The organism is Erwinia sp. 009765445, from assembly GCF_058137865.1.
The window spans coordinates 112,217-225,231 of sequence record NZ_JBYUWC010000007.1 but is presented as its reverse complement, the minus strand read 5'-3'; the positions used below and the strand labels follow the sequence as shown (position 1 = coordinate 225,231).

Annotated in this window: 113 protein-coding genes, 3 pseudogenes and 1 riboswitch (2 of these 117 running past the window's edge); of the genes and pseudogenes, 80 read left to right on the top strand and 36 right to left on the bottom strand. The window is 55.5% G+C overall.

Annotated elements, in window-relative coordinates; all coding sequences use genetic code 11:
• The 3 genes from AC3Y5R_RS09975 to hldE form a co-directional block, all read left to right on the top strand.
• Positions 1-802 carry the 3' portion of a CYTH domain-containing protein gene (locus AC3Y5R_RS09975; RefSeq protein WP_489921198.1) on the top strand. Its footprint begins 503 nt before the window's first position, so 802 of the gene's 1,305 nt are visible here — the last part of the coding sequence; its start codon lies beyond the left edge, outside the window; the stop codon is at positions 800-802.
• Positions 803-853: 51 nt separating this feature from the next.
• Entirely contained in the window at positions 854-3,700 is a 2,847-nt protein-coding gene (gene glnE / locus AC3Y5R_RS09970) for a bifunctional [glutamate--ammonia ligase]-adenylyl-L-tyrosine phosphorylase/[glutamate--ammonia-ligase] adenylyltransferase (RefSeq protein WP_489921197.1), read from the top strand.
• A 122-nt stretch (positions 3,701-3,822) separates the two neighbouring features.
• Positions 3,823-5,250, top strand: coding sequence for a bifunctional D-glycero-beta-D-manno-heptose-7-phosphate kinase/D-glycero-beta-D-manno-heptose 1-phosphate adenylyltransferase HldE (hldE, locus tag AC3Y5R_RS09965; protein WP_489921196.1), 1,428 nt, complete (start codon positions 3,823-3,825; stop codon positions 5,248-5,250).
• Between the two features lie 67 nt (positions 5,251-5,317).
• On the opposite strand, the gene ubiK is transcribed toward hldE, so the two are convergent.
• Entirely contained in the window at positions 5,318-5,605 is a 288-nt protein-coding gene (gene ubiK / locus AC3Y5R_RS09960; protein WP_158782186.1) for a ubiquinone biosynthesis accessory factor UbiK, read from the bottom strand.
• 146 nt (positions 5,606-5,751) lie between these two features.
• Positions 5,752-5,903, top strand: a riboswitch (FMN riboswitch).
• Between the two features lie 110 nt (positions 5,904-6,013).
• On the opposite strand from ubiK, the gene ribB reads away from it, so the two are divergent.
• The 4 genes from ribB (at position 6,014) to AC3Y5R_RS09940 (ending at position 8,238) form a co-directional block, all read left to right on the top strand.
• Positions 6,014-6,670, top strand: coding sequence for a 3,4-dihydroxy-2-butanone-4-phosphate synthase (gene ribB / locus AC3Y5R_RS09955; protein WP_489921195.1), 657 nt, complete (start codon positions 6,014-6,016; stop codon positions 6,668-6,670).
• 430 nt (positions 6,671-7,100) lie between these two features.
• The gene (locus AC3Y5R_RS09950; RefSeq protein WP_489921194.1) at positions 7,101-7,469 is read left to right on the top strand and encodes a hypothetical protein; all 369 of its coding nucleotides are present in this window, start codon (positions 7,101-7,103) and stop codon (positions 7,467-7,469) included.
• 5 nt (positions 7,470-7,474) lie between these two features.
• The gene (locus tag AC3Y5R_RS09945; protein WP_489921193.1) at positions 7,475-7,903 is read left to right on the top strand and encodes a hypothetical protein; all 429 of its coding nucleotides are present in this window, start codon (positions 7,475-7,477) and stop codon (positions 7,901-7,903) included.
• Positions 7,897-8,238: a DUF805 domain-containing protein gene (locus AC3Y5R_RS09940; RefSeq protein WP_489921192.1), complete on the top strand. Its 342-nt coding sequence runs from the start codon at positions 7,897-7,899 to the stop codon at positions 8,236-8,238. The genes AC3Y5R_RS09945 and AC3Y5R_RS09940 overlap by 7 nt, the downstream gene beginning before the upstream one ends.
• 377 nt (positions 8,239-8,615) lie before the next feature.
• On the opposite strand, the gene AC3Y5R_RS09935 is transcribed toward AC3Y5R_RS09940, so the two are convergent.
• A complete protein-coding gene (locus AC3Y5R_RS09935) occupies positions 8,616-9,836 on the bottom strand; it encodes an amino acid deaminase (protein ID WP_489921191.1) in 1,221 nt (406 codons plus the stop codon).
• A 202-nt stretch (positions 9,837-10,038) separates the two neighbouring features.
• Between AC3Y5R_RS09935 and AC3Y5R_RS09930 the strand changes: the two genes are divergently transcribed.
• The 5 genes from AC3Y5R_RS09930 (at position 10,039) to AC3Y5R_RS09910 (ending at position 15,018) form a co-directional block, all read left to right on the top strand.
• Positions 10,039-11,475, top strand: coding sequence for an N-acyl-D-amino-acid deacylase family protein (locus tag AC3Y5R_RS09930; RefSeq protein WP_489921190.1), 1,437 nt, complete (start codon positions 10,039-10,041; stop codon positions 11,473-11,475).
• Between the two features lie 15 nt (positions 11,476-11,490).
• Positions 11,491-11,886: a RidA family protein gene (locus AC3Y5R_RS09925; protein ID WP_158780436.1), complete on the top strand. Its 396-nt coding sequence runs from the start codon at positions 11,491-11,493 to the stop codon at positions 11,884-11,886.
• Between the two features lie 169 nt (positions 11,887-12,055).
• Positions 12,056-13,543 carry a sodium:solute symporter family protein gene (locus tag AC3Y5R_RS09920; protein WP_489921189.1) on the top strand — a complete coding sequence of 496 codons (1,488 nt, stop codon included), beginning with the start codon at positions 12,056-12,058 and terminating at the stop codon, positions 13,541-13,543.
• 10 nt (positions 13,544-13,553) lie between these two features.
• On the top strand, positions 13,554-14,426 hold the full coding sequence (locus AC3Y5R_RS09915; protein WP_489921188.1) for a 2-dehydro-3-deoxygalactonokinase: 873 nt from the start codon (positions 13,554-13,556) through the stop codon (positions 14,424-14,426).
• On the top strand, positions 14,413-15,018 hold the full coding sequence (locus tag AC3Y5R_RS09910) for a 2-dehydro-3-deoxy-6-phosphogalactonate aldolase (RefSeq protein ID WP_158780439.1): 606 nt from the start codon (positions 14,413-14,415) through the stop codon (positions 15,016-15,018). The genes AC3Y5R_RS09915 and AC3Y5R_RS09910 overlap by 14 nt, the downstream gene beginning before the upstream one ends.
• Here the strand turns inward: AC3Y5R_RS09910 and AC3Y5R_RS09905 are convergent.
• Entirely contained in the window at positions 15,015-15,878 is an 864-nt protein-coding gene (locus AC3Y5R_RS09905) for a MurR/RpiR family transcriptional regulator (protein WP_489921187.1), read from the bottom strand. The genes AC3Y5R_RS09910 and AC3Y5R_RS09905 overlap by 4 nt on opposite strands.
• Before the next feature lie 222 nt (positions 15,879-16,100).
• Between AC3Y5R_RS09905 and ygiD the strand changes: the two genes are divergently transcribed.
• On the top strand, positions 16,101-16,886 hold the full coding sequence (gene ygiD, locus AC3Y5R_RS09900; RefSeq protein ID WP_489921186.1) for a 4,5-DOPA-extradiol-dioxygenase: 786 nt from the start codon (positions 16,101-16,103) through the stop codon (positions 16,884-16,886).
• 146 nt (positions 16,887-17,032) lie between these two features.
• Here the strand turns inward: ygiD and AC3Y5R_RS09895 are convergent, their stop codons facing one another.
• The 3 genes from AC3Y5R_RS09895 to tolC form a co-directional block, all read right to left on the bottom strand.
• A complete protein-coding gene (locus tag AC3Y5R_RS09895) occupies positions 17,033-18,193 on the bottom strand; it encodes a glutathionylspermidine synthase family protein (RefSeq protein ID WP_489921185.1) in 1,161 nt (386 codons plus the stop codon).
• 6 nt (positions 18,194-18,199) lie between these two features.
• On the bottom strand, positions 18,200-18,868 hold the full coding sequence (locus AC3Y5R_RS09890) for a DUF1190 family protein (RefSeq protein ID WP_489921184.1): 669 nt from the start codon (positions 18,866-18,868) through the stop codon (positions 18,200-18,202).
• A gap of 149 nt (positions 18,869-19,017) precedes the next feature.
• On the bottom strand, positions 19,018-20,505 hold the full coding sequence (gene tolC, locus AC3Y5R_RS09885) for an outer membrane channel protein TolC (RefSeq protein WP_489921183.1): 1,488 nt from the start codon (positions 20,503-20,505) through the stop codon (positions 19,018-19,020).
• Between the two features lie 213 nt (positions 20,506-20,718).
• Here tolC and nudF point away from each other — a divergent pair, with 213 nt between their 5' ends.
• From nudF to parE, 5 genes are read left to right on the top strand one after another with little or no spacing between them, the layout of a single operon-like run.
• Entirely contained in the window at positions 20,719-21,354 is a 636-nt protein-coding gene (gene nudF, locus AC3Y5R_RS09880) for an ADP-ribose diphosphatase (protein ID WP_489921182.1), read from the top strand.
• Complete coding sequence (locus AC3Y5R_RS09875; protein WP_489921181.1) at positions 21,351-21,776, top strand: DUF1249 family protein; 426 nt, start codon at positions 21,351-21,353, stop codon at positions 21,774-21,776. The genes nudF and AC3Y5R_RS09875 overlap by 4 nt, the downstream gene beginning before the upstream one ends.
• A 47-nt stretch (positions 21,777-21,823) precedes the next feature.
• Positions 21,824-22,651 carry a 3',5'-cyclic-AMP phosphodiesterase gene (gene cpdA / locus AC3Y5R_RS09870; RefSeq protein WP_158780447.1) on the top strand — a complete coding sequence of 276 codons (828 nt, stop codon included), beginning with the start codon at positions 21,824-21,826 and terminating at the stop codon, positions 22,649-22,651.
• A 3-nt stretch (positions 22,652-22,654) separates the two neighbouring features.
• Positions 22,655-23,236: an esterase YqiA gene (gene yqiA, locus AC3Y5R_RS09865; protein WP_489921180.1), complete on the top strand. Its 582-nt coding sequence runs from the start codon at positions 22,655-22,657 to the stop codon at positions 23,234-23,236.
• Between the two features lie 53 nt (positions 23,237-23,289).
• On the top strand, positions 23,290-25,185 hold the full coding sequence (parE, locus tag AC3Y5R_RS09860) for a DNA topoisomerase IV subunit B (protein WP_158780449.1): 1,896 nt from the start codon (positions 23,290-23,292) through the stop codon (positions 25,183-25,185).
• Between the two features lie 64 nt (positions 25,186-25,249).
• On the opposite strand, the gene AC3Y5R_RS09855 is transcribed toward parE, so the two are convergent.
• Positions 25,250-25,984 carry a GntR family transcriptional regulator gene (locus tag AC3Y5R_RS09855; RefSeq protein WP_489921179.1) on the bottom strand — a complete coding sequence of 245 codons (735 nt, stop codon included), beginning with the start codon at positions 25,982-25,984 and terminating at the stop codon, positions 25,250-25,252.
• 321 nt (positions 25,985-26,305) lie between these two features.
• On the opposite strand from AC3Y5R_RS09855, the gene tkt reads away from it, so the two are divergent.
• The 10 genes from tkt to AC3Y5R_RS09805 all read left to right on the top strand — a co-directional run bounded on the left by tkt (position 26,306) and on the right by AC3Y5R_RS09805 (position 36,244).
• Positions 26,306-28,309, top strand: a complete 2,004-nt coding sequence (gene tkt, locus AC3Y5R_RS09850; protein WP_489921178.1) for a transketolase — start codon at positions 26,306-26,308, stop codon at positions 28,307-28,309.
• Positions 28,310-28,351: 42 nt separating this feature from the next.
• Positions 28,352-28,816, top strand: coding sequence for a PTS sugar transporter subunit IIA (locus AC3Y5R_RS09845; protein ID WP_489921177.1), 465 nt, complete (start codon positions 28,352-28,354; stop codon positions 28,814-28,816).
• Positions 28,817-28,855: 39 nt separating this feature from the next.
• Positions 28,856-29,125 carry a PTS sugar transporter subunit IIB gene (locus AC3Y5R_RS09840; RefSeq protein WP_158780453.1) on the top strand — a complete coding sequence of 90 codons (270 nt, stop codon included), beginning with the start codon at positions 28,856-28,858 and terminating at the stop codon, positions 29,123-29,125.
• A gap of 42 nt (positions 29,126-29,167) precedes the next feature.
• Complete coding sequence (ulaA, locus tag AC3Y5R_RS09835) at positions 29,168-30,541, top strand: PTS ascorbate transporter subunit IIC (protein ID WP_158780454.1); 1,374 nt, start codon at positions 29,168-29,170, stop codon at positions 30,539-30,541.
• Between the two features lie 289 nt (positions 30,542-30,830).
• Positions 30,831-31,589: an IclR family transcriptional regulator gene (locus AC3Y5R_RS09830; RefSeq protein ID WP_489921176.1), complete on the top strand. Its 759-nt coding sequence runs from the start codon at positions 30,831-30,833 to the stop codon at positions 31,587-31,589.
• Positions 31,590-31,709: 120 nt separating this feature from the next.
• Positions 31,710-33,251 carry an OPT/YSL family transporter gene (locus AC3Y5R_RS09825; RefSeq protein WP_489921234.1) on the top strand — a complete coding sequence of 514 codons (1,542 nt, stop codon included), beginning with the start codon at positions 31,710-31,712 and terminating at the stop codon, positions 33,249-33,251.
• Positions 33,252-33,275: 24 nt separating this feature from the next.
• Positions 33,276-34,214 carry a DUF1177 domain-containing protein gene (locus AC3Y5R_RS09820; protein ID WP_489921175.1) on the top strand — a complete coding sequence of 313 codons (939 nt, stop codon included), beginning with the start codon at positions 33,276-33,278 and terminating at the stop codon, positions 34,212-34,214.
• Position 34,215: 1 nt separating this feature from the next.
• Entirely contained in the window at positions 34,216-34,896 is a 681-nt protein-coding gene (locus tag AC3Y5R_RS09815) for an AroM family protein (protein ID WP_489921174.1), read from the top strand.
• Between the two features lie 12 nt (positions 34,897-34,908).
• A complete protein-coding gene (gene pepE / locus AC3Y5R_RS09810; RefSeq protein ID WP_489921173.1) occupies positions 34,909-35,598 on the top strand; it encodes a dipeptidase PepE in 690 nt (229 codons plus the stop codon).
• A 16-nt stretch (positions 35,599-35,614) separates the two neighbouring features.
• Complete coding sequence (locus AC3Y5R_RS09805; RefSeq protein WP_489921172.1) at positions 35,615-36,244, top strand: aspartate/glutamate racemase family protein; 630 nt, start codon at positions 35,615-35,617, stop codon at positions 36,242-36,244.
• 47 nt (positions 36,245-36,291) lie between these two features.
• On the opposite strand, the gene AC3Y5R_RS09800 is transcribed toward AC3Y5R_RS09805, so the two are convergent.
• From AC3Y5R_RS09800 to AC3Y5R_RS09780, 5 genes are all read right to left on the bottom strand, one after another.
• Positions 36,292-36,813 (bottom strand): hypothetical protein, encoded by a 522-nt coding sequence (locus tag AC3Y5R_RS09800; RefSeq protein ID WP_489921171.1) that lies wholly within the window; start codon positions 36,811-36,813, stop codon positions 36,292-36,294.
• A 685-nt stretch (positions 36,814-37,498) separates the two neighbouring features.
• Positions 37,499-38,425: a nucleoside hydrolase gene (locus AC3Y5R_RS09795; protein ID WP_489921170.1), complete on the bottom strand. Its 927-nt coding sequence runs from the start codon at positions 38,423-38,425 to the stop codon at positions 37,499-37,501.
• A gap of 27 nt (positions 38,426-38,452) precedes the next feature.
• Positions 38,453-39,979: an amino acid ABC transporter permease/ATP-binding protein gene (locus AC3Y5R_RS09790; protein ID WP_489921169.1), complete on the bottom strand. Its 1,527-nt coding sequence runs from the start codon at positions 39,977-39,979 to the stop codon at positions 38,453-38,455.
• 23 nt (positions 39,980-40,002) lie between these two features.
• A complete protein-coding gene (locus AC3Y5R_RS09785; protein ID WP_489921168.1) occupies positions 40,003-40,815 on the bottom strand; it encodes an ABC transporter substrate-binding protein in 813 nt (270 codons plus the stop codon).
• A gap of 190 nt (positions 40,816-41,005) precedes the next feature.
• On the bottom strand, positions 41,006-41,518 hold the full coding sequence (locus AC3Y5R_RS09780) for a flavin reductase family protein (RefSeq protein ID WP_489921167.1): 513 nt from the start codon (positions 41,516-41,518) through the stop codon (positions 41,006-41,008).
• A 246-nt stretch (positions 41,519-41,764) separates the two neighbouring features.
• Here AC3Y5R_RS09780 and AC3Y5R_RS09775 point away from each other — a divergent pair, with 246 nt between their 5' ends.
• Genes AC3Y5R_RS09775 through argE form a run of 3 tightly spaced genes read left to right on the top strand, consistent with a single transcriptional unit; the run spans position 41,765 to position 44,010 of the window.
• Positions 41,765-42,184 carry a RidA family protein gene (locus tag AC3Y5R_RS09775; RefSeq protein WP_147199871.1) on the top strand — a complete coding sequence of 140 codons (420 nt, stop codon included), beginning with the start codon at positions 41,765-41,767 and terminating at the stop codon, positions 42,182-42,184.
• A 1-nt stretch (position 42,185) separates the two neighbouring features.
• Positions 42,186-42,863 carry a DUF1028 domain-containing protein gene (locus tag AC3Y5R_RS09770; protein WP_489921166.1) on the top strand — a complete coding sequence of 226 codons (678 nt, stop codon included), beginning with the start codon at positions 42,186-42,188 and terminating at the stop codon, positions 42,861-42,863.
• Positions 42,856-44,010 carry an acetylornithine deacetylase gene (gene argE / locus AC3Y5R_RS09765; RefSeq protein ID WP_489921165.1) on the top strand — a complete coding sequence of 385 codons (1,155 nt, stop codon included), beginning with the start codon at positions 42,856-42,858 and terminating at the stop codon, positions 44,008-44,010. The genes AC3Y5R_RS09770 and argE overlap by 8 nt, the downstream gene beginning before the upstream one ends.
• Here the strand turns inward: argE and AC3Y5R_RS09760 are convergent.
• Complete coding sequence (locus tag AC3Y5R_RS09760) at positions 44,007-44,954, bottom strand: LysR family transcriptional regulator (RefSeq protein ID WP_489921164.1); 948 nt, start codon at positions 44,952-44,954, stop codon at positions 44,007-44,009. The genes argE and AC3Y5R_RS09760 overlap by 4 nt on opposite strands.
• Positions 44,955-45,358: 404 nt before the next feature.
• On the opposite strand from AC3Y5R_RS09760, the gene AC3Y5R_RS09755 reads away from it, so the two are divergent.
• The 8 genes from AC3Y5R_RS09755 to AC3Y5R_RS09720 all read left to right on the top strand — a co-directional run bounded on the left by AC3Y5R_RS09755 (position 45,359) and on the right by AC3Y5R_RS09720 (position 57,099).
• Positions 45,359-47,728: a glycoside hydrolase family 3 C-terminal domain-containing protein gene (locus tag AC3Y5R_RS09755; RefSeq protein WP_489921163.1), complete on the top strand. Its 2,370-nt coding sequence runs from the start codon at positions 45,359-45,361 to the stop codon at positions 47,726-47,728.
• Between the two features lie 58 nt (positions 47,729-47,786).
• Complete coding sequence (locus tag AC3Y5R_RS09750; protein ID WP_489921162.1) at positions 47,787-48,872, top strand: ABC transporter substrate-binding protein; 1,086 nt, start codon at positions 47,787-47,789, stop codon at positions 48,870-48,872.
• 50 nt (positions 48,873-48,922) lie between these two features.
• Positions 48,923-50,686: an ABC transporter permease subunit gene (locus AC3Y5R_RS09745; protein ID WP_489921161.1), complete on the top strand. Its 1,764-nt coding sequence runs from the start codon at positions 48,923-48,925 to the stop codon at positions 50,684-50,686.
• Positions 50,687-50,697: 11 nt separating this feature from the next.
• Positions 50,698-51,735: an ABC transporter ATP-binding protein gene (locus tag AC3Y5R_RS09740; protein ID WP_489921160.1), complete on the top strand. Its 1,038-nt coding sequence runs from the start codon at positions 50,698-50,700 to the stop codon at positions 51,733-51,735.
• A 235-nt stretch (positions 51,736-51,970) separates the two neighbouring features.
• Positions 51,971-53,227 carry a flavin-containing monooxygenase gene (locus AC3Y5R_RS09735; protein ID WP_489921159.1) on the top strand — a complete coding sequence of 419 codons (1,257 nt, stop codon included), beginning with the start codon at positions 51,971-51,973 and terminating at the stop codon, positions 53,225-53,227.
• Positions 53,228-53,326: 99 nt separating this feature from the next.
• A complete protein-coding gene (locus tag AC3Y5R_RS09730) occupies positions 53,327-54,226 on the top strand; it encodes a LysR substrate-binding domain-containing protein (RefSeq protein WP_489921158.1) in 900 nt (299 codons plus the stop codon).
• Between the two features lie 346 nt (positions 54,227-54,572).
• The gene (gene hdcC, locus AC3Y5R_RS09725; RefSeq protein WP_489921157.1) at positions 54,573-55,919 is read left to right on the top strand and encodes a histidine-histamine antiporter; all 1,347 of its coding nucleotides are present in this window, start codon (positions 54,573-54,575) and stop codon (positions 55,917-55,919) included.
• Between the two features lie 34 nt (positions 55,920-55,953).
• A complete protein-coding gene (locus AC3Y5R_RS09720; RefSeq protein WP_489921156.1) occupies positions 55,954-57,099 on the top strand; it encodes a histidine decarboxylase in 1,146 nt (381 codons plus the stop codon).
• Here AC3Y5R_RS09720 and AC3Y5R_RS09715 read toward each other — a convergent pair.
• Positions 57,084-57,233, bottom strand: a complete 150-nt coding sequence (locus AC3Y5R_RS09715; protein ID WP_489921155.1) for a hypothetical protein — start codon at positions 57,231-57,233, stop codon at positions 57,084-57,086. The two genes, AC3Y5R_RS09720 and AC3Y5R_RS09715, sit on opposite strands and share 16 nt — an antisense overlap.
• Positions 57,234-57,257: 24 nt before the next feature.
• On the opposite strand from AC3Y5R_RS09715, the gene AC3Y5R_RS09710 reads away from it, so the two are divergent.
• A complete protein-coding gene (locus tag AC3Y5R_RS09710; RefSeq protein WP_489921154.1) occupies positions 57,258-57,569 on the top strand; it encodes an ATP phosphoribosyltransferase regulatory subunit in 312 nt (103 codons plus the stop codon).
• A 37-nt stretch (positions 57,570-57,606) separates the two neighbouring features.
• Positions 57,607-58,104 (top strand): ATP phosphoribosyltransferase regulatory subunit, encoded by a 498-nt coding sequence (locus tag AC3Y5R_RS09705; protein WP_489921153.1) that lies wholly within the window; start codon positions 57,607-57,609, stop codon positions 58,102-58,104.
• A gap of 139 nt (positions 58,105-58,243) precedes the next feature.
• Here AC3Y5R_RS09705 and AC3Y5R_RS09700 read toward each other — a convergent pair whose 3' ends face one another.
• A complete protein-coding gene (locus AC3Y5R_RS09700) occupies positions 58,244-58,381 on the bottom strand; it encodes a hypothetical protein (RefSeq protein ID WP_489921152.1) in 138 nt (45 codons plus the stop codon).
• A 56-nt stretch (positions 58,382-58,437) separates the two neighbouring features.
• Here AC3Y5R_RS09700 and AC3Y5R_RS09695 point away from each other — a divergent pair, with 56 nt between their 5' ends.
• Positions 58,438-59,964: an ATP phosphoribosyltransferase regulatory subunit gene (locus AC3Y5R_RS09695; protein ID WP_489921151.1), complete on the top strand. Its 1,527-nt coding sequence runs from the start codon at positions 58,438-58,440 to the stop codon at positions 59,962-59,964.
• A 43-nt stretch (positions 59,965-60,007) separates the two neighbouring features.
• On the opposite strand, the gene AC3Y5R_RS09690 is transcribed toward AC3Y5R_RS09695, so the two are convergent.
• Together AC3Y5R_RS09690 and AC3Y5R_RS09685 are read right to left on the bottom strand one after the other, a co-directional pair.
• The gene (locus tag AC3Y5R_RS09690; protein WP_489921150.1) at positions 60,008-60,316 is read right to left on the bottom strand and encodes a putative quinol monooxygenase; all 309 of its coding nucleotides are present in this window, start codon (positions 60,314-60,316) and stop codon (positions 60,008-60,010) included.
• A 32-nt stretch (positions 60,317-60,348) separates the two neighbouring features.
• A pseudogene (locus tag AC3Y5R_RS09685) lies at positions 60,349-60,929 on the bottom strand (NAD(P)H-dependent oxidoreductase).
• A gap of 158 nt (positions 60,930-61,087) precedes the next feature.
• Between AC3Y5R_RS09685 and AC3Y5R_RS09680 the strand changes: the two are divergent.
• From AC3Y5R_RS09680 to AC3Y5R_RS09660, 5 genes are all read left to right on the top strand, one after another.
• Positions 61,088-61,858, top strand: a complete 771-nt coding sequence (locus AC3Y5R_RS09680) for a transporter substrate-binding domain-containing protein (RefSeq protein WP_489921149.1) — start codon at positions 61,088-61,090, stop codon at positions 61,856-61,858.
• A 148-nt stretch (positions 61,859-62,006) separates the two neighbouring features.
• Positions 62,007-64,280 carry a DNA topoisomerase IV subunit A gene (parC, locus tag AC3Y5R_RS09675; protein WP_489921148.1) on the top strand — a complete coding sequence of 758 codons (2,274 nt, stop codon included), beginning with the start codon at positions 62,007-62,009 and terminating at the stop codon, positions 64,278-64,280.
• Positions 64,281-64,406: 126 nt separating this feature from the next.
• Positions 64,407-65,144 (top strand): 1-acylglycerol-3-phosphate O-acyltransferase, encoded by a 738-nt coding sequence (locus AC3Y5R_RS09670; RefSeq protein ID WP_158784488.1) that lies wholly within the window; start codon positions 64,407-64,409, stop codon positions 65,142-65,144.
• A gap of 106 nt (positions 65,145-65,250) precedes the next feature.
• Positions 65,251-66,669, top strand: a complete 1,419-nt coding sequence (gene ftsP / locus AC3Y5R_RS09665) for a cell division protein FtsP (protein WP_489921147.1) — start codon at positions 65,251-65,253, stop codon at positions 66,667-66,669.
• A gap of 183 nt (positions 66,670-66,852) precedes the next feature.
• Positions 66,853-68,985, top strand: a complete 2,133-nt coding sequence (locus AC3Y5R_RS09660) for a YgiQ family radical SAM protein (RefSeq protein WP_489921146.1) — start codon at positions 66,853-66,855, stop codon at positions 68,983-68,985.
• A gap of 36 nt (positions 68,986-69,021) precedes the next feature.
• On the opposite strand, the gene dkgA is transcribed toward AC3Y5R_RS09660, so the two are convergent.
• Positions 69,022-69,846: a 2,5-didehydrogluconate reductase DkgA gene (gene dkgA / locus AC3Y5R_RS09655; RefSeq protein ID WP_489921145.1), complete on the bottom strand. Its 825-nt coding sequence runs from the start codon at positions 69,844-69,846 to the stop codon at positions 69,022-69,024.
• 243 nt (positions 69,847-70,089) lie between these two features.
• On the opposite strand from dkgA, the gene AC3Y5R_RS09650 reads away from it, so the two are divergent.
• Positions 70,090-70,983 (top strand): AraC family transcriptional regulator, encoded by an 894-nt coding sequence (locus tag AC3Y5R_RS09650; RefSeq protein WP_489921144.1) that lies wholly within the window; start codon positions 70,090-70,092, stop codon positions 70,981-70,983.
• A 24-nt stretch (positions 70,984-71,007) separates the two neighbouring features.
• Here the strand turns inward: AC3Y5R_RS09650 and AC3Y5R_RS09645 are convergent, their stop codons facing one another.
• Positions 71,008-71,664, bottom strand: coding sequence for a DedA family protein (locus AC3Y5R_RS09645; protein WP_489921143.1), 657 nt, complete (start codon positions 71,662-71,664; stop codon positions 71,008-71,010).
• Positions 71,665-71,772: 108 nt separating this feature from the next.
• A complete protein-coding gene (metC, locus tag AC3Y5R_RS09640; protein WP_489921142.1) occupies positions 71,773-72,972 on the bottom strand; it encodes a cystathionine beta-lyase in 1,200 nt (399 codons plus the stop codon).
• 249 nt (positions 72,973-73,221) lie between these two features.
• On the opposite strand from metC, the gene exbB reads away from it, so the two are divergent.
• Both exbB and exbD read left to right on the top strand, forming a co-directional pair.
• Positions 73,222-73,956 (top strand): tol-pal system-associated acyl-CoA thioesterase, encoded by a 735-nt coding sequence (gene exbB, locus AC3Y5R_RS09635; protein ID WP_489921141.1) that lies wholly within the window; start codon positions 73,222-73,224, stop codon positions 73,954-73,956.
• A gap of 5 nt (positions 73,957-73,961) precedes the next feature.
• On the top strand, positions 73,962-74,384 hold the full coding sequence (gene exbD / locus AC3Y5R_RS09630) for a TonB system transport protein ExbD (protein WP_489921140.1): 423 nt from the start codon (positions 73,962-73,964) through the stop codon (positions 74,382-74,384).
• An 86-nt stretch (positions 74,385-74,470) separates the two neighbouring features.
• On the opposite strand, the gene AC3Y5R_RS09625 is transcribed toward exbD, so the two are convergent.
• Entirely contained in the window at positions 74,471-75,790 is a 1,320-nt protein-coding gene (locus AC3Y5R_RS09625; protein WP_489921139.1) for an MFS transporter, read from the bottom strand.
• 327 nt (positions 75,791-76,117) lie between these two features.
• Between AC3Y5R_RS09625 and AC3Y5R_RS09620 the strand changes: the two genes are divergently transcribed.
• Complete coding sequence (locus AC3Y5R_RS09620) at positions 76,118-77,011, top strand: SDR family oxidoreductase (protein ID WP_489921138.1); 894 nt, start codon at positions 76,118-76,120, stop codon at positions 77,009-77,011.
• 392 nt (positions 77,012-77,403) lie between these two features.
• Here AC3Y5R_RS09620 and AC3Y5R_RS09615 read toward each other — a convergent pair.
• Positions 77,404-77,691 (bottom strand): annotated as a pseudogene (locus AC3Y5R_RS09615) (DUF4172 domain-containing protein); the annotation flags it as partial.
• 158 nt (positions 77,692-77,849) lie between these two features.
• Here AC3Y5R_RS09615 and AC3Y5R_RS09610 point away from each other — a divergent pair.
• Positions 77,850-79,274 carry an aminotransferase-like domain-containing protein gene (locus AC3Y5R_RS09610; RefSeq protein ID WP_489921137.1) on the top strand — a complete coding sequence of 475 codons (1,425 nt, stop codon included), beginning with the start codon at positions 77,850-77,852 and terminating at the stop codon, positions 79,272-79,274.
• Positions 79,275-79,284: 10 nt separating this feature from the next.
• Here AC3Y5R_RS09610 and AC3Y5R_RS09605 read toward each other — a convergent pair whose 3' ends face one another.
• Positions 79,285-79,767: a YlaC family protein gene (locus AC3Y5R_RS09605; RefSeq protein ID WP_489921136.1), complete on the bottom strand. Its 483-nt coding sequence runs from the start codon at positions 79,765-79,767 to the stop codon at positions 79,285-79,287.
• A 156-nt stretch (positions 79,768-79,923) separates the two neighbouring features.
• Here AC3Y5R_RS09605 and AC3Y5R_RS09600 point away from each other — a divergent pair, with 156 nt between their 5' ends.
• Entirely contained in the window at positions 79,924-80,931 is a 1,008-nt protein-coding gene (locus AC3Y5R_RS09600) for a lysozyme inhibitor LprI family protein (protein ID WP_489921135.1), read from the top strand.
• 65 nt (positions 80,932-80,996) lie between these two features.
• Here AC3Y5R_RS09600 and AC3Y5R_RS09595 read toward each other — a convergent pair whose 3' ends face one another.
• The 7 genes from AC3Y5R_RS09595 to AC3Y5R_RS09565 are packed head-to-tail and all read right to left on the bottom strand — an operon-like array spanning position 80,997 to position 87,214.
• On the bottom strand, positions 80,997-83,102 hold the full coding sequence (locus tag AC3Y5R_RS09595) for a flagellar biosynthesis protein FlhA (protein WP_489921134.1): 2,106 nt from the start codon (positions 83,100-83,102) through the stop codon (positions 80,997-80,999).
• Positions 83,095-84,222 carry a flagellar type III secretion system protein FlhB gene (gene flhB / locus AC3Y5R_RS09590; RefSeq protein ID WP_489921233.1) on the bottom strand — a complete coding sequence of 376 codons (1,128 nt, stop codon included), beginning with the start codon at positions 84,220-84,222 and terminating at the stop codon, positions 83,095-83,097. The genes AC3Y5R_RS09595 and flhB overlap by 8 nt, the downstream gene beginning before the upstream one ends.
• Positions 84,219-84,992 (bottom strand): flagellar biosynthetic protein FliR, encoded by a 774-nt coding sequence (gene fliR, locus AC3Y5R_RS09585; protein ID WP_489921133.1) that lies wholly within the window; start codon positions 84,990-84,992, stop codon positions 84,219-84,221. The genes flhB and fliR overlap by 4 nt, the downstream gene beginning before the upstream one ends.
• Positions 84,993-85,001: 9 nt before the next feature.
• Positions 85,002-85,274 (bottom strand): flagellar biosynthesis protein FliQ, encoded by a 273-nt coding sequence (fliQ, locus tag AC3Y5R_RS09580; RefSeq protein WP_489921132.1) that lies wholly within the window; start codon positions 85,272-85,274, stop codon positions 85,002-85,004.
• Positions 85,271-86,035, bottom strand: coding sequence for a flagellar type III secretion system pore protein FliP (fliP, locus tag AC3Y5R_RS09575; RefSeq protein ID WP_489921131.1), 765 nt, complete (start codon positions 86,033-86,035; stop codon positions 85,271-85,273). Before fliP ends, fliQ begins: the two co-directional genes overlap by 4 nt.
• Positions 86,032-86,406 carry a flagellar motor switch protein FliN gene (fliN, locus tag AC3Y5R_RS09570; RefSeq protein ID WP_158784504.1) on the bottom strand — a complete coding sequence of 125 codons (375 nt, stop codon included), beginning with the start codon at positions 86,404-86,406 and terminating at the stop codon, positions 86,032-86,034. Before fliN ends, fliP begins: the two co-directional genes overlap by 4 nt.
• Positions 86,399-87,214, bottom strand: coding sequence for a FliM/FliN family flagellar motor switch protein (locus AC3Y5R_RS09565; protein ID WP_489921130.1), 816 nt, complete (start codon positions 87,212-87,214; stop codon positions 86,399-86,401). Before AC3Y5R_RS09565 ends, fliN begins: the two co-directional genes overlap by 8 nt.
• A gap of 384 nt (positions 87,215-87,598) precedes the next feature.
• On the opposite strand from AC3Y5R_RS09565, the gene AC3Y5R_RS09560 reads away from it, so the two are divergent.
• The 8 genes from AC3Y5R_RS09560 to AC3Y5R_RS09525 are packed head-to-tail and all read left to right on the top strand — an operon-like array spanning position 87,599 to position 95,053.
• A complete protein-coding gene (locus tag AC3Y5R_RS09560) occupies positions 87,599-88,600 on the top strand; it encodes a sigma-54 interaction domain-containing protein (protein WP_489921129.1) in 1,002 nt (333 codons plus the stop codon).
• Positions 88,601-88,622: 22 nt separating this feature from the next.
• Positions 88,623-88,979 carry a flagellar hook-basal body complex protein FliE gene (gene fliE / locus AC3Y5R_RS09555; RefSeq protein WP_158784507.1) on the top strand — a complete coding sequence of 119 codons (357 nt, stop codon included), beginning with the start codon at positions 88,623-88,625 and terminating at the stop codon, positions 88,977-88,979.
• Between the two features lie 7 nt (positions 88,980-88,986).
• Positions 88,987-90,606, top strand: a complete 1,620-nt coding sequence (fliF, locus tag AC3Y5R_RS09550) for a flagellar basal-body MS-ring/collar protein FliF (protein WP_489921128.1) — start codon at positions 88,987-88,989, stop codon at positions 90,604-90,606.
• Positions 90,590-91,615 carry a flagellar motor switch protein FliG gene (locus AC3Y5R_RS09545; RefSeq protein WP_489921127.1) on the top strand — a complete coding sequence of 342 codons (1,026 nt, stop codon included), beginning with the start codon at positions 90,590-90,592 and terminating at the stop codon, positions 91,613-91,615. The genes fliF and AC3Y5R_RS09545 overlap by 17 nt, the downstream gene beginning before the upstream one ends.
• A gap of 3 nt (positions 91,616-91,618) precedes the next feature.
• Positions 91,619-92,335 (top strand): flagellar assembly protein FliH, encoded by a 717-nt coding sequence (gene fliH, locus AC3Y5R_RS09540; protein ID WP_489921126.1) that lies wholly within the window; start codon positions 91,619-91,621, stop codon positions 92,333-92,335.
• Positions 92,335-93,660: a flagellar protein export ATPase FliI gene (gene fliI, locus AC3Y5R_RS09535; protein ID WP_489921125.1), complete on the top strand. Its 1,326-nt coding sequence runs from the start codon at positions 92,335-92,337 to the stop codon at positions 93,658-93,660. The genes fliH and fliI overlap by 1 nt, the downstream gene beginning before the upstream one ends.
• A 14-nt stretch (positions 93,661-93,674) precedes the next feature.
• Positions 93,675-94,118 (top strand): flagellar export protein FliJ, encoded by a 444-nt coding sequence (fliJ, locus tag AC3Y5R_RS09530; RefSeq protein ID WP_489921124.1) that lies wholly within the window; start codon positions 93,675-93,677, stop codon positions 94,116-94,118.
• A gap of 32 nt (positions 94,119-94,150) precedes the next feature.
• Positions 94,151-95,053: a hypothetical protein gene (locus AC3Y5R_RS09525; RefSeq protein WP_489921123.1), complete on the top strand. Its 903-nt coding sequence runs from the start codon at positions 94,151-94,153 to the stop codon at positions 95,051-95,053.
• Positions 95,054-95,108: 55 nt separating this feature from the next.
• On the opposite strand, the gene flgN is transcribed toward AC3Y5R_RS09525, so the two are convergent.
• The 4 genes from flgN to AC3Y5R_RS09505 all read right to left on the bottom strand — a co-directional run bounded on the left by flgN (position 95,109) and on the right by AC3Y5R_RS09505 (position 96,401).
• The gene (gene flgN, locus AC3Y5R_RS09520) at positions 95,109-95,537 is read right to left on the bottom strand and encodes a flagellar export chaperone FlgN (protein WP_489921122.1); all 429 of its coding nucleotides are present in this window, start codon (positions 95,535-95,537) and stop codon (positions 95,109-95,111) included.
• Entirely contained in the window at positions 95,534-95,797 is a 264-nt protein-coding gene (flgM, locus tag AC3Y5R_RS09515; protein WP_489921121.1) for a flagellar biosynthesis anti-sigma factor FlgM, read from the bottom strand. The genes flgN and flgM overlap by 4 nt, the downstream gene beginning before the upstream one ends.
• Before the next feature lie 67 nt (positions 95,798-95,864).
• A complete protein-coding gene (locus tag AC3Y5R_RS09510) occupies positions 95,865-96,188 on the bottom strand; it encodes a hypothetical protein (RefSeq protein ID WP_489921120.1) in 324 nt (107 codons plus the stop codon).
• Between the two features lie 78 nt (positions 96,189-96,266).
• Positions 96,267-96,401, bottom strand: a complete 135-nt coding sequence (locus AC3Y5R_RS09505; RefSeq protein ID WP_489921119.1) for a flagella basal body P-ring formation protein FlgA — start codon at positions 96,399-96,401, stop codon at positions 96,267-96,269.
• Here AC3Y5R_RS09505 and AC3Y5R_RS09500 point away from each other — a divergent pair.
• From AC3Y5R_RS09500 to AC3Y5R_RS09465, 8 genes are all read left to right on the top strand, one after another.
• On the top strand, positions 96,386-96,934 hold the full coding sequence (locus AC3Y5R_RS09500; protein ID WP_489921118.1) for a flagellar basal body rod C-terminal domain-containing protein: 549 nt from the start codon (positions 96,386-96,388) through the stop codon (positions 96,932-96,934). The two genes, AC3Y5R_RS09505 and AC3Y5R_RS09500, sit on opposite strands and share 16 nt — an antisense overlap.
• Positions 96,935-96,951: 17 nt before the next feature.
• Positions 96,952-97,737: a flagellar basal-body rod protein FlgG gene (gene flgG, locus AC3Y5R_RS09495; RefSeq protein WP_489921117.1), complete on the top strand. Its 786-nt coding sequence runs from the start codon at positions 96,952-96,954 to the stop codon at positions 97,735-97,737.
• Complete coding sequence (flgH, locus tag AC3Y5R_RS09490) at positions 97,697-98,326, top strand: flagellar basal body L-ring protein FlgH (RefSeq protein ID WP_489921232.1); 630 nt, start codon at positions 97,697-97,699, stop codon at positions 98,324-98,326. The genes flgG and flgH overlap by 41 nt, the downstream gene beginning before the upstream one ends.
• Positions 98,327-98,335: 9 nt before the next feature.
• Positions 98,336-99,439, top strand: a complete 1,104-nt coding sequence (locus AC3Y5R_RS09485; protein ID WP_489921116.1) for a flagellar basal body P-ring protein FlgI — start codon at positions 98,336-98,338, stop codon at positions 99,437-99,439.
• Complete coding sequence (locus AC3Y5R_RS09480; RefSeq protein ID WP_489921115.1) at positions 99,436-99,735, top strand: rod-binding protein; 300 nt, start codon at positions 99,436-99,438, stop codon at positions 99,733-99,735. The genes AC3Y5R_RS09485 and AC3Y5R_RS09480 overlap by 4 nt, the downstream gene beginning before the upstream one ends.
• Before the next feature lie 102 nt (positions 99,736-99,837).
• The gene (gene flgK / locus AC3Y5R_RS09475) at positions 99,838-101,211 is read left to right on the top strand and encodes a flagellar hook-associated protein FlgK (protein ID WP_158784526.1); all 1,374 of its coding nucleotides are present in this window, start codon (positions 99,838-99,840) and stop codon (positions 101,209-101,211) included.
• 18 nt (positions 101,212-101,229) lie between these two features.
• Positions 101,230-102,138, top strand: coding sequence for a flagellar hook-associated protein FlgL (flgL, locus tag AC3Y5R_RS09470; protein ID WP_489921114.1), 909 nt, complete (start codon positions 101,230-101,232; stop codon positions 102,136-102,138).
• A 6-nt stretch (positions 102,139-102,144) separates the two neighbouring features.
• The gene (locus AC3Y5R_RS09465) at positions 102,145-103,170 is read left to right on the top strand and encodes a hypothetical protein (protein WP_489921113.1); all 1,026 of its coding nucleotides are present in this window, start codon (positions 102,145-102,147) and stop codon (positions 103,168-103,170) included.
• On the opposite strand, the gene AC3Y5R_RS09460 is transcribed toward AC3Y5R_RS09465, so the two are convergent.
• Together AC3Y5R_RS09460 and AC3Y5R_RS09455 are read right to left on the bottom strand one after the other, a co-directional pair.
• A complete protein-coding gene (locus tag AC3Y5R_RS09460) occupies positions 103,167-103,637 on the bottom strand; it encodes a hypothetical protein (RefSeq protein WP_489921112.1) in 471 nt (156 codons plus the stop codon). The two genes, AC3Y5R_RS09465 and AC3Y5R_RS09460, sit on opposite strands and share 4 nt — an antisense overlap.
• Positions 103,612-104,556 (bottom strand): winged helix-turn-helix domain-containing protein, encoded by a 945-nt coding sequence (locus AC3Y5R_RS09455; protein ID WP_489921111.1) that lies wholly within the window; start codon positions 104,554-104,556, stop codon positions 103,612-103,614. The genes AC3Y5R_RS09460 and AC3Y5R_RS09455 overlap by 26 nt, the downstream gene beginning before the upstream one ends.
• 426 nt (positions 104,557-104,982) lie before the next feature.
• Between AC3Y5R_RS09455 and AC3Y5R_RS09450 the strand changes: the two genes are divergently transcribed.
• The 11 genes and pseudogenes from AC3Y5R_RS09450 to AC3Y5R_RS09400 all read left to right on the top strand — a co-directional run.
• Positions 104,983-105,870, top strand: a complete 888-nt coding sequence (locus tag AC3Y5R_RS09450) for a flagellin N-terminal helical domain-containing protein (protein ID WP_489921110.1) — start codon at positions 104,983-104,985, stop codon at positions 105,868-105,870.
• A gap of 214 nt (positions 105,871-106,084) precedes the next feature.
• Positions 106,085-107,398: a flagellar filament capping protein FliD gene (gene fliD / locus AC3Y5R_RS09445; RefSeq protein ID WP_489921109.1), complete on the top strand. Its 1,314-nt coding sequence runs from the start codon at positions 106,085-106,087 to the stop codon at positions 107,396-107,398.
• Between the two features lie 51 nt (positions 107,399-107,449).
• On the top strand, positions 107,450-107,833 hold the full coding sequence (fliS, locus tag AC3Y5R_RS09440) for a flagellar export chaperone FliS (RefSeq protein WP_489921108.1): 384 nt from the start codon (positions 107,450-107,452) through the stop codon (positions 107,831-107,833).
• Positions 107,833-108,132 carry a hypothetical protein gene (locus AC3Y5R_RS09435; protein ID WP_158784534.1) on the top strand — a complete coding sequence of 100 codons (300 nt, stop codon included), beginning with the start codon at positions 107,833-107,835 and terminating at the stop codon, positions 108,130-108,132. The genes fliS and AC3Y5R_RS09435 overlap by 1 nt, the downstream gene beginning before the upstream one ends.
• Positions 108,132-109,184: a flagellar hook-length control protein FliK gene (locus AC3Y5R_RS09430; RefSeq protein ID WP_489921107.1), complete on the top strand. Its 1,053-nt coding sequence runs from the start codon at positions 108,132-108,134 to the stop codon at positions 109,182-109,184. The genes AC3Y5R_RS09435 and AC3Y5R_RS09430 overlap by 1 nt, the downstream gene beginning before the upstream one ends.
• Before the next feature lie 3 nt (positions 109,185-109,187).
• The gene (locus tag AC3Y5R_RS09425; protein WP_158784536.1) at positions 109,188-109,661 is read left to right on the top strand and encodes a flagellar basal body-associated FliL family protein; all 474 of its coding nucleotides are present in this window, start codon (positions 109,188-109,190) and stop codon (positions 109,659-109,661) included.
• Between the two features lie 14 nt (positions 109,662-109,675).
• Complete coding sequence (locus tag AC3Y5R_RS09420) at positions 109,676-110,359, top strand: FliA/WhiG family RNA polymerase sigma factor (RefSeq protein ID WP_489921106.1); 684 nt, start codon at positions 109,676-109,678, stop codon at positions 110,357-110,359.
• Between the two features lie 10 nt (positions 110,360-110,369).
• Positions 110,370-111,236: a flagellar motor stator protein MotA gene (gene motA / locus AC3Y5R_RS09415; RefSeq protein ID WP_489921105.1), complete on the top strand. Its 867-nt coding sequence runs from the start codon at positions 110,370-110,372 to the stop codon at positions 111,234-111,236.
• Positions 111,237-111,281: 45 nt separating this feature from the next.
• Positions 111,282-111,599, top strand: a pseudogene (locus tag AC3Y5R_RS09410) (OmpA family protein); the annotation flags it as partial.
• Between the two features lie 258 nt (positions 111,600-111,857).
• Positions 111,858-112,445: a cupin domain-containing protein gene (locus AC3Y5R_RS09405; RefSeq protein WP_158784540.1), complete on the top strand. Its 588-nt coding sequence runs from the start codon at positions 111,858-111,860 to the stop codon at positions 112,443-112,445.
• 188 nt (positions 112,446-112,633) lie between these two features.
• Positions 112,634-113,015 carry the 5' portion of a circularly permuted type 2 ATP-grasp protein gene (locus AC3Y5R_RS09400; protein ID WP_489921104.1) on the top strand. It continues 1,055 nt past the right edge of the window, so 382 of the gene's 1,437 nt are visible here — the first part of the coding sequence; its start codon is at positions 112,634-112,636; the stop codon falls past the right edge of the window.

The window sequence follows — 113,015 nt, the reverse complement described above, 5'->3', positions numbered from 1 at the left end:
GGATGATCTGCTGGCTTTTGCCACCGGGCTGACGACGATGGGCGGACTGCGTCTGGGCAGCCTGAGCAAGGCCGCACGCGGTTATGCGCTGGCTAAGGGCAATCCACCGTGTGACCTGCGGCCGGTGCCGGTGATGAAAGTGAAGCCGAAAGCCACGGTGGAAGAGGGAATGCGTGCTGCTTTTATGCTGGCACTGAGTCAGTGGCAGTATCATGAAGAGCTGTGGCTACGTGGTAATAAGGGCGCGCTGCATGAAATCCATGAGGCGCTGGAAACGCTGCGTCAGGCATTCTCTCTGTTTGGTGCGCTGGTTCCGCGCAAGGCCAGCAGTGAGCTTCGCCAGTCTCTGACCCAACTCGAAGAGGCTCTGCTGGAAGATAAACTGAAAGCGGAAACGCTGTGCTTCAGTACCATCAGTTTGCAGACCCAATTAGCACTCACTAACTGGATTGCCACCGAGCGCTGGCGCGGGTTTGTCGATGCCAAAGCGGATGCCAAGCTGCAGGGATCTTTTAAACGTTTCTGCGACGTGATGCTGGGCCGGATCTCTGCCGACCTGAAAGAGACTTTCGGGCTGGTGCGGCAGATTAACGAGTATCAGGACAAACTGACCCGGCTGCATCGCCAGCTGTTGGCGGCACGCCTGTTGGCAGGTACTTATGATACTGCTGCCGTTGCCTCATGGCTGGGAGAGTGGTATCAGCTGGCCCATGCCATCGAGACCAGACAGGAAGCCTGGCTGGCGACTTATTGCCGTCAGGCACTGAAGCATCCGGCCTTCTGGAAAAACGGTAGCGTCTGAATGGGATCTGCAGCCCGCAGCTGACTGAAATAATGCCTACAGGGAGTCTCTATGTTGCCATCACCCTCATCGTCGCTGCCCTCGCTGCTGGCGGAGCAGGTTACGCGCCTGGCCCCGGAGTGGGCAGAGCTTAACGCCACTGAACAGGCCGTGCTGGCCTTCAGTGACTTTATCAGTGAGAACCTGGCGCGCCAGCCTGAATTGCTCGGCCAGCTGCAGAACAACCCGCCGGAGCCGGGGGAATGGCAACAGTATGCGGACTGGCTGCAGGAGCGGCTTACCGCCGTTAGCGATGAAAACAGCCTGATGCGCGAGCTGCGTCTGTTCCGTCGCCATATGCTGACCCGCATCGCGTGGATGCAGACGCTGGCAACCAGCAGTACGCAACAGTCCCTGCAGCAGCTCAGCATGCTGGCAGAAACGTTGATTGTCGCCGCAAGAGACTGGTTGTGGCAGGCGTGCTGTCTCGAGTTTGGTACGCCGGTGAATGCTCAGGGTGAAGCACAACCCTTGCTGATCCTCGGGATGGGAAAGCTGGGCGGCGGTGAGCTGAACTTCTCTTCTGACATCGATCTGATTTTCACCTGGCCGGAAAACGGCAGCACCACCGGTGGCCGCCGTGAGCTGGATAACGCCCAGTTCTTCACCCGTCTGGGACAGCGGCTGATTAAAGTGCTCGATCAGCCGACGGTGGAGGGTTTCGTTTATCGCGTGGATATGCGCCTGCGTCCCTTTGGCGACAGCGGGCCGCTGGTGCTGAGCTTCGCCGCGCTGGAAGATTATTATCAGGAGCAGGGACGTGACTGGGAGCGCTATGCGATGGTTAAAGCGCGGCTGATGGGCGGGACAGAAGACCGCTGGAGTCAGGAGCTGCAGCAGATGTTGCGGCCGTTTATCTACCGCCGCTATATCGATTTCAGCGTGATCCAGTCGCTGCGTAACATGAAAAGCATGATTGCGCGTGAAGTGCGGCGGCGTGGCCTGAATGACAATATCAAGCTCGGCGCGGGCGGGATCCGTGAAACAGAATTTATTGTACAGGTTTTCCAGCTGATCCGTGGCGGGCGTGAGCGGGCGTTACAGCTGCGCTCCCTGCTGCCGACGCTGCAGGCAATTGGTGAACTCAGTCTGCTGCCTGCTGAACAGGTGGGCCAGCTGGAAGGAGCCTGGCTGTTCCTGCGGCGTCTGGAAAACCTGCTGCAAAGCATTAACGATGAACAGACCCAGACGTTGCCTGCAGACGATCTGAACCGCGAGCGCCTGGCCTGGGCAATGGGCACCTCGTCATGGTCTGAACTGCACCAGCAACTTGAGCAGCATATGGCCGCTGTCCGCGCCATCTTTGATGAGCTGATTGGCGACGACACGCCAGAAACAGGTGAAAACAAAGAGTCCGACGAGTACGGCGTGCTGTGGCAGGATCGGCTGGAGGAAGCTGAACCCGCTCCGCTGGTGCCGCACCTGAGCACAGAATCCTGTCAGCGCCTGCTTCAGGCGATCACCGCTTTCCATCAGGACGTGGATAAACGCACCATTGGCCCCCGGGGCCGTCAGGCGCTGGACCAGCTGATGCCGCGCCTGCTGTCTGAAGTCTGTCCACGTGAGGATGCTGACGTCACGCTTAACCGCCTGACGCCGCTGCTGCTGGGCATTGTCACCCGTACCACCTATCTGGAGCTGCTGACCGAATACCACGGCGCACTGAAGCACCTGATCCGCCTCTGTTCCGCTTCGCCGATGGTCGCCAGCCAGCTGGCCCGCTACCCGCTGCTGCTGGACGAGCTGCTCGATCCCGCCACGTTGTACCAGCCTACCGCCACTGATGCCTATCGCGACGAACTGCGTCAGTACCTGCTGCGCATCCCGGAAGAAGATGAAGAGCAGCAGCTGGAAGCCTTGCGCCAGTTTAAGCAGGCTCAGCATCTGCGTATTGCCGCCGCTGATATTGCGGAAACGCTGCCGGTGATGAAAGTGAGCGATCACCTCACCTGGCTGGCGGAGGCAATGATTGAGCAGGTGGTGCAGCAGGCATGGCAGATGATGGTGCAGCGTTATGGCCGACCATCACATCTGAAAAACGATCGGGAGCGCGGCTTCGCGGTGATTGGCTACGGCAAGCTGGGTGGCTGGGAGCTGGGCTACAGTTCAGACCTGGATCTGGTGTTCCTGCACGACTGTCCGGAAGAAGCAATCACCGAAGGCGAACGCAGTATTGATGGCCGTCAGTTCTACCTGCGGCTGGCTCAGCGGGTGATGCACCTGTTCAGCACCCGTACCTCATCCGGCATTCTGTACGAGGTGGATGCTCGCCTGCGGCCATCCGGCGCGGCCGGGATGCTGGTGAGCACCTTTGAAGCCTTCGATGACTATCAGCGCAATGAGGCCTGGACCTGGGAGCATCAGGCACTGGTGCGGGCACGGATTGTCTTTGGCGAAGCGGCGTTGAGCCAGCGGTTTGATGAAATTCGCCGTGGCATTCTGTGTCTGCCGCGTGAGCCGGATAAGCTGAAAACAGAGGTTCGTGAGATGCGTGAGAAAATGCGCGCACATCTTGGCAGCAAGCAGAAAGACCGCTGGGATATTAAAGCGGATCAGGGCGGCATCACAGATATTGAATTCATCACGCAATATCTGGTCTTACTCTACGCGGCTGATGAACCCAAACTGACACGCTGGTCTGATAACGTGCGTATTCTTGAGCTGATGGCACGGAATGACCGGATTGAAGAAGCGGAAGCGCAGGCGCTGACTCAGGCTTACGTTACCCTGCGCGATGAGCTGCATCATCTCGCGTTGCAGGAACTGGCCGGGCAGGTCCCGCCTGATGCGTTCAGCCGTGAAAAAGCGGTGGTGAACGGCAGCTGGCAGCGCTGGTTGGGTAACACAGAGCAGTCGTGATGCTCTGATTCTCACGTAGTGAGCGCGTCAGCGGGGATAAACCGAAGGGTAAATGTGCGTGCCAGCGAGCTTGTGCTATCATCGCGCGCACTATTTTTTGATACTGGCCAGGAGTCTCTGGAATGAAAATTACGCTGCCCGATTTTAACCGTGCGGGTGTTCTCGTCGTAGGCGACGTGATGCTGGATCGCTACTGGTACGGCCCGACCAGCCGTATCTCTCCTGAGGCCCCGGTGCCGGTAGTCAAGGTCGATAACGTCGAAGAGCGCCCGGGCGGCGCGGCTAACGTGGCGATGAACATTGCCTCACTGGGCGCGGAGTCACGGCTGATCGGGCTGACCGGCATTGATGATGCGGCGCGGGCGCTGAACGAGACGCTCAGAGGCGTCAACGTTCAGTGCGATTTCGTCCCGGTTGCCACTCATCCCACCATTACCAAGCTGCGCGTACTGTCACGTAATCAGCAACTGATCCGTCTGGATTTCGAAGAAGGTTTTGAAGGAGTGGACGTTGAGCCACTTCACCAGCGCATCCGCCAGTCGCTATCGCAGACTGGTGCGCTGGTGTTGTCTGACTATGCCAAAGGCGCGCTGGCCAGTGTGGAGACTATTATCCACATTGCCCGCGAGGCAAAGGTGCCGGTGCTGGTTGATCCAAAAGGGACCGATTTTGAACGTTACCGTGGCGCGACTATCCTGACCCCGAACTTCTCTGAATTCGAAGCTGTGGTAGGCTTTTGCAAAGACGAAGCGGAAATTGTGGCGCGCGGTATGGCGCTGATTGAGCAGTTTGAGCTGTCGGCGTTGTTGGTCACCCGTTCAGAAAACGGCATGACGCTGCTGCAGCCGGGCAAAGCGCCTTTCCACCTGCCAACGCAGGCGCAGGAAGTTTACGATGTTACCGGTGCGGGCGATACGGTCATTGGCGTACTGGCAGCTGCGCTGGCGGCGGGTAATACGCTGGAAGAGTGCTGTTTTCTCGCCAATGCTGCCGCTGGTGTGGTGGTGGGCAAGCTGGGGACCTCTACGGTTTCTCCGGTGGAGCTGGAAAATGCCATTCGTGCACGTCCGGAATCTGGCTTCGGCGTGATGAGCGAAGAGCAGCTGAAGGAAGCAGTAGCGATGGCCCGCCGTCGTGGTGAGAAAGTGGTGATGACCAACGGCTGCTTCGATATCCTTCATGCAGGGCACGTCTCCTATCTGGCGAATGCCCGTAAACTCGGTGACCGGCTGATCGTGGCGGTCAACAGCGATGCTTCCACTAAGCGTCTGAAGGGCGAAAGCCGTCCGGTCAATCCACTGGTCAACAGAATGATCGTGCTGGGTGCACTGGAAGCGGTGGACTGGGTGGTGTCGTTTGAAGAGGACACGCCACAGCGGGTGATCGCAGATATCCTGCCTGACCTGCTGGTCAAAGGTGGCGACTATAAACCGGAAGATATCGCCGGTAGCAAAGAAGTCTGGGCTAATGGTGGGGAAGTGCGGGTGCTGAATTTTGAAGATGGCATCTCTACCAGCAACATCATTAAAGCGATTCAGTCGAAAGCCTGACGGCGCAGGTGATAAAAGAAAGGGGCGATCCGATATCGCCCCCTTGTCATTTATGCCGCAGTGAGGGTTACTGCAAGTCTTCGGTCCTGACCGCTTCTGCAGGTGCGGTGGCCACACCACGGCTTTCCAGTTCGGCAATGCGCTGTTCCAGTGCGGCCAGTTTTTCGCGGGTGCGCAACAGCACCTGAGTCTGCACGTCAAACTCTTCGCGGTTTACCAGGTCCAGCCGGGTCAGCTGTGACTGCAGAGTCTGACGGATTTTCTTTTCAACATCGTCGCCAAACTCGCGGATCCCTTTCGGCATAGACTCATGGACCTGGCGGGCAAGCTGTTCAATTTTTTTGGGGTCAATCATGGCGGCTTCCTGGTAGCGGCAAAGTTTCTGTAAGTGTAATGCCATAACCTCAAAGGATAAACCCGAAAACGCTAAAGCAGGAAATGGGGAACTATTTGCGCATTTTGTTCGTTGCCTCACCATTTTTTCGGCGCTATAGTAATCAGGCTTATTCTCAGGGCGGGGCGAAATTCCCCACCGGCGGTAAATCAGCTACGGCTGAAAGCCCGCGAGCGCTTCAGACCTCCCGGTTTGAAGGTCAGCAGATCCGGTGTAATTCCGGGGCCGACGGTTAGAGTCCGGATGGGAGAGGGTAACGTATCTTGTCGGGCTTTTGCCTGCCTCGCCGTTATTTTTTTGTCACTGCATGACACTCCTAAGCACGCCCTGATTCTGGTAACCCATACATAAATTAAAGGTTTATTTACCATGAATCAGTCGCTTTTTTCTGAATTTGGCACGCCGGAACAGCGTGTGGAACGGGCTCTTGCTGCTTTGCGCGAGGGTCGTGGTGTAATGGTGCTGGACGATGAAGATCGTGAAAACGAAGGGGACATGATCTTCGCCGCAGAGACCATGACCGTTGAGCAGATGGCGCTGACTATCCGCCACGGTAGCGGCATCGTCTGCCTGTGCCTGACCGAGGAACGTCGTCAGCAGCTTGAGCTGCCAATGATGGTCGACAACAATACCAGCTCTTATGGCACCGGCTTTACCGTAACTATCGAAGCGGCAGAAGGCGTGACCACTGGTGTGTCAGCGAAAGACCGTGTGACCACTATTCGTGCAGCTATTGCTGATAATGCCAGTCCAGCTGATTTAAATCGTCCTGGTCACGTGTTCCCACTGCGTGCGCGTGATGGCGGCGTGCTGACCCGTGGCGGCCACACAGAAGCCACTATCGATCTGGTGACGCTGGCCGGTTTCAAACCTGCTGGTGTGCTGTGTGAACTGACCAACGATGATGGCTCAATGGCGCACGCGCCGGAAGCTATCGTATTTGCGAAGCAGCATAATATGCCGGTCGTCACTATTGAAGACCTGGTGGCTTATCGCCGCAGCCGCGAAACCCGTCAGGCCAGCTAAATCATCGTTTTAACCGACTGAAACCGGGAATTTCCCCGGTTTCAGTGTGATTTACGCCTTTTTATGCTCTCATCGCTACAGCTTAGGCTGTATTTCACATTCACGTATTGAGAAAATACTCTTGACTTTTACGGACTTATAAATTTTAATAAATTTTTCCTGATAATAGGAATAAGTATTTATTTTAACTTAAAGGATTAAGTTTATGCACACTCTCAGCTCAAAGATTGAATATGTAAAAAATACAAATCTATTCATTGTTGTTGAACGTCTTTATAGCCGTGATTCAATAATGCCTTCTGTTGGGAATATTGGCCCTTCCTTATTACAGGTTCACAAGACGGTTTATCAGTTAAAAAGAAAACAAGATATGTTTATTGAGGGTGAGAAGATTACTTCATAGAATGCTACATTGTGGCAGAAGTTTAAAATGCTTACCGGCTCGCAAATTGTGACCAGAGACAGCAATAATGGAGAAATGCTGTTTGTGATAGAATTCAGTGGTTCAGTATTAAAGGCAACCGCGTTATCAGGTATCCCGGAGAGTAAAAAAGTACCTGCTCTCTTAAAAAAAGAATATTCGTTGAATAAAGGTCCTCTGAATTATGGTATTGATCCAATACCTGGAATTAATCTTTACGGAAGAAAAGAAGTTAGGTTTCATATGGAGGATGGAGGGAAAGGTACTCCTGTGACAGCTGCAAAATATAATAAAGATACCGATCAACTGCTATTAATTGAGTCAGCGACAGAGCTATCAGATTTGATGACCTGCCTTGAAAAAAACGGCATCAGGTAACTATTATGAGAAATAACTTCATATTTTTAACGATTGTTGTCGTGATCTATGCCTTTATTGGCTATCTTTCTTATGATCCCGCAGTGAGATTTTATCTTAATGGTTGGAGTCTGGTAACAACTGATCTACGAGATTATGTCTTAATGGCTATTAAAATTGCAGTCTTGTCAGCATTCCTGTCTTTTGTTGTTGCTATTATTTTCCAAAAAATAAAACCGCTCTCTTTAAAAGAGAGGCTCAGGATTCATGTGTGTTTTTTTATCATTAATGCTGTTTTTTTTGTGATTGCTCTCTATGTCTTTCACCCAAAACAGGAAATGGGAACTAATGTGGTTGTTGCCTATTCCGTAAATAATGTTAATTTGGCTCCTTATTATTTGTCATCATTTGTGATTTCTTCGCTGCTCTGTGTTTTGTTGAGAAAAAAATGGTGACGCTTGTTAATTACATTGTAAGGATTATACTGCGGGGATTCAGGAAAACATTTTGTTATTCTGGGAGAGATGATCGAATACAATATGCTGTGTTCTTCTTTTTTCAGATGATATGGTTTTCAATATATCTTGAGTTCATGAGTGTGAATAATTACATAGGTCTTTTGCCGCTGGTATTTTTCTTGCTTCCTCTGCTGTCCAGCAATATCCGTAGGATTAAGGACAGCGGTTATAACGGCGCTCTCGCGTTGTTATGGCTGATTGCACCTTATCTGGTTATATTATTTTTCTTTTTCCCTGCTTCATCCACGAAGGACAAGAAAGCTTCTCATTGAGAGTGAGAAAAGTCTGCACCTTGTATCATTCATATCAATTCCAAAGTATTAACTGACTGAAACCGGGGATTTCTCCGGTTTCAGTGTGATTTACGGCCAGCCCCGACACTGCTTATTCACTCATTATGATGCTGAGTGAAGGCTACGCTCTCCCTGCTGTACCCGTCATACTTCAAGACGCCTGGAGGCGCCTGGTTTTGGTGCAGGTGCGTTGGCTGCGTTCATTCACCCGAATCACTTACCGTCGTCTGCTCATCGGGATTTATGCGCCTCGTCCCTGAAGCTCACCCTGCGGGCCAGCGCGGGCGCTGTTCAAAAACGATGACGTTTTTGTCCTGCAACTTGAATTAATCAGGATATATATCGGGCTGGCAAGATCAGAACAGCGTTTCCAGTTCATCAACAACATTGTACCGATCGTCAATAAGCAGCAGCGTTTTCCATTTATCAAATGTCAGGCAGGGGTGAGAAGTGCCAAAAACTAATATATCACCGACCTGAACATCACTACCCGCAGCCAGCTGCAACATACAGTGTTGATCCATGATCCCGATACTCTGCATGGCTTCCGGCGAGAAAGGCAAAGCCTGGCCTGCCCGGTAATGGGCGACGGGCTGGGGCAATCCGGCATCAAATGCGCAGTCGCGTTTGCCAAAATTAACCACGGCTCGATCGCTGTCCGGCACTGACTGCACCATCGCCACCAGTTCAAGTGCCGAAATGAGATCCCCTCCGAGATCGCAGGCAACGCTGTCACGTGCTCTCAACTCTTGTTGAGCGAGATGGTAAATCCCCTTGTCATGCGTGATATAGCAACCCGGACGGATGACAATCCGGCAGGCTGCAGGGATTTCTGCATTCAGCCAGATATTACACACCACGTCATACCAGACGGAACCTGCCCCGGTAAGAATGAACTCCCCCTCCACGTATCGTTCAAGCTGACAGGCCAGTCTGGCCGCGTCACGCAGCAGGTTCTCTACCTGTGGCTGTGGATCGTCGCCATGTAACACGCCTTCATAAAGTTCCAGCCCACGCAGGCGCAGGCCCGGTAACAAAGCTATTTGTTGTGCCAGTGCAAGAGCGGCTTCCGGAGTGCGGGAGCCACAGCGTCCGCCAGGTACACCCAGCTCCAGCAGAATATCCACTTTCTGGCCCTGCGAGCTGAAAAAAGCCGATAGCGTCTGCGCATTACTGAGGCTGTCCACGCAACAAAGGTAATCCACCTGCGGATAGTGTGACTTCAGGCGCGAGATAACCTGCATATTCGCTTTACCAACCAGTTGGTTCGCCATCAATACCCGATTAATGCCGCTCGCCATAGCCGCTGCCGCCTGCCAGGCGCTCCCTACACCGATTGCCCATGCGCCAGCCTGCTGCTGCGCTTTGAAAATCCACGGCGTCATTGTCGTTTTTCCATGAGGAGCGAGAGACACGCCGCGTTGGTTTGCATAGCGCTGCATCCACTGAATATTGTTTTCCAGCGCGGATTTTTTGATCGTTGCGGCAGGTAAACAGACTTCTTCAAGCAGCACATTTGCCTCACGCGACAGTTGTGCGGATTTATGTGAGATAAGCAGGTCTTTGTGATACTTCATAACGCCTCCTGACGGTTTTTTTAGCTGAGTTTGTTTTTTGTATCTTTGTTAATTTATTGAATTTAATGTATTTATTCTAAATTTGTGATTTTTAATGGTTTAAAGTATCACTAATTAATATGGTTTTTGTGTGGTTTTCCACTTTTTTTTATATCGCAGCGATGGTCTACTTATGGTCAGAACATAAAGGGAGTGAGGCGTTATGAAGCTCGACTGGCTTTTTAAAAATGTTACGGTGGTGGATGGCAGTGGTGGCCCTCAGTATCGCGCTGATGTGGCGGTTTACCAGGACCGTATCGTGGATATCGCCCCGACCATTGCACAACAGGCCCGGCAGGTGATTGATGGTACTGGCAGGGTGCTGTCACCGGGGTTTATTGATGTGCATACCCATGATGATATTAACGTTATCCGGATGCCTGAGTATCTGCCAAAGATAAGCCAGGGGATTACTACGGTGATTGTGGGAAATTGTGGCATCAGTGCTGCGACAGCATCAATCAAAGGTCAGGTCCCCGACCCTATGAATTTATTGGGTGGGAGTGAACATTTTATCTATCCCACCGTTAATGCTTACGCCGATGCCGTGGCGTCAGCACGTCCATCTGTCAATGTGGGCACCCTGATCGGTCACACTGCACTGCGTAATAATCATATGAGCTCGCTGTTTCGCACCGCCACCAAAGGGGAAATAGCGGCGATGCGCGAACAGTTGTGCCTGGCGCTGAGCCAGGGGGCTTTGGGGCTCAGCACCGGTCTTGCCTATGCGAGTGCATTTCACTCCTCCACTGAAGAAGTGATGGCCCTGGCAGAAGAGCTGTCCGGAACCGGCGCGATTTATACCACTCATTTGCGTTCTGAGTTTGAGCCTGTTCTGGAAGCGCTGGATGAAGCATTTCGTATTGGCAGACATGGCAACGTTCCGGTTGTGGTGTCTCACCATAAATGCGCCGGTGCCAAAAACTGGGGCCGTACGCGGGAAACACTGCCTTTTTTTGATGAAATGCGTCAGCGCCAGGAAATTGCCTGTGACTGTTATCCCTACTCTGCCAGTTCGTCCACGCTGGATATCGGGCAGGTGACAGACGAGTTCGATATCGTGATCACCTGGTCAGAGCCCCATCCCGAGCAGGCGGGCAAAACGCTGCAACAAATTGCCGCGGGCTGGCAGACTTCCTTACAGGACGCCGCTAAACGACTGATGCCTGCAGGCGCAATTTATTACAACATGGATGAGCAGGATGTGCGTCGGGTTTTACGCTATCCGGTTTCCATGATTGGTTCTGATGGATTGCCTAACGATCCGATGCCACATCCAAGGTTATGGGGTGCGTTCCCAAGAGTGCTTGGACACTATTGCCGGGATGAACAACTGTTCCCGTTGGCTACCGCCGTTCACAAAATGACCGGACTTTCCGCCGCGCGCTTTAATTTGTCGCAGCGTGGCCTGGTAAAGGTGGGCTACTACGCCGATCTGGTTATGTTCGACCCACAGACGATTCGTGATGTGGCTACTTTCACCGCTCCCCAGCAACCCGCAGCCGGTATTGACGCGGTAATGGTAAACGGGGTGATGAGCTACAACGGTGAACAAAAAATTACCGGACGGGCAGGTCGTTTTCTGCGGCGTCAGTCATAAAACTCAGGAGGGTGTATGTCTGTTAAACGTTATGGTACGGCAGGGGGAACGGGAACGGGAGGGCAACATCTTCCCTTTTCACGGGCGGTTGAAGCGGCAGGCTGGCTCTATGTCTCCGGGCAGACGCCAATGAAAGAGGGAGAAGTTGTCGAAGGGGGGATTGTTGAACAGTCGCGCCTGGCGATTCAGAACTGTATCGATATTATGACTGAAGCGGGCTATACGCTTGCTGACGTGGTGCATGTGAGTGTTATTCTCACCGACTCGCGATATTTCCAGTCATTTAATAAAGTTTTTCGTGAGATTTTTGGCGAACATCCTCCGGCGCGTATTTGCTGTGTGGCCGATCTGGTTGTGGACTGTAAAGTAGAAGTGGATGTGACCTGTTTTAACGCTGCACGCCTGAAATAAAACCTTTCCCATTGCGGAAGGGGACGTAATAAAAGCAAAAAGATAAATAAGTTTTTTATGTTTTTAACTGAAAGCATTCGTGGGTCTCCTGTATTAACAGGGGACTATTCTTGTCAACACCATAATGTCGATTCGCTAAGGCATTATTTACCGTATTGGGACGAGAGCAATGAACAATATGTCTTTTTTAATCTGGTTCACTGTCTATGCCTGTGCCATGATTACGCTGGGTTGGTATGTTTCCCGACATCAAAAAAATGGCGATGACTTTTTATTGGGTGGTCGCTCATTACCGATGATTTTAACCCTGGGGTCTACCGTAGGCACAATGGTAGGGACGGGGTCCAGCGTAGGTGCCGTCGGGTTTGGTTACTCCAATGGCTGGGCAGGGATGCTGTACGGACTGGGAGGGGCCATAGGCATTTTGCTGGTGGCGTGGTTATTTGCCCCGGTGCGTAAATTGCGGTTTATGACCATGAGCGAAGAAATTTCTTATTATACCGGCGGCAGCCGGATTATAAAAAATCTTGTGGCAGTATTGATCTTTATCGCTTCGATTGGCTGGCTTGGTGCTCATGTATTAGGTGGTGGACTCTATCTTGCCTGGGCCAGTGGTATTGATATTAATACGGCGAAAATTATCATTGCTCTCGCCTTTATCGTTTATGTGGGAATCGGCGGTTATTCCGCAGTGGTATGGATTGATACGGTTCAGTCAATTGTTCTGTTTGTCGGTTTTATCTTAATGGCGGTGCTGGCTGTGCACCATGTCGGTGGTTGGGATCATATTAAACAATCCGTTGATCCGGCAGCACAGAGTTTATTTGCCGTGGATAAAATGGGAGTATTACCCGCATTGTCACTGGCAATGGTTATTGGCGTTGGTGTGCTGGCAACGCCGTCTTATCGTCAGCGTATCTATTCTGCAAAAAATGTCTCTTCAGTACGTCAGTCATTCACCATCACCGGGGTTTTATATCTGATGTTCTCTTTCCTGCCTGCCATTATCGGCATGGCCGTGTGGACAATGAATTCCCACCTGGAAAATAGCGGTTTTGCCTTCCTGTTTGCCACTCAGGTCCTGCCGCCGGTGCTGGCAATGGCGGTGCTTATCGCCGGGATGTCTGCCAATATGTCCTCCGGCAGTTCCGATGCCATCGCCGCAGTCTCTATTATCCTGCGCGATCTCTATACGCTGATCACCGGCCATATGCCGGCCCCGGAAAAAGCGATCCGCCTGTCACGTATTTTCCTGGTTCTGGTCATTGGTCTGGCGCTGATCTTTGCACTGACCTCCAATGACATCATTAGCTATATCACCAAAATGATCTCGATGATCATGTCCGGAATGTTTATCTGTTCAATCCTTGGGCGCTTCTGGATGCGTTTTAACTGGCAGGGCGCGCTGGCGGCTTTGTTGGGTGGCGCGGCGGCATCGGTGATTGTACTGATGGACAGCCACTGGCTCGCATACTGGGGAAACCCCTGTATACCGTCAGTAGTGACCAGTCTGGTCGCTTCTGTGCTCGTCACCTTGATCACACCCGCCAGTAAACTCAGCCGGGAAGAGGCGCTGGAGATGATTACCCGGGAGCGTGAAGAACAGCCTGGCACGGCACCGCTTAACGTGGGTGGTTCTAAAGCTACAGAGAGTTGAGAGGGACATTATGGAACGCTGGATTGCCGTAGACTGGGGGTCGACGCATTTACGCTGCTGGCTGTTCGCTGACGATCAATGTGTGCAACAGCTACAGTTGCCGCTGGGGATCACTCAGCTTCAAGGTCAGTCTCCTGCCGATATATTTGGACAATATATCGCACCCTGGCGTGAGGATGCGCCTGTCCCGGTGGTGATGGCGGGAATGATTGGCAGCGATGCGGGCTGGAGAAGAACGCCTTATCTGGCCTGCCCGACTTCGCTTTCCGATCTCAGTGAAAGGCTGTACGAGGTGGCTGACAATGTCTGGATAGTACCGGGGTTGATGGTGCAGCGAGCGGACGGCTGCGATGTTATGCGTGGCGAGGAAACCCAACTGGCAGGAGTGATACAGCTGATGCCAGCGCAATGCTACGTGATGCCGGGCACCCATTGTAAATGGGTGGACGTAGATGACGGCCAGATTTGCCATTTCTCTACGGCAATGACTGGCGAGTTACATCATCTGCTGATGAACCACTCATTGACGGGGAAAGGATTACCGGCACAGCAGGCAGATAATGATGCTTTTCAACTGGGTCTTGAACGGGGAATGGATACTCCTTCGCTGATTTCACGGCTGTTTACCGCAAGGGCCGATCGGCTGCTGGGAACGCTGGCAGTCACATCGGTAGCGGATTATTTATCTGGTCTGCTGATTGGCGCAGAAGTGTCGGCCTTTTGCCGACAAAAAAAGAGGGGCGCTGTCACTCTGGTTGGCAGTCCGCAGCTTAATGCCCGTTACCGTCAGGCATTCGAGCAGATTATTGTTGCGGTCACTGAGTGTCCCGGCGATAACGCATTTTTACAGGGAATAAGGAGTCTGGTTTATGCAAGACAATAAACTGGTGGCGATCTTACGCGGGATCACCCCCGCAGAGGCGCCCTCTCATATTGAAGTGCTGATTGAGGCCGGATTTCGCTACATTGAGATCCCGCTCAACTCCCCTGGCTGGCAGCAGAGTATTCCGGCAGCCGTGCGGCAATTTGGTGGGCAGGCGGTGATTGGTGCAGGGACAGTGTTAAAGGGTGAACAGGTTGATTTTCTGGCACAGGCAGGTGCGCGGCTGATTGTGACCCCAAATACGCAGCCTGACGTTATCCGTCGCGCCGTCAGGCATGGCATGCTGGTCTGTACCGGATGCGCGACGGCGACAGAGGCTTTTAATGCCCTGGAGGCCGGTGCAGACTGGTTAAAAATATTCCCCTCCAACATTTTTGGCCCTGAGTACATTCGGGCGTTGAAAGCCGTATTACCTGCAGATGTTCCGGTGCTGGCGGTGGGAGGAGTAACGCCAGACTCGCTGGCAAACTACAGACGGGCCGGGTGTGCCGGAGCCGGTCTGGGCAGCGATCTTTACCGGGCCGGGCAGGATACTGGCAAAACCCGCGAAAATGCCCTGCAATTTATTGATGCCTGGCAAAACAGAGACTAATCCCCCAGAGGCTGACGATCCACGCCGCCGCGCAGGCTGTCCAGTGAGAGTTTGATGCGGCGGAGGCGATCTTTGGCCTGAGCTTTATTTGCCATTGCCAGCTCGGTAGCCAGCACATCAATCATTGCCAGCATGGCGTAGCGTGAGGGGCTGGGCTTAAAAATATAATCATTTTCCCGGACGTGCAGGGGGAGCACCAGATCGGCCACGGCGGCGAGCGGAGTTTCAGGCGGCGTGACTGCAATGACCTTCGCACCATACTGCCGGGCGATTGCGGCGCTTTCTGTGACTTCCTGCGTGTAGCCCCCTAAAGAAAGCGTGACCACCACATCCTGTGGCGCGACTGCTGAACACATCATGCGGACCAATAAGCCATCGTTCTGACTCACCACGGGCAGGCCAAGCCGAAACAGACGATACTGTAACTCCTGCGCGCAAATAGTTGATCCTCCCCCCATGCCAACCACGAGGATTTGCCTGGCCCCACTCAGCAAGCTCACCGCTTTTTGCAGTGCCTGGCTGTCCAGTGCCCGACGATTGGTATCCAGTACGCTGATAATAGACTCATAAATACCCTGCACGCCTTCAAGGTCCGGAACATCAAGAATGAACCGCTGACCGACCGCCAGTGACTGCGCCAGTTTTATTTTGAGCTCGCGGACATCCTTACACCCTAATGCTCGTGCAAAACGGGTGACCGATGCCTGGCTGGTCTGCGTCAACCGCGCCAGTTCGGCAATGGGCAAATTGGTCGCGGTGGCTACGTCATCCAGAATAAATTGTGCGATGCGTTTTTCCGTGGCAGTCAAAGCCATAAATCGTTCAGTAATGCAGGAAATGATATCGATGGAGTAGGCCATGGGCAGGTATCAACACTAAGCATATAATGATACTTAGTATCATGGCCTTTTTCCGCGGGATGCGTCAAATCATACTCACCTTACAAAACCGTTTATTCTTGTTATTCATAGCGCATGCCATTCAAATTTCCTGAAGATCTTCATCATACTTCTCCGGGTTCATCGGCCGGGAAATGGGCGTAATGTAGCCGTCATCAAGCCGACATATTCTGGGGAGTTATTATGAGTCAGACACGTATGCCCGCACTGTTCCTTGGCCATGGCAGCCCGATGAATGTGCTGGAAGAGAACGTTTATACCGAAACCTGGCGTGAACTGGGCAAAACCCTGCCGCGTCCGAAAGCGATTATTGCCGTTTCGGCGCACTGGTATACCCGTGGCACAGCGGTAACGGCGATGGAGAAACCGCGCACTATTCATGACTTTGGCGGTTTCCCTCAGGCGTTATTCGATACGCATTATCCTGCACCGGGTTCACCGGAACTGGCGCGTGAAGTGGCTGAAGCGCTTGCTCCTGTCGACGTTCATCTCGACCAGCAGTGGGGGTTTGACCACGGTTCATGGGGCGTACTGATCAAGATGTATCCGGACGCCGATATCCCGGTGGTACAGCTGAGCGTGGACGGCACCAAACCGCCTGCTTACCACTTTGAACTGGGGCGTAAACTGGCTTCACTGCGTGAGCAGGGCATGATGATTGTCGCCAGTGGCAACGTGGTTCATAACCTGCGTATGGTACGCTGGCAGGGCGATCCGGAGCCTTATTCCTGGGCTGCCTCATTCAATAATTATGTGCGCGATAACCTGAGCTGGGAAGGCCCGGCAGAGCAGCATCCGCTGGTGAATTTTATGCAGCATGAAGGGGCTGAACTGTCTAACCCGACGCCGGAGCACTACCTGCCGCTGCTGTATGTGCTGGGCGCCCGTCAGTCAGGCGAAGCGGTGTCGATCCCGGTGGATGGCCTGGTGATGGCCTCGCTGAGTATGCTGTCTGTCCAGGTGGGGTAGCAAGAGAGGGCCGGATAAATCCGGCCAGATGATACTTGCTACTCCAACAGGGTTAAGCAAAGTATCATCCGGATCGCGGATGGGTTTATCTGGTCGCTCAGATTTGTCATCCATGCGGCGATTTCCCTTCACGCCGCTTTTTACGATCATTCAATAAAAGCGTGCGGGTAGAAGCGTGATAGATCCTGCGTAATCAGATCGCGATCCTCGCGCAGGCCGATCCCGGCTGGCTGATCGTCTATCAGCCAGCTGCCGATCAGCGTGTAGCTGTCGCCGAATTTCGGCAGCGGATGGAACTGCTGTACGATCATGCCTTCTTCACCGTAGGGTCCGTCAACACGGGCAATTTCCTGACCGTTTTCCACGATGCTGATATTGGCACCCTCGCGTGAAAACAGCGGCTTGACCACGTATTTATCCATTGCCGGGACGTTATCTTCCGCGAAATAAGCTGGCAGCAGATTGGGATGATTCGGGAACATCTTCCACAGCATCGGCAGCAGCGCTTTGTTGGAGATAATGCTTTTCCATGCCGGTTCCAGCCAGCGTACACCAGCGTCTTCCAGCTTGGTGGAAAACACTTCGCGCATCATGAATTCCCACGGATAGAGCTTAAACAGGTTGCTAATTACCTGATCGTGCACATCGGTAAACTGGCCTTTTTCACCCAGACCAATCTCGTCGATATACAGAAACTCCGACGGCAGGCCCGCTTCCGTGGCGCAGTCCTGCAGGTATTGCACCGTTCCGCGATCTTCATCAGTGTCACGACAGCAGGCAAAATGCAGCCAGCTGAAGCCGTGCTGCTGATGCAATGCGGCGAAGCGATCGATCAGCTTTTCCTGCAGGCTGTTGAACTGGTCGCTGCCTGCGGGAAGGTTACCAGCGTTGAGCTGATCTTCCAGCCACAGCCACTGGAAAAACGCGGCTTCATACAGCGACGTTGGCGTATCGGCGTTGTTCTCCAGCAGTTTGGCGTCCGTCTGCCCGTCCCAGGCAAGGTCCAGCCGGGAGTAGAGCGACGGCTGGTTGGTTTTCCACGAGGCCCGCACGAAATCCCAGGTGTGCTTTGGAATGCGGAATTTGGCGAGCAGCTCTTCGCTGCCCACCACTTTATCCACCACCTGCAGGCACATCTGATGCAGTTCGCGGGTGACATCCTCCAGCTTTTCAACCTGTTGCAGAGTGAACTGATAGTAAGCATCCTCACACCAGTAAGGCTCACCGTGCATGGTATGGAAACGGAAACCAAATTCAGTGGCCGTTTCACGCCAGCCCGGACGTTCAGCGATAGCAAGACGCTTCATGTCCCGTTAGCCTCCGAAAGAGCGGCTGGAGCCGGAAGCGGCGCTGCTGCGAGACATAGTGGACTGTTTTGCCACACTGTCACCAAAGCCGCCACGGGTAACGGTTGAGGTTGTTGCCGGTTTCGGTGCCAGCGCTGTCTTCGGCACGGTCATTGTCCGGCCCGGCGTGGCGGTGCCGAAGCTTTTACCACTGGCATCGACAAATTTGCCGTTGGCCGGGCTGCCTGGCACACGTGAGGTAAACAGTGGCTGCTGAGCGAAGCCTGCACCGCCGCCCATCATGCGGCCCATCATGTAGCCCGCCATCAGCGGCATCCAGAAGCTGCCGCTCTGTTGAGATTCGGCACTGGTGGAACCGATCCCCGCCTGAGCAGGTGCCTGCTGGCACTGACCTTCACCAAATTCTGCCACGCAGTCTTCGCGGGTGGCATATTTCGGCGCGGTCTTCTCCGCTTCTTTTTTAGCGTTGTTGTACGCCGTCGTACACTGTTCGCTTTTGCCAGGATTGGCTTTCGAACAGTCGTCAGCGTTCTGATACATCGAGACTGTTTCATCCGATTGTTCACAACCGGCAAGCATAAATACCGCGGTCACCGCTATGGCTACCGGGGTGAGATGACGTGCGCTCCAGCTTTTGCGAAAGGAGGCATGATTAATTTTTTTAGTCCGTTTCATCACGTTCTGTCCTGTGCCCACCAAAGGTAACGCTCAGGATAAGGGAACAGCGGTGAAAATTGAAGCGAAGGGGAGTGCTGGCAGGGGAACTTTACGTAGCTATACGTTTGATTGTGAAGGGGGCAGCTGTCGCCGCCCCCAGTTCATCATTAATGACTGAACGGATTACGTTTACCGCTGGCAGTTGCGCTGGTTTGCGCAGCCGCTGGAGTGGCACGCGCCTGCATCGGGGCAGAAGCTGTCTGGCCACCATCCGCAGCGGCATCCTGCTGCGGGTTTTCAGGTGCCACGGTGTCAGGGGATGTCGGGACATCTTTACCCAGACGGGCGTTCAGCGCCTGCAGATCCTGCTCGTTCAGCGTACCCAGAGCAGACTTGATGTTCAGCTCGTTGATCATGTAGCTGTAACGCGCGTCGGAAAGCTGCTGCTTGGCGTTGTACAGAGTAGTGGTCGCATCCAGTACGTCAACGATAGTACGGGTACCCACCTGGTAACCCGCTTCCATCGCATCAAGGGAGCTCTGGGCGGATACCACGGCCTGTTTGTAAGCGTTGATGCTGCTGATTGAAGCATTCACGTTGTTGAAAGAGGAACGCACGGTCTGGATCGCCGTACGGTGTGCGCTTTCTAACTGCTCGCTGGCTGAAACGTAGGAGTACTGCGCCTGTTTCACCTGAGAAGTCACGGAACCACCGCTGTACAGAGGCAGACTGAAGCTCAGACCCACCTGGTTTGACCCGGTGATGCTGTCAGAAGTCGCAGAGGTCTGGTTAGCGCGGCTGCCGCCGTATTTGCTGTTTGACAGGCCGGTCGAAGCGGTAAGATCCAGCGTTGGCATGTGGCCGGTTTCAGCAGAGCGAATCTGCTCACGCGCAAGATCCTGAGTCAGACGGGCTGATAACAGGCTGAGGTTGCGGCTTTCAGCTTCCTTCATCAGCGCGTTAACTGCCTGTGGTTTTTCCGTCTGAAAGTGGTCCACGTTCAGCGAAGCCAGGCTTGGGTAGTAATTACCGGTTACCTGACGTAGCGTTTCAACGTTGTTATCCAGGTTGTTACGCGCTGTCACTTCGTTCGCCAGCACGCTGTCATACTGTGCGCGGGCGTTCTGCACGTCAGTGATCGCAACCAGGCCAACGTTAAAGCGTTGCGTGGTTTGATCCAGCTGACGGTAGATCGACTGTTTCTGGGCTTCCGTGTAGGAAAGAGTGTCAATGGCGTTTAATACGTTAAAATAGGCCGTGGCGGTGTCGAGGATTAGTTTCTGCTGCGCAGTCTGGTAGGTGACATCCTGAATGCCCGCAGTTTTTTCCTGCAGGGTCAGTGCGCGCCATTTAGACATATCAAACAGCGTCTGCGTCAGCTGCAGTGAGCCGCTGGTGGTGTTGGAGTGCAGACCGCTATTGTCGCGGTACCCATTGTTATAGGTATAATCAGCACCCAGGCCTAACTGTGGCAGCAGTGGGCTGCGGGCCTCATTAATTTTCTCGAATGCCGCATCGCGATCGGCTGCAGAACTGCGAAGATCGGGGTTAGACAACCGGGCCTGCTGATAGATCTGCAGCAGATTTTCCGCCTGGCTGGCGACACTGAAGCCACCCAGGCTCAGGCCGATAAGTAACGGGAGCAGTTTCTTCATTTGCATTCCTTGTTGTGCAGCAAAATTGCTATGGTAGCGCTGACGTAAGCCGAAAAATTATCGCCGATTCTAGCAGAGTAAACTAAAGAGGTAAGTTGGCTGAAAGTGCCATGTTGCCACAATTTACTTAAATAATTCATTAAGAACTACACTCCCGGCGCAATCGGGATTGCTTTTTCTCGTTTTTGTCACAACCAGCACGGGGAGAACCAGATGGAAACCGGCAAAAAATACCCAGTGACTTTCACAAAAAACGATGTAGAAATTATTGCACGTGAGACACTTTACAGTGGTTTTTTTTCACTCACTCGTTACCATTTTCGCCATCGCTTGTTTAACGGTGAAATGAGTGGTGAAGTAAAAAGAGAAGTGTTTGAGCGCGGACATGCCGCAGTGCTGCTACCCTATGACCCGGTGCGGGATCAGGTGGTCCTGATTGAACAAATCCGTATTCCCGCTTTTGACAGCAGCACAACACCATGGCTGTTAGAATTAGTCGCCGGGATCATTGAACCTGGCGAGACACCGGAAGACGTGGTTCGCCGCGAAGCAACTGAAGAAGCAGGATTAACCCCAGGTCGCGTAAAGCCGGTGCTGAGCTTTCTGGCCAGTCCGGGCGGCACCAGTGAACGGCTGGCGATTCTGGTGGGAGAAGTGGATGCCAGCGTGGCGCAGGGAAACCACGGTCTGGAGGAAGAGAATGAGGATATTCTTGTTCACGTGGTCAGCCGCCAGCAGGCTTACCAGTGGGTGGAAGAGGGGAAAATAGATAACGCCGCCTCTGTCATCGCTTTGCAATGGCTGGAGCTGCACCATAAAAAACTTCGAGACGAGTGGAAAACCCAATGATCAAGCGCTACGTACCTGATTTCCCTGAAATGATGCGCATCTGCGAAACTAACTTCGCGCAGTTACGCCGCCTACTGCCTAAAGAAGACCTGGCGGGCGAGTCAGTGACATATCAGGTCAACGGCGCACGCTATACGGTGACCATCCAGGAGTCGACGCGCTACACTACGCTGGTGGAGATCAAGCAAATCGCCCCGGCGGTCAGCTACTGGAGCCTGCCGGCTATGTCAGTCCGGCTGTACCACGACGCGATGGTGGCGGAAGTGTGTTCCACTCAGCAGATCTTTCGCTTCAAAGCACGCTATGATTATCCAAACAAAAAGCTGCATCAGCGTGATGAAAAGCATCAGATAAACCAGTTTCTTGCCGACTGGTTGCGCTACTGTTTAGCGCATGGCGCGTTGGCCGTACCGGTTTGCTAAGCCGACGGTGATACCTTCTGCGATGGCGTTAACCTTAAGGATTGTGATTGGATAGCCTGTTAAAACTTCCTGTGGAAAATGGGGCCCGGGTCAGGATTTTACAGATAACGGATTCCCATCTTTTTGCCGGTAAAGACGAAACGCTGCTGGGTGTGAATACCTGGGCCAGTTTTGACGCGGTGCTGCAGGCTATCTCGGCCAGTGAGCAGGCGTATGATTTGATCGTCGCCACTGGCGACCTGGCTCAGGATCATACCGTCGAAGCCTATCAGCATTTCGCTGAGGGAATTGCTCGTCTGCCTGCGCCCTGCGTATGGTTACCGGGTAATCATGACTTCCAGCCCACCATGTTCAGCACGCTGGCCGAGGCGCAAATTGCCGATGCAAAGCACGTGCTGGTGGGCGACCGCTGGCAAATAGTCCTGCTGGACAGCCAGGTCTTCGGTGTACCGCATGGCGAACTGAGTGACTACCAGTTGGAGTGGCTGGAAAAAACGCTGGCGATTGAGCCGCAGCGCCATACGCTGGTCCTGTTGCATCATCACCCGCTGCCGTCCGGGTGCACCTGGCTTGACCAGCACAGCCTGCGCAACTCGCATATGCTGGAAGCTGTACTGCAGCACTACCCGCTGGCCACCACGCTGCTCTGTGGGCATATTCATCAGGATTTGGATCTGAACTGGAATGGCCGCCGTCTGCTGGCTACCCCATCCACATGCGTTCAGTTCAAGCCGCACTGCACTAATTTCACCATTGATTCCGAGGCACCAGGCTGGCGCTGGCTGGAATTGTATGATGACGGCCGGGTTGAAACGGTGGTGGAACGCCTGCAAACCCGCGCCTTCAGCCCGGATCTTGATTCAGAAGGATACTGAGTAATGGCCACGCTGTTGTATTTGCACGGCTTCAACAGTTCACCCCAGTCCGCCAAGGCCACGCAGTTTCGCCAGTGGCTGGCAGAGCAACATCCGGATATTCGCGTGCTTGTGCCGCAACTACCGGCATTTCCGGGAGAAGCGGCAACCCTGTTGGAAAACATTGTTATGTCCTCGGCAGGCGAACCACTGGGGATTGTAGGATCTTCGCTGGGCGGCTATTACGCCACCTGGCTGTCACAGTGTTTCACGCTGCCTGCGGTGGTGGTGAATCCCGCCGTACGGCCTTTTGAGCTGCTGGTGGATTACCTGGGCGACAACGAGAACCCGTACACCGGCCAGCAATATGTGTTAGAGTCTCGCCACATTTACGATCTGAAAGTGATGCAGATTGACCCGTTAGAGTCGCCGGATTTACTCTGGCTGCTTCAGCAAACGGGCGATGAAGTGCTCGATTACCGTCAGGCCCTGGCTTACTACAGCGCCTGTCGCCAGACGGTAGAAGAGGGCGGAAATCATGCGTATGTCGGATTCGAACGCCATTTCTCCCCGATCCTCGACTTCCTTGGCCTGTCAGGCAGCTGAAGCGGGCCGCGGAGTCTGGCCAACCATTTTTAGCCACCAATCAGATTTATACGATGACTCAATCCAGCTACAACGCTGATTCCATTGAGGTACTCAGCGGCCTCGAACCCGTGCGTCGCCGTCCGGGAATGTACACCGATACATCACGTCCTAACCACTTAGGCCAGGAAGTGATCGATAACAGCGTCGATGAGGCGCTGGCGGGCCATGCCAAACGTGTGGAGGTGATCCTCCACGCGGACCAGTCGCTGGAGGTTATTGACGACGGACGCGGCATGCCGGTCGATATTCACCCCGAAGAGGGTGTACCCGCGGTTGAGCTGATCTTCTGTCGTCTGCATGCCGGCGGTAAATTCTCCAACAAAAACTATCAGTTCTCCGGTGGCCTGCACGGCGTGGGGATTTCGGTGGTTAACGCCCTGTCAACGCGCGTGGAAGTGACCGTTCGCCGTAACGCTGAAGTGTATGAAATGGCGTTTGAAAACGGTGACAAAGTCGAAGATTTGCGCGTGACTGGCACGGTAGGAAAGCGCAATACCGGTACCCGCGTGCGCTTCTGGCCGGATGCCTCTTTTTTCGACAGCCCGCGCTTCTCCGTGTCCCGTCTCAGCCATTTGCTGAAGGCGAAAGCGGTTCTCTGCCCGGGCGTTGAGATTGTCTTTAAAGACAAAGTTAACAACACCGAGCAGACCTGGTGCTATGCCGATGGCCTGACTGACTACCTTATGGAAGCGGTAAACGGCCTGCCAACGCTGCCAGAGAAGCCGTTTGTCGGTTCTTTTGCCGGTGATATCGAAGCGGTGGACTGGGCGCTGCTGTGGCTGCCGGAAGGCGGCGAGTTGCTGACGGAAAGTTACGTCAACCTGATCCCAACCATGCAGGGCGGCACGCACGTCAACGGCCTGCGCCAGGGCCTGCTGGATGCGATGCGCGAGTTCTGCGAGTTCCGCAATATTCTGCCGCGCGGCGTGAAGCTCTCGGCGGAAGATATCTGGGATCGCTGTGCTTACGTGCTGTCGGTGAAGATGCAGGATCCGCAGTTTGCCGGTCAGACGAAAGAACGCCTCTCTTCACGGCAGTGCGCGGCATTCGTGTCCGGCGTGGTGAAGGATGCCTTTAGCCTGTGGCTGAACCAGAACGTGCAGGCCGCAGAGATGCTGGCCGAGCTGGCGATCTCCAGCGCCCAGCGCCGTATGCGTGCCGCCAAGAAAGTGGTGCGTAAAAAGCTGACCAGCGGACCGGCACTGCCGGGCAAACTGGCCGACTGTAGCGCGCAGGATCTGGCCCGCACCGAGCTGTTCCTGGTGGAAGGGGATTCTGCTGGTGGATCGGCCAAACAGGCGCGCGATCGTGAATATCAGGCGATCATGCCGCTGAAAGGTAAGATCCTGAACACCTGGGAAGTCTCCTCGGATGAGGTGCTTGCCTCGCAGGAAGTGCACGATATCTCTGTGGCGATTGGCATCGATCCGGACAGTGAAGACATGAGCCAGCTGCGTTACGGCAAGATCTGCATCCTCGCGGATGCGGACTCCGATGGTCTGCACATCGCCACGCTGCTGTGTGCGCTGTTTGTCCGCCACTTCCGCTCGCTGGTCAAAAACGGTCACGTTTACGTCGCGATGCCGCCGCTGTACCGCATCGATTTGGGTAAAGAGGTCTATTACGCGCTGGATGAGGAAGAGAAGGCTGGAATTCTCGATCAGCTGAAGCGCAAGAAGGGTAAACCTGGCGTGCAGCGCTTCAAAGGTCTGGGCGAAATGAACCCGCTGCAGCTGCGTGAAACCACCCTCGATCCTAATACCCGTCGTCTGGTGCAGCTCACCGTGGAAGATGATGAAGTGGATAAGACGATGGCGGTAATGGACATGCTGCTGGCCAAGAAGCGTTCGGAAGATCGCCGCAACTGGCTGCAGGAAAATGGTCATACCGCAGAGATTGAGGTTTAAGCCCCCCTTAATGGTAAAAAGCCCGGTACAGCGAAAGCTGACCGGGCTTTTTTAATACGCTGATCTACGACCGTTCCGTATTCTGCTTTAACTGAAACAGCCGGCTGTTAATAATCGCAATATTCACTTCACAAGGCATGCCATCTTCAAGATAGACAGTTTCGTTTATCTCCAGCACCGCATCATTATTATTAAGATTTAACAGCGACATCTCGTCCGGGTTGGTGATGTTAATGGCGCTTAAATTCTGATCCCTGCGCTGAATTTTTTTTCCGGTCAGTTGCTCAATGTAGGCATATTTTGAGATTTCCAGCTTGCTGAACTCCATGCTGCTGAACAGGTTGACCGGCAGATGGATATGTTCCAGCGCCACCGGGACATCATCAAAGCACATCAGACGCAGGATTTTATAAACCTGGTCACTGTTTTTGATGCGCAGCGCCTGGGCAATTTCAGGTGAAGGGACTTTCATGATACTGACCGCGATGACTTTTCTGACGCCTTTATGGCCGTTTCGCTGCGCCTGATAATCAAAGGGGGAAAGTGCGTGAAACCTGCCTGAATGGTTGCTCTGGCCAATTGAACCCACAAACAGACCGGAACCTTTAACCCGGTAAACTCTCTGCTGATCGATAAGAATTCGCGTGGCTTCCCGCACCGTGGCTCGCGTGATGCCGATGTTTTTTGCTATCGCAATTTCAGTGTCAATCTTATCTCCCGGCAGAAGGCCATCTTCTTTCATCTTCCTCAGGATGTAATCGACAACCTCTTTCTGTTTTTCTGTGATGCCATCGATCATCTGTGTTGTTCCCGATAAGTGGTAAAGGTGGCAGCGCCGGGCCGGGAGTGCACATATTTGCCTGAAAGGCCGATCTGCAAACCCGCCAGATGACCCTGAGTTGTGATCAAGTTAACGAATTTGCACTTCAGTGAATATGTACAGCTCAATTTCGATTTTACACATTGTGTACAGACACGTCCAGGTGCATCATGAACATGACTATACACATTTAAGCTGTCTGTACGTAGTGAGTGATGTCATACAATCAATAAAAAATATGACCAGTTTTCCGGCATAGCCCCCCTTTTAACCAGGTGAACAGATTTCGGGAGAACGAGTGTGGTAAACAACGAGTTAGCTAACGCAATACGCATGCTGAGTGTGGATGCAATCCAGAAAGCCAATTCCGGTCATCCGGGTGCCCCGATGGGGATGGCAGAGATTGCGGAAGTGGTCTGGCGTCGCCATCTTCGTCACAATCCACAGAATCCGCAGTGGGTTAACCGTGACCGCTATGTTCAGTCGAACGGACATGGCTCAATGCTGCTCTATTCTCTCCTGCACCTGACCGGCTATGACGTGACCCTGGACGATATCCGTGAGTTTCGTCAGCTTCATTCCCGCACGCCAGGCCATCCCGAATATGGCTATACACCTGGCGTGGAAACCACCACCGGCCCGCTGGGGCAGGGTGTGGCAAATGCGGTAGGAATGGCGATTGCGGAAAAAGCGCTGGCCGCCCGGTTCAACCAGCCCGGCTTTGCCATTGTGGATCACTACACTTGGCTGTTTATGGGCGATGGCTGCCTGATGGAGGGGATCTCCCACGAGGTTTGCAGCCTGGCCGGCACCTTACAGCTCGGCAACCTGATTGCGGTCTGGGACGATAACGGCATCTCCATTGATGGCCACGTTGACGGCTGGTTCTCGGACGATACCCCGGCCCGCTTCCGCGCTTACGGCTGGCACGTTATCGACGGTATTGACGGGCATAACCCGGCTGAAATTGATGCTGCCGTACGTGAAGCCAAAGCGGTCACCAACAAACCCAGCCTGCTGTGTTGCAAAACCATTATTGGCTATGGCTCGCCGAATAAAGCTAACAGCCATGAGTGCCATGGATCCGCTCTCGGCGCAGAGGAAGTGGCTCTGGTGCGCAAAGAGCTGAACTGGCCTTACGCACCTTTCGAAATTCCTGCGGAGATCTACCAGGCGTGGGATGCCACAGCCCAGGGTGCCAGCAGCGAGCAGGAATGGGATACGTTATTTGCCGCTTATCAGCAGCAGTGGCCCGAGCTGGCTGCGGAATTCACCCGTCGAATGAGCGGTGAACTGCCTGAAAGCTGGGCTGAAAACATGCAGGAATATATCGCCGGGCTGCAGGCCAATCCTGCCAGTCTGGCGACCCGTCAGGTCAGCCAGAAATGCCTGAATCACTTTGCCGATCTGCTGCCGGAGCTGCTGGGAGGATCGGCGGATCTTTCTCCGTCGAACCTGACACGGCACCAGAAATCCGTCGATTTTACCGCTGAGCAACCGGCCGGGAATTACATCTCCTACGGCGTGCGCGAATTTGGTATGTCAGCCATTATGAATGGGCTGGCGCTGCATGGCGGGTTTATCCCTTACGGCGGCACGTTCCTGATGTTTATGGAGTATGCCCGCAATGCCGTCCGCATGGCTGCGCTGATGAAGATCCGCTCTGTCTTTGTTTACACTCATGACACCATCGGACTGGGAGAAGATGGCCCGACCCATCAGCCGGTAGAGCAGCTGGCCTCTTTACGACTGACTCCCAACATGGAAACCTGGCGCGGCTGCGATCAGGTGGAAGTAGCCGCAGCCTGGCAGCAGGCGGTGGAGCGTCAGGATGGCCCAACGGCCCTGATCCTCACCCGACAGCCGCTTGAACAGCAGCCACGTACTGCCCGTCAGCTGGCAAACATTGCCCGTGGCGGCTATGTGCTGATTGACTGCGACGGTAAACCAGACATGGTGCTGATCTCCTCCGGTTCAGAAGTGGAGCTGGTGGTCAGCGCGGCGGCGGCGTTGAAAGAGGAAGGGCATCAGGTCCGTGTCGTTTCCCTTCCCTGTACAGAACGTTTTGATAAACAGGATGAACTGTACAAAGAATCGGTATTGCCGAAAGGCGTTCGCACGCGGCTGGCTGTCGAAGCCAGTATTGAAGGGTTCTGGCAGCGTTATACCGGGCTGGATGGCAAAGTGATAGGCATGAGCACCTTTGGCGAGTCTGCGCCAGCCGGCGTACTGTTTAAACACTTTGGCTTCACCAAAGAGAACGTACTGGATGTGGCCCGCAGCATGCTGAAGCGCCCGGCATAACGCATACTCACTGTGCAGAAAATTTTTTCAGGAAAAAAGACGATGTCTAATCTGGCTAACTGGCTGAATAACGAAAAAATTCAATATATCGACGCGGTGTCCGACTGGAAAGAAGCCGTCCAGCTTGCCGGGCTGCCGCTGCTGAAAGAGGGGGCCATTTCGCAGGATTATATTGATGCGATTATCCGGCAAAAAGAGGAGATCGGCCCCTATTTTGTTATCGCTCCAGGCATTGCCATGCCGCATGCCCGTCCGGAAGAGGGGGCAAAGGCGCTGGGATTATCGATTGTCAAACTCGGTCATGCCGTGACCTTCGATGCTGATGAAAACGATCCGGTAGACGCCATTTTTATGTTCTCGGCACCGGACAGTAACAGCCACATCGAAATGATTTCTCAGCTTGCTGAAGTGCTCTCCGATGATGAAAAAATGGCGAGTATCTTCAACGCGGGTAACAAAGAAGAACTGAAAGCAATTTTGTTGACGGGCAATACTGTCAGCCAATAATTCAGGGAATCAATCAATTACATTTTTATGAGGTGTTATATGAAAATTATGGCGGTTTGTGGCTCAGGTTTAGGCAGCAGCTTTATGATGGAAATGAACATCAAAAAAGTGCTGAAAAATATCGATGTAACGGCAGACGTTGACCACTCCGATCTTGGTTCAGTAACACCAGATCTGGCTGATGTCTTTGTTATGGCTAAGGATATTGCTTACAGCGCCAATCTTCCTGAAGATAAGGTCATTATTGTGAATAACATTATCGACCTGAAAGAGATTGAGCAGAAAATGCGTGAGTATTTCGACAAATAATAATAGCTAAACATCTCAGAACACCTTATCTCCGAGGTTATTATGTTTATACAAAGCCTTTTACAGGTAGTCGTCGACGTGCTGAAAGTGCCCTCTATCCTGGTCGGATTGGTGGCACTCTTTGGCCTTGTTGCCCAGAAAAAACCGTTGCCCGATATTATCAAGGGAACGGTTAAAACAATCCTGGGCTTTTTAGTTCTGGCTGGCGGGGCCACGGTCCTGGTCGGTTCATTGTCACCACTGGGGGACATTTTCAAACAGGCTTTTGATGTTCAGGGGATTATCCCGAACAACGAAGCCATGGTCTCCATTGCTCTTGCGAAATATGGTGCGCCAACCACGCTGATCATGGCGTTTGGTATGGTGGCTAACATTGTTGTCGCGCGCTTTACCCGACTGAAATACATCTACCTCTCAGGTCACGTTACCTTCTATATGGCCTGTATGGTGGCGATTATTCTGTCGGTGGCAGGGTTTGAAGGCGTACAGTTGATTTATACCGGGTCTCTGGCTCTGGGCATGCTGATGGCATTCTTCCCGGCGCTGGCTCAGCCCTATATGCGTAAAATCATCGGTGGCGACCAGGTTGCTTTGGCCCATACCGGCACCGTTGGTTATGTTCTGTCAGGCTGGATCGGCTCAGTGGTGGGCAAAGGCTCAAAATCCACCGAAGAGATGAACATGCCAAAAAACCTCAGTTTTTTGCGCGACAGCACCATCTCTATTTCCCTGACCATGATGATTATTTATCTCATCCTTTCCGTTTCTGCGGGCAAAGAGTATGTGGAAAGTCATTTCAGTAACGGGCAGAACTACCTGGTCTATTCCTTTATCCAGGCGATTACCTTTGCTGCTGGCGTCTTTATTATCCTTCAGGGGGTGCGATTAATCCTGGCGGAGATTGTTCCGGCATTTACCGGTTTCTCGGAGAAACTTGTGCCAAACGCCCGTCCGGCGCTGGATTGCCCGATTGTGTTCCCTTATGCGCCTAATGCCGTTCTGATTGGGTTTATTTCCAGCTTTGTCGGCGGTCTGGTTGGGCTGTTTATCCTCGGCCAGTTGCATTGGGTGCTGATCCTGCCTGGTGTGGTGCCACACTTCTTCTGCGGCGCGACTGCGGGGGTCTTTGGTAACGCCACCGGCGGGCGTCGTGGTGCCACTCTTGGTGCGTTTGCCCACGGCATCCTGATTACCTTCCTGCCGGTAGCGCTGTTACCTGTGCTCGGTGCTATTGGGTTAACCAACACCACCTTCTCTGACACGGACTTTGGCGTTGCCGGTATCGCGCTTGGCAATATGGCGCGCTTTATGGATAAAGGGACTATCACCATGGTGATAACCGGTATCTTTGCGCTGCTGGTGATCTTTAATTTCGCCTTCAGGAAGAAGGAAGTGGTTGAAGAGAGTCAGGGTTAAGTCTGAACTTACCGGAGCGCACTTCTTTGCGCCTGAATATAAAAAAAGCCTTACTCAGCTGAGTAAGGCTTTTTTAGTCCACTGATGACATATCGGTATGCTGCCCCGAACGTTAACTCACATGACGTTTTGCATTCTTTTGCGTCATTGCACATTAATTGGGCGTTGACCTGGTGCATTTTTATCCGCGCGCAATTCACCATCTCAATTAAATCAATAAATTATATTATGGCATCACTTTTGCAGTCTCATTAATTGGAACTTTGTCCCATTTAATGAGACATTTGCAATGTCTATACTCGAAACCACCGCCAGCATCCTCAAACTGATGGTCTCCCGCCAGGGTGGCATTCGTATCCAGGATGTCATCACCCATCTCGGCATGCCGAAAAGCACCGCATCAAGAGTGATGAGCCAGCTCGAGTCTTATGGTTACCTGGAAAAAGATGAGCAGCAGGGAACGTTTCTGCCTGGCCCATTGATCCTCTCCGCATCGCACCTGGTCAGCCGCCAGCTGACGCTCAGCGATCACGTTGATGTGGCGCTGCGCGGCCTCTGCGATCGCACCGGTTATACCGGTTATATCTCAATGCTCGACAGCCAGGAAATTCTGGTGCTGCGCGTGATTCACGGCCGCCATGCGCTGGCGGTTGTCACCTGGCCCGGCTCACGCTCTCCGGCATGGGGAACCTCAACCGGGCGGGCCCTGCTGGCCCGATTTACCGACACACAGCTGCATGATTTTTTTGCCAGCCCGCAAGTCATTGCTCAACTGAGCGGCAGCAAGCTGGAAGCCAGCGAACTGGTGGCTGCTGTTGCCCGAACCCGTGATGCCGGATATGCCTGCGCGATTAATGAATCGGTTGCCGAAACGGCCTCCGTCAGCTGCGCGGTGGGCGACCCGGTGACGCAGGAGGCTGTCGCGTTCTGCCTTTCGTTCCCGCAGGCGCTCGCCACTCCTGAAGAGCTGCAACGCATAGCCACGCTACTGAAAGAAACCGCCATGACCATAGCCCGTAAAACGGGCGATGCGCCGATCCGTCCTTAGCTTCCGTTTTTTACTTTTGCCACTGCCAGGAGAATAACCGTGAGTCAGACCGCCCATTCAGATACCCCGCAAGAGGGCCAGGAAGCTCATCCACGCGCTTTCGCCCCCGCAACGCTGCTGATGCTGCTGGTGCTCAGCGTGTTTGGCGCCATTATCGGCGTCCAGCTGTTAACCACCCTTGGCGTCACGCCTAACACCGCCATTATCGGCGCGATGGTGGCAATGATTATTGCGCGTATTCCGTTGCAGTGTTTCGCCCGTTTTCGCTCGATCCATATTCAAAACCTTGCGCAGAGTGCCACCTCCGCGGCCACCTTTGGTGCGGCAAACTCGCTGCTGCTGCCCATCGCCATTCCCTGGTTATTTGGCCGTCAGGATATGGTGATGCCCATGTTCGTCGGCGTGGCGCTGGCGATGTTGCTGGACGGCTGGCTACTCTATCGGTTGTTTAACTCCCGCATTTTCCCGGCCGAAGGGGCATGGCCTCCGGGTATTGCGGCGGCCGAGTCTATCAAGGCAGGCGATCAGGGTGGCAAACAGGCCGTTCTGCTCAGCGTTGGCATTGCGATTGGGGCTGTCGGTTCCTGGTTTAAATTCCCGATGGCAGCGCTGGGCACCGCGTTTATCGGCAATATCTGGGCGCTTGGGATGCTGGGTGTGGGATTCCTGCTGCGCGGTTATTCACAGCCGCTGTTCAGCATTGATATCAACAAGCTCTACATTCCGCATGGCGTGATGGCTGGCGCTGGCGTGGTGGCGCTGTTTCAGATCGTCAGGCTTATCCGCCAGAGTAAACCGCGTCCGGCGACTACAGAGGCAAGCCACGAGGCGGCCCTGCCAGCGGTCCAGAGTGAGCAGATTGGCAAAACCATCCGCTATGGTGCGCTCGGTTTTGTGGCGATTTCGGTACTGATTGCTCTCAGCAGCGGCCTGTATGCGCACCTGTCGCTGCCCTGGCTGCTGGCGTTTATGGTTTATGCCGCTTTTGCTGCTTTCCTGCATGAAATGATTGTCGGTCTTGCCGCGATGCACTCAGGGTGGTTCCCGGCATTTGCCGTGGCGCTGATTACCCTGCTGATCGGGATTTTGATTGGCTTCCCGCCGGAAGCGCTGGCGATGCTGTGCGGCTTCTCTGCCGCAACCGGCCCGGCATTTGCCGATATGGGCTATGACCTGAAGGCTGGCTGGATCCTGCGCGGAAAAGGGCAACACACCCGCTTTGAACTGGAAGGCCGTCGCGAACAGCTGATCGCAGCGATGATCGCCTTCGTGGTGGCGATGCCGGTGGTGCTGTTTATTTTCCGCGACTACTTCTCACAGGGATTGGTGCCGCCGGTAGCGAAAGTCTATGTTGCCGCCATCAACGCCGGGGTTTCGATGGAAATCGCAAAATCGCTGCTAATCTGGGCAATTCCGGGAGCGATTATTCAGCTGATTGGCGGTCCGGGCCGTCAGATGGGCGTGCTGCTGGCGACCGGTTTGCTGATCAATAACCCGCTGGCGGGCTGGGCCGTAATGATCGGGATCGTTATCCGTGCGGTGGTAATGCGCGTTGGCGGCGAGCCGGTACGTAACAAAATCGAGGTGCTGGCAGCCGGTCTGATCGCTGGCGACGCACTGTTCAGTTTCTTCAGTTCCGCCCTGCCGGGCGGCAAAAAATAACTCCGCAACACCATGGAAATCGTTATGAGCTTACAACAAACATTACAGGTTTTTGAGTTACTCGACAGCGCGTATGCCAGCGGCGACAAGGTGAAAGCCCTTTTCAGCGGTTACAGTGATATCGACGTCACCGTGAAGAGCGTTACCGGGAATAAAGGCAGCACCGATTTTGTTAAAATTGTCATTCCAGGCACCAACGGCAAACGTGGCGGTGGTACAGCACCGACGCTGGGGATCGTGGGGCGTCTGGGCGGTATCGGTGCGCGTCCGGGGCGTATTGGCCTGGTTTCAGATGCTGACGGTGCCATTGCCGCCGTGTCCAGCGCCCTGAAGCTGGCTGAAATGCAGCGTCAGGGCGACAGTCTGCCGGGCGACGTTATCGTCACTACTCATATTTGCCCGGATGCGCCAACCCGCCCACACGAGCCGGTAGATTTTATGGATTCTCCGGTGGAAACCGAAGATATGAACGAGCAGGAAGTCTCAGAGGAGATGGATGCGGTACTGTCAATCGACACCACGAAGGGTAACCGCATCATCAATCATAAAGGCTTTGCCATTTCACCGACGGTGAAAGAGGGCTACATTTTGCGGGTTTCAGAAGATCTGCTGCGGGTGATGGAAATGACCACTGGCCAGCTGCCGGTGACCTTCCCGATTACCACTCAGGACATTACGCCGTACGGCAACGGCGTCTATCATCTTAACAGCATCCTGCAGCCCTCGATTGCCACCTCTGCGCCTGTGGTTGGCGTGGCGATTACGGCTGTCGGCATCGTTCCGGGCTGCGGCACCGGTGCCAGCCATGAAACGGATATTGCGCTGGCCTGTAAATACGCGGTGGAAGTGGCTAAAGAGTTCACTCGTGGCACCTGTCAGTTCTACGATAAAGCAGAATATCAGCGGTTGCAGGATCTCTACGGCTCGCTGGCCCATCTGCAGAAACGTCAGCCGGGAGTCTGAAATGGCGATCCGCAAAATCGGTACCCTGACCATCGGGCAGGCACCACGAAGTGATATTACGCCGATCCTTGATGCTGCATTGCCGTCCGGCGTCAGCTGTCTGCATGCGGGCGTGTTGGATGGGCTGGATGACGCGGCAATCAATGAACGTTTTGCTCCGCAGCCGGGTGATGCGCTGCTGACTTCTCGCCTGCTGGACGGACGTGCAGTGGTGATGGGAAAACCGGCGGTGGGCAGGGCAATCCAGCAGAAGATCGACTGGCTGGAAGAGCAGGGGTGCGAAATTATCGCTATTCTCTGCACCGGAGAGTTTCATGGCCTGCGCAGTCAGCATGCCTGGCTTATCGAGCCGGACCAGATCCTGCCGCCGACGCTCAACGCGCTGGTGGGCAGCCGTCGTGCCGGGATACTGGTGCCGCTGGAGTCACAAATCGCCAGCGAGCTGGAGAAATGGCAGGGAGCTGCGCAAACGCCAGTGTTTGCCGTCGCTTCACCGTACACCGCCAGTGAAGAGGAAGTGGCCACTGCCGCACGTTCACTGGCAGAACAAGGGGCAGAGGTGATCCTTACCGACTGTATGGGCTACACCGGCTGGCATCAGGCGATCTGCGCGCAGCACGTTGAGCAGCCGGTGATCCTGTCCAATAAGCTACTGACTGACCTGCTACGTAATTTGCTTTGAGAGGAGAGAAGAATGGATCTGCTGTTACTGAGCAACTCGGCCATGCCGGGCCTGGCTTATCTTGAATATGCGCTGGCTCCGCTGAAGGCGCAGCTGGGCGGGCGCCGCAGAGTGCTGTTTATCCCCTTTGCTGGCGTGACCCAAAGCCACGATGCCTATACAGATAAAGTCACTCTGGCACTGACGGAGCTTGATCTGGAGATCACCGGCATTCATACCGTGACGGACCCGCTGGCGGCAATCGCCGATGCTGAGGTCATTATGGTTGGCGGTGGCAATACGTTTAATCTGCTGAAATCCTGCCGCGAGCAGGGCCTGCTGGAGCCAATCCGCCAGGCAGTGAAGAAGGGCGCGCTGTACGTTGGCTGGAGCGCAGGAGCTAACCTCGCCTGCCCTACGATCCGCACCACCAACGATATGCCGGTTGTCGATCCCGGTGGGCTGGATGCGCTTAACCTGGTGCCGCTGCAGATTAATCCGCACTTCACCAACGCGCTGCCAGTCGGTCATCAGGGCGAAACACGCGAGCAGCGCATTCGCGAACTGCTGGTGCTCGATCCCGGACTGCAGGTTATCGGCCTGCCGGAAGGCAACTGGATTTCAGTACAGAACGGCCGCGCTCAACTGGCTGGCAGCAATCCGACGCTGCTTTTCAAAGCCGGTGAGGCGGCCATTACGCTGGCTGCGGATCACTGTTTTTGACTGATAAGGAGCGGATATGCTGGGGATTATTCGGGTTCTGACCCATGACGATCAACACTTTGTAGAGGAACACGGGCGCCAGATCCAGCAGGAGTACGGTATCGCCTCGATCAGCCGTTGTATAGCCGATCAGCGCAGCGGGATCTTTGATGCACAAAGCGAAGCGCTGGCCATTCCAAAGATTGTGGCGCTGGGAGAGCAGCTGGAAGCCGAAGGGTGCAACATGCTGTTTCTCAGCTGTGCGGCCGATCCAGGACTGGCGATGCTGCGTGCGGCGGTAAGCGTGCCGGTAGTGGGCGCAGGCAGCGCGGCGGCGAATATTGCTGCCATGCTGAAACGTCCGGTGGCCGTTATGGGAATTGGCGCTGAAGCGCCTGCACCGTTTCGGGGATTAACAGAAAATAGCCCGGGTTATGCGCGGCCGGAAGGCGTGTTCAACACCACCGATCTGCTGACCGCCGAAGGCCGCAAGCGGGCGCTGGAGTGTGCCGACAGGCTTTACCAGCAAGGGGCCGGGGTGATTGCCTTTTCCTGTACGGGTTTTTCCACCATCGGGCTGGCCGATATGATCCGTTCGGAGCTGGGAAAAATAGCTGTCGATGCGGTGAGCGCCGCAGGCCTGTTTGCCAGCCAGCTTTCGCGCTGAGTTGATTAAGAAGGACGCTCAGGGGGATCAGAGGATCATCCCCCTGTTCAGATTGCCTTGCCACTAACTGCCCCACCAAGCGCTGTCCCCGCAAAATGCTCAGGCAATGGCACGGAATAAATTACAAACGGGGGGAGATCCGGATCGGCTGCAGGAACAGGTTTTTTCACCGGAATATACAGATGGCGGTCTGTGCTGATAAAGGAACCATCCGGGCGGATCAAAGTCGGATCGGCTACCAGCACTGCTGTTTTGCCTGCTGAAGAAAGGATTGAAATATGCTGTGACACGGTTTCAGAGAAATAGATATTTCCGAGTGAATCCATTGAGCAACCGCCAGAGAAGTTATTATCAAACACGTGCTCCACTTTCTCTGCCAGTGAGTCATCACTTAACGTTGTGTCATGCAGGTAACGGGTCTCGATGCGATACAGCGGACCTGTCGGAGCAGCCCAGTAAAGCCATACGCCATCGGCAGTGATCTCAATCATGTCACTGTTGGGCGGCTGGAAAGTGGCTTTGCCTTTGACATGTGCAAGAATTGCCGGGATCTTCGTCCGTGAGGCCATTACCGCCTTTCTGCCTGACAGGCGGCGCAGTGTTTGACCCGTGGCCAGGTCATGAACAATAATCCCCCAGGCCGGAGTCGGTAATATACATTTTCGAACCGTGAAAACGCAGGTCGTTCATCTGTGCGCCAGCAGGCAGGATCCGATCATCAAACCGCAGGATAGTGAGGATTTTCCCTGAAACAGGATCCAGCTGAACGATCTTCTGTGCACCTGGCTGGGGTATCGCGTCTTGCGGTGAGAAGACCCCGGCGCTGAGCGAACCCTGATCGACGCACCATACCGTATCATCCCCGAAAATGTGCACAGAATTAAGGTAAACAAAGGATTCGCGGCCATCTTTGCCGGGAGCCCACTCATTCCAGCTGTTGCCGGGGAAGGGAACCAGTGAGCCATCGGTTTCCCGCCGTGCCAGCGAGGGAGTTGGTTTATCTCTGGCATAGCGCGGCAGGCCGACAAACAGGACATTACTGCGGGTTAATGCTACCTGATTCGCCAGCCAGGGGGAGCGAATGGCAACCTGCAGGAGAAGGGGCGATTCAGATGATGCGGTATCAGAGTCGGAGGGTTGTGTTTGCGGGGGGGACTGAAACCGCAGCCTTTACTGAGGGCAGCGATTTCACCAGCCCTGTAGCCCCTAATGCACTCAGAAATAACCGACGGGTAATGGGCAACTCACTTCTCCTCAATTCAACACACGCAAACACTCCAGAAAGGCCGCTTTAACCTTATCGGCCTGCACCTCTAAACACAACGTCTGTTTGTGGCAGCCCGAGAAGGGATTAAACCTGGACGCTAAATGCGTGAGCTGTCGCAATGTCTGCCCGAGGGTGATCCCTTCGCTGACGACCCTGAGCGGGGATTTCACCGTGGTGAAAAACTCCGGATGGTTAAGCCAGGAGATGGTCAGCGTGTCGTGCAGCGCCATGCCTTCAAACCCTTCCTTCTCCAGGCTGTAGCGCAGATACCCTTTTGAGATGGCCTCCAACACCGGCAGGTTGAGGCTGCGGATCTCCTCACCGGTGATCAGCACTTCATGGGTAACGTCGAGCGGCAGAACCACCACCGGCAGCGCGGAAGAGAGCACCTGATCGGCCGCGTGTGGATCTTTCCAGATATTGAATTCGCTGTGTGGCGTAACGTTGCCTGCATGGCCGTGAGTGCCAAAAGCGCCACCCATAATCACCAGTTCTTTGACCAGTGGGATGATTTCAGGCGCTATATTAATGGCCGTGGCGATATTGGTCAGCGGGCCGATCGCCACCAGAGTGACCTCGCCCGGCAGCGACTTCACCGTATCAATAATAAAGCTGACCGCATTGTCAGCTTCTTCATCAAAAGGGTTGGCTAACGCATCGCCCAACCCGTCGCCGCCGTGAACCGTGGCTGCGTTCGTCACCTGAGATAACCCCAGCGGGCGGGAACAGCCACGAAATATCGGGGCATTCAGGCCGATCTGCCGTGAGAACAGTTTGGCATTTTTTACTGCCTGACCCACCGCTACATTGCCAAATACGGTGGTGATGCCGAGGATATCTTGCGTTTTCGACGCATAAGCCAGCGCAAAAGCATCATCCACGCCGATATCTGTATCAAAGATGATCTTTCTCATCACGCCCTCTGGTCATCAGGCCGGGGTTCAGCCCGGCGCAAAGTTAACGTCTTTGAGGAAGGCTTTGATCCTTGGATGCTGCCCGTCCTGCAGCACTTCCGGCGCATCGTCGCAGACCACGCGGCCCTTCTCCATAAACACAATACGATCCGACACCTTAAAGGCAAAGTTCATCTCATGGGTCACAATCACCATGGTGATGCCTTCTCCGGCCAGCGTTTCGATCACCTGCAATACTTCGTTCACTTTCTCCGGATCGAGTGCCGACGTGGGTTCATCGAACAGCATAATCTGTGGCCGCATCATCAGCGCCCGGGCGATAGCCACTCGCTGCTGCTGTCCGCCGGAAAGCTGATGCGGGTACTTCATCGCATGGTCCAGCATGCCGACTTTTTGCAGCAGGACGCAAGCCTGATGCTTCAGCTCGCTCAGCGGCGCGGTGCGATGGTAGCGCGGAGCCAGCAGCAGGTTGTTCATCACCGTCAGATGCGGGAACAGGTTAAAGCTCTGGAACACCATGCCAATATTCAGGCGATGTTCATCGTGTTCAATAAAGCGCGGCTTCTGCGTACCCTGTTTGCTCAGCTGAATAAAGGGCTGGCCATTAATCCGGATCTCACCATTATCAATCTGCTCCAGGCCGTTCAGCAGGCGGATCAGCGTGGTTTTACCGGAGCCGGAAGGGCCGATAACAGAAACCACTTCGCCAGGCTGGATCTGTAGATTAACAGCGCCCAGCACTTCCACATTGTTATAAGCCTTATGCAGCTTCAAGGCCTGTAACGCCGGGATATCCTGTGCCAGGGCAGGGCGTGCCACAGCGGCCAGCGGCTGGCTGGCTATAGCGGCCAGGGTAGGATCGAGCGGACGGGCTGTGTTGCGTTGGGTCACGTCCAGATAACGCTCCAGCCTTTTCAGCAGGAAGTCGAACACCGTGACGATAAACACGTAGTAAAACGCCACCGCCGCCATCGTTTCCATCACCAGGAAATTCTGCGAGTAGAGGCGCTGGCCGACCATCAGGATTTCGGTCAGTGAGATCACCGATACCAGCGAGCTGAGCTTCACGATTGAGATGTACTCATTCGCCAGTGAGGGTAGCGCCACGCGGATCGCCTGAGGAATAATTATCCGCCACTGAATACCCGCATAGTGCAGGCCGAGGGCGCGTGCAGCCTCCCGCTGGCCTTTTGGAATGGATAACAACCCGCCGCGATGGATCTCGGCGATATAGGCCGTTTCGCTCAGCACCAGCGCAATCAGGCCAGCCCAGAAAGGATCGCTGAGCAGGGCAGAAGATGCCGGCAACGCCTGTGGCAGGTTATAGACAAAGATTAGCAGCACCAGCAGCGGCAAACTGCGGAACAGCCAGATATAAACACGGGCGGGAACGGACAGCCAGGGCTGAGAGGCCTGCTTGCCCAGCGCCAGCACAAAGCCCAGCACGATGCTGATCGCCCAACTGAGCAGGCTCAGCTTGCATACTGTCCAGGTGGCCAGCCAGAAGTCTGCGTCACTCAACAGACTCAGTAAGTAGTTCCAGTCAAAAGTCATGCTTACTCTCCCGCCCGTCCGGATTACTGTTTCAGTGCCTGAATATCGGCGTCCTGCGGCTCAGCCAGGTGATATTTTTTCACCAGGGTGGCGTAGTCGCCGCTGGCTTTATAAGCGGCAATCCCGTCGGTTAATTCTTTTTTGAAGTCCGGATTAGTTTTGCTTACGCCCAGGCCGACCAGCACCGGATACAGCAGCGTGTCGGAAGTCACCGCCAGGCGGCCTTTCATCTTCTCAACAACCTGGCTGGCTACCGCTGCATCGGTCATCTGCACTTCTACCGCGTGAGAAAGCATGGCCTGCGTCACCTGCGGATCGGTTGAGAACTCGCTGACTTCAATCGGTTTCTGACCCTGCTTCACACAGTAATCGGTGGAAAGAGTGTGCAGTTTTTCCAGCCAGTAAGTGCCCTGCATTGAGCCGACTTTATGGCCGCACAGCTCTTCAGGTTTTTTCGGCTTGAAGGTGCTGCTGCTCAGGGCAATCAGCGATTCGCCGGTCTTCAGATAAGGGATCATATCGATCACTTTGCTGCGCTCCGGGGTGATAAACAGCGCAGAAGCAATCAGCTCAAAGCGTTTGGCCTGCAGGCCCGGGATCAGGCTGGTGAAGCGGGTATCCACATAGTGCGGTTCCAGCTTCATCGCTTTCGCCACGCCATTGATAAACTCGATATCAAAACCGGCCGGCGTTTTGCCGTCCAGGTATTCGTAAGGAGGGAAGGTGATGTCGCTGCCGACGGTCAGTTTGCCCGGTGTCATTACCGCCGCCTGAGCGAAAGCGGTAGGGGCCAGCAGAGATAGCGTTAAGCCTTGTACGATGTCTTTGATTTTCATGTTAAATCTCCGGTGCAGGTATTTCCCCTTTATATTTCGCACTACAGGTGCGTTGGCTGCTCAAGCCCACCCCAGTCACTTACTAAAGTAAGCTCCTGGGGTTGGGCTCGCTGGCCGCCTTCCTGCAGCACGAACTATTTTGGGTAACTTATTATTTTTAAAAACTGATTTTAGTCAGCCACATAAATTCTTAAGGCTGATCGCGCTGGATCAGCACATACTGCCGCGCCTGTCTTGCCAGCGGCACGCCGGGGTGACGATGAACGGTTTTGACTTCCCCAATCAGCATCACATGCCTGTTCAGCACCAGCTGGTTCGCCAGCTGGCAGTTAAAACTGGCCACCGCGCCGTGTAGCAGCGGTTGACCTTCGGCACTCTCTCCCCAGTCACTGTCATTAAAGGTCCGGGCATTACGGGTAGGAGCCGCAAAAATTTGAGCCAGCGATTTCTGTACTTCGGACAGCACGCTGATGCTGAAGCCGCCATTTTGCTCAATTGCCGGACACAACGGGCTGTCACGGTGCAGGCAAATCATCAGCAGGCGCTGCTCGGCAGAGACAAACGTCAGGCTGCTGATTACCCCGCCCGCCCGCCCGCCAGGACCATCTGTGGCGACGATATACATGCCGCTCACACAGCTTTCCATCGCGCTGACGAACGCATCAAGGGTGATCAGCGGTAACTCTTTGACGGTGGAATGCATAGCCGGATCCTCAATAATTGATGGTTGAGTATGTTCATGACGGGAGGGAAAGATAAATGTGTATTTTTTTATCCTCTGGCATCAAAAAAACGAGGCTCTCGCCAGACAAGTTTTCGCCTAACCTTTGCAGATAAAAATCCTTATTTATTTTTGCCTCGCTGGCTCCAAAAATGGGTCTGCTATGTCCGGAGCGAGAGCGGCCTGTAAAGCGGCTTCCGTTTACCCTGCGATTTTAAGGAACCGAAGATGAGTCAACCGACGCACACCCGCATTCGCATGTTTAACACCAAAGATACCTATCCTAACCAGGCGCTGAATAACGACCTCTGCCAGGCGGTCCGGGCCGGTAATACGGTTTATGTTCGCGGCCAGGTCGGCACCGATTTTGACGGTAATCTGATCGGGCTGGGCGATGCGGGACTGCAGGCTGAGCAGGCGATGAAAAACATCAAACAGCTGCTGGAAGAGGCCGGTAGCGACCTCAGCCATATCGTGAAAACCACCACCTATATTATTGATCCGCGCTATCGCGAGCCGGTCTATCTGGAAGTGGGTAAATGGCTGAAAGGCGTGTTCCCAATCTCCACCGGGCTGGTGGTTTCCGCGCTGGCACAGCCGCAGTGGCTGGTGGAAATCGACGTGATCGCCGTGATCCCGGAGGCATAATATGACCTTTTCCATTGCCGGTTTTTGCCCCCGCAGCGGCCAGTACGGCATTGCCATCAGCTCTTCAAGCATCGCGGTGGCGGCTCGCTGCCCGTGGCTGCAGAGCGGTGTTGGTGCGGTATCCAGCCAGAACGTCACGCTGCCTGCGCTGGGGCCGAAAATTCTCGCCCGGCTGGCTCAGGGTGATAACGCGCAGGCCGCACTGGTAGCGGAAATGGCTGCCGAGCCTTTTGCTGACTGGCGGCAGGTGACGGTACTGGATAACCAGGGTCAGAGCGCGGTCTGGTCCGGCGCACACACGCTGGGCGTCCACCATTCGCGTCAGGGACTGAACTGTGTGGCCGCGGGCAATATGTTAGCCAGTACCAACGTGATTGACGCTATGGTCGGCCAGTTCTGCGCGGATGCTGAGCTGTCGCTCGGCGACCGGCTGATGGCGGCCCTGCAGGCAGGTTTACAGGCTGGCGGCGAAGCCGGTCCGATCTACTCTGCCGGGCTGAAGGTGGTGAGCAGCGAAAGCTGGCCGCTGACCGATCTGCGTGTTGACTGGCACGAGCAGGATGCGATTGGCGAACTGGAGCGGATCTGGCAGATGTGGCAGCCGCAGAGTGAAGCGTATCTGACCCGTGCCGTCAATCCGGTCGAAGCACCGAGCTATGGCGTGCCCGGCGATGAGTAACCTCACCACGCGGGATCTGTTGGCGGACCTTATTGCTTTCAATACCGTCAGTCGCGAGAGCAACCTGGCGCTGATCGACTATGTCCGTGACTATCTGGCAGGCTTCGGTGTTCGTTGCCAGATCCTGAAAGATGACAGCGGCCACAAAGCCAACCTGCTAGCGGTGATTGGCCCGCAGGATCTGCCTGGCATTGTGCTGTCGGGTCATACCGACGTGGTGCCGGTTGACGGCCAGCAGTGGCAAAGCGATCCGTTTGTCCTGCGCGAAGCCGATGGCTTGTTATACGGTCGCGGCGCCGCCGATATGAAAAGCTGGCTGGCAGCGGTGCTGGCAATGGTGCCTGAGCTGGTGGCACAGCCGCTGAGCCAGCCGGTGTGGATTGCCTTCAGCCATGATGAAGAAGTAGGGTGCAAAGGGGTTCCGGGGCTGCTGGCCCATGTCGATACCTTGCCGGTGCGGCCTGCGGTTTGTATTGTTGGCGAGCCAACGGAGATGCGGCCGATCCTCGGGCATAAGGGGAAAATTGCCCTGCGCTGTGAGGTGACCGGGTATGCCAGCCATTCGGCTTACACGCCGCAGGGCGTGAACGCGATTGAGTATGCGGTGCGGATCATTCAGCAACTGATGGCGCTGGCGGAACGGCTAAAGCTGGAGCAGAACCTGGCATTCGACCCACCGTTTTCCACCCTGCAGACCGGCGTGATCCGTGGTGGCGAGGCGTTAAATATCGTGCCTGCACACTGCCAGTTTGATTTTGAAATCCGCACGCTGCCGGGTGTGGAAGCGCAGCCGATGATCGATGAGCTGGTCGAGTGGTGTCAGCGTGAGCTGGTGCCGCAAATGCAAAGTATTTCACCTGACTGCGCCATTACTTTCAGCCCGCTGAGCCACTATCCCGGCCTGCAGACAGAGAGCTCGGCGGCGATTGCTGCCGTGCTGGCGCTGCTGCCCGCGCCGGCAGCATTAAGCACCGTGGCCTTTGGAACCGAAGGCGGCCTGTTCCAGCAGCACGGCATTCCGACGCTGGTGTGCGGCCCCGGCGCAATGGCGCAGGGTCACAAGCCGGATGAGTTTGTCAGCCTGCAGCAGTTGGCGGAGTGTGATGACTTCCTGCTCCGCCTCTGCCGCCAGCTGCAAACTGCCTAAGCCACTGACAGCGGGGGCATCTCAGATTCGCTGAGGTGCTCCGGCGTCAGCTCCTGCGCCCGGCAGTAATCCATAAACAGTTTCGTCGGACGGGTCGGCTCGGCGTGGCGCAAATGAGCCATCACCAGGCACGATCCCTCCATCTCATCGCGAATGGACACCCGCTTCACGCGCTTGCCGTCATAGGTAAAGTCCGGGAACGGGCGCGTCACCAGCAGCGAGAAGCCAAATCCCTGGCCGACCATACAGCGCACCATCTCAATCGACGGCGAACTGAAAGCGACGTTTGGCGACAGCCCTTTCTGCTTGAAAATATCCAGGAAGTAGTTCCGGCTGGGCACCACGTCCAGCAGGATCATCGGTTCATGGCTCAGTTCCTCCAGGCTGACGCTGCTGCGCAGGGCCAGCGGATGGTCAGCAGGCAACAGCGCATACGGTTTCTGCGGCGCTTTCAGCTGCTCAGCATGAATGCTGCTGTCCAGCTCGTGGCGGTAGAGGATTGCCATATCAAACCGCCCACGGTGCAGGCCATCGGTCAGCTCATGCTGCTCGCCGTCATAGATCTGCACTTCAATATTTGGATAGAGCTTTTTGAAACCGGCAATCAGCTTTGGCATATAAAGAGGGGCGGCGGTTTCGAAGCAGCCAACGGAAAGCGTGCCCGCCACCATGTCATTGTCTGCCCGTGCATTCTGTTCAAACTGCCGCGACATTCTCAGCAGTTCGGCAGCCTTCTCATAAAAACGCCGTCCGCTGGGTGTCAGCGACACGCCCTGTGCGTGATGGCGGATAAAAAGCTGCTGCTCAAAACTCTCCTCCAGACTTTTAATCGCGGTTGAAATAGACGGCTGAGCGATATGCAGATGGCGTGAAGCCTCGGCAATGCTGCGGTGCTCAACCACGGTAATAAAATATTTAAGCTGTCTGAGGGTGAAATGAGCCATATGCAGGTGATCTCTCTGATTAGTATTTGGTTATGTCAGAGCTTTCTGTGAGAACAAAAAAGCGATGCAGAATAAGGATAGCAATAACCATGCCAGCAGTATTCGGAAGCATTTCACTGCTAATTTCTTGTAATGAGCTAAAAATGCTCCATGGTTGGGCAACTTCCTGCCTCCTGTCAGGGCAATGGCGCTATTCCAGGGCAAAGTGCGGTGATGCAGGGCCATTTTGACCAGCATTTTCAGGCTAATTAATTCACTGGTTTCTACCCATTTCTGAATAGTTTTTTTAACTCCAGTGGCAAACTTTTTACTTCTTTCTCCCCTGTTTCTGTCAGGTCCATATTGAATACCAGCGACTTCTGCGGCGCCCGCTCGCCGCTATCACCTGACAGGAATATAAAGGCATGAGCACTGCTTTAACTCAGCACGGGGAATTTTTGTCTCTGGCCAAAGACATGACGGCGGAAGAGCTTGGCGACATTCTCAGTGGCCACGGCATGTGGAAAACTGAGGCTAACGCGCGCCTGGGCATTCCGCACATCATCATGACCGACGGCACTTACGGCGTTCGTTACTCCATCCAGCAGATTGAGCAGGATGAGAAGGGGGGGCAGGATTTTGAGGCTTTCCTGAACGTGGTTAACCAGCGGGCAAAAGATGTGGAAGTAGCCTGGGGCACCATGCGTCCCGCCACCTGTTTTCCGAATGGTTCCAGTTTTGCCTGCAGTTGGGACGTGAACCTGGCGCAGACGCTGGGCGATGCGCTGGGCAAAGAGTGTCAGCACCTTGGCGTTAACCTGCTGCTCGGCCCGGGCATCAACATCCGCCGCACCCCGCTGGGTGGCCGCAGCTATGAATACTACTCCGAAGACCCGCTGATCAGCGGCGAGATCGCAACAGGGGTGATTAACGGCCTGCAACAGCAGGGCGTCGGCGCGTCTTTAAAACACTTCGCCTGTAACAACTCTGAAGTGGAACGCACCAGCATGGACTCGATTATTGACGAGCGTGCGCTGCGTGAAATTTATCTGCGCGGCTTTGAGCGTGCCATTAAACAGTCGCGGCCATGGACAGTCATGAGCTCATACAACCGGCTGAACGGCGTGCATACCGCTGAAAACAGCTGGCTGCTGGAAGATGTCCTGCGTTCTGAATGGGGCTTTGAAGGCGTGGTGGTGGCGGACTGGCACGGGATTAAAGATCGGCCGCTGTCGCTGAAGGCAGGCAACGACCTCGACATGCCGGAAAGCGAAACGCGCAAGGCCAGCCTGGTGAAAGCGCTGAAAGCCGGTGAAGTGCTACGCGAGCAGGCCGAACGCTCAGCAGAACGCATCCTCAGCCTGATCCATAAAGCCAAAGCCGCCGAAAAACCGGGCACCCCGATGGAAACCGATGCGCACCACGCGCTGGCCCGTCGCATGGTGGCCGAATCCATCGTGCTGCTGAAAAACAGCGACCAGGCGCTGCCGCTGGAAGCCGCCTATTGCCGCAATCTGCTGATTGTTGGTGAAGGGGCGAAAAAGCCAGTGATCCAGGGGTCAGGTTGCGCCACCACCACGCCAACGCAGGTGGATATTCCTTACGATGAAATTCTGAAACAGTGCGGCGACAGCATCACCGTAAGCTGGACTCAGGGCACCAGCGACCAGGCTGCTGACCATCCGTCACTGATTGCTGAAGCCTGTGCCGCCGCACAACAGGCCGACCGCGTGGTGGTATTCGTCAACAGTGAAGATGGCTACGACGGCGAAGGCTCCGACCGCCGTACTCTGGGTCTGCAGCAGGGCCATGATGAACTGATCCGCGCCCTGGCCGCCGTCAACGACAAAGTGATTGTGGTGCTGGCGAACCCGGACGCGGTAGTGATGCCGTGGCTGGATCAGGTCAGCGCTGTGGTGGAAACCTTCTACGCCGGTCAGGCGATGGGCGGTGGCGTGGCGGACGTGCTGTTCGGTGTGGTTAACCCATGCGGCAAGCTGACCGTCACCTTCCCGCAGCGCATCGAAGACATTCCGGGCTGGCACAGCTATCCGGGCGAAAATGGCCGTCATTACTACAGCGAAGGGATCTTCGTCGGCTACCGCTGGTACGACACCCGCAAGGTCGAGCCGCTGTTCCCGTTCGGTTATGGCCTGAGCTACAGCCAGTTTGCCTACAGCGACATTGAGCTGGACCGCGATAGCCTGCGTGATGGCGAAGAAGTCACAGTCAGCTTCACCCTGACCAACACCAGCAGCCGCGCCGGTAAAGAGATCGCCCAGTTGTACAGCCACTATCCGCACTCAACACGTTCGCGCGCTGAGTATGAGCTGCGTGCTTTCTGCAAGGTGGAACTGCAACCCGGTGAACAGCAGCGCGTGACGCTGACCGTTCCGGCTGCCGACCTGCGTTATTACCACACCGGTCGCCAGCAGTGGGTTCTGGAAGCGGGTGAACTCTCGCTCTGCGTCGGGCCGAACTCCCGCGATCTGCCGTTGCAGGCCAGCCTGCACTGCCTGAGCAAGGTTGCTGAGCACCGGCTGATCTCCCGCGATACCCAGCCGATCTTCGTGCTGGATAACCCACTGGCCCGTGAACACTTTAACCGCTTCCTGCAGGTTCAGCTGTCGGTCAATGAAGCCGACGCTGACCGGATGCTGGAACACTGCAAAAACTCGTTCTTCAGCATCTTCACCACCTTCGACCGTCGCTTCCGCCAGCGCTTTGCGGCAGAGGCCGTCGACCAGCTGATCGACGAGGTCAACCGAGCCATTAAAGAGCAGGAACAAGAGTAAAAACAGGGCATTCAGGCCGACACATAACACCATTTTGCTATGCAACAGGGGAATCAGGATGAAAGAGAACAAACAGTACACTCGTCGTGATGCACTTAAGCTTGGTATGGGGGCGGCGGTCACCGCCGCCGTTGCCCCGATGATCATCAGTCGCCCGGCGCGGGCGGCAGAAGTCACCACCCTGACCGTCGCCGACGTAGGCGGCCCATACGGCACGGGGTTTGGCAAAGCGTTTTACAAGCCGTTTGAAGAAGCGACCGGGATTAAAATCGTCAACACGGTGCTGGGGCCGGATCCGGTGCCGCAGTTCCAGATGATGGTGGACACCAAAAACTACCTGTTCGACGTGGCGCTGCTTAACCCTGAGCATCTGGTCCGCCTGAACAAAATGCCGAAGCCGTATCTGGAAGATCTGCACCTTCAGGTGCCGGATCCGGAAAACTATGTCAAAGGCGCGATCACGCCACAGTTCGGCGGTGTGAGTATTTATGCGCTGGCGCTGGGTTATCGCACCGACACCTTCGACGGTAAAGCGGCCCCTGCTAACTGGACTGATTTCTGGGATACCGCCAAATTCAAAGGCCGTCGCGGCCTGTGGCGCAGCCCGGTCTGTACGCTGGAACTGGCATTGATGGCCGATGGCGTCGATCCGAAAAAACTCTACCCGCTGGATGTTGACCGCGCGTTCCGCAGCCTCGACAAAATCCGCAAGAGCATTGACGTGTGGTGGACCAGTGGTGCGCAGGCCACCCAGATGCTGCAGAGCGGCGAGCTGGACATGATGAGCATCTGGAGCACTCGCGCCCAGACCGCCATTGATGCCGGTACGCCAGCCAACATCGCCTGGGGGCAGGGGCTGTACAACATCGATGGCTTCACCATTCCGCACGGCAGTCCGAAGCTGGAAGCGGCCCGCAAGTTCATCCAGTTCTGTATGGATGCCAAACGCCAGTCGCTGTACACCAGCGACCTGGCCTGCGGCCCGACCAACATCAAAGCCTATGACTTTATCGACAAGAAGAAAGCTGCTCTGCTGCCAACCGCACCAGACCATATCGGCGGCCTGGCACAGCTGGGTGCCAACTACTGGGGTGACAACCAGGTAGCGCTGACCGAACGCTTTGAGAAATGGGTAATGAGTTAATCCGGACGGTGGCGCGCTGAGCGCCACCTGTTCTTTGGGAGGAGAGTTCCTTGGCCGATCTGGCAACATCTGATGAGAAGAAACGTATGCCGACAGCAAAACGGCGCTGGCATCCGCTGTGGCTGACGGTGCCGGGCCTGTTATTTCTGGCCCTTTTTCTCGCCTGGCCCACCCTGAAGCTGATGCTGCTGAGCTTCCAGACCAGCGACGGAGGTTTTTCGCTGGATGTCTGGAGCCAGATGTTTGGTGCAGGCATCTACGTGAAGGTGATGATCAACACCTTTGTTATCGCCCTGCAGACCACTATTGGCTGCCTGTTAGTGGGCTATCCGGTGGCGTACTGGCTTTCGCAGCGCAGTGAAAATGCGCGACGACGGCTGATGTGGCTGATTTTACTGCCGTTCTGGACCAGTGCCTTACTGAAAAACTTCGCCTGGCTGGTGCTGCTATCGCGGCGCGGCATTCTGTCTGAAATCCTGATGTCGATGGGGGCCGATCAGCCGCTGAACGTCCTCTATACGCGCGGTGCAGTGGTCTTTGCCATGGCGCACAGCATGCTGCCGCTGGCGATTATCACCATGCTGCCGACCATGACCGGTATCGACAGTGGCCTGATGCGTGCAGGGCATACGCTGGGCGCGTCAAAGGCGCAGAGCTTCTGGCGCATCTTCTTCCCGCTGTCGATGCCGGGCGTGGTGGCTGCCTGTCTGCTGATCTTTATCGGTTCGCTAGGCTTCTTTATTACCCCTGCGCTGCTCGGCAGCCCGCAGGATTCGGTGATCGGCCAGCTGCTGATCACTCAGGTTCAGCAACTGCTGAACTGGCGGCTGGCGGGCGCGGTGGCGATGTTGCTGCTGGTGACCACGCTGGTGGTCTGCTTCTGCTACGACAAGCTGTTTGGCATGTCGGCGATTTCGGGAGGCGAAAGTCATGCCAGCGGCAAATATATTCGCCGTCTTGGGCAGACGATCGCTGCCGGTGCCGCAAAGCTTTGCGACTGGCCGGCCCACGCGCTGGCGCTGATACCCGGACGTCCCGGCTTCGGCTGGCTGCTGCCGCTGTTCAGCGTGCTGGTGATCCTGGTGCTGGTGCTGCCGGTGGTGTCGTTCCTGCCCATGGCGTTCAGCAGCTCCAGCTTCCTGCAGTTTCCGCCGCCAGGCTTCTCGCTGCGCTGGATGGAAACCTACCTGGGGTCGCCGATCTGGACCGGCGCAACGATACGCTCATTCGGTATCGCGCTGGTTACCGGCATCCTGTCGGTGCTGATTGCCGGGGCTGCGGCGCTTGGCCTGGCGAAGCATCAGGGCAAGTCCGGCAGCCTGGTGGTGATGACTTTTCTGCTGCCGATGATCATTCCGAACATTGTGACCGCCGTTTCCCTGTTCTACCTGTTTGCCACTCTCGGGCTGGTGGGATCGGATCTGGGCATCATCCTCGGCCATACGGTGATGGCGATCCCGGTGGTGTTTGTGATCATCCTGACCACCTTCAAAGGCTACGACTGGCGACTGGATCAGGCGGCGAACACGCTGGGTGCCAGCCGCTGGCGCACCCTGCGGGAAGTGACTCTGCCGCTGATCAAAAGCAGCCTGGTGGCCGCCTTTATCTTTGGCTTCCTCAACTCCTTTGAGGAGCTGACCGTAGCGCTGTTTGTTGGCGGCGGCGTGAAGCAGACTCTGCCGAAACAGATGTGGGATGACGTGCTGTTATCCGTGACGCCGACGCTGGCCGCCGCTTCGGTCATTATCCTGTCCGTCGTGACAGTGTTGTTCATCATTGCTGAACGCTCGCGCCGCAAAGCGGAAGCGCTGTAGGAGAAAAAATCATGTCATCCGTAAAGTTAAAGGTGGAGCAGATCGCCAAGTACTACGGGCAAACCAAAGTCCTGCAGGATCTTGATTTGACGGTACAGCAGGGCGAGCTGTTAACCCTGCTCGGCTCTTCCGGCTCGGGCAAAACCACGCTGCTACAGATTATCAGCGGCCTGACGGAGCCGACTTCCGGTCGGCTGCTGATTGACGGCAAAGACGAAACCTGGACGCCGGTTCACAAGCGCGATATTGGCGTGGTGTTCCAGAACTACGCCCTGTTCCCGCATCTGACCATTGAAGAGAACGTGGCTTTCCCGCTGCGTATGCGCCAGTTACCGGTGGCTGAAGTGGCCCGCAAGGTGAAAGAAGCACTGGAGATGGTGGAGCTGGGCCATGCCGCGCAGCGTTTCCCTCGGGCATTGTCCGGCGGCCAGCAGCAGCGTGTCGCGCTGGCTCGTTGTCTGGTGTATCAGCCAGGGATCATCCTGATGGATGAACCGCTGGGTGCGCTGGATCGTCAGCTGCGCGAGACGATGCAGATGGAGATCCGCCGTATTCACCGTGAATCGGGCGCCACGATTATTTTCGTTACCCACGATCAGGAGGAGGCGCTGGCGCTGTCGGATCGTATCTGCCTGATGAACGAAGGACGGATCGTGCAGATCGATACGCCGCGGGCGATCTATCAGCGTCCTAACTCAACCTTCGTGGCCGGGTTTATTGGCCTCTCCAACATCCTCAGCGGCGAAGTTCGTGCCGGTCAGCTGGTGACGAAGCAGGGTGCCTTTGTCCTGCCGGATACCAGCGCGGCACAAGGACAGGCTTCACTGGTAATCCGTCCGGAGCACATCCGCATCCTGAAGTCGGGTGCAGCCCCGCTGGAAGGGGAGATCTGTGAGAGCATTTATGCCGGTTCGGAAACGCGGCTGGTGGTGGCGCTGGCGGACGGTGCGCGATTTGTGGTGCGCAGCAACGGCCTGTCCGGAGAGAAAATCGGCGACCGCGTTTCACTTGGCTGGGATGCACAGCAAAGCCTGCTGCTTTCTGCCTGATGTTTTGATTCTGCGTCAGCTTTCCTGCCCGCGTGGTTTATTTCACGCGGGAGGAAAGCCCATTGATTAAATAAACAGGGTGATCGCTGTTTTACAGCGGAATTGTGGCGTTGTCCGGTGCCTCTTTATTTTATCTTCAGGGGCTCGTTTTTTACTAATTTACCCGGCTGCCGCAGTTCAATAACCTTGGCACATGCTGAAGTGATGAGTCCAGATCTTATTTAAGGATGCAGTGATGACCGTTGAAAAAACCGAAATTGACACGCTGGTAGTCGGCGCGGGGCAGGCGGGTGTGGCGATGAGCGAACACCTGACTACGTTGGGCATCAGTCATCTGGTGCTGGAGAAAAACCGTATTGCTGAAGCCTGGCGTACCGGACGCTGGGATTCGCTGGTGGCCAATGGTCCGGCCTGGCACGATCGCTTCCCGAATATGGAATTTCCCGGGATTGATGCTGATGGCTTTGTGCCAAAAGAGCAGGTCGCAGATTATTTCGTGGCCTACGCAAAACAGTTCGATGCGCCAATCCGTACCGGTGTGGAAGTGAAAAGCGTGGTGCGCAATGAGGGACGTCCGGGGTTCACCGTCGAAACCTCTGAAGGCGTGATTGAAGCCCGTCATATCGTGGCGGCTACCGGCCCGTTCCAGCGCCCGGTGATCCCGGCCATTGCCCCAAAAGAGCAGGCATTAACCCAGCTGCATTCTGCCCAGTATTACAACCCGCAGCAGCTGCCGGAAGGCGCAGTGCTGATTGTCGGCGCTGGCTCATCTGGTGTGCAGATTGCCGATGAACTGCAGCGTTCAGGCAAAAAAGTATATCTCTCCGTCGGGCCGCACGATCGCCCACCGCGCGCCTATCGCCAGCGTGACTTCTGCTGGTGGCTGGGCGTGCTGGGCCTGTGGGATGCTTCGGCCAGCGTACCGGGAAAAGAGCACGTGACTATTGCAGTCAGCGGCGCGCGTGGTGGCCATACCGTGGACTTCCGCAAGCTAGCGCATCAGGGCGTTAATCTGGTTGGACTGACTAAATCCTTTGCCGACGGGAAGATCACTTTCCAGCCCGACCTGGTCGACAACATCGCCAAAGGGGATGCTAACTATCTGTCGTTGCTGGATGCCGCCGATGCGTATATTGCCCGCAACGGACTGGATTTGCCGCCGGAACCCGAAGCCCGCCAGTTTATGGCCGATCCGGAGTGCATGGTGAATCCCATTACGGAGCTGAATATCAAAGAAGCGGGTATCACCACTATTATCTGGGCAACGGGTTATATTGCCGATTACAGCTGGCTGAATGTGGATGCCTTCGACGAAAATAAAAAGCCAAAACATCAGCGCGGCGTTTCCAGCGAAGCGGGCGTTTATTTCCTGGGGTTACCGTGGCTTTCCCGTCGTGGTTCAACATTTATCTGGGGCGTCTGGCATGATGCGAAATATATTGCTGATCATATCGCCACCCAGCGTAAATATAGCGAGTACGGGCAGAAATAACTTGTCTTAGCTGTTTTCAGCCGGTAAAAAAATCTACACTGTGCTTTCCCGGGGCGACCAGCTGGTTGCCCCTTTTTTTCTCTTCAGGAAAGCGCTCCCGTGAAGATCACCCTCGAAGAACTGCGCGCCTGGGTGGTGGTGGTGGATACCGGCTCCATCACCGCCGCCGCCGAGCAGCTCAGCCAGACCACTTCCGGCATCAGCCGCGCGCTGAGCCGCCTGGAAAGCAAGCTCCAGACTACGTTGCTTCATCGCACCACCCGGCGAATCGCGCTGACCGAAGAGGGGCTGCTCTTTCTCGACCATGCGCGGGAAATTCTGCAGTCGGTTGAACGGGCGGAAGAGCAGATTGCTCTGCGCCAGGTGACCCCTTCCGGGCGGCTGCGGGTCAATGCCGCCACGCCCTTTATGCTGCATGTGATCATTCCGGTGCTGGATGAATTCACCACCCGCTATCCTCTGATCCAGCTTGAACTGAATACCGATGACGTGGTTATCGATCTGCTGGAACAGCAAACGGATATCGCCATTCGTATTGGCGAGCTGCGGGATTCGACTATCCATGCCCGTGCGCTGGGCAGCAGCAAACTGCAGTTGATGGCCAGCCCGGAATACCTTACGCGACACGGTACGCCCGCCAGCGTGGCCGATCTGGCTAATCATCGCCTGCTGGGCTTCAGCCAGCTGGAACACCTCAATCTGTGGCCGGTGCGGCAGAGCAATGGCGAATTGTTGCAGATTAAACCTACCGTGGCGGCCTCCAGCGGTGAAACGCTGCGTCAGCTGGCGGTGCATGGCCAGGGGATTGTGCGGATTTCAGATTTTCTCAGCCGCTCCGATCGTGCCAGAGGGCGGCTGGTGCCGGTACTGGAAAAGGAAACGGAGAACATCAGTCACCCGATTAATGCGGTCTATTACCGCAACAGCACACTGTCGGTGCGCATCCGCTGTTTCCTGGACTTTCTCAGCGAGCAGATTGCCAGCAAGCCGCTGTTGTAAACAGAGCAGATTTATTAACGTAATCCCTCGTAACGCTCCTGCATAATTCATATTCCTGACTGTCCACGGGCGGATAATAATCCGTCCGTCCTCTTTCTCTTTCTCCGAAAAACAACGTCCACTGTCTTCCCTTAGGTTTCTTTGGGATGGTTTTTTGCAGGTAAATAAAAAAGGGGACGGAGTCAATTCCGGAGTGTTTGTATAAAAACCAACTTTAAGGCGGATCAAAAATGCGGTACCTGGCACAAAGTATGACATTGATCATTATTCATTGCTGGTTATTTGAAAAGATAAATTCATCGACCATCCACTAAAAGTTTTTAAAACTCTACAGGGAATTAAATATATGGGCAAAGTAAGCGCAGGTACCGCGAAAAAAATGGGGCTGACTGCTCTCACATTGGTTACCGCCTCTAATATGATGGGCTCCGGAATATTTATGTTGCCAACCAATCTCGCCGGGATTGGTTACATCTCTTTATGGGGATGGTTATTCACTATTATCGGCGTTATCGCTCTGGCGCTGGTCTTTTCTAAAACCAGCCTTATCACTCCCAGAGCCGGGGGCATTGTGGCTTACGCCAGCGATGCATTCGGCCCCTTTATCGGTTTTCAGACCACGGTTTGCTACTGGATCAGCGCCTGGATAGGCAACGTGGCGCTGTTGGTTGCCGGGGTTGGGTATCTCAGCTATTTCTTCCCGATTCTGCATAATCCGGTGTATGGCTGCATCAGCGCCATTGTCATTCTCTGGGCTTTTATCGCGCTGGGCAGTCTCGGCGCAAAAACCGCAGGGCGTGCGCAGTCATTCACCGCCAGCTGTATGCTGATCGTGGTGCTTGGCGTGGGGATTGTTGGCTGGTTCTGGTTTGAGCCGAAGATGTTCTTCGAGGTTTATAACGGTACGGGCCACAGCGACAGCTCAGCGATCATTTCCGCAGCCTCTATCGCCTTGTGGGGAATCCTCGGCGTTGAATCGGCGGTGGTGTCCAGCGGTCAGGTTGAAAACCCTGAGCGCACCGTCCCGCAGGCCACCGTGTACGGGCTGCTTATCGCTTCAGTGTGCTATGTCGGCAGCTGTACCGTTATTTCCGGCCTGGTGCCGCATGAGGAACTGATCAACTCCGCTGCGCCGTTTGCCGATGCTGCCCGCTATATGTTTGGTGATATGGCCGGGAATATCGCTTCAGCGATGAGCATCATTGCCTGCTTCGGATCGATTTCCGGCTGGCTCATCCTGCAGTCTGAAGGCCCTCACGCTGGTGCTCAGCAGGGGCTCTTCCCGAAAATTTTCGCCGACACCAATAAACACGATGTGCCGATGAAGGGCCTGATTATCTCCGGTGTGTTGATGAGCCTGGTGCTGTTGCTGACTGCCTCTCCGAATCTCGCTAAGCAGTTCCAGGTGGTGATTCTGATGTCGGTCTTCGCCTCCCTGCTGCCCTATATGTACGCCATTATTGCGCTGCCAATCATTATGGTATCGAAAAAAATAAATCGCGGAAAAAGCTTTATGTTTTATTGCGTGCTCACCGTCATTGGCGTGATTTATTGCATCTTCGCGCTGCTGGGTTCAGGTGCTGATTCAATATTCTGGGGCACCGTGATGATGATGGTGACAATTCCACTGTTCTCATTCGTTGCTGCCGGAATAAACAAAAAAGGGCAAGAAATACTTTATCTCGAAAAGTGAATTTTATCTGAAAAGTATTAACAGGGATGTAATTATGCCATTATCTATTGCTGACCAAAATAAACTGGACGCTTTCTGGTTATATTGCGTAAAACATCAGTATTTTAATATTGGTTATCCGGAATTGGCCGATTTCGATTACACCATGCTGGAACGTTTTCTGCGCTTCTCCATTAATAACTGTGGTGACTGGGCGGAATATTGTAACTATTTGCTGAACTCATTTGAATTTGAAAAAGAGGTGATGGAATACTTCGCCGGATTATTCAATATTCCGTTTGAAGACAGCTGGGGCTATGTCACCAATGGCGGCACGGAAAGTAATATGTTCGGCTGTTATCTGGGGCGTGAGCTGTTCCCGGAAGGCACGCTTTACTACTCAAAAGACACCCACTACTCCGTGGCGAAAATCGTCAAGCTGTTGCGCATTAAGTCTCAACTGGTGGAATCGCAGTCCTGCGGTGAGATGGATTACGACGACCTGGAGAGAAAAATCAGTGCTTCCGGTGAGCGTCACCCGATCATCTTCGCCAACATTGGCACCACGGTTCGCGGAGCCATTGACGATATTGCCGAAATTCAACGGCGCATTGCCGGGTTGGGGATTGCCCGTAAGGATTACTACCTGCATGCCGATGCGGCACTGAGCGGCATGATCCTGCCGTTCGTCGATGAACCTCAGCCCTTCACCTTTGCTGACGGTATCGACTCTATCGACTCTATCGGTGTCTCCGGCCATAAAATGATCGGCTCTCCGATCCCCTGCGGCATCGTGGTGGCGAAGAAGATCAATGTCGATCGCATCAGCGTGGAGATCGACTACATCTCCGCTCATGACAAAACCATCACCGGCTCCCGTAATGGTCACATCCCGCTGATGATGTGGGCCGCCATGCGTAGCCACACCAACGCCGAGTGGCGTCGCCGCATCCAGCACAGCCTGAATATGGCTCGCTACGCGGTCGATCGTTTCAAAGCGGCAGGCATTGATGTGCTGTGCCACAAGAACTCGATCACCGTGGTGTTCCCGAAACCTGCTGAGTGGGTATGGAAAAAGCATTGCCTGGCGACTTCAGGCGACGTGGCACATCTGATCACCACTGCCCATCACCTGGACAGTTCTCAAATTGATGCCCTGATTGATGATGTGATCAGCGATCTGAATCAGCGTGCGGCCTGACAGATGAAGCTGTCAGCGAGCTCAACCAGCGTGCGGCCTGGAAGTGAGCAGCGGTAAATCACCGCTGCTCCCTGAATAATCTGGCAGATTTCAGCGCCAACCGGGATCTGCCAGACCCGGCCACTATAAGGCACTTTCCCCATCAGGAGCGATGGAAAATGAACAACAGTTTGCGGGCGATACGCGGCATGCGTGATGTATTGCCGCAGGAAACGCCAATATGGCAGTGGTTAGAGGGCAAATTTCGCCATCTGACTTACCGCTACGGTTACCAGGAGATGCGGCTGCCTCTGCTGGAGCCGGTGGCCCTGTTTGAACGTGCGGTCGGCCAGGCGACCGATATTGTCTCGAAAGAGATGTATAACTTTATGGACAAAAGCGGTGAACATATCACCTTGCGTCCTGAGGGGACCAGCGGCTGGAGATCAACTCGCTGGGGATCCCGGAAGAGCGGCGTGCGCACTGCTTGAAAAGGCCTCTATTCCCTACATCGTCAATCCACGGCTGGTGCGCGGCCTGGACTATTACACCCGCACCGTTTTCGAGTGGATTACGGATGAGCTGGGTTCACAGGGAACCGTCTGCGGCGGCGGGCGTTATGACGGACTGGCACAGCTGTTCAGTCCCCGGCCTCTGGCGGCTTGCGGGTTTGCCATTGGTATCGAACGGCTGCTGCTGCTGATCCAGACCGTCAGTCAGCAGGATAATCCGCTGTGGCACTTTCATCCCGATGTGGTGATCGCCAACGAGCGGCAGGATGACGGGCTGAAGGCACAGCTGCTGGCCGAGCGGTTACGCCAGCAGATTGACGGGCTTAGCGTGCTGGTGGACTGCAGCGGGGCGAAGCTGAAGCGGCAGCACCAGACGGCTCTGCAGAGCCAGTGTCAGGCTATCGTCACGCTCAATAGCGGTGGTGAAATTCGCTTGTGGGATCTCGTCAGTTCACAACAGATGACCCTCAATGAGAAGGACCTGATCGGTTGGCTGCAGCAGCATTTGCGTTAACTTTTTCAGGGAAGAACAGCGCCTTCAGGAGAGACGGGCAGTGACAAGAAAAAGCCGGCTATTTATTCAGGGAATGCCTCATCTGGTGCAGCTCAGAGGCCATAACGGCGAACTGTTGTTTCGGGATGAGGCCGATTATTTAAGCTTCAGCCACTGCCTGACGCTGGCTGCGCTTCGCTATGAGATTGCGCTCCACAGCTGGTCGCTGGCACCAGCGCGGATTTTGTTCTTTCTCAGTGCCGTGGACAAACTCTCGCTGGGGCGTTTCATCCAGCATATCGGGCGCAGCTATGTTCCCTTTTACAACCGTCGTTATCACCGTAGTGGCGCTTTGTGGGACAACCGCTATCTCAGCAGCCCTGTCGAGCCTGGCGTCTACTTTCTGGCAGTGAAAAGATTAACGAGCAGGGGGAAGACGGCGTCAGGGGGTATCACAGTGAAGGCGAGCTGCCCGTTGGGCAGGTTGCCCCACACGCGGCCTGGCTGCAGCTGGGAGAGAACCTGGAGCAACGGCAGTCGAAATACCAGGTATTTTGCCAGACGCCGGTTAACGCTGCGCTGGTTGCCCGTATCCGCAGCGCGCTGTATCAGAACTGCCTGCTGGCTTCCCCCAGAGTCAGTGAGCAGCTGGAAAGCCAGCTGGAGCGTACGCTGCGTCCACGCCATGGCGGCCGGCCGCGTAAGTATGAGATCAGCCCGTCAGAGCAGTGGCTGTGGCTGGAAAAACAGGCCGGTGAATTTTTTCAGCAGCGTGGCTATCAGCAAATCCGTCTCTCTTTACTGGAGCGCGAACCGCTGTTTGCACCGGGTGGACCGGTTATTCATGGCGACGGCGAACTGCGGGGAGATGGCACCACCGGCTGTTTGCGCCTGATTGCCACCCACTGGCATGAAGCGGCGATGGGGCGTCTCTGGTATTCGGGGGCGATGTTCTGTCAGTCGCGCCACAGTGAACGTCTTCAGCAAAATCACCAGATTGGCGTGGAAGCCTTTGGCATGCCCGGCATTGATATCGAGCTGGAGCATCTGACCATGCAGGCGCAGTTTTTACGCCGTCTGGGCCTGGCTGACCGGGTGGAACTGTTTATCAATACTCTGGGCAGCGCGGAAACGCTGAACTGTTTTCGTCAGGCGTTACGCGAATATTATCAGCCAGTTGCCCATTTTCTTGCCCGGGAACAGTGGGAATGGCTGGAAACCAGGCCCGAGCGGCTGATCCACCATGACGATATCCTGCTGCAGCGTCTGGCTACCAGGGCACCACGGTTGGAAGAGTTTCTTTCTATTGATGCCTGTCAGCGCTTCAGCCGCATGCAACACACGCTGAGCGAAGCCGGGATCGCCTGGCAGTACGATCCGGCGCTGTTTCCCCATAACGACTACTGCCAGCTGGTATTTGAGTGGCGCAGTCTCGAACAGGGGGAAAACCGGGTGCTGTGCCGGGGTGGGCGCTATGATGCCTGTGCCAGCCGGGTGGTCGGGCGCGCGGTCTCTGCCTGCGGATTCGCGTTTATGCTGGAACCGCTCATGGCTTTGCTGAGCCACAATGCTTCCCGACGCAAAAGTGCCGGACAGGTGGATGTGGTGATCATTCCCTGTCAGCCGCGTGGGGCCGGGCAGGCATTGTTGCTGGGGCGTCAACTCCGCCAGCAGTTTCCGTTACTGAGCATCATGAATGACTGTTCATCGCAGCGGTTAGCCACTCGCTATAAAAACAGCTGGCGACAGGGTGCCAGCTTTATTCTGGAGCTGGAAGGGGATGGGGAAACGCTGTTGCTGCATGATGCACAAAATCAGTCCTGCCAGCAGGCCAGTGTCGATACGATTGCGGCAAGGTTGGGTAATGCGTTGATGCTGTAGGGGAGTAGAGAAAACGGGGCGAAAGAGCTCGCCCCGGCAGACATTACTTTGCGGCTTCCAGCACAAAAATTTTCACATCCACCACGTCATCTTTGATGTTGGCGCGGTGAAGTTCCATATGTGCTGCCTGCTGGTGCTGTTCCAGATGGCGCAGCGAATCCCAGTGCTCAACCATAAAGATCGAATCCGGCGAATGCTGCTTCCAGGGCACCTGCGCTTTGTGGTCGATCAGCGCCTGATACTTGCCGCAGCCCTCTTCCTGTAACACCGTGGGCGTCAGTCTCTCAATGGCCTGCAGGACGGCGGTACGGCGACCCGCTTTGACGCAAATTTCGGCAATAACAGTCAGCATGGTGATTCCTTCAGAGATGGGCGTCTTATCAGTTAAGCAAAGATCTGGCTCAGATGAGTCTGATAGCGCTCAATATCGCGTGGAATGTCTGGCTGCTTGATCACGTCATTACAGATAAAGCTCGGCAGCGGTTCCATGCCCAGGAACTGGTTTGCCTTGTGGAAGTGCAGGTACAGACCATCCACGCCAACGCCTTCAAAGAACTGCTCAGGGTCGGTAAAGGCCTGCAGCGGAGCATTCCAGGTCAGGGACAGCATATATTTTTACCCTGGATCAGGCCGCCAGAACCGTACTTTTTCGCTGCATCAGAGCGGGTGCGGCCATCGCTGGCGTACAGGGAGCCGTGGCCTTCGGTGAACACTTCATCAATATATTTTTTCAGGATCCACGGCTCGCCCATCCACCAGCCAGGCATCTGATAAATCACGGTATCGGCGTCCAGTTACTTTTGCACCTCATCAGCCACCACATAGCCTTGATCCACTGCGGTGATCTCCACCTGATGGCCAGCGTCGCGCAGCCAGGTTGCGGCCACGTCGGTCAGGGTGTGGTTCAGTTCGCCTTTTGAATGGGCAAAGGCTTTCCCGGCGTCAATAATCAAAATCTTGCTCATGCTTCTCTTTCTCCAGTTCATGACTATCCGGCGAGTGTACGCGGGGGGGGGGGGGCAGCAAAAAAATGTGTGTTCGATCACAACACTTTTGCTATTTACGCAACAATACCCGGACAAAGGGTAGGATTTCCGCTTCAGACATCATGAGACAGAACAATATGATAAAAACAGGGATCGCAACGCTGCTGCTGGTCACGGCAGGCAGTGCCAGCGCACAGTCACATCTGGACCGGGTCATACAGAGCAAAGTGCTGACGGTCTGCACCACCGGCGACTACAAGCCTTACAGCTTTCTGCGGCCTGACGGGCAGTATGAAGGGATCGACGTGACTATGGCCCGGTCGCTGGCGAAAAGCCTTGGCGCGCAGGTTAAATGGGTCCCGAGCAGTTGGAAAACCCTGACGCCGGATTTCCTGGCCAAACAGTGCGATATCGCGCTGGGCGGCGTCTCCGTCACGCTGAAGCGTCAGCAGACCGCCTGGTTCGCCACGCCACTCGGCACCGACGGTAAAATCCCACTGGTGCGCTGTGCAGATAAAGCGAAATATCGCACCATCGCGCAGTTGAACAAACCCTCCGTGCGGTTGATTGAGCCAGCCGGTGGCACCAATGAAGCCTTCGTGCACAGCATCCTGCCGCAGGCAAATCTGACCCTGTTCCACGATAACGTCACCATTTTCCAGCAACTGGTGGATAAAAAAGCCGATGTGATGATCACCGACGCCCCCGAAGCGATGTACCAGCAGAAACGTTTTCCGAAGCTGTGTGCCGTTAATCCGGAGCAGCCGATGCAGTACGGTGAAAAGGCCTATATGCTGCCGCGCGATGATATGAGCTGGAAACTGTATGTCGATCAGTGGCTGCATCTGAGCAATGCCACCGGGGAATATGCTCAGGTTACCGGACAGTGGCTGGCCGCCGCGAAATAATCCCTTCCGGCGGGGGAAATCGCTCACCCCGCCGTATTCCACGCTCACATGTTACCTGTGACAGAACCTGCCCGGATAAGGTACTATCCTCGCCAAACGACCCCGATGTGGCGTGCCGATCGCGCCGCGATGTGAGGAACAAAGAGTAATGAGTGATCTGACGCAGGATGGTGCAGAGCGTCGTGCCCTGCATAAGTTTACGGAAGAGGCCTACCTCAACTATTCCATGTACGTCATCATGGACCGCGCGCTGCCCTATATCGGCGATGGCCTGAAGCCTGTTCAGCGCCGTATCGTCTATGCGATGTCGGAACTGGGCCTGAACAACAGCGCTAAATTTAAAAAATCGGCACGTACCGTGGGTGACGTGCTGGGTAAATACCACCCGCATGGCGACAGCGCCTGCTATGAAGCGATGGTGCTGATGGCGCAGCCGTTCTCTTACCGCTATCCACTGGTGGACGGGCAGGGGAACTGGGGTGCGCCGGATGACCCGAAATCCTTTGCGGCGATGCGTTATACCGAATCCCGCCTGTCAAAATACGCTGAGCTGTTGCTGGGTGAACTGGGCCAGGGCACCGTTGATTACGTCCCGAATTTTGACGGCACCATGCAGGAGCCTTCGATGCTGCCTGCGCGTCTGCCGAATATCCTGCTGAACGGCACCACCGGCATCGCTGTGGGCATGGCAACGGACATTCCACCGCATAACCTGCGTGAAGTGGCCAACGCGGCCATCAAGCTGATCGACGAGCCAAAAACCACGCTGGATGAGCTGCTGGATATCGTCCAGGGGCCGGATTATCCAACGGAAGCGGAGATCATCACGCCACCTAATGAGATCCGTAAGATCTACCAGAATGGCCGTGGTTCTGTTCGTATGCGTGCGGTGTGGAAAAAAGAAGATGGCGACGTGGTGATCACCGCGCTGCCGCATCAGGTTTCCGGTGCCCGCGTGCTGGAGCAGATTGCTGCGCAGATGCGCAACAAAAAGCTGCCGATGGTGGAAGACCTGCGCGATGAATCCAACCACGAGAACCCGACGCGCCTGGTGATTGTGCCGCGCTCCAACCGCGTGGATATGGAGCAGGTGATGAACCACCTGTTCGCCACCACCGACCTGGAAAAAAGCTACCGCATCAACCTCAACATGATCGGGCTGGATAACCGTCCGGCGGTGAAAAACCTGCTGGAGATTATCAGCGAGTGGCTGGTTTTTCGCCGCGATACGGTTCGCCGCCGCCTGAATTTCCGCCTGGAAAAAGTGCTGAAACGCCTGCATATCCTCGAAGGTTTGCTGATTGCGTTCCTCAACATTGATGAAGTGATCCACATCATCCGTACCGAGGATGAACCGAAGCCGGAACTGATTGCGCGCTTTGGCATCAGCGAAACCCAGGCCGAAGCGATCCTTGAGCTGAAATTACGCCACCTCGCGAAGCTGGAAGAGATGAAAATTCGCGGCGAGCAGGATGAGCTGGCGAAAGAGCGCGATCGGCTGCAGGGCATCCTCGCTTCCGAACGTAAAATGAATACCCTGCTGAAGAAAGAGCTGCAGGCCGATAGCGATGCCTATGGCGATGACCGCCGTTCGCCGCTTCGCGAGCGTGAAGAAGCGAAAGCAATCAGCGAAAGCGAGCTGGTGCCGTCCGAGCCGGTGACCATTGTGCTGTCGCAGATGGGCTGGGTGCGCAGCGCCAAAGGCCACGATATCGATCCGGGTGGACTGAGCTATAAAGCGGGTGACAGCTACCGTGCGGCCGCGCGTGGCAAGAGTAACCAGCCAGTGGCGTTTATCGACTCCACGGGCCGCAGCTATGCGCTGGATCCGGTCACGCTGCCTTCCGCACGCGGGCAGGGTGAGCCGCTGACCGGCAAGCTGACGCCGCCGCCGGGTGCCATCGTGGAGCAGGTGCTGATGGAGGCCGATGAGCAGAAACTGCTGATGGCTTCGGATGCGGGCTACGGCTTCGTCTGTACCTTCAGCGACCTCGTCTCGCGCAACCGTGCCGGTAAAGCGCTGCTGAGCCTGCCGCAGAATGCGAAGGTGATGACACCAATGGCGATCCACCACGCTGATGATATGCTGCTGGCGGTCACCACCGCGGGCAGAATGCTGATGTTCCCGGTGGCGGATCTGCCGCAGTTGGCGAAGGGCAAGGGCAATAAAATCGTTTCAATCCCTTCTGCCCAGGCGGCCTCCGGCGAGGACAAGCTGGCCTGGCTGATGCTGCTGGCACCGGAGACCTCACTGACCCTGCACGTTGGCAAGCGTAAACTGACGCTGAAGTGGGATGACCTGAACAAGTTCCGCGCGGAGCGTGGACGCCGTGGTACGCTGCTGCCGCGTGGCCTGCAGAAAATTGATCGGATTGAAGTGGACGCGCCAGCCAGACCGGAAACCGGCGACAGCGAAGAGTAATCGCCCGCCGGGTCAGCACGCCGGTCGTGGTGCTAACCCGGTGAAATGCGGCGAATTTCGCGAATTAACGATATACTTCCCCGGTGTTCTGCCCGGGCAGAGTCTGAAAGCAATAACGAGGATGTGATGCTCTCAATTTTACGGTTCATCGTAGTGGTTATCTATTCGATACTGGTGTGTGTCTTTGGCTGTATTTATTGCCTGTTCAGCCCGCGTAATCCCCGCCACGTTGCCACCTTTGGTCATCTGTTTGGCCGCCTGTCGACGGTGTTTGGCGTCAAAGTTGAGCAGCGTAAACCTGCAGGATCGGAAAACCTGCCGAACGCCATCTATATTGCCAACCACCAAAATAACTACGACATGATCACCGCAGCCAACATTGTGCAGCCGACGACCGTTACCGTCGGCAAAAAAAGCCTGCTGTGGATCCCCTTCTTTGGTCTGCTCTACTGGCTGACCGGCAACCTGCTGATTGACCGTGACAATCGTGCCAAAGCGCATGGCACCATTGGTGAACTGATTGAGCAGTTCAAAAAGAAAAAGATTTCGTTCTGGATGTTCCCGGAAGGCACCCGCAGCCGTGGACGTGGCCTGTTGCCGTTTAAAACCGGAGCATTTCATGCCGCAATGGCGGCCGGTGTGCCGATCATCCCGATTGTGGTGAGCAACACTCATGACAAAATTAAGCTGAACCGCCTGCATAACGGTCTGGTGATTATTGAGATGCTGCCACCAGTGGACACCAGCGCTTTCGCCGATCAGTCGGTGCGTAAGCTGGCTACCCACTGCCGTGAACTGATGGCTGCCAAGCTGGAAGAACTGAATGCAGAAGTGGCCGAACGCGAGGCTTCCGGCAAAATTTAATCCAGGCATGGGGCAAAATCTGCAATAAAACACACGGCATTTACAATCATAAAAAATGGAACGCGGCCTGATAATAAGGGCCGCATTTTTCGGTTACGGAGTTTTTATGTCCTTCAGTCGACGTCAGTTTATTCAGGCATCGGGCATAGCGCTGTGCGCCAGCGCGCTGCCGGTCAAAGCCCTGGCTGCCGGGCCGGGCACCGCTTTGCCGGTGCCGCCGCTGGTTGAGTCCCGTCGCGGGCAGCCTATCTTCCTCACCCTGCAGCGCAGCCACTGGTCTTTTACCGGCGGCAGCAAAGCGCAGGTCTGGGGAGTTAACGGTCTCTATCTTGGCCCGACGGTGCGTGTCTGGAGCGGCGATGACGTCAAACTGATTTACAGCAACCGCCTCAACGAACCGGTGGCGATGACTGTCGCCGGGCTGCAGGTTCCTGGCGCTCTGTCGGGTGGTGCTCCACGGCTGATGTCTCCCGGTGTTGACTGGTCGCCTGTGCTGCCAATCCGTCAGACAGCTGCCACCTGCTGGTATCACGCCAACACGCCAAACAGAATGGCCCAGCACGTCTATAACGGGCTGGCCGGAATGTGGCTGGTGGAAGACGAAGTCAGCAAAGCGTTGCCGCTGCCAAATCACTACGGCGTCGATGATTTCCCGCTGATTATTCAGGACAAGCGGCTCGATAACTTCGGCTCACCGGAATACGATCCGCCTGCGGACGGCGGTTTTGTTGGCGATACGCTGCTGGTTAACGGCGTGCAGAATCCGTTTGTCGATGTCTCACGTGGCTGGGTGCGCCTGCGCCTGCTGAACGCTTCCAACTCACGCCGTTATCAATTGCAAATGAGCGACAGCCGTCCGTTCAATGTGATTGCCAGCGACCAGGGTTTTCTGCCTGCGCCAGTGGCGGTGCAGCAGCTTTCTCTGGCTCCCGGTGAGCGCCGGGAAATCCTGGTGGATATGAGCCAGGGCGATGAAGTGTCCATTACCGCAGGAATATCTGCGGGGATTGTTGAACGCCTGCGCGGTCTGTTCGAACCTTCGGGCATCCTCACCTCCACCCTGATCCTGACGCTGCGACCAACCGGGCTGCTGCCGCTGGTGACCGATAACCTGCCGATGCGCCTGCTGGCGGATCAGGTGATTGAAGGCAACATCAGCCGCACGCGCGAATTCCGGCTGGGTGATTCGCTGCCGGGCATCAACGGCTCGCTGTGGGATATGGGGCGCATTGATACCCAGGCGCAGCAGGGCAGCTTTGAGCGCTGGATTATCCACGCCGACTTGCCACAGGCTTTCCATATTCAGGGAGTCATGTTCCTGATTAAAAACGTCAACGGCGCGCAGCCAATGGCGGAAGACCGGGGCTGGAAAGACACCGTCTGGGTCGACGGCAGCGTGGAGCTGTTTGTCTCCTTTACCCAGGCTTCGTCAGACCACTTCCCGTTCGTCTACTACAGCCAGACGCTGGAAATGGCCGATCGCGGTACCGCAGGGCAGCTTCAGGTACAGCCTGTTATTGGTTAAATTCCATACAGATAAGATATTGATGGTCATCAGAAGTAGTCACCGGACGGGAGCAGCTTGCGAGCTGCCCAGGTAATAACGCACTCCGACAGCCAGCCTCATTTAAGCCCGGAAATTAACCCTTAGTTATTTTCCGGGCTTTGACCTATAATACCGCTCCTTTTTTCGCCAGATGAGCTCTTTATGCGCGCTGCCAGCCTGATCCAACCGGATCGTGAACTCTTCTCATGGCCCCAGTACTGGGCTGCCTGTTTCGGACCTGCCCCTTTCCTGCCAATGTCGCGGGAAGAGATGGATATCCTCGGCTGGGACAGCTGCGACGTGGTGATCATCAGCGGAGATGCCTATGTTGATCATCCCAGCTTTGGCATGGCGATTATCGGCCGGATGCTGGAGGCGCAGGGCTTCCGCGTTGGCATCATTGCCCAGCCGGACTGGAACAGCAAAGAGGACTTTATGCGCTTCGGCAAGCCAAACCTGTTCTTCGGCGTGACGGCCGGAAACATGGATTCGATGATCAACCGCTTCACCGCCGATCGTAAACGTCGCCACGATGATGCTTATACGCCGGACAATCAGCCGGATAAGCGCCCGGACCGCGCCTCGCTGGTCTACACCCAGCGCTGTAAAGAAGCCTGGCGCGACGTGCCGGTGATCCTCGGCGGGATCGAAGCCAGCCTGCGGCGCACGGCGCATTACGATTACTGGTCCGATACCGTTCGACGCTCGGTACTGGTGGACAGCAAGGCGGATATGCTGATCTTCGGCAACGGTGAACGGCCACTGGTGGAAGTGGCGCACCGTCTGGCACAGGGCGAAGAGATCGGCAGCATCACCGACGTGCGCAACACCGCCTTTATGTGCCGTCAGGCGCGACCAGGCTGGCAGGGCGTGGACTCCACCCGGCTGGACCAGCCGGGCCGGATCGATGCCATTCCTAATCCCTATGGCGAAGATCTGGCTTGCGTGATCCCGGACGACACCGTGAAGGCTGATGGGGCGAAAGCCATTGTGGTGCAGATGCCGAAGCCAAAGCCGTGGGAGAAAACTTACGTGCTGCTGCCTTCTTACGAGAAGGTGAAAAATGACAAGGTGCTCTACGCCCATGCTTCCCGCATTCTGCATCATGAGACTAACCCCGGCTGCGCGCGGGCGCTGATGCAGAAGCACGGCGATCGCTACCTGTGGCTGAATCCTCCTGCGATCCCTCTGACCACGTCTGAAATGGACAGCGTCTATGCGCTGCCTTTCCAGCGGGTGCCACATCCCTCTTACGGCCAGCAAAAGATCCCTGCTTATGACATGATCCGTTTCTCGGTGAATATCATGCGCGGCTGCTTTGGCGGCTGTTCATTCTGTTCAATCACCGAACATGAAGGCCGCATTATTCAGAGCCGCTCGCAGGAATCGATCGTTTCGGAGATTGAAGAGATCCGCGACAAGGTGCCGGGGTTTACCGGCATAATCTCGGACATCGGCGGCCCAACTGCCAATATGTATATGCTGCGCTGCAAAACGCCAAAGGCCGAGCAGACCTGTCGGCACGCCTCCTGCGTCTATCCTGCTATCTGCCCACATATGGACACCGACCATCAGCCGACTATCGATCTCTATCGGCGCTCGCGCAAAATCACCGGCATTAAAAAGATCCTGATTGCTTCTGGCGTGCGTTACGATCTGGCAGTATCCGATCCCCGTTATATCAAGGAACTGGCCGCGCACCATGTGGGCGGCTATCTGAAGATCGCGCCGGAGCATACCGAGGAGGGGCCGCTGTCGAAGATGCTGAAGCCGGGAATGGGCAGCTATTACCGCTTTAAAGAGCTGTTCGATCGCTATTCGAAAGAGGCGGGAAAAGAGCAGTATCTGATCCCCTATTTTATTGCTTCACACCCTGGTACCAACGATGAAGATATGGTGCATCTGGCGCTGTGGCTGAAGAAGAACCGCTTCCGGCTGGACCAGGTGCAGAACTTCTACCCGTCGCCGATGGCGAGTGCCACCACCATGTATCACAGCGGCAAAAACCCGCTCAGCAAGGTGGGCTACAAATCGGAAGATGTGACCATCCCGAAAGGCGACAAACAGCGGCGTTTGCATAAAGCTTTGCTGCGTTATCACGATCCGAAAAACTGGCCGCTGATCCGCGAAGCGCTGACGGCAATGGGGAAAAAGCATCTGATTGGCGGGCGTAAAGAGTGTCTGGTGCCGGTGGCGACGCTGGAAGAGCAGCGTGAGGCGCGTCGTGCATTGCGCGGTGCCCGTCCGGCCCTGACCCGTTACAGCCCGATAAAAGGGCAGCAGCGGAAAAGATAAGAAGAGGGCGGAGTCAGTGCTCCGCCCTGCTGATATTTAGTTCAGTTCGTCAGGGTTTGGCCCCAGACGATTACCGATATCCAGCGTGGCAATATCGCTGATCTCCGGTTTTTCCAGACGGAAGTCGAAGACTTCGAAGTTCTCCTGAATACGCGAAGGGGTGACCGATTTCGGGATCACCACCAGGCCGCTGTCCAGGTGCCAGCGGATTACGATCTGCGCCGGGGTTTTGCCGTATTTCTTCGCCAGGTTTTTAATCACTTCCTGATCGAACACGCCTTTGCCGCCCTGTGCCAGCGGGCTCCATGACTCGGTCTGGATATGGTGCATGGCGTTCCACGAATGCAGCGTGCGCTGCTGGAACATCGGGTGCAGCTCAATCTGGTTTACCACCGGGCTGACGCCGGTTTCATCCATCAGGCGTTTCAGGTGCGCTTCCTGGAAATTGCAGACGCCGATACTTTTGGTCAGTCCCTGCTTCTGCAGCTCAATCATCGCCTTCCATGCTTCAACATAATTATCTTTGCCCGGACACGGCCAGTGCATCAGATAGAGATCGACGCTCTCAAGCTGCAGTTTTTTCAGGCTGGTGGCCATCGCTTTTTCGGCGTTCAGCTGATCGTCGTTCCACAATTTGGTGGTGACGAAGATATCGTCTCGTGCGACATCCGTTTCCTGCAGCGCCTGGCCAATCCCTTCCTCGTTTTTATAGATTGCGGCAGTATCGATGGAACGATAGCCCACCTCCAGCGCTTTGACCGCAGCCTTACGTGCATCATCTATAGTGGCCTGCCAGACGCCAAGACCGAACTGCGGCATCATATTGTCATCGTGGAGTTTAATTATTGGTTGCTCTGCCATGATCTCTCCTTTGCAGCGAATGAACCGGCTGCTCTGAGCCGGTTGGTGATGTTAAGTTTAGTTGAGTTTAACGGGTCGTCTGATAAATCTTATGATGTCATGCCGATGAAAGTTTTACCGGCGGAAGACCGGAAAAACGTGCCCGTTTCTGCCGCTTTCTTGCCTGATCCTCCACAATACTGGAGGATCGCTGACAGATTCGGCATGATGTCGCCAGGACTCCTCTCAGCGTGAGAACCGACTATGGATCGCAATACCCTCTGTACCCGGCTCGCCAGTCAGGTGATTAAGCTGGTCACCACGGGCGCGTCGAGAATGGCTTCTGTGCCGGATGTCAGGTTGATTTACGCCAACCAGTCGAGCGGTCGCACCCCCGTGCTTTACACTTCCGGTATCGTGATCCTGTTTCAGGGACATAAAATCGGCTACCTCGGTAATCATGTTTTCCACTACGACGCCACGGAATATCTGATGCTCACCGTGCCGCTCTCGGTCGAGTGTGAAACTTTCGCTACGTCTGAAGAGCCACTGGCCGGGATTCTGCTGAACGTTGATCCGGTCAAGCTGCAGGACTTGCTGATTGATATCGGCGACGATGACAGCTTCCAGCCGCAGCCGCAAACCCGGGGCATTCACTCATCAAAGCTGACTGAAGATATGCTTTGCGCGGCGGAGCGCCTGCTGGATGTGCTGCAAAATCCGCGTGATGCCCGCGTGCTTGGCCCGCAGATTATCCGGGAGATCCTTTATCATGTGCTGACGGGGCCTTGCGGCGGGGCGCTGATGGCGCTGGTCAGCCGCCAGACGCAGTTTAGCCAGATAGCCCGTGCGCTGCGGCGAATTCAGCATCATTACACCGACAACCTCAGCGTTGATCTGCTGGCGGCGGAAGTGAACATGAGCGTCTCGGCTTTCCACCATAACTTCAAGGCGGTCACCAGCACTTCTCCGCTGCAATATCTGAAAAGCTACCGGCTGCACCAGGCCCGGATGCTGATGCTGCATGAGGGATTGAAGGCCAGTGCGGCAGCGATGCGGGTAGGATATGAGAGTGCTTCGCAGTTCTCGCGGGAATTTAAGCGCTATTTTGGCGTGACGCCGGGTGAAGAGATTACCCGCATGCGTCAGGGCGTCTGAGGGCAGGCCGGAACCCGGCCTGGATCAGGAGGATTTACGGCGCTTCAGCACCAGCGTGATACTGCCTACCAGGCCGGCACACAGCAGCACCAGCGGTAAAATCATCAGTATCGCCATCACCTGGCCTTCATGACGCTTGATAAACGGCACCTGGCTGATGGCATAACCCAGCGATACCAGAATCCCAACCCACAGCAAGCCGCTCAGCCAGTTAAAGAACTGAAAACGACCGTTTTTCAGGCCGGAGATCCCTGCCATGGTGGGCAGGATGGTGCGGACGAACGCCAGAAAACGCCCGGCCAGCAGCGCCATCAGGCCATGACGGTGGAACAGGCTCCAGGCCCGCTGGTGATACTGTGCGGGGAGATGCATCAGCCAGCTTTTCACCAGCCGCGTGTTGCCCAGCCAGCGGCCCTGCAGATAGCTGAGCCAGCAACCGAGGCTGGCGGCAAGCGTCAGGATCACCACCGTCGGAATAAACCCCATCACCCCTTTGGCAATCATTGCTCCAGCCAGCAGCAGCAGGCTGTCACCCGGCAGGAACGCTGCGGGCAGCAGGCCGTTTTCCAGCAGCAGAGTAACGAACATAATGCCGTAGACCACCCAAACCACATCCGGATTGGCCAGCGCGGCAAAATCCTGATGCCACAGCGCGGAGACAATCTCGTGTAAAACTGCCATTTCATATCCTGTTTACTGCGTTGAGCTGACGATTGTACTGACAATATGGCCGCCGCACTTTGATCGCTGACGCGGATAATGTTTTATTGAGGCTCTGTTTAACTTATTTCATGCAGGGCAGTTTGCCAGACGGTCAAATCCGGCAGCCAGGTCGGCGATCAGATCATCTACGTTTTCCAGACCGATATGCACCCGCACCAGCGTCCCGCTGAAGTCGACGCCGCCTGCCGGACGAATGGCGACCAGCTCTTCCGGCTGATTCGCCAGGATCAGCGACTCATAGCCGCCCCATGAGTAGGCCATGCTGAAATGCCCGAAGTGGTCGAGATACTCCGCCAGCTGGTGGTCGGTCAGACGGGCCTTAAGGACAAAGGAGAACAGTCCGCTGCTGCCAGTGAAATCCCGTTTCCAGAACTCATGCCCTTTACATTGCGGCAGGGCCGGATGGTTAACTACCGCCACTTCCGGTCTTGCTGCCAGCCAGTTCGCGACTTTCATTCCGCTTTCGTCGTGCTGGCGCAGGCGTACCGCCAGCGTTCTCAGGCCACGGCTCGCCATATAGGCTGTATCAGCATCCACCATCTGGCCCATCAGGTAGGAGTTTTCACGCAGCTGCGCCCAGCAGCGCTCATTGGCCACGGCGGTGCCAATCATCGCATCGGAGTGGCCAATCAGGTATTTGGTCCCCGCCTGAATGGAGATGTCGATGCCGAAAGAGAGCGCCGGGAACAGAATGCCGGCAGCCCAGGTATTGTCGATCATAATGATCGCGTCCGGGGCTTTACTGCGCACGGCGGCAACAATAGCCGGGATATCCTGCACTTCCATAGTGATGGAAGCGGGGGACTCCAGGAAGACTACCCGGGTTGTTGGCTGCACCAGTTCGGCAATCTCTTCGCCGGTGCAGTGATTGAACCAGGTGGTGGAGACGTTCATTTTGCTGAGGATTTTGCTGCAGAAGTCCTGAGTCGGCTCGTAGACCGAACCGGCCATCAGCACGTTATCGCCAGCGGAAACAAAGGCCAGAATGGCGTTAGCTACCGCAGCTGCGCCGCACGGATAGAGCACGCAACCCGCGCCGCCCTCCAGTTCGGTCATCGCCTCCTGCAGGGAGAAATGGGTCAGCGTTCCGCGACGGCCATAAAACAGTTCGCCCTCAGCCCGTCCGGCCGTGGCCCGTTTTTTTTCTGCCACGCTGTCAAACACCAGCGATGAGGCCCGCTGGATCACGCTGTTGACTGACCCCATGGTATATCGTTTGCGGCGTCCGGCGGCAATCAGCGCCGTTTCAATGTTTTTACTGGTCATCAGGATGCTCGGTTAACGGATGGCATTTATTCCCTAACGTTAACACGGCAGGCGGCGGCGTGAAATTCGCCAACCCGCTAAGTGACAAAGATTCAGCAAAAACCCTCTGCTTATCGGTAACAAAACCGAAAGAGTGTAAAAAATTGGCAACCAGCGGGTAAATAGTAATGATAACCACTATCAATTCGTCATTGATTTGGTATGATCCGCACTGGCTTTTTTTACCGTTTTCCGTTGGAGAGACACAGCGTGACGAATGATTTGATGCAGACGGATCTCTCCGTCTGGGGCATGTACCACCATGCAGACATCGTGGTTAAAGTGGTAATGATCGGTCTGCTACTGGCGTCGGTTGTGACATGGGCCATTTTCTTCAGTAAAAGTGCAGAGCTCAGCTCGGCAAAACGCCGCCTGAAGCGTGAACAGCAGGCGCTGGCCGGTGCCCGTTCCCTGCAGGATGCAGCCGACACCTGTGCGAAATTTAAAGGCAACAGCCTGACCACGCAGTTGCTGAAAGAAGCTGAAAATGAGTTGTTATTGTCAGAAGACTCAGACGATAACGACGGCATCAAAGAGCGTACCGCTTTCCGTCTGGAGCGCCGTGTGGCCTTCTTCAGCCGTCACGCAGGTCGTGGCAATGGTTTCCTGGCCACCATTGGTGCCATTGCGCCGTTTGTCGGCCTGTTCGGCACGGTATGGGGCATCATGAACAGCTTTATCGGTATCGCCCAGACGCAGACCACTAACCTGGCTGTGGTGGCTCCGGGTATTGCGGAAGCGCTGCTGGCAACCGCCATCGGTCTGGTTGCCGCTATCCCTGCGGTCGTGATCTATAACGTGTTCGCCCGCCTGATCGGCAACTACAAAGCGATGCTGGGTGATGTGGCTGCACAGGTGATGCTGCTGCAGAGCCGCGACCTGGATCTGGCCGCCAGTAATGGCTCACAGCGCACGCAAACCGCGCAGAAACTGCGGGTAGGGTAAGCACCATGGCAATGCGATTAAATGAAGATCTCGATAGCAACGGTGAAATGCATGAAATCAACGTCACGCCGTTTATCGACGTCATGCTGGTGCTGCTGATTATCTTTATGGTCGCCGCGCCGCTGGCCACCGTTGACGTTCGCGTTAATCTGCCTGCCTCGACCAGTGCGCCTCAGCCGCGTCCGGAAAAGCCGGTCTATCTCTCTATTAAGGCGGATAAGCAGCTGTTTATCGGCAATGATGCGGTAACCGCAGACTCGCTGGTGGATGCGTTGAACGGTCAGACGCAGGGTAATAAAGAGACCACCATATTTTTCCAGGCTGACAAGTCGGTGGATTATGAGACGCTGATGGGCGTAATGGATAAGCTGCGCCAGGCGGGGTATCTGAAGATTGGCCTGATGGGCATGGAAACCGTCAGTAAGTGATCAGGTTGCTCCGTTAAGTCATACGAACAGCAAAAAGCCCCGTGAAGGGGCTTTTTAATGGTGCAGAGTTTGTAAAGTCAGGAGGATTACATCTGTACTGCCGGAACTCCGCCATGCTTTGCCTGATACTGACGGATCAGGCGTTTAATCACCATTGTGCCGATCAGGCCACATACCGCTGCGAAGGTCAACCATACGCCCGGCATCGCCTTATCACCCGTGGCGTGGATCAGATAGCTGGAGACTGCCGGAGTGAACCCGCCAAACAGTGCAGTCGCCAGGCTGTAGGCCAGTGAGAAACCGGTAGCGCGCACTTCAGCAGGCATCACCTCGGCCAGATAAACCACCATCGCACCGTTATAGCTGGCGTAGAGGAAGGAGAGCCACAACTCGGCCTCCAGCAGGTGGGCAAAGGTCGGAGAACCCACCAGCCAGTGCAGAACGGGCCATGCGGTGGCAATCATCAACACGCTGAACAGGATCAGCAGCGGGCGGCGGCCATAGCGGTCAGACACCGCACCCATTATTGGCAGCCAGATCAGGTTCGACAGGCCCACGCAAAGCGTGACGAAGAAGCTCTGCTTGTCGCTCATCATCAACACGGTTTTGCCAAAGGTTGGTGTAAAGGCCGTGATCATATAGAACATCACGGTGGTGGTGACGACCATCAGCATCCCCGACAGAACCAGCGCCCAATTGCGGCCCACCGAACGGACAATTTGCCCCATTGTGGGATGGACTTTGCGCTGGCTGAACGCCTCTGTTTCTTCCAGCATGCTGCGGATCCAGAACAGGAAAGGCACGATCAGACAGCCAATCACGAACGGAATACGCCAGCCCCAGTCAGTGACCTGGTCTTTTGCCAGCAGGTGATTCAGGCCCAGACCAAGCAGAGCGGCAAAGATCACCGCAATCTGCTGGCTACCGGACTGCCAGCTGACGAAAAAACCTTTACGATTTTTCGGCGCGATTTCAGCCAGATAAACCGAAACCCCACCCAGTTCCACCCCGGCGGAGAAGCCCTGCAGCAGGCGTCCTGCCAGGATCAGGATCGGGGCGGCGGCCCCGAGCGTGCTGTAGCCGGGAACCAGGGCGATGGTCAGCGTACCGATGGCCATCAGACCCAGCGTCACCAGCAGCCCTTTCCGGCGGCCGTGATGGTCAATATAGGAGCCCAGAATAATCGCGCCGAGCGGGCGCATCAGGAAACCGGCACCGAAGGTCATCAGCGTCAGCATCAGTGAAGCGAACGGGTTATCTCCGGGGAAAAAGGTTTTGGCAATGGCGGTGGCATAGTAACCAAACACCATAAAATCATACATCTCCAGAAAGTTACCGCTGGTGACGTTGAAGATGGTTTTGGCATTGCCCTGAGGCTTTTTAGGGGAAGAAGCTACGGCAGTCATACAGCATCCTTATGGGTTTTCTCCCGTTTTAGCCTGCACTGAGCGGATTTAATGTGATGAGAGTCACCGTTAATAAGGTGCATTCCGATTACATTGGTAACAAAAAATTAACAGATTCAGGACCATCGCGCTCTGGACCTTTTTGAGCACTGGCAGAATCTTCTGAAGCGAACGGGTAACATTTTTTAATATTTTATCGCATTTGGCTGATATGGATTTTTAGCCTGTTTTCAGCTTGTTGGCCGGTATAAATGTTTCCGGACTGGACACTCAATTTCAGACTGCCAGGGTTATTCATGAGTTTTAATGATTAATTCAGGAGGAACCATGACAGACCAGTATAAAATGCAGAATCCTCTCGAGCAGTATCACACCGGCGAGTACCCAAAGCAGCAGCAGAGTGCGCCTGGCATGCAGGCTGAAATGCGCCCGGTCCCGGACTGTGGTGAAAAAACTTATCGGGGCAGTCAGCGCCTTGAAGGGCGAAAAGCGTTAGTCACCGGCGCAGACTCCGGGATTGGCCGTGCTGCCGCCATTGCCTATGCCCGTGAAGGGGCTGATGTTGCGCTCTCCTATCTGCCCGAAGAGCAGCGTGATGCTGAAGATGTCGCCCGGCTGATTGAGCAGGCCGGGCGTAAAGCCGTCCTGTTGCCAGGAGATATCAGCCAGGAAGCATTCAGTAAGAAACTGGTAGAGGATGCCCGTGAGTATTTGGGCGGACTCGACATTCTGGCGCTGGTGGCTGGTAAACAGGTTGCAGTTGACAACATTGCTGACCTGACCACCGATCAGTTCCGCAAGACATACGATACCAACGTGATGTCGCTGTTCTGGATCACCAAAGCGGCCATTCCTCATATGCCGGCAGGTAGCAGCATTATCACAACCTCGTCGATCCAGGCCTACCAGCCGAGTCAGAATCTGCTGGATTATGCTTCCACTAAAGCGGCCATTCTTAACTACACCAGAGGGCTGGCGAAACAGGTTGCAGAGAAGGGTATCCGCGTAAACAGCGTGGCTCCGGGACCAATCTGGACAGCATTACAGATTACCGGCGGCCAGCCGCAGGAGAAAATCCCGGGCTTCGGTGAACAGACGCCGCTGAAACGTGCGGGCCAGCCTGCCGAACTTGCCGGGGTCTATGTTTACCTCGCCTCGCAGGAGTCCAGCTACGTCACCGCCGAGGTCCATGGCGTGACGGGCGGGAACCATCTCAGCTAAAAAGACAAATCAATCACCACGTTGTAGCTGTTGCTGCCCGCCACTGGCGTGGCCTGCAAAGTCAGGAACTGCGCCGTGTAGTTGAAGGTACGGGTCAGCCTATCCGTCGATACGTTGTTGGCACCGTGCCTGAACCTGTCACCTGTTTGCCCGGCAGGCAAAGCCCCAGTGCCCCAATCCCGATACAGACGTTGTAATTGACCAGCGTTGATGAGCTGTAAGTGGTTGCAGCTCCGCCAATGGTCATTTCGCTGGTGCAGGCCGAGATGTGGTGCCGGAGCTAAAGCATTTTGTCGGTGGTGAGGAAGTGGGTGTGCTGCCCACGCTGAAAAAAGAGCTGGCAGAGACCGCGCCGCTTTCAGACGCAGTCTGAAATCAAGCCCGGGGTTCTCGAGACTGCCTTTTTGGTTGGCTAAATGACGAGTGGCGGTCGTTTTACTGGCGTTTGCCACTTTTTGATACTGGCTGGCACTGATACCCAACCCAACACCTTGTTCGCCGCCATCCAGCAATCGGCCCAGTAGCAATCCGCGCTGCTGTAGAACATGGCGCAGACGCGGTAATAACTCTGCCTCTTGCCAGTGAAAATTGGGCCAGTTGTTCTGTTGCCAGATCCAGGAAGTCACAGGCGGCTCATTGTGTTTGGCAGTGAGTCGAAATAAGTCATCTATTCGGCTCATATGGTGAGCCGAATATGGCAGGTTATCGGCTCAGAGGCGAATTGCGGGAGGCTGTTAATGTAATAAAGAGCGAAGAAAGCAGTCCGCCAGCCTCTGTCTAATCGACACTGGCAGACCTATAATAGTGGGCAAATTCCCTGGATGGGTCTGTCACAGTTTTGGCTAAATATCAGCAGTTAATCGATCAAGTTCAGCAGCAGATCGTCAGTGAGATCTGGTTGCCGGGTGAAAAGCTTCCCTCTCTGCGTGAGCAGGTCTCGCTGAGCGGCATGAGCCTGATGACGGTGATGCATGCCTATCAGGTGCTGGAGAGCCAGGGCTGGATCCAGTCCCGCCCGCAGTCCGGCTACTACGTTGCACCCCGCGCGGAGTTTCTCAGCCAGCCTGCCGGGCACCTGAAGGTCCAGCTGGCCGAGTCGGTGGATATCAATGCCTTTATTTTCGATGTGTTACAGGCCTGCCGCGACCCCGCTATTGTGCCTTTTGGCTCTGCCTTTCCCGATCCGGGACTATTCCCACAGCGCCAGCTGATGCGTTCACTTACCGCTGTGTCGCACTCGCTCAAGCCTGCTGATGCCCTTAATAATTTGCCACCGGGTAATGAGACACTGCGTAAAACGCTGGCGCAACGTTATGCCCTGCAGGGCATTCAGGTATCGCCGGATGAAATAGTGATCACCAACGGGGCGATGGAAGCGCTGAACCTGAGCATGCAGGCAGTGACCGAGCCGGGCGACTGGGTGGCGATAGAAAATCCCTGCTTCTACGGGGCATTGCAGGTGATTGAGCGGCTCAAGCTGAAAGCCGTGGCGATCGCCTCCGATCCGCAGCATGGTCTGGATCTCGAAGAACTTTCCGGGGCGCTGGAGCGCTGGCCGATCAAAGCCTGCTGGATGATGACCAACCAGCAGAACCCGGTGGGCTATACGCTGAGCAAAGAGAAAAAGCAGCAGCTGGTGACGCTGCTGGCAAAACACCAGGTGGCGTTGATTGAAGATGATGTCTACAGCGAGCTCTATTTTGGCAGTGAAAAGCCGCTGCCCGCCAAAGCTTTTGACCGGGACAGCAGCGTGCTGCACTGCTCATCATTCTCAAAAAATCTGGTGGCGGGCTTTCGGGTGGGCTGGGTTGCCGCCGGTAAGCATGCCCAGCGAATTCAGCGTCTGCAGCTGATGAGCACGCTCTCCACCAGCGCCCCAATGCAACTGGCGCTGGCAAACTATCTGGGTACCCGCAGCTACGACAGCCATCTGCGGCGGCTGCGCCAGCTTCTGGAGCAGCGTAAGACCCAGGCGCGGGCCTCACTGAAACGCCACCTGCCTGCTGCCGCACGGATTAACGATTCGCAGGGCGGCTATTTTCTGTGGATTGAGCTGCCCCGGCAGATCAACACCACTGACCTGTATTACCTGGCGCTGCAACACAATATCAGTATTGCGCCCGGTAAAATGTTCTCTTCCGGCGAGCAGTACGCCAACTATTTCCGCTTCAACACGGCATGGGAATGGGGGGAAGTGCAGGAGGCGGCCGTAGCGACACTCGGTGGCCTGATTGCCGGAATGCTGTCGGGTCAGCCGGGCTGACCCGCGAAACTCAGACGCTGGAGGCGGGCTGCTGGCCCCAGGTGAGATGATAGACATCATAAAAGTCCACCTCGCCTTTTAGCGAGATCAGCTTTTCAATGCCTTTTTTGACGTTATCCGGGACCTGATTACTGGAAAGAATATCCTGAATCGCTTGCTGCGACAGGGTACGCACGTAATACCATTCCCCGTTATAACAGACACGCAGGTCCAGCGTATCAATATCCTCAAAGCGGTAACGCGGATTCACATCCAGCATCATCAGGCCGCTCATCAACAGTACGAAGAAGGTCGCGCCCCAGAATGCAGGCCAGCCAAGAAACTCGGTGGTGAAAATTAACGCCACGGTCAGGGCATAGCAGACATACATTGACGCCCACAGTCCGGGGTGACTTTTTAAAAAGGTAAAGCTGAGGCGCGGTTTATTATCACGCTGTTCTTCACGGTTCAGCGTGTCGATTTCACGAAGCAGGATTTGTTTGACGTCTTCCACAATGGATCTCCCAACTGATTCTGCTAACACTTAATCACAGGTTGTCAATTCACGGCAGACACAGTTAGGGTAAATAAAGCTATAACAGTTGCGCTGAAATGGGGAGTTTTGAGAGCTTTTAGGACATAATTTCCTCCAGATTGGGAAAGAGAAGAGATGACTAAGGAAATAATGAAACAGGTACTCAGAAGCACTCTTTTTATCACCGCAATTGGCAGTGCTTTTCCCGCGCTGGCAATCGACTGCGGCAAAGCTTCCAGCATTGTAGAGAATACCATTTGCAACTCTTCCCAGCTCACCTGGCTTGACTCGGTAATGAGTAATGCTAATCGTGAGGCGCTGGCGGGAAAAAATGCGGCGCCCGCTCTTCAGCATATTGAAAAGTGGCATGATTCACGGAACGCCTGCACCTCCATCAATTGCCTGCGATGGGCATATCTTCAGGGACTTAGCACACTGAACCAGGCACCGGAAAATTTTAACTGGAATGGTACCTGGTGGAATACTTCGGCCACCAATGGCAACGGCGGGAAAATCGTCATCAGCAAAGCCAACGAGTGGGCGTTCGATTTTTCCGGGGAGATATGGGGAGGCGTTTACAAATCGGCCCTGCGCAGCAACGTGAAGAAATACTGGGGGCTGGGCTTTACCGATCGCATTGCATGGGGCGGAGATTGTACCGTGCTGTTTATTCCACGGCCCGACGGAAAAATCGAGATTAACAGTGATAACAGCGGCAGCTGTAAGCTGCTGATGCAGGATAACATCACTATTGATGGTGTGTATCAACGATCGGATATCGATCCCCGTCCGGCCGCCACATTACAGTCGATAGGCGTGTTACCGACCAGCGCGTTGGATGAGCGCTTCCGCCAACTGGCCGGTAAGGATTATCTGAAGTATGTTTGGGCGGCAAACAACGTCCTGTATTCGGAAGATCAGGACAATATTGGCGCAACGGTGCTGACCTTATCGGTTAAAGGGGCTGCCAGCCGTAATGCGGCGATCATCATGTATACGCCGGAAGGCAAAATTTGGGCAATGCTGGTCACGCCGGATGCCGGTAAAGAAAACAAAATCAGCATCAGCTATATCACCACCGAACAGGGTGAGAAAACCCCGCCCAAAACGCTGACTAACTGGCGGGCTTTGTTCCTGGATTAAGTGGGCCAGCGGCCGGTATACGGCTTAACTCAGGGCGGATAACCCCCTGAGCTTTCCCATTTTTGTCAGGTTACCGTGCCGACAATCCGTAAATCCACTTCATCAGGCACCTCATTGTAAGAGAGAATATGCAGCCCGGCGGCGAACAGTCTGGAATAGCGGGCTATCAGCGGGCGCAGTTGCGGGGTGACCAGCAGCACCGGCGTCAGGCTCTGCGCCTTCAGCTGTTCCAGCACCACCGGCAGCGTGGACTGCAGCTGGGTGAGGATATTGGGATCGACCGGGAAGCTGTCGAGACTGACCTTGCCGGCCTGCTGTGCCTGGCTCAGCGATCCGAGCAGCAGCGTTTCCAGTTCATTATCCAGCGTGTAAGCCGAAAGCGGTTTGTTATCCGGCGCGATTGCCGCCACCAGCGCTCGCCGCAGCGCAAATCTCACGTCGGAAGCCAGCAGGATGGCATCTTTGGTCAGTGCGGCGCTCTCCACCAGCGTGGTGCCGATGGTGGCGATATCCTTCAGCGAAACCTGCTCCTGCAGCAGCAGGCGATAGACCTTGAGCTGCTGGCTATAGTTCAACGCGATATTCAGCTCTTCCGCCAGCCTCGGCGCAACAGCGGAAAGGCGCTGGTTGAGCGGGGTGATATCATCAAAATTAAACAGCTCCGGCAAATGCTCCCTCGCGACCTTGTTCACATGCGTGGCGATCACGCTGGCGCAGTCCACTACCTGATAGCCGTAGTTGAGTGCTTTAGCCTTACTCTCCGGGGTTATCCAGGTCACCGCCAGCCCATAGGCCGGATCGGTATCCAGCACGCCGTCCACTTCCCCATACTGTTCTGCGGTTGGAATTGCCATCAGCCGGTCGGGATGAACCTCTCCCAGCGCGGTGCGGACGCCGTTCACTTTAATCACGTACTGCACCGGCTTGAGGCGAAAATCTTCGCGGATGGCTATCTCCGGCAGCAGTACGCCACTGGTTTCTGACACCACCTGACGCACCCCGCGTACCCGTTGGGTCAGGGTATTGCCGCGGGATTTGTCCACCAGCGTCACCAGTTTATAGCCGAGATAAAGGCTGAGAGGTTCAATCAGCGGAATACTCTGCCAGCTGACGGTCACGCCATCATCGGCATCCAGCGCGCGTGCCACGCTGGCAAGCTCCTCGTTGCTCTGGGCAGGAGGCTGCACCACACGGCTCTGACGCCAGGCGATAAACAGCATCAGCGCGGTAAAAATCAGGAACACCAGATGCGGCATTCCCGGCACTATCGCCAGCACAAACATCACGAAGGCGGCGGTGCAGAGCGTGGCAGGTTTGGCCAGCAGCTGGCTTTTTATCTCATCGGCAATGCCGCCGCTGTCGTCGTCACTGACGCGGGTAACGATAATCGCCGCCGCAGTGGCTAACAGCAGCGAAGGGATCTGTGCTACCAGCCCGTCACCAATGGTCAGCAGAACATACTGTTCAAACGCCTGACCGGCATCCAGGTTGTATTTAAAGATGCCGATCAGTATCCCGCCGACCACGTTGATCAGCAGGATCATGATCCCGGCGATCGCATCACCGCGCACAAACTTCGATGCGCCGTCCATCGCGCCGTAGAAATCAGCCTCATTGGCGACGTCCCGGCGGCGTACACGGGCCTGTTCCTGATTAATTAACCCGGCATTCAGATCGGCGTCGATCGCCATTTGTTTGCCGGGCAGGGCGTCCAGCGTGAAGCGGGCCGACACTTCAGAAATACGTTCTGCCCCTTTGGTCACCACCACAAAGTTGATGATCATCAGGATGATAAACACCACAAAGCCGACCACAAAGTTGCCGCCGATCACCACGTTACCGAAGGATTCAATCACCTTACCGGCAGCGCCAATCCCTTCGTGCCCCTTAAGCAGTACCACGCGGGTGGAGGCCACATTGAGCGTCAGGCGCATCAGCGTGGTGATCAGCAGCAGGGTGGGGAACACCGAGAAATCAAGTGGACGCCTGCTGTTGACGCTGGCCAGCAGCACCATCACCGCCAGCACAATATTGAAGGTGAACAGCACGTCCAGCACCAGCGGTGACAGCGGCAGGATCACCATAGCCAGCACGCACAGCAGCAGCAGCGGCACGCCGAAATGGCTGTTGCGCAGCAGGGCCAGCGTCTGGCGGAAGCTAAACTTAGACATGCTCAGTTTTCCCCTCAACAGGAACAGGAATTTGCAGATCCAGCCGTGGCTTCTCGCCCGTTCCCTGCCGCCACGCCTTCAGTTGCATGACATACGACAGGATATGCGCCATCGGTCGGTACAGGGAGGCTGGGATTTGCTGATTAACACGGGTACTGTGATAAATCGAACGCGCCAGCAGTGGGAACTCCACTACTTCAATCTTGTGTTTCTGTGCCACGCTGCGGATGTGCAGGGCGATATCATCCATCCCTTTCGCCAGAATAAACGGCGCTGCGGCTTTTTCCGGAGCGTACTTCAGCGCCACTGCGTAGTGGGTTGGGTTCATGATCACCACGTCAGCCCCGGGCACCTGGCTGGAAATCTGCCCCATCGCCAGCTGGCGTTGCAGCTGGCGCACGCGGCCTTTAATCTGCGGATTCCCTTCCTGATTTTTGTATTCGTCGCGCACCTCTTTCTTGGTCATGCGCAGCTTCTTGATAAACATGAATTTGCTCAGCGGCACGTCGATAAAGGCGAACACGGCGATGATCATCACAAAGCGCTGCATAATGTCGCCATACTGCTGCAGGCCGGAGACAATCGCGTCATGCAGAAAGTGGCTTTCCAGATTCAGCAGCTCCGGCAGTTTCTGACGGAGGGTCATCGCCAGCATCGCCAGCAGCACCGCGCATTTGAGGATCATCTTCAGCACATCGACAAAATGCTGTTTACCCACCAGCCGTTTCACCCCGGCGATCGGGCTGAGTTTTTTGAAGTCAGGCATGATACGTTTCAGCACGAAAACCCAGCCGCCGGGCATCAGATTTGCCAGCGCAGCTGAGACCGGAATGGGCACGAGGGTGGCCGCCACCTTGATGACAATCAGCACGTTAAGCAGCATAAATTCATGCAGCGCGCCGTCGTCGTTGATATGGTCCGCAATGCGCCGCAGGGCAATAAAAGAGCCGTGGATCAGGCTCTGATAGTATGGAAGAAAGGCACTGAGGGTTACCAGGCTGGCGATTAGCCCCACCGCCATACCCAGATCTTTCGAGCGGGGAATATCCCCTTTCTCGCGGGATTTTCTCAGCTTAGTGGCACTGGGCTTTTCAGTTTTATCACCGCTACCGGACATCAGTTCACCTTTAATCGTTCAAGCTGCGCCAGCACGTCGTTGGTCAGCGTCAGATAGTGTTGGGGAATGCGGCTGCTCAGCAGCATCAGGCAGAGCAGGCCAAACAGCATGCTGATAGGAAAACCCAGCGCAAACAGGTTCAGCGTGGGTGAAACCCGGTTCAGCAGGCCAAAGGTCCCCTGAACAATCAGCATGATGATCACAGTCGGCAGCGCCAGCAGCAGCGCACCGGACATCATCCAGCCGAGCCCGGTAGCGAACGTTTTCAGCGTCAGCGAAGTAATCGCCTGGTCAATCGGCCACATGGCAAAACTTTTGTAGAGGATGGTCACTAACAGCAGATGTCCGTCCATGCCGAAGAACAACAGGCCGCAGAACACCGCAACAATCTGCGAAATCACCATGGTAGAGCTGCCGCTGCTGGGGTCGTTCATCACCGCCATACCCAGACCCATATTCATCGACAAAATGGCGCCGGAGGTCTGCAGGGCCAGGATCGCCCAGTTCAGCATCTGCCCGAACAGAAACCCCCAGAGGATCTGCTCGCCGGTGAGGATCAGGGCCTGCGCGGTCATCAGGTCATGCAGTACCACGTTGTTGCCAATCATCGGGGTGATAATGATGCTCAGCAGCAGCGCCAGACCCACTTTTGCCTTGCGGGGAAACGAGCGGTGCTCAAACAGCGGACAGAAGTGGAAAAAAGCAGCGATGCGCACCATCGGCAGCCACAATGCCAGCAGCGGGGCAATCAGGTCCTGAATATTGATGCTCATGGTTTTTCTTCACCCCAGCAGCGTCGGGGACTGTTCAAAAATCAACAGGGTGAAGTCAATCAACTGAGTAAGCATCCACTTACCGGCGAAGACCAGTACCAGCATGGTCATCACCAGCCTGGGCAGAAAGCTCAGCGTCTGTTCGTTAATCTGGGTGGTGGCCTGGAACACGCTGACGATCAGCCCGGTAACCAGGCTGGGCAGGATCGCCACCACCGAGATCATCAACACCAGCTTCAGGGCCTGGGCGATAATGTCACCGGCCACGTCGAGGGTCATCATAATCCCAGCCCCTGTACGCTGTGGGTCAGCGTGCCGACAATCAGCGACCAGCCGTCACAGAGCACGAACAGGATCAGCTTGAACGGCAGCGAAACGATCAGCGGCGACAGCATCATCATCCCCATTGCCATCAGGATGCTGGCGACAATCAGGTCAATCACCAGGAACGGGATATAAATCATAAAGCCGATGCGGAAGGCGGTTTTCAGCTCACTCAGTACAAAGGCTGGCGTGACGATGCTTAAGTCCTGCTGTTCCGCTTCACCGCTGGCGTTGGCGATGGTCATAATCTGGGTTAGCGAGGTGGTGCTGGTCTGCGACAGCATGAATTTCTTCAGCGGGGCCGAACCGGTAGCCAGAGCCTGCTGCAGGGTGATTTGCTCAGCCTGGTAAGGCACCACCGCATCGTTATAGATTTTCATCCACACCGGGCGCATCACCAGCAGGGTCAGCACCAGCGCGATGCCGGTCAGCACTTTATTGGGCGGGCTTTGCTGCAGGCCCAGTGCCTGACGCAGCAGCGACAGCACGATAATGAAGCGGGTAAAGCAGGTCATCATCAGCAGCATCACCGGCAGCAGGCCGAGCAGCGTCATCAGGATCAGAATTTCGATCTTGACGCTGTAATCCTGGCCGTTGGTGGTGTTGGTCGCGCTGAACAGCGTCAGTCCGTGGGATTCCGCCAGCGCCAGCGCCGGACACAGCAGCAGCGTACCGGGCAAAATAGCCCGCGTCAGCCAGCGGGAGGCGGATTGGTTCATAATGCCAGCTCACCCAGCTCTTTATTGTTGAACTCGATAATGCGCAGGCCGTATTTGTCGTTGACCACCACCACTTCGGCCTTGCCGAACAGGATGCCGTTCACTTTTACGTCCAGCGGTTCACCGGCCAGCTTGTCCAGCTCCAGCACCGAGTCGTTGTTTACGTGGATCAGCTCCGCAAGAGAGATCTCCACGGAAGCCACTTCCAGCGTCAGCGTGACCGGAATACGGCTGAACAACGCCAGATGCCGCTGTTTATCCTGTGGCGTTGTAGCGGCGCTGTCGCTTACTGTCTCTTCGGCAGGGGCGACATCGTCCAGCGAAAAATCGAAATCCAGCCCGGAGGCCAGGCTGTCATTGGCATCAGTCATGCGTTTGCTCACTGTTAGGATCGGTAAATCCAGAGAAAAAGAGTTTGCCGTGATCTTCAGTAATCACGGCGGTCATCAGCGGCTGCCGGCCAATAAACAGCGGTACGCGGTCGGCCAGTGAAATGGGCAGAATATCACCGCTTTTCAGCTGCATCAGGTCCGCCACTTTTAGCGAAACCGTGGCCAGATGGCCGGTTAAACGAACCGGCAGGGCCATAAAAGAGGTCTGGGTGCTGGCGGATTGTTCCAGTCCCGGACGGGCGCTGCGTTCGGCGCTCTGGCGCAGTGTGGCGAGCAGCCGGTCAACGTGGGCACTGTCCAGCAACAGTGAAAAGGTGCCGTCATAGCCGTCGAGGGCAAATTTAATCCGATAAGACCAGTTAGTATTCAGCGAGGCGCAGTCAGGATTAATTTGCAGCGAACTGCCAAACAGCGAATCCTCAGTAATCAGCGTAACCAGTTCCTGCGCCAGTTTACTTTTCAACCGCTCTTCAGTGCGGGTGACCGGCGTCTGTTGGGTGGAAATAACCTGTTTGTCCTTGCTCAGACCGTAATAGTCATGCAGAACGCTCAGCAGTAGAGGACGGTCAATAATAATGGCCAGACTTCCTGTTTCACTGCTGAATATTTGTGCCTGCTTATGCCAGACATCCATTTCAAAGTGCAGAGACTTTAAAGAAATATTGACACGAAATTTTTTCAGGAAAAAAATATTCAGCTTTCCGTCAAAATGATCGTGCTTGTCCAGGAATATTTTCTGGATCTTATGATAAGGTCTTCCGAGCTTGTTAATTTCTAATTTCATCATCGCAGGATGTTTTCCGTGATGATAAATTCTTACCTTGCTCTTTTTAGGGCCCATGACTCAATCCGCTCAGCGAGTAGTAATGTGTCGGTAGCGCTTCACGTAATGATAACAAACGGGGTCAACCTGAAACTTACCGTAAAATGACGGCGTAAATTAGACCGTTTTTCAGCCAGCATAGCAATGCCTGCAGGCTTATTAATCCATTATTAATCTGCCGTTTCGCTTCCGATGATTGTTTATTAACATTATGATTTTATGGCCTTTATATTTTAATATTCCATTAAAGCTAAAACGAGTAACGGACGAAATGTATACTAATTTCCATCCTGGTAATCGCCATGGTTGAATTATGTATTAAAGTATCAACATGTGGAAAATGTCTGAATGGAAATGAACAGGAAAATTGCTGGCTGTGCTGAGTATGATTTTGTTGCTCATTCTCCTGCCAGCGTAAATTTATTATCGCTGGCGCGACGCCTGGCGAAATTTAACGTCCCTGTGCTGATTACCGGTGAAACGGGTACGGGTAAAGAGTGTGTGGCGAAATATATTCACCATCATGCTTTTTATGAAGGTGCTCCCTATGTTGGGGTGAACTGTGCGGCCATTCCGGAAAATATGCTGGAAGCCATTTTATTCGGCTATGAGAAAGGCGCATTTACCGGCGCGGTCAGCAGTCAGCCCGGAAAGTTTGAACAGGCTAATGGCGGAACGCTCCTGCTGGATGAAATTGGCGATATGCCGCTGGCGTTGCAGGCAAAATTATTGCGTGTGCTGCAGGAAAAATGCGTTGAGCGACTGGGTAGCCATAAACCAGTACCGCTTGATATCCGCCTTATTGCCTCGACCAATAAAGATCTTGAAGTGGAAATTGCTGAAGGGCGATTCCGTCAGGATCTGTTTTACCGTATTTCTGTTGTTCCCATCCATATTACCCCGCTGCGGGAAAGGGCAGAGGACATTATTCCGCTGACCGAATTGTTTATTCAGAAATACCAGTCTTTCTCCACCAGTAAACCGAGTCTGACCGCGCAGGCGCGACGCTCGTTGCTGACACATGACTGGCCGGGCAACGTCCGCGAGCTGGAAAATGCCGTGCAGCGTGGCCTGATCATGTCTGACGGCGGCACGCTGGATCACGGTTGCCTGGGCCTGAAGTCAGCGCCGTCTGCGATCGGTGCACCTTCCCAACCTGAATGCAGCGATGAAAGCCCAATCAAACAGCGCGGCAGAATGGCGGAGTTCCAGTACATCATCGACCTGTTGCGGCGCTATCAGGGCAATAAATCCCAGACCGCCGCGTTTCTTGGCATCACCCCGCGCGCGCTGCGCTACCGGCTTGCCAGTATGCGAGAGCAGGGTTTTGACCTCGGTTTACCCTCCTGATCCCCACAAAGGAAGTGCAAAAATGATCGAAAAATTAACCCTCAGCAACGCGGCAGGTCAGCACGCGATGATTGCTGAAATGGAACGGATGCGGGCTCAGGCTACGGCCTCTGCCCTGCCACCGATGGCGAACGATCTCGCCAGCGCGTCAGTCAGTGGTCCGGGTTTTGGCCAGGTGATGGAACAGGCGGTCAACCACGTTGATAACCTGCAGCATGTTGCCAGTGCCCAGCAGCGAGCGGTGGAACTGGGACTGAGCGACGATCTGGCCAGCGCGATGCTGGAAAGCCAGAAGGCCAGCGTGGCGTTCTCCGCGCTGATGCAGGTCCGCAACAAGCTCAGCAGCGCCTTTGACGAAGTCATGAATATTTCACTGTAGGTTCCGCGTGATCGAGAAACTGAAAGCCCTGCTGGGGCCGCTTAAAGCGGGTCAGCTGAAGAAATGGATCCTCCCCGGTGCCGCTGCGCTGGCGGCCACTGCCGTCATCGTTTCGCTGCTCTGGCAGAGCAATAACCATTACGTGATGCTCTACGGCTCACAGCAAAATGTTCCGATTGCACAGGTCGTGGAAGTGCTCAGCGGCGAGCAGATCTCCTACCGCGTGGAGCCGAACAGTGGCAACCTGCTGGTGCGGGAAACCGATCTGCCCAGAGCCCGTATGGCGCTGGCGGCTAAAGGGGTATTCAGTCACACCCCTGCAGGTTATGAGCTGATGGACAAAGATGAAATGCTCGGCAGCAGCCAGTTTATCCAGAACGTGCGGTTCAAGCGCAGCATGGAGGGTGAGCTGGCGCAGAGCATCATGGCGCTGGATGCGGTGGATTACGCCAGGGTGCATCTGGGAATCAGCGAAACCAGCTCTTTTGTGCTGAACAATAAACCTGACAGCACCGCTTCGGTGATGGTACGGGTCCGTTTTGGTGAACAGATGAGCGACGAACAGGTCACCGCCATCGTTAATCTGATCGTCGGCAGTATTCCCGGGATGAAGCCAGGACAGGTACGGGTGGTTGATCAGCATGGTGTACTGCTCTCCGCCAATATAGATGCTGCCGGAAACGGCACGCTGGACAATAAAGCCAGCAATAAAGTGCTGCTGCAGGTGCGTAAAGAGACCGAGCGCAGTCTGGCAAACGTGCTGGCCCCGGTGGTCGGTAACGAAAACTTCCGCATCAGTGTGGTGCCGCGTATCAACTTCAGCGAAGTTGAAGAGACCCAAGAGCGCTTCCTTGGCGATCCACGGACCAGTACAGAAAGCCTGCAGCAGGAAAACACCACCGAGCAGCTGGCTCTCGGCGTGCCCGGCTCGCTGAGCAACCGTCCGGCGAATCAGGCTCCGGCCACCACTAATCCTTCTCAACTGGCGACCCGCAATCAGGCTCAGCGTCAGTTTAATTATGATCGTGATGTGCGACATATCCGCCATCCTGGCTACCAGGTGGAGAAACTCTCGGTGGCGGTGGTGCTTAACCAAAGCTCACCTGCGGTAAAAGCCTGGACAGAAGAGAGCCGCCAGCAGGTACAGCAAATGCTTCAGCAGGCGGCAGGCATTGATCCCCAGCGTGGCGATGTGCTGAACCTCAGCCTGCTGGCATTTCCGGAGGCCACGCCGTGGTCGGAACCGCCGATCCCATGGTGGGAGCGTAAGAGCATTATCGACTGGAGCGTGCGTGGAGGGATTGCCCTGCTGCTGCTGCTGCTGACGCTGTTTGGCATCCTGCCGGTGCTGCGTCGCTTCAGTCGTCGCGACCCGGAACCGTTACTGGCTGAACCTCAGGAGCTGCCGGAAGGCGTCTTTATCGATGATGAACCGGCCAGCGAGCCGCAGCGGGCGCAGCTGCCTGCCAGCTCCTTCCAGCAGCAGGAAGCACTGCCGCCGCAGGGCTCCGGGCTGGAAACTAAAATCGCCTACCTGCAAACCCTGGCCGAGAGCGAAACCGACCGCGTGGCCGAAGTGATCAAACAGTGGATAAACAGTAATGAGCGCAATGCCGACAGCAAATAAACAGGAAACCCCCGCCAGCACCGCCCGTTCGCGACTGGAGCAGGCGGCTATTTTGCTGCTCAGCATAGGAGAAGAGGCGGCGGCGATGGTGCTGCGGAAAATGACCCGCGAAGAGGTGCTGCGCCTCAGCGAAACGATGGCGCGGCTGCACGGCGTCAAGTTAACTCAGGCCCGCCAGGCGATGAACGACTTCTTTAACGACTATCGCGATCAGAGCGGGATCAACGGCACTTCGCGCACCTATCTGCGCGGCATCCTGGAGCGTGCGCTGGGCAGCGATATCGCCAGCAGCGTGATCAACGGCCTGTACGGCGACGAAATCCGCCACCGTATGGCCCGGCTTCAGTGGGTGGATACTCCACAGCTGGCGGCGCTGATTGATCAGGAGCATTTACAGCTGCAGGCGGTCTTTCTGGCCTTCCTGCCGCCGGACGTGGCGGCTCAGGTGCTGACCTATCTGGCGGTCGAGCGTCAGGATGAAATTCTTTACCGTATCGCCCGGCTCGACGACGTGAACCGCGATGTGGTGGACGAGTTGGACCGCCTGATTGAACGCGGCGTGGCGGTGCTCTCCGAGCACGGGTCCAAGGTGCAGGGCATTAAGCAGGCGGCCAATATCGTCAACCGTATTCCCGGTAACCCGCAGTCGCTGCTGGATCAGCTGCACGCGCGGGATGAAAAAGTGGTCGATGAGTTGAAAACGGAAATGTACGAATTCTTTATTCTCAGCCGCCAGAGCCAGGTCACGCTGCAGCGACTGCTGGAAGAGATCCCACTCGAACAGTGGGCGATTGCCCTGAAAGGCACCGAGCCGGTGCTGAGCCAGGCCATCTACGAGGCAATGCCGAAACGGCAGGTTCAGCTTTTGCAGAGTACCACCGCCCGGTTGGGTGCGATACCGGTCAGCCGCATCGAGCAGGTGCGTAAAGACATCATGACCGAAGTGCGCACCCTGGCGGAAGAGGGTGAAATTCAGGTGCAGCTGTTCAGCGAACTGACGATGGAGTAAGGGATGAACAAGCTGAGCGGTAAATACCGCCTTTATCATTTTCCTCCGTTGCGTAAAAGCTGGCCGCTGACGGAAGGCCAGCAGGCTCCGCTGGACGCTGCAGAGTATCAGCAACAGCTGATGAACGGTTTTCAGCAGGGGATCAGCGACGGTTTTCAGCAGGGGATCAGCGACGGTTTCCAGCAGGGAGTCGAGCAGGGTAAGTCCCAGGGCTATGAAGAGGGGCTGGAGCAGGGTCTCCAGGCCGGAAGAGAGCAGGGGCGCGAAGAGGGTAAACGCCTCGCGCACCAGGAATTTAAACGTGCCGCCGAACCACTGGACAGTCTGGTACAGCAACTGACTGGCGCGATGGAGGAGTACGAACAGCGGCGGCGCAGCGAGCTGCTGCAGCTCGTCGAGAAAGTGACCCGCCAGGTAATCCGTTGCGAACTGGCGTTGCAGCCGACGCAGCTGCTGACGCTGGTTGACGAAGTGCTGAGCAGTTTGCCGGAGATGCCGAAGCGCCTTCGCGTGCTGATGAATCCGGAAGAATTTGCCCGTATCAGCGAGACGGAGCCGGAGAAAGTGGCCGAATGGGGCCTGACCGCCGAGCCTGAAATGGCGCCCGGCGAATGCCGCGTGGTCACCGAATCTGCCGAGATGGACGTGGGCTGCGATCATCGGCTGGGCCAGTGCATGAGCGTGCTGACCGAAAGTCTGAGCGGCGAGCAGGCTGACTGATGTCTTCACGCGAGCTTTCCGCCTTTGACAAGGCCCTGAAATCAATAGAAAACATCAGCCTGGCGCGCATTGCCGGACGGCTGGTGCGGGTCAACGGCCTGCTGCTGGAGTCGGTGGGCTGCCAGCTGGCCGTCGGCCAGCGCTGCCAGATTGAAGCGATGGGCGGCAAACTGATTGAAGCCCAGGTGGTGGGATTCAACCGCGATGTGACCTATCTGATGCCCTTCAAGCAGCCGGAAGGGCTTATGGCGGGTGCCAGAGTGTTTCCTGGCGGCCGCGGCAGCGAGCTGACCATCAGTGAGAGCTGGCTGGGACGGGTGATTAACGGCGTCGGGGAGCCGATTGACGGCGCAGGACGGCTGGAGGGCGATACTCCTCTGCGGCAGCAAATCCCGCAGATCCATCCGCTGACCCGCAAACCGGTAGAGCACCCGCTGGACGTCGGCGTCAAAGCGATTAACGGCCTGCTGACCATCGGCAAAGGCCAGCGCGTCGGGCTGATGGCCGGTTCCGGCGTCGGTAAAAGCGTGCTGCTCGGCATGATTACCCGCAGCACCCAGGCGGAAGTGGTGGTGGTCGGGCTGATCGGTGAGCGCGGGCGTGAAGTGAAAGAATTCATTGAGCACTCGCTTGGCCCGGAAGGCCGGGCAAAATCGGTAGTGGTGGCGGCTCCGGCAGATGAATCGCCGCTGATGCGTATCAAGGCCACCGAGCTGTGCCATGCCATCGCCAGCCACTTTCGCGACCAGGGCAAAGACGTGCTGCTGCTGGTCGATTCGCTGACGCGCTACGCCATGGCCCAGCGTGAAATCGCGCTGTCGCTGGGCGAACCTCCGGCTACCAAAGGCTATCCGCCTTCCGCCTTTGGCATCATCCCAAAATTAGTGGAAACGGCAGGTAACGCCGAAGGTCAGGGTACTATGACCGCCATTTATACCGTGCTGGCCGAAGGGGACGATCAGCAGGATCCGATCGTCGACTGCGCCCGTGCGGTGCTGGACGGCCATATCGTCCTCTCACGACACCTCGCAGAAGCCGGACACTATCCGGCCATTGATATCGGCCAGAGCATCAGCCGCTGTATGAGCCAGGTCACTGCCCGGCCTCACCAACTGGCGGCCCGTACCCTGAAACAACTCTATGCCGAATACATGGCTATTAAGCCGCTGCTGCCGTTAGGTGGCTATGTCGCCGGAGTGGATGCAACCGCAGATAAAGCCGTGCGGCTGTTCCCCGCGATCGAACATTTTTTACGCCAGCAGGTGGATGAGCCTTCACCGTTGGATCAGACCATCAGCAGCCTTGAGGCGCTGGCCCGTATGTAATGTAAGGAATGAAAATGGACAAGTATGTCAGAACGACCAGCGTACTCGAACGTCTGCGCCAGATGCGCGAACGGGAGCTGGAAGAGGCCACCGGCAGGCTGGCCCAGCAAAAAATCCTCTGTCAGCGTTATGCCAGCAATATTGCGGCGCTGACCGGTCTGAGCAACGGGGAGATCTCTCCCGGCTGCGATGCGGTACAGCTCAGCAACCAGGCCCGTTTCCGCGCCAATATTCAGCGGGTGATTGACTGGCAAAAACAGGAGCAGGCTCTGGCGGAGATCAGGCAGCAAACCTTACAACAGGAGTTAGTTAACGAAGCCTGCCGTGAAAAATCGCTGAGTGTGGTGCTGGACCAGCAGCGGGCGGCCCTGCAACAGCAGCGTCAGCAGGCGGAACAGAAACAGACCGACAGTCAGGCCATGCAGAGCTGGATGCGTATCCACAGGTCGGAAAACTAGCGTCACAGGACATCATTGATCGGGACGGGATAATGAACACGACAGAAAGTTTCACACCGGACTACGTACTGCATTTACAGGGCGTACAGCATGATTGCTGCTGTTGCGGTTGCCACAGCGCCTCGCCGCTGCTGCAGCTGCGCTGGAAAAATCAGGTGCGACACAGTGCCGTATTTGGTTGTGACCAGGTCGCCAGAACTATCCTCTTTCAACGGCATTCGCTGTCGATGCATATCGGCGAAGCGGTGGCGGAAAACCTGCCGGAGCTGAATAAGCGGTTGCTGATACTCAATCACAGCTGCCTGCGGCTGCTGGAAGGCGTGAGGGGCGATCTCAGCCTGAAACTCTACACGCTGGGGCTGTTTATCATGAAAGCAGCCAAAGAGAGTCCGGCAGAGAAGCCTGGCTCGCTGGTCGAGGTTTACTTAAGGCAGGGCATTCAGCGCCGGATCGCCCGTGCATTTAAGGCTTTCTCGTCGGCTGAGGAATACAAAATCATGGCGCTGCGCACGTTGAGTCAACTGCCACTGGAGGTGAGCCTGGACCCGCTGAGCAGGATGGCCCTGCAGCAGACGTTACAGCAGATGGCGGCACTGCCGGATGAGATGTTACAGATCCGCCTTAACGGGCTGGAAAAGCGGTGCGAGCTGGCGGAATTTTTGCAGGCTCAGCAGACGGCGTTTATTAACTTTCTGCTCTATCAGCTGTACCACAATGTTTTTCCGGGGCATTCAAGGGCCGACTGGGCCGCGGCTTATGCCGGACTGTGTCAGCACTTTTTCTGCCTGAAAATGCTCTGTGCTTTGAGTTTGCAGCAGCAGCTGGTGCTGGATGAAGAGAACATCAGCGCGCTGTTTGCTGCCTGGCACCGCGTGGCTCCCCGCCACTCCTTTCATGACAATCCCCTGCTTGCCGGGATCTCACTGCTGAAATAAGCAGGCCCGTCCATAGGCCTTGATAAACCGTCGGGATACCCTGTTCCGACGGCGATTACCTTGAGTAGAGAAAGTCCTCCGGCCGGTCACGGAACAGCGCGCCCAGCATTTCCCGCTGATGATTAAGCAGTAATCCATTACGTTCATTCAGTTGCTGACAGGCAACCGCCTGCTGTTCTAGCGTTTGCCACCAGCTTTCAGCCTGGGCTTTCAGCGCAGCGGGCAGCCGGGAGAACAGCACTTGCAGCCCCTCTCCGTTGGTTGCCAGACGCAAAGCCTCTAAAGTCTGCACCCTGCGTCGGGCGCTGGCCTGCAGCCGGGGGGAGATGGCAGAGAGGTTTGCTCCCGCCTGTTCACTTTGCTCAGCATGGCAGGCAAGCATCGCCTCACGCTGCTGCTGCAGGAGCTGAGCAAGCTGCTGGTAGAACGGCACATCCTGTTGCAGATCTTTTAGCAATCCTTTGACTTGCTCCAGCTGGCTCATCGGCGGTAGTAGTCCATCATGGCACTCGCCAGCGAGCCGCTGTTCAGAGAGAGTTCGCCGTTTCTGATCGCCGCCTGCATCGCGCTGACGCGGTCACTATCCACCTCCGGCATGGCGCGTAACGCCTGCTGGGTCTGGCTGACCGGCCCGCTCTGCACGGTTGTCACCCGGGCCTGCTGACCAGGGCTTTCAACTGCACTGGCGATCACATTGTTAACGGCACTGCTGCTCTGTATCAGATTTTCTGCTGAGATTTTCATTTAAACCGATCTTTATAGGGGTTAAAAAAAACTATCGTTCCTATAGGCGACCCTGCCAGACAGAACTTTACGTTTTGAATAAAAAAACTTTACTCCTTTTAGTGTATTTTTCTTCTGCTGCAAGTGAAAACTCACCGCAGCGGTACCAGGCTATCATAGCCGCCGCTGTTTCAGCGGCGGGTGGTAGAGACTCCCAGCTCTGCACCGCGAGTTGCATAGTGACAATTCGCTCCTGACAGACGTCGGGCAACTGGGCTAACAGCACCTGCAAAATAAGCAGAAAACTGTCCCGATCCTTCTGTGGCGGTTGCGGTTCCTTAGTGCTTCCGGCTTCCTGCTGGGCCGGTGCCTCTCTCTGGCACGTGGCCCTGCCGATCCGCTCGACTTTCATCTGATTCCCTCCGTGGCTCCCCGTTGATTTACTCACAAAGCGGCAGCTGGTCCTGAAATCTTAAATTTCTTCGTTAATTCACCGGCCTGGCACCGTCATCAGCCGGACCACACCCTTGCCGTCCACCACCGCGCTGACCAGCTGCTGGCTGCTGAGGTTCTTCACTTTGATGGTGTCGCCTTTGCGGCCTTTCTTTTGTGCTTCTCCCAGCATCCGGGCTTCCACGCCATCCATCTCAGCAATCATCATCACCCGCTGTCCAGGGTGACGGGCTGATCGCTCTCGCTCAGGGCCGTCGTGAGATTTATACCCGTAACGGCCATATCGATATCGACGACAACGGCAACCTCTCCGTCAGCGGCATGCCGCTGCTGGGTGAGAACGGCCCGATCCAGCTGCCGCCTTTTTCGCAGGTGGCAATTGGGGATGACGGCACCGTAACGGTTATCCCGGAAAATGGCGACGTGAACGCGGCAATCGATGTGGATCGCATCAAGCTGGTGGATATTCCGGCTAACCGTCTGAGTAAAAACAACGACGGCCAGCTGGTCAGCAACCGCGCCACCAATCCACGCAGCGAGAACGTCAAGCTGGCCAGTGAGCACCTGGAGAGCAGCAACGTCTCCACCATCACTGAAATGGTCGAAACCGTCTCGCTGAGCCGTCAGTTTGAGGCGCAAATTAAAATGATGAAAGCAGCTGAAACCCTGGCCCAGGCGGGAAATCGCCTGATCCGTGGCAGCTAACCAGACAGGAAAACGTCATGAATCCAGCCTTATGGGTAAGCAAAACCGGTCTTGCGGCGCAGGACGCCAAGATGACCGCTATCTCCAACAACCTGGCAAACGTTAACACCACCGGTTTCAAACGCGATCGTGTGGTGTTTGAAGACCTGTTCTATCAGACCCAGCGCGCGCCTGGCGTGGCGCTGGATCAGAACAACAATACTCCCGGCGGCATCCAGTACGGCAGCGGGGTAAAAATCCTCGGTACGGAAAAATCCTTTACCGTTGGCGCAATGCAGGTCACTTCGAAAGAGCTGGACGTTGCCATCACCGGTCAGGGGTTTTTCCAGGTTGAAACCGCTGCTGGCGATATCGCCTATACCCGTGCCGGTAACCTGAAAATTAATGCCGACGGAGTATTAACCAATGCTCAGGGACTTGCGCTTATCCCCTCAATTGAACTGCCGGAAGGCACTAAAAGCATCGGGATTGCCAAAGACGGCACGGTTACCGCTCAGGTGGGTGGCGAAAGTGAACCCGCGAATCTCGGCCAGATCACGCTGGTGAACTTCGTCAATCCCGCCGGGCTGGAGGCACTGGGGGGTAACCTTTACCGCGAGACGACGGCCAGTGGTGAAGCAACGGAAGGTGTGCCGGGCGAAGAGGCCTTTGGCGAGCTGGAACAGGGATCGCTGGAAGGCTCTAACGTGCAGGTGGTGGAGGAGATGGTCGATATGATCACCGTGCAGCGCGCCTATGAAATGAACGCCAAAATGGTCTCCGCTGCTCAGCGGGTGCGAAAGCTCACCCTATCTGGTGCATAAAGACGACGCTGAATTCGCTCCACCCGTTAATCTGACACAGGCCAGCGAACCGGTACGCGGCGGCGGACTCTACCAGAGCAGCTATAACTGGTCGCTGACCCAGGATCGCCGCGCTTATCGCGTGGGCGATATCCTGACGGTCAGGCTGGATGAGTCCACTCAATCGAGCAAGCAGGCAAAAACTAACTTCGGCAAGAAGAACGACGTTGAACTTGGTGCACCTTCGGTGTTGGGGAAAACCTACGACAACCTCAGTGGTTCAGTGTCTGGCGATCGCAACTTTAATGGCAGCGCCTCCACCGCCCAGCAAAACATGCTGCGGGGGTCGATCACCGTAGCCGTTCACCAGGTGTTGCCCAACGGTGTGCTGGTGATCCGCGGGGAAAAATGGCTGACGCTTAACCAGGGCGATGAATATATGCGCGTCAGTGGCCTGGTGCGCTCCGACGATATCGAACGCGATAATTCGGTGTCTTCACAACGTATCGCCAATGCCCGCATCTCCTATGCCGGGCGCGGTGCGCTCAGCGATGCCAACTCAGCCGGCTGGCTGACCCGCTTCTTTAACCATCCGCTGTTCCCGATTTAAGGTTTTGTCATGACTCGTCATTTGCTTTTCTCTCTTTTTATTGCCGCATCGGTGTTAGCTGTTCCGGTGCAGGCTCAGCCACTGGGTCAGCTGGTGGACGTGCAGGGTATGCGTGGTAATCAGCTGGTTGGCTACAGCCTGGTGGTCGGGCTGGACGGTACCGGTGACCGTAACCAGGTGAAATTTACCAGTCAGTCGGTCACTAATATGCTGCGCCAGTTTGGCGTGCAGATGCCCGCGAAGATCGATCCCAAGGTCAAGAACGTGGCAGCAGTCGCGCTCAGCGCAACGCTGCCACCGATGTATGCCCGTGGTCAGACGATAAACGTCACGGTCTCTTCTATTGGCGATGCAAAAAGTCTGCGCGGTGGCACGCTGCTGCTGACCCAGTTGCGTGGTGCAGACGGCGAAGTTTACGCGCTGGCCCAGGGCAATGTAGTGGTCGGCGGCGTGAAAGCTTCCGGTGACAGCGGCTCCAGCATCACCATTAACACTCCAACGGTCGGGCTGATCCCTAATGGAGCAAGCGTGGAGCGGGAGATCCCCAACGACTTCCAGATCAACCGCCTGGTCTATCTCAATCTGAAGCGTCCCAGCTTTAAAACCGCCAACAATATTGCCACTGCGCTCAATCAGACTTTTGGCCGTGGTACTGCGAAGGCGCAGAGCGCCACCAATATCTCAGTGAATGCGCCAGTCGATCCCGATCAGCGCGTGGCTTTTATGTCGCGGCTGGAAGAAGTCTCGGTGGAGGCAGGCAAACAGCCCGCCCGCGTGGTATTTAACGCGCGCACCGGCACCGTGGTTATGGGCGAGGGGGTTGTGGTTCGTCCTGCGGCCGTTTCGCATGGCAACCTGACGGTAACCGTCCGTGAAAACCCGACCGTCAGTCAGCCTGGTCCTCTGAGTCAGGGTACCACGGCAGTGACCGCGCAAAGCGAGATAGGCGTGAACCGTGGCGATGGCCATATGACCACCATTTCCGGTGGCACCACCCTGCGCAGCATCGTCAACACGCTGAACACGCTGGGCGCGTCTCCTGATGACACAATGGCGATCCTGCAGGCGCTGAAAGAAGCTGGCGCGCTGGATGCGGAACTGGTGGTGATGTGAAAATTGATGCACTCAGCAGTACCTTTTCCACCGCCCGCAGCGATGTGGTTGCCGGGGCGAAGCCGCAGACGCTGGAGCAGGCGGCGGAAAAATTTGAAGCGATGTTTCTGCGGCAGATGCTGCAGGAGATGCGCAAAAGTTCTGATGTGCTGGCCGGGGAAAACGGCCTGTTCAGCTCTCGTGAGTCGCGCACCGTGCGTGATTTTTATGATGATGCCCTGGCGCAAAGCCTGGCCAGTCAGCGCAGCACCGGCATCGCCAGCCTGCTTATTCAGCAGCTGACCGCAGCCTCGTAAAGGGAAGTTAAACGGCGGGGAGAAATCCCTGTCGGCGGTTAAGTTTCTCCTCAGCCTGCCGCTTTACTGCGGGTAGCAGCGCTTAACCGAAATGGGAAAGAGATGAACAACTTATTCAATATTGGCTACAGCGGTATGCGTGCCTCGCAGACGCAGTTAAATGTCGCCGCGTTAAACACCGCTAACATGGCTACGGCTGGTTACACCCGTCAGCGCGTTGAACAGTCAGCCATCAGCCCTTCCGGGCAGTCGGGCTTTAACAGCGGCAACGGCGTAGCCGTGACCAGTATTCGCCGCATGGCCGATCAGTTCCTTACCGGTCAGGTCTGGCGGGCCAATACCAACGCTAACTTTTACGCCACCTCCCAGAATATGCTCAGCCAGCTGGAAACCCTGCTTGGCTCGACCACTTCCGGGCTGGGCGACGGGCTGGATAGCCTGTTCAGCTCGCTCAGCGGCGCAACGGAAAAGCCGGAAAATCAGGCCATGCGCCAGGACGTGCTGACTAATGCCAGCCAGCTGGCGTTACGCTTTAATAAAATGCAGGAGTTCATCAGCAAGCAGCGGAGCGATATTCAGACCCAGCAGCAGAACACGGTGAACAGCATCAATATGCTCAGCGGTAATATTGCGGAGTACAACAAGAAAATTACCGAGTCCGAGGCGCTGGGCACGGATACCAGCATTCTGCGCGACCAGCGCGATGAGCTGGTGAAAGAGCTGAGTGGCTATGTGGATGTGCGGATCAACGAATCCTCTGACGGCAGCTACACGCTGTCGCTCAGCTCGGGCCAGCCGCTGGTTGCCGGATCCACCGCAGGCAAGCTCTCGTTGCAGCGAGATGCGCAGGGGAATATGGCGATGTCGCTGAGCCTTTCCAGCGCGACTTTCCAGGTGGAGATGGATTGTGGCGGTACGCTGGGCGGGCTGCATGATTATGAAAGCGGCACGCTCAGCGAGATGTCTGACTCGATCATGGGTATGGCTAAGGCAATGGCTGAAGCCTTTAACGCCCAGCAGCGCGCCGGATACGATCTGCAGGGCGAACCCGGTAAAGATCTGTTCATCTTCGATCCCAGTAACCCGAACGGCATGCTGCAACTAACCGATATCAATTGGGATGAGCTGGCTTTCTCGGCCGATCCTGACGCCACCGGCAACAATGAAAATCTCAAACGGCTGATCGAGATTGCTAATCAGTCCATGGACATCCCTGGAATGGGCAACACCACACTGTCGAATGCCAGCGCCTCTCTGGTCAGCACCGTGGGGATCAAAAGCCGCGAAAACCAGACCAACCTGGAAGCGGCGGTGGCGCTGCTGACTCAGGCAGAGAATGAGCGCAACAACTACAGCGGCGTATACGACGACGAAGAGGCGATCAACATCATCGTCTATACCAAGGCCTACCAGTCCAATATGAAGATCATCGCCACCGGCGATCAAATCTTCAGCGATCTGCTGGCGCTGTTTTAACTTTTTCCGGAGCCTGTGATGCGTATCAGCACCCTGACATTCACCAACACCATGTTGACCAGCTTTAACCGCAATCAGTCGAAATTGCTGACCCTGCAGAGCCAGATCGCCAGCCAGACGCGGTTGCTGAAACCCTCTGACGATCCCATCGCCAGCACCCAGCTGGCGCAGCTGCGCCGCGAAAAGTCGGCTATCGATCAGTATAAGAGCAATATCGATCGCCTGACCGGCAACCTGTCAGGCCAGGAAAGTACCGTTAAAGGGGCGGAGCAGCAGCTGCAGGCGATGATGGATAAAATGGTCGAAGCGATGGGCGGTACGCTCTCTGCCGAAGACATGAAAGCCTATGGCAAAGAGCTGGCTTCGCTGCTGGAGACCACCGTGTCGCTGGTCAATACTAAAGACGAGGACGGTCGCCATATGTTCTCCGGTACCCGGACCAATCAGCAGCCGCTGGTCTTCGATGCTGACACTAACAGCTGGTCGTATCAGGGCAATCAGGAAACCGCGACCACCAATGTCTCTAACGGCGTGTCGGTAGCGGTCACCACCCATCTGGCTCAGGCGTTTGGTGACAATCTGGAGACGCTGAATCAGCTGAAAGCCATCGCGGACAAAATGCAGGAAGGCACGCTGGATCCGTCGGATTACGCTGAAGAGATGAGCAGCGCCTATGCCTCGTTACAGGGCACTCATGGCAAGATTGCGGCAATCTATACGGAGCTGGGCAGCCGCTTTAATACGCTGACGTTGCTGAAAGATATCCACGATGACAACAGCGTGGTCAATGACACGGTGACGCGCAACCTGACCGAGCTGGATATGGCCAGCGCCAGTATCGACCTGACCCGCTATTACAACGCCTCGCTGGCCGCGCAGAAAAGCTATACGCAAATCCAGCAGCTTTCGCTGTTTTCGTTGATTTAAGAAGGCATGATGCAGGTAGATATTCATCAGACGGGCGCGGGCAGCAGCACGCTGCACAGCCGAAAGACCGCCACAGCCCAGCCGCTGGATAAAGTGGCAACGCTCACCGCCCGCACCTCTGCAGCCGCCAACAGCTATCCGGATCGTCCGCTGATCTCGTCTCAGCCGCTGCGCTACAACGTGCAGCTCAATGAGCAGCTAACGGCAGTGCAGCAGGCCGACAGCTTTCTGCAAAGCGCCGAAAAGCAGGTGCTGCAGCTGGTGCATGCGCTGACACGGCGGGACGCTCAGGGGGAGGTCCGGGAGAGGAGCGAAAACCTTCAGCAACTGTTGATGCAGCGCGACAGCCTGTCCGGCGGCTATGTTGATCGGCAGTTGCAGTTGAACCTGCAAAGCAAGCCGCTGGTGAACTTCAGCCTGCAGGACGGGACAGCGCTGGTGAACAGATCGGAACAGGAGGTTCTGACTTTTTCGCTGGGTGGCAGACAGCGGGAAGTCAGCGCGGCCTCGCTGGAGGAGAATGCTTCACCACGTCATAACCTGCTGCGGCTGAATCAGGCTCTGGGGAAGTGGGGCATTCAGGGCAAGCTGGATGCGCAGGATCGGCTGAACTTTCAGGTGGACGAGCAGCGCTGGCCACAGGTGAGCCAGCATCTTAGCGTGCAGGGTGGCGGTGAGCGATATCCGCAGGGACAGTTTTTCCCGGTTAAACCGCAGGTGGAAAGCGGGCTGGAAGAGGCATTAACTCAGCTGAACCGCACCCCATCCCAGGGCGGCCAGATCCTGCCCGAGCTGGAAAAGGCGCTGGAAACCCTGACGCAACAGCGTCGGTCGCTGCAGCAAACCCGCGAAAGGGCCCAGCAGCGCATCGACAGCATGGCGACTTTCAGTGGCCGATCTTCTGCCCTGCAGGCCGCTTCTGATTTTTCCGCCACCCTTCTGGCAGGCGATTTCACTACGCTGACTCAGGCTCTGGCCGGGCAGGCTAACCTTTCCGCGACCCGAGTGCGTAATGTGCTGAACGCCCGTTAAAGATGACTGATGATTTGTCCTGAGGTGGTAATGGTTACTTTGCCACCGGGATAGCTAACGCTGTTTAGTATGATACGGTTACGTTCAAGGTGCCCCATGATATTGGCAATCATCAGATCGTTTTTCTTTTGCGTGATGCAGACTGGTTTATAGTCATACAGCAACCCTTCAGAAGTGATTTTTTTTAGCGACATCAACACTTTAATTTGTAAGTGATTATCGTCAGGGCTGTTAAGTTTCAACATTATGGATTTTTTGTTGATCACATAGTGGGGATTATACAGTTCGCTGCTTTTTGACAATAAGTCGTAATAGCCGAACTGAAGTTTATCCTGGTGACCGTTGTCATTGCCATTGAACAGATCGCCTATCTCAGGGTTAGGTATGTAGAGTGTTCTTACCATCGCGCCCAAAATTAACAGCAACGTAAGAGACATCAGACTAATTGACGCAGTTCGCCATTTCATTTATTTCTCTCTCTGTTTCCCGATAAATCAGGGCGTTAAGTTGTGAGTTATCACTGCGAAACTGGGCGATGTTCATCGCCAGTTCACGGCGATCGCAGCGGCTGGTGATTTCCACCGTGTAATTCATTGTGCTGGACAGGATTTGGTAAAAAACCTGCATATTGGCCTGATGCTCAATCAGTAACGTATTCAGTGCTGACAGGGAAGGATTTATCTGCTTATCGATTTCTTCCGTCGGTCGCAGCTGATCGTTGACATGCTCCATAGCATAGAGACGAATGTTACTCCAGGCACCCGGGACCTGCTCGGTCAGCTTATTTTCCTGTTTTAAGGTACTGGTGATCAGCAAAAATCCCACCACCAGCAGTAGCAACGTTGCCTGCGCCAGGCACATCCAGCGCCAGAAGCGTTTCTGCTTTGCCTGCAATTTTTGCGTCAGCCAGACGCTCTCTTTTTTCGACTCTTTCTGCCACTCCTCGCGAGCAAGGGTCAGCGTGGATGGACTCTCCTGGCTGGTGACAGTATGCGGATAAAGAAGTTGCACTCCGGCATCTCCAGCCGCCCCCTCGCTGTCGGCTTCCCGCTTTTCATCCAGACGGAATTCACAATACTCCGCTTCGAGGATATAGCCTTTCTTGGGGATGGTTTTAATAATACGCTGTTGCTTACCGTCGTCTTCCAGCGCCACGCGCAGGGCGTGGATGGCATTCGGTAAACTGTTGTTGCCGATCACCCGGCGCTCCCAGACAAGCGTATTCAACTCCTCGCGCGTCAGGATCTTTCCTGCGTTCTGTACCAGCACGATCAGCAGTTTGAGCTGATACTCGCCCAGTCGACGCTGCTCACCGGACTGCTGATGGACCAGCGATCCGGAAGGGATATCGAGCAGCCAGTGATGGATCACGCAATGAGAGATCATAGCGGGGAGTGACCTTTTTTTGAGGTGAAAATAAAGTGGCGATATTTTCATCATTTTTGCGGTGTTATTCAACTATTGGCGGAATAAAAACTTCCGCTGGCGAATATTATTTATCTTTCGTTGATATTTGTCGTTTTTATATTGAGTGTAAGTATCTTCCTATTCCCTGTTTGTTAATGAATATCCTGTCACATGTTATCTTTTTCTTAACATTGTTATCAACACTCGCCTGAAGAACCGGTTTCTTCCTTTTTAATTTAATTATTCTTATTTACGGCCGTTTATATTCAGGTTGCCGCTGAAGAGGTTGGTCATAACTTCATTATTTATATGGTTTTTTTATTTTTCTATTTAAATATTCCCGCTGAAACGTCGTTTATATCAGGTACTGAAAAAAAACCAGTTTCACTCAAGGAGATAACCATTATGTCATTATCAATTTTCACTAACTCTGCCGCGATGTCTTCAACCAATGCGATGAACAAAGCGACCAGCAGCCTGAATGTTGCCATGGAGCGTCTGGGTACCGGTAAACGCATTAACTCTGCAGCCGACGATGCCGCCGGTCTGCAGATTGCTTCCCGCCTGCAGGCACAGTCTAACGGTATGGGCGTGGCCAAGCAGAACATTGCCAAAGCAACGGCGATGCTGCAGACCGCAGAAGGGGCTTTCGATGAAGTGAACAACATCCTTTACCGTATGAAGGATCTGGCGACCCAGGCGGCGGATGACACCAACAACGCCGATGACCGTACAGCTATCCAGGGTGAGTTCAAAGAACTGAATGCCGAGCTGGAAAACATCATGAGCAACACCTCTTACGGTTCTGAAAAGCTGCTGGCCTCTATTGGTGCAGGTGAGGAAGATGAGGACGGTAACGCTGTTGGTGGTGTGGCTGGCAAACTGACAGCCAGTATGCAGTTCCAGATTGGTGCCGGTTCTGAAGAGACGCTGAGCGTGGACCTGAGCGCAGGGCTGACCGCAGTAACCGGTTCTCTGGCCACCCTGCTGAATTCAGATATGTCTTCAGCAGAATCCGCGAACGCCGCGATTGATGAAATCAGCGCAGCAATGTCCGATGTCGGCAGCATTCGCTCCTCACTGGGTGCGAACATCAACCGCCTGGGCCACACCGCAGCTAACCTGGCGAACATGCAGGACAACACCAACCTCAACCTTGGCGTAATCCAGGATGCGGACTTTGCGGCGGAAGCCACGGCGATGACCCGCAACAACATGCTGACGCAGTCCAGCCAGGCGATGCTGAAGCAGGCTAACGGCATGAGCCAGATGGTTCTGGGCATGCTGGGCTAACCGGCCATTAACCTCTGATAACACCGCTCCAGGGCGGTGTTTTTTTTCCCCTTCTGGGCCCTTTTCTTTCCGTTAGGGAGGAAGCCTTATTTCCGCTTTTAAAATTCAACCAACTGAATAATATCAACTTTTATAGTTGGCACGCGCATTGCTATCAGGAGAGCAGGAAAGCCTGAACATCAGGCGCGGCTGGCTGAAAGGGAGAGCATAAAAAATGAGTTGGTTAGACGATTTTGACCCGCAAACGGTCGCGCAAAGTCTGGCGCAGGCAACCATCGCCGCCCAGCAATCTCAGCTCAAGACCCAGCAAAACCGGCTTTCGGCGCAGCAAAAAGCGCTGACCACGCTGCGTACTGCGTTAACTGATTTTCAGACTGCGCTGAAAGGTTTTGCCACCAGCGGCAGCAGCGGCGGCATGGTGGTCAACAGCGCCACCGCCAGCCAGGAAGGCTTCGTTTCGCTGAGCGCCAGCAGCTCCGCCCGAAAAGGGCTTTACAACATTAATGTTACGCAGACGGCCAGCGCCGATCAGAAAGCCTTTGAGAATCTGACCGATGCCGATATTGCTGCCGCTGAAGGTTCGATGAAAATCACCATCGCCGACAAAGAGGTGGAGATTGACATGTCCTCCGTCAGTACGTTGTCGGAGCTGCGCGATCGCATCAATGCCGAAAGCGGTGACTCAGGCGCAACGGCTTCTCTGGTGCGGCAGAACGGTAACAACGTGCTGATGATCAGCAGTGATAACACCGGCGCGGCTAATCAGGTGACGCTCTCAGCAACTGACGATACGTTCGCCGCAAAACTGGCAGATGCGACACAAATCTCCACCGCCCGCGACGCGATTATCACCATGGGTGAAGGCGATGGGATGACGTTTACCAGCAGCACCAACACCTTCAGCAACACTATTCCGGGGGTCGAACTGACGGTGATCCGGCCCACCGGCAACGAGCCACTGGTGATCAACGTAGATACCGATGTCTCCAGCTCCAGAGAACAGGCACAGGCGTTTGTGACGGCTTACAACAAGCTGCGCACTCAGCTGGATGAGCTGACCAAAAGCGGCGGTGGGGACAGTTCAGAGAGCCGTGGTGCGCTGGCTGGCGACTCAGGGATCGGCGCGCTGGAGAGCCGACTGAATGCCCTGCTACGCACCAATTTTAATGGTGCAAGGCTCAGCGATTTTGGCATCACACCGGACAGAAATGGGCAGTTAACGCTGGACGGCACCCAGTTCGAAGAGTCGCTGAAAGCAAGACCTGATGCGCTGAACTCACTGTTTGAAGGCACCAACGGCCTGCTGAGCCGCATGGATAAAGAGGGCCTTGATACCTTCCTGAACAGTACCACCGGCACGATTAAGCAGCGGCAGGAAACGCTTGATCGTCAGGGCGAGCAACTGACCACGAAGGAAGCGCAAATCAACAAGCGCTACGAGACCACCTTCAACCGCTACGTGAAAGAGTTTACCAACATGAAAACCATCATCAGCCAGATGAACCAGACGATGGGCATGTTTTTTTAAGCGCTTTGCGCGTGAGTGAGCAACACCCTTTAAGACATGAGGATCGTTTCAATGTACGGAACAGGCAACGACTTTACCCAGTATCAGGACGCCGACCTGGCAATCCGCACCGCAGCCTCCACGCCTCATCAGCTGGTACTGATGCTGTTTACCGGCCTGCTGGACGAACTGACCCGTGCCAAGGGCCACATCCAGGCCCGGCGCTTTGAACGTAAGGCGGGCAGCATCAATAAATGCATCGATATCCTCAATGCGCTGACCAGCGCGCTGGACTTCGACAACGGCGGTGAACTGGCGCTGCGGCTGGCCGGACTTTACGACTACTGCGTTTACCGGCTGTATGACGCCAGTCATCACCTCTCCATCGAGCAGATTGAAGAAGTGGAAAAGATCCTGCGCTCCATCCAGCAGGGCTGGGAAGGGATGGGCGCGTAATGGATCAGCGTATTTTGCAGCTGGGTCAGGCGCTGGAACAGGCCGCTGAGGATGAGAACTGGGATGAAATCCGCCGCCTCGACAGCCGTATCAGCCAGCTTCTGCAGGCCATCCGTCTGCAGGGGAAACAGGATGAGGTTCGCGAGGAAGTCGCGGCGCTTAAGCGCAGCCATCAGCGTGCGGCAAAGATTTGCCGTGAGCAGCATGACATCCTGGAGATGAAGATCCAGCAGCATCAGAAAATACGCGAAGGATTACAGGCATATGCCCTTTTCTCAACCGGTGAGGAGGAGCAGTAATGATGCCGGTGACCTCTTTTACCCCCACGGTCCCTGCCGCGGGGGACAGCCTGCCAGGCATGAACGAACTCCCCGGTCAGGCTGAGGCGATACCCGCACTGATGCCTTTGCTGACGGTGCCGCAGCCTGTCGCGGGGGACGATGAAACCCTGATGCCGATCGCTGATGAAACAACTTCTGACGAACCGCAGGGCGACCCGCAAACGCTCTTGGATCTGCTGCTGACCGATCCCGGTGTGCAGCCGCAGCCGGTAACAGAGCCAGGGCTGACCGTGATTCCGCAACCTGAGCAGAGCAGTCAGCCTCAGCCTGAACTGGCGGCGATAGTGCCGCAGGAAGTCAAGCCTGTTCCCGTGACCCCACTCAGTAACAGCAACCCGGTGATGGATGAAACCCCAACTGCTGATGAGGCCCTGCCGCCAGAGATAGCCGCTCCGCCAGTCACCACACGCTCCGCAGCCGCTGAGCGACCCGCTCAGCCTGCAACGGCGGAAGCGCTGCCTGTCAGCAAAGTGACTCAGCAGGATAAGCAGCCCGGCCAGACCGGGGCCGTAATGCCGCAGAGCCTGCAATATGCCTCAATCTCGCCGCTGCTCAGTGCTGCACTTCAGCGTGAAAACAGCGTTTCCGGCAGCGTACTGCACTTGCCTGCAGCGCATGAAGCGCAGGCCGAAGTGTTGCAAAAGGCCTTAAGCGAAAAGCTGGAGATGCAGATCTCGCAGCAGAGCCAGAAAGCCACCATCCGTCTCGATCCGCCGCAGCTCGGCAAGCTCGATATCACGCTGCATTACGAGGCGGGAAAACTCCAGGTTCAGATTCAGGCGGCACAGCCTGAAATCTACCGCGCACTGCAGCAGGTGAGTGAACAACTGCGCATCAGCCTCAGTGAGCAGAACAACGTTCAGGTGAACGTTCAGGTGTCGTCCCAGAGCGGTGACAGCCGCCAACAACAACGACACCAGTCACAGCCAGATACACCGGTTGCGCAAAACTTTGAAGAGGGTGCGTCCCAAGGGCCGCGCACCGACGGCACAATACTGACAATGGTTTAATCAATGAAAATAAAATCTTTTTTGCTCATTTCACTGCTGGTGCTGGTCGGGGCTGTTGCCACCGCTGCGCTGGTGGTGATTGGTACGACCTGGATGAATCACCGCGAGAAAGGGGAGGACACGTCACCTCTGAGCTTTCTGTCAGCCAAACCGAAACCGCGTGAGCTGCAATTTGTTGAAGTGAAGAACCTGGTGATGACCTTCCGCGATGAACACGCCCGGGAGCACTACCTGCTGCTGGACCTGGCGCTGACCACTCGTGATGACCTGCACTCCCAGCAGACGGAAAATCTGCTGCCCAAAATCAAAGGCTTCACTGTCGATATCTTCAGTTCAATGACTTATGGCGACGTGCGCAGCATGACCGTGCCTGAGCTGCGTCAACTGATGATGGACAGCTATAAGTCGAGCTTCGGCGAAATGAACATGCCGATGCCCTTTGAAGATCTCACCCTTTCAAAAATGGTTTTTCAGTGATGGCACATCAGGAAATGTTTAACGAACTCCCCGCACTGACGGCGGCGGAGGAGAGCCACTACATGCAGCAGTGGCTCCCGCTGGTCAAGCGTATTGTCCGTCAGCTGGCCCCGCAGGCCAATAGCATGATTGACCGTGATGACATCGAGCAAATTGCGCTGATGGGGCTGCTGGAAGCGCTGCGCCGTTATGGTCAGCCCGATGAGCAGTTTGCCGGGTATGCCGCGCAGCGCATTCGTGGTTCGGTGCTGGATCAGTTCCGTCAGCACGACTGGCGCCCGCGCAGCCTGCGGCAGAAAACGCACAAGATCAATGACACCATCCGCGCCATGTCCCGCACTCTGGGACGTGAACCTTCGCCGGAAGAGGTTTGCCGGCAGACCGGAATGACAGCCGAGGACTATCAGGAGTATCTGCTGCTCGACAGTGCGGGAACCATGGAGAGTTTCGACCTGCTGCTTTCCGGTGAGACTCACGGCAACGCCTTCGCCGGTCGCAGGCTGGAAGAGGAGATTGAAACGCAGCGCACGCTGACCAGCGCCATCGAGACGCTCGACGAACGCGAAAAAATCATTCTTAACCTCTATTACCAGCAGGACATGAGCCTGAAAGAGATTTCACTGGTGCTGGGATTAACCGAGGCCCGCGTCTGCCAGCTGAACAAGCGTATCGGCGAAAAGATTAAGGCGTTCTTCTGAGCAATTCATTATGCAAAAACTACTTGGATTGATCATTGTCCTCGGCTGCGTGGTCGGGGGCTTTCTGGAGTCTGGCGGGCGGCTGGCCTCTTTCTGGCAGCCTGGCGAACTGATCATCATCCTCGGCGCAGGTGCCGGGGCGATGGTGATTGCCAACCCGGCCCACGTGCTGAAGGCGATGTGGCGGCAGATAAAATCTGCGGTGCGTAAGGACGAGCAGGGCGGAGCATTTCAGCAGCAACTGTTGCTGATGATGTACGAGTTGCTGGAGCTGGTGCAGGATGGCGGCCTGAAGGCGCTGGATGAACACATTGAAGTACCGGAGAACAGTTCGCTGTTCCAGAAGTATCCGATGATCCTGAAAGACAAAGGATTTATCACTTTCATCTCCGATAACTTCCGCCTGATGGCGATGGGGAAAATCAACGAGCATGAAATGGAGGGGATCCTCGAATCGGAGATTGAAGCGCTGGAAGAGGAGCTGATGGTGCCTTCCCGCTCTTTGCAGCGCACCGCCGAGGCAATGCCGGGCTTTGGTATCTGTGCTGCGGTATTGGGGATCATCATTACCATGCAGTCTATCGACGGCTCGATCGCGCTGATCGGCCTGAAGGTGGCGGCCGCGCTGGTCGGGACTTTCCTTGGGGTGTTCTTCTGTTACTGCCTGATGGATCCGCTGGCTAACGCCATGGAGCAGTGCATGAAAAAGCGCATGACGGTATTTGTCTGTATCCGTACGGTGCTGGTCAATCACGTGGCCGGTAAGCCGACGCTGCTGGCGGTGGATGCCGGGCGCAAAATGCTGCCGCTGGAGAGTAAACCGACTTTTGCAACGCTCGACAGTTGGGTGAACCAGATGAATGAGAGCGGGCGATGAGAAAGGGGGCTCACTCCACCACCATCATCAAGCGCAGTGGGCGTTAACCAGGTGATGATCACTGGCCACACCGATTCAGCTAACTATCACAACAACGCCACGTACAACAACTGGAACCTCTCCGGCGATCGTGCGCTGGCCGCCAGACGTGTCCTCGAGCGGGGTGGACTGGAGCCGCAGCGCGTACTGCAGGTCAATGCCATGGCCGACAACATGCTGCTGGATCCCGACCAGCCTCTCTCTGCCCGCAACCGCCGCATTGAGATTCTGGTACTGACCAAAGCGGCTGCCAACACTCTCTATCAGTTTTATGGTCATCACGGGGTTAACGTCGTTAAACCTGCGGCTGACCGTATCAGGTAAACCTGTCAGGGCCCCTTGAGTTGATTTTTGGCTCAGCCGGTGGGAAATCTACCCACCGGTTATTTCCTGTCTTCCCTCTTGCTTAGCCCCCCAGCACAACACCCGAAGCGCCGGCAGTTGATTTGACTTAAGTTTCATTAAATTAATGTGTTATGTGATCAAAGCCCAGCGGCAGTGATTGCATCTTTACTATCAGGTGCCACAATTAATTAACAAACAACCACCCTGCTTTACCACCAGACAACAGGAGAGGCCGTTATGTTGCCCCATGCTGGTAGCTTACTCACCATGATGTCTTTTGCCGCCGGAACGTTTTCTGCCGGTGCATCATCCAACCCGCAATATATGACCTTCCAGCCTGCCAGCGGCGTGCCCAATAACCCGCTGCCGCTGATTATCTATCCGATGGTTGTGCCGCGAGAAGAGGAAGATATCGCCCGCTATTTTGAAGACCTGTTTGCCCGCAATCAGTGGCTGCCGCGCTGGCGCTATCCTGTTTACCCCTACACTCACTATCACCCGAATACCCATGAGCTGCTTGGCGTGGGGGCCGGGTGGGCGCAGATCCTGTTTGGCGGCGAAACCGGTCGGGCAGTGACGCTGCATGCAGGCGATGCGGTGCTGATCCCGGCTGGCGTGGGGCATCAGCAACTGGCCGCCAGCGATGACTTCTTTGCCGTTGGGGCTTACCCGCGCGGCATGATGCCCGAAACCCTTCGTGACGAGCAGGAGAGGGTGAACCAGTCTATAGTAGAGATTAAACGTGTGCCGATGCCGCAGCAGGACCCAATCACCGGCGGCGAAGGAGCCGTCACTGAAATCTGGCACCCATTAGCTAACGATTAAAGCCTGCTGCGGAACGCACTGTCATGGTGCGTTCCCCTTTCTGCGCTTCCTTCAGGGACAATATCCACCCGTTCTGACAGCCTCGTGGCCTGCAGTATCGCTTGCGTGCTGGCCTCTCATCACGGGTAATCGTGCTGGCACGCTTTGTGCAGATCTCTGATGGGTTCACCGACAGTGGAAGGGAAATCATGAATCAAGGCTATGAATCAGCTTCAGGCTTTTATGATGAAATGCTGCTGGGCGATGGCCAGTATCGCCAGCATTATCGCGACTACTGGCACTGGCTGAAGCAGGCTGACCAGGAGGCCTTCGCCCGCAAGCGGGAAGAGGCCGAACTGCTGTTTCACCGCGTTGGTATCACTTTCAATGTCTACGGACAGGATGGGGGGGCCGAACGCCTGATCCCTTTCGACAGCGTCCCGCGCATTATCCCTGGCAGCGAATGGGTGATGCTGGACAAAGGCATCCGCCAGCGGGTGCAGGCCCTCAACGCATTCCTTCACGATATCTACCACGAGCAGCACATTCTGAAAGCGGGGATCGTCCCGGCGGAGCAGGTGCTGGTTAACG

Bases quoted from the DNA above. Each gene is read 5' to 3' on its own strand.
- glnE (WP_489921197.1), top strand. From the start codon at position 854: ATGTTGCCATCACCCTCATCGTCGCTGCCCTCGCTGCTGGCGGAGCAG.
- hldE (WP_489921196.1), top strand. From the start codon at position 3,823: ATGAAAATTACGCTGCCCGATTTTAACCGTGCGGGTGTTCTCGTCGTA.
- ubiK (WP_158782186.1), bottom strand. From the start codon at position 5,605: ATGATTGACCCCAAAAAAATTGAACAGCTTGCCCGCCAGGTCCATGAG.
- ribB (WP_489921195.1), top strand. From the start codon at position 6,014: ATGAATCAGTCGCTTTTTTCTGAATTTGGCACGCCGGAACAGCGTGTG.
- AC3Y5R_RS09950 (WP_489921194.1), top strand. From the start codon at position 7,101: ATGCTTACCGGCTCGCAAATTGTGACCAGAGACAGCAATAATGGAGAA.
- AC3Y5R_RS09945 (WP_489921193.1), top strand. From the start codon at position 7,475: ATGAGAAATAACTTCATATTTTTAACGATTGTTGTCGTGATCTATGCC.
- AC3Y5R_RS09940 (WP_489921192.1), top strand. From the start codon at position 7,897: ATGGTGACGCTTGTTAATTACATTGTAAGGATTATACTGCGGGGATTC.
- AC3Y5R_RS09935 (WP_489921191.1), bottom strand. From the start codon at position 9,836: ATGAAGTATCACAAAGACCTGCTTATCTCACATAAATCCGCACAACTG.
- AC3Y5R_RS09930 (WP_489921190.1), top strand. From the start codon at position 10,039: ATGAAGCTCGACTGGCTTTTTAAAAATGTTACGGTGGTGGATGGCAGT.
- AC3Y5R_RS09925 (WP_158780436.1), top strand. From the start codon at position 11,491: ATGTCTGTTAAACGTTATGGTACGGCAGGGGGAACGGGAACGGGAGGG.
- AC3Y5R_RS09920 (WP_489921189.1), top strand. From the start codon at position 12,056: ATGAACAATATGTCTTTTTTAATCTGGTTCACTGTCTATGCCTGTGCC.
- AC3Y5R_RS09915 (WP_489921188.1), top strand. From the start codon at position 13,554: ATGGAACGCTGGATTGCCGTAGACTGGGGGTCGACGCATTTACGCTGC.
- AC3Y5R_RS09910 (WP_158780439.1), top strand. From the start codon at position 14,413: ATGCAAGACAATAAACTGGTGGCGATCTTACGCGGGATCACCCCCGCA.
- AC3Y5R_RS09905 (WP_489921187.1), bottom strand. From the start codon at position 15,878: ATGGCCTACTCCATCGATATCATTTCCTGCATTACTGAACGATTTATG.
- ygiD (WP_489921186.1), top strand. From the start codon at position 16,101: ATGAGTCAGACACGTATGCCCGCACTGTTCCTTGGCCATGGCAGCCCG.
- AC3Y5R_RS09895 (WP_489921185.1), bottom strand. From the start codon at position 18,193: ATGAAGCGTCTTGCTATCGCTGAACGTCCGGGCTGGCGTGAAACGGCC.
- AC3Y5R_RS09890 (WP_489921184.1), bottom strand. From the start codon at position 18,868: ATGAAACGGACTAAAAAAATTAATCATGCCTCCTTTCGCAAAAGCTGG.
- tolC (WP_489921183.1), bottom strand. From the start codon at position 20,505: ATGAAGAAACTGCTCCCGTTACTTATCGGCCTGAGCCTGGGTGGCTTC.
- nudF (WP_489921182.1), top strand. From the start codon at position 20,719: ATGGAAACCGGCAAAAAATACCCAGTGACTTTCACAAAAAACGATGTA.
- AC3Y5R_RS09875 (WP_489921181.1), top strand. From the start codon at position 21,351: ATGATCAAGCGCTACGTACCTGATTTCCCTGAAATGATGCGCATCTGC.
- yqiA (WP_489921180.1), top strand. From the start codon at position 22,655: ATGGCCACGCTGTTGTATTTGCACGGCTTCAACAGTTCACCCCAGTCC.
- parE (WP_158780449.1), top strand. From the start codon at position 23,290: ATGACTCAATCCAGCTACAACGCTGATTCCATTGAGGTACTCAGCGGC.
- AC3Y5R_RS09855 (WP_489921179.1), bottom strand. From the start codon at position 25,984: ATGATCGATGGCATCACAGAAAAACAGAAAGAGGTTGTCGATTACATC.
- AC3Y5R_RS09845 (WP_489921177.1), top strand. From the start codon at position 28,352: ATGTCTAATCTGGCTAACTGGCTGAATAACGAAAAAATTCAATATATC.
- AC3Y5R_RS09840 (WP_158780453.1), top strand. From the start codon at position 28,856: ATGAAAATTATGGCGGTTTGTGGCTCAGGTTTAGGCAGCAGCTTTATG.
- ulaA (WP_158780454.1), top strand. From the start codon at position 29,168: ATGTTTATACAAAGCCTTTTACAGGTAGTCGTCGACGTGCTGAAAGTG.
- AC3Y5R_RS09830 (WP_489921176.1), top strand. From the start codon at position 30,831: ATGTCTATACTCGAAACCACCGCCAGCATCCTCAAACTGATGGTCTCC.
- AC3Y5R_RS09825 (WP_489921234.1), top strand. From the start codon at position 31,710: ATGCTGCTGGTGCTCAGCGTGTTTGGCGCCATTATCGGCGTCCAGCTG.
- AC3Y5R_RS09820 (WP_489921175.1), top strand. From the start codon at position 33,276: ATGAGCTTACAACAAACATTACAGGTTTTTGAGTTACTCGACAGCGCG.
- AC3Y5R_RS09815 (WP_489921174.1), top strand. From the start codon at position 34,216: ATGGCGATCCGCAAAATCGGTACCCTGACCATCGGGCAGGCACCACGA.
- pepE (WP_489921173.1), top strand. From the start codon at position 34,909: ATGGATCTGCTGTTACTGAGCAACTCGGCCATGCCGGGCCTGGCTTAT.
- AC3Y5R_RS09805 (WP_489921172.1), top strand. From the start codon at position 35,615: ATGCTGGGGATTATTCGGGTTCTGACCCATGACGATCAACACTTTGTA.
- AC3Y5R_RS09800 (WP_489921171.1), bottom strand. From the start codon at position 36,813: ATGGCCTCACGGACGAAGATCCCGGCAATTCTTGCACATGTCAAAGGC.
- AC3Y5R_RS09795 (WP_489921170.1), bottom strand. From the start codon at position 38,425: ATGAGAAAGATCATCTTTGATACAGATATCGGCGTGGATGATGCTTTT.
- AC3Y5R_RS09790 (WP_489921169.1), bottom strand. From the start codon at position 39,979: ATGACTTTTGACTGGAACTACTTACTGAGTCTGTTGAGTGACGCAGAC.
- AC3Y5R_RS09785 (WP_489921168.1), bottom strand. From the start codon at position 40,815: ATGAAAATCAAAGACATCGTACAAGGCTTAACGCTATCTCTGCTGGCC.
- AC3Y5R_RS09780 (WP_489921167.1), bottom strand. From the start codon at position 41,518: ATGCATTCCACCGTCAAAGAGTTACCGCTGATCACCCTTGATGCGTTC.
- AC3Y5R_RS09775 (WP_147199871.1), top strand. From the start codon at position 41,765: ATGAGTCAACCGACGCACACCCGCATTCGCATGTTTAACACCAAAGAT.
- AC3Y5R_RS09770 (WP_489921166.1), top strand. From the start codon at position 42,186: ATGACCTTTTCCATTGCCGGTTTTTGCCCCCGCAGCGGCCAGTACGGC.
- argE (WP_489921165.1), top strand. From the start codon at position 42,856: ATGAGTAACCTCACCACGCGGGATCTGTTGGCGGACCTTATTGCTTTC.
- AC3Y5R_RS09760 (WP_489921164.1), bottom strand. From the start codon at position 44,954: ATGGCTCATTTCACCCTCAGACAGCTTAAATATTTTATTACCGTGGTT.
- AC3Y5R_RS09755 (WP_489921163.1), top strand. From the start codon at position 45,359: ATGAGCACTGCTTTAACTCAGCACGGGGAATTTTTGTCTCTGGCCAAA.
- AC3Y5R_RS09750 (WP_489921162.1), top strand. From the start codon at position 47,787: ATGAAAGAGAACAAACAGTACACTCGTCGTGATGCACTTAAGCTTGGT.
- AC3Y5R_RS09740 (WP_489921160.1), top strand. From the start codon at position 50,698: ATGTCATCCGTAAAGTTAAAGGTGGAGCAGATCGCCAAGTACTACGGG.
- AC3Y5R_RS09735 (WP_489921159.1), top strand. From the start codon at position 51,971: ATGACCGTTGAAAAAACCGAAATTGACACGCTGGTAGTCGGCGCGGGG.
- hdcC (WP_489921157.1), top strand. From the start codon at position 54,573: ATGGGCAAAGTAAGCGCAGGTACCGCGAAAAAAATGGGGCTGACTGCT.
- AC3Y5R_RS09720 (WP_489921156.1), top strand. From the start codon at position 55,954: ATGCCATTATCTATTGCTGACCAAAATAAACTGGACGCTTTCTGGTTA.
- AC3Y5R_RS09710 (WP_489921154.1), top strand. From the start codon at position 57,258: ATGAACAACAGTTTGCGGGCGATACGCGGCATGCGTGATGTATTGCCG.
- AC3Y5R_RS09700 (WP_489921152.1), bottom strand. From the start codon at position 58,381: ATGCTGGATGAAACGCCCCAGCGAGAGTTTGTCCACGGCACTGAGAAA.
- AC3Y5R_RS09690 (WP_489921150.1), bottom strand. From the start codon at position 60,316: ATGCTGACTGTTATTGCCGAAATTTGCGTCAAAGCGGGTCGCCGTACC.
- AC3Y5R_RS09680 (WP_489921149.1), top strand. From the start codon at position 61,088: ATGATAAAAACAGGGATCGCAACGCTGCTGCTGGTCACGGCAGGCAGT.
- parC (WP_489921148.1), top strand. From the start codon at position 62,007: ATGAGTGATCTGACGCAGGATGGTGCAGAGCGTCGTGCCCTGCATAAG.
- AC3Y5R_RS09670 (WP_158784488.1), top strand. From the start codon at position 64,407: ATGCTCTCAATTTTACGGTTCATCGTAGTGGTTATCTATTCGATACTG.
- ftsP (WP_489921147.1), top strand. From the start codon at position 65,251: ATGTCCTTCAGTCGACGTCAGTTTATTCAGGCATCGGGCATAGCGCTG.
- AC3Y5R_RS09660 (WP_489921146.1), top strand. From the start codon at position 66,853: ATGCGCGCTGCCAGCCTGATCCAACCGGATCGTGAACTCTTCTCATGG.
- dkgA (WP_489921145.1), bottom strand. From the start codon at position 69,846: ATGGCAGAGCAACCAATAATTAAACTCCACGATGACAATATGATGCCG.
- AC3Y5R_RS09650 (WP_489921144.1), top strand. From the start codon at position 70,090: ATGGATCGCAATACCCTCTGTACCCGGCTCGCCAGTCAGGTGATTAAG.
- AC3Y5R_RS09645 (WP_489921143.1), bottom strand. From the start codon at position 71,664: ATGGCAGTTTTACACGAGATTGTCTCCGCGCTGTGGCATCAGGATTTT.
- metC (WP_489921142.1), bottom strand. From the start codon at position 72,972: ATGACCAGTAAAAACATTGAAACGGCGCTGATTGCCGCCGGACGCCGC.
- exbD (WP_489921140.1), top strand. From the start codon at position 73,962: ATGGCAATGCGATTAAATGAAGATCTCGATAGCAACGGTGAAATGCAT.
- AC3Y5R_RS09625 (WP_489921139.1), bottom strand. From the start codon at position 75,790: ATGACTGCCGTAGCTTCTTCCCCTAAAAAGCCTCAGGGCAATGCCAAA.
- AC3Y5R_RS09620 (WP_489921138.1), top strand. From the start codon at position 76,118: ATGACAGACCAGTATAAAATGCAGAATCCTCTCGAGCAGTATCACACC.
- AC3Y5R_RS09600 (WP_489921135.1), top strand. From the start codon at position 79,924: ATGACTAAGGAAATAATGAAACAGGTACTCAGAAGCACTCTTTTTATC.
- AC3Y5R_RS09595 (WP_489921134.1), bottom strand. From the start codon at position 83,102: ATGTCTAAGTTTAGCTTCCGCCAGACGCTGGCCCTGCTGCGCAACAGC.
- fliR (WP_489921133.1), bottom strand. From the start codon at position 84,992: ATGAGCATCAATATTCAGGACCTGATTGCCCCGCTGCTGGCATTGTGG.
- fliQ (WP_489921132.1), bottom strand. From the start codon at position 85,274: ATGATGACCCTCGACGTGGCCGGTGACATTATCGCCCAGGCCCTGAAG.
- fliP (WP_489921131.1), bottom strand. From the start codon at position 86,035: ATGAACCAATCCGCCTCCCGCTGGCTGACGCGGGCTATTTTGCCCGGT.
- fliN (WP_158784504.1), bottom strand. From the start codon at position 86,406: ATGACTGATGCCAATGACAGCCTGGCCTCCGGGCTGGATTTCGATTTT.
- AC3Y5R_RS09565 (WP_489921130.1), bottom strand. From the start codon at position 87,214: ATGATGAAATTAGAAATTAACAAGCTCGGAAGACCTTATCATAAGATC.
- AC3Y5R_RS09560 (WP_489921129.1), top strand. From the start codon at position 87,599: ATGGAAATGAACAGGAAAATTGCTGGCTGTGCTGAGTATGATTTTGTT.
- fliE (WP_158784507.1), top strand. From the start codon at position 88,623: ATGATCGAAAAATTAACCCTCAGCAACGCGGCAGGTCAGCACGCGATG.
- AC3Y5R_RS09545 (WP_489921127.1), top strand. From the start codon at position 90,590: ATGCCGACAGCAAATAAACAGGAAACCCCCGCCAGCACCGCCCGTTCG.
- fliH (WP_489921126.1), top strand. From the start codon at position 91,619: ATGAACAAGCTGAGCGGTAAATACCGCCTTTATCATTTTCCTCCGTTG.
- fliI (WP_489921125.1), top strand. From the start codon at position 92,335: ATGTCTTCACGCGAGCTTTCCGCCTTTGACAAGGCCCTGAAATCAATA.
- fliJ (WP_489921124.1), top strand. From the start codon at position 93,675: ATGGACAAGTATGTCAGAACGACCAGCGTACTCGAACGTCTGCGCCAG.
- AC3Y5R_RS09525 (WP_489921123.1), top strand. From the start codon at position 94,151: ATGAACACGACAGAAAGTTTCACACCGGACTACGTACTGCATTTACAG.
- flgN (WP_489921122.1), bottom strand. From the start codon at position 95,537: ATGAGCCAGCTGGAGCAAGTCAAAGGATTGCTAAAAGATCTGCAACAG.
- flgM (WP_489921121.1), bottom strand. From the start codon at position 95,797: ATGAAAATCTCAGCAGAAAATCTGATACAGAGCAGCAGTGCCGTTAAC.
- AC3Y5R_RS09510 (WP_489921120.1), bottom strand. From the start codon at position 96,188: ATGAAAGTCGAGCGGATCGGCAGGGCCACGTGCCAGAGAGAGGCACCG.
- AC3Y5R_RS09505 (WP_489921119.1), bottom strand. From the start codon at position 96,401: ATGCTGGGAGAAGCACAAAAGAAAGGCCGCAAAGGCGACACCATCAAA.
- flgG (WP_489921117.1), top strand. From the start codon at position 96,952: ATGAATCCAGCCTTATGGGTAAGCAAAACCGGTCTTGCGGCGCAGGAC.
- AC3Y5R_RS09485 (WP_489921116.1), top strand. From the start codon at position 98,336: ATGACTCGTCATTTGCTTTTCTCTCTTTTTATTGCCGCATCGGTGTTA.
- flgK (WP_158784526.1), top strand. From the start codon at position 99,838: ATGAACAACTTATTCAATATTGGCTACAGCGGTATGCGTGCCTCGCAG.
- flgL (WP_489921114.1), top strand. From the start codon at position 101,230: ATGCGTATCAGCACCCTGACATTCACCAACACCATGTTGACCAGCTTT.
- AC3Y5R_RS09465 (WP_489921113.1), top strand. From the start codon at position 102,145: ATGATGCAGGTAGATATTCATCAGACGGGCGCGGGCAGCAGCACGCTG.
- AC3Y5R_RS09460 (WP_489921112.1), bottom strand. From the start codon at position 103,637: ATGAAATGGCGAACTGCGTCAATTAGTCTGATGTCTCTTACGTTGCTG.
- AC3Y5R_RS09455 (WP_489921111.1), bottom strand. From the start codon at position 104,556: ATGATCTCTCATTGCGTGATCCATCACTGGCTGCTCGATATCCCTTCC.
- AC3Y5R_RS09450 (WP_489921110.1), top strand. From the start codon at position 104,983: ATGTCATTATCAATTTTCACTAACTCTGCCGCGATGTCTTCAACCAAT.
- fliD (WP_489921109.1), top strand. From the start codon at position 106,085: ATGAGTTGGTTAGACGATTTTGACCCGCAAACGGTCGCGCAAAGTCTG.
- fliS (WP_489921108.1), top strand. From the start codon at position 107,450: ATGTACGGAACAGGCAACGACTTTACCCAGTATCAGGACGCCGACCTG.
- AC3Y5R_RS09435 (WP_158784534.1), top strand. From the start codon at position 107,833: ATGGATCAGCGTATTTTGCAGCTGGGTCAGGCGCTGGAACAGGCCGCT.
- AC3Y5R_RS09430 (WP_489921107.1), top strand. From the start codon at position 108,132: ATGATGCCGGTGACCTCTTTTACCCCCACGGTCCCTGCCGCGGGGGAC.
- AC3Y5R_RS09425 (WP_158784536.1), top strand. From the start codon at position 109,188: ATGAAAATAAAATCTTTTTTGCTCATTTCACTGCTGGTGCTGGTCGGG.
- AC3Y5R_RS09420 (WP_489921106.1), top strand. From the start codon at position 109,676: ATGTTTAACGAACTCCCCGCACTGACGGCGGCGGAGGAGAGCCACTAC.
- motA (WP_489921105.1), top strand. From the start codon at position 110,370: ATGCAAAAACTACTTGGATTGATCATTGTCCTCGGCTGCGTGGTCGGG.
- AC3Y5R_RS09405 (WP_158784540.1), top strand. From the start codon at position 111,858: ATGTTGCCCCATGCTGGTAGCTTACTCACCATGATGTCTTTTGCCGCC.